This window comes from Pseudomonas fragi, from assembly GCF_025426255.1.
GTDB classification, from domain to species: Bacteria; Pseudomonadota; Gammaproteobacteria; order Pseudomonadales; family Pseudomonadaceae; genus Aquipseudomonas; species Aquipseudomonas kulmbachensis.
Genome location: NZ_CP104861.1, coordinates 2,755,780 through 2,868,084, shown reverse-complemented (window position 1 = coordinate 2,868,084; position 112,305 = coordinate 2,755,780). Strand labels below are relative to the sequence as shown.

Genomic DNA, 112,305 nt, shown 5'->3' with positions numbered 1-112,305 from the left:
TGATCGAGTTCGAACTGCATATCGACGGTCAGTTCGTGTGCAGCCAAAAGGCCGATGGCCTGATCGTGGCAACGCCCACCGGCTCCACGGCCTACGCGATGTCAGCGGGTGGCCCGATCATGCACCCCAAGCTCGACGCAATCGTAATTGTGCCAATGTACCCGCATACCCTCAGCAGTCGCCCGATTGTGGTCGATGGCAACAGCGAGCTTAAAATCGTGGTGGCCAAGGACATGCAGATCTACCCGCAAGTCTCATGCGATGGTCAGAACCATTTCACCTGTGCACCTGGCGATACTATTAACGTCAGCAAAAAAGCGCAAAAGCTGCGCCTGATCCACCCGTTGGACCACAACTACTATGAAGTGTGTCGGACCAAGCTTGGCTGGGGTAGCCGACTGGGCGGTAGGGCTGACTGATGCTCGATCCAGCGCGCAGTTACGATCTGATCGGTGACGTGCATGGCTGTGCTCATACTCTTGAGCACCTGCTGGAGCGTCTGGGCTATCGCAAACTCGCCGGTATCTGGCGACACCCGCAACGGATAGCGGTGTTCCTGGGTGACATCATTGATCGCGGCCCGCGGATTCGCGAGTCGCTGCATATTGTTTACGACATGGTTCGCGCCGGTCAGGCCCTGTGCCTGATGGGCAACCATGAATTCAACGCGCTGGGCTGGTGCACCCCCGCACCGGTCAGCAGTGGCAAGCAATTTGTGCGTGAGCACACAGCACGGCATGCCCGTCTGATTCATGAAACCCTTGAGCAGTTCGACAAGTACCCCGTTGAATGGCGCGAATTCGTGCAGTGGTTTTACGACATGCCGCTGTTTGTCGACGCAGGGCGCTTCCGGGTGGTCCATGCCTGCTGGGATGCCGAGGTGATCAGTACCTTGCGTGCGCAATACCCCGACGGCTGTATCGACGAGGCGTTCTTGCAGGCGGCGGCAGAGCCCGATAGTTTTGCCAACCTCAGCTTCAATCGACTGTTGCGCGGCACCGACATGCGTCTGCCAGGCGGCATGACCCTGACCGGTGGCGACGGCCTGACGCGGGCGTTCTTTCGCACCAAATTCTGGGAAGACGACCCCAAGACCTACGGCGATATCGTGTTCCAGCCTGATGCTTTGCCCGAGCGGGTAGCGCAGCAGCCCCTGTCCTCCACGGAAAAAGGTGCCTTGTTACGCTACGGCAGTGATGAGCCGCTGTTGTTTGTCGGGCATTACTGGCGCAGTGGCCAACCCGCGCCGATCCGGCCAAACCTGGCGTGCCTGGATTACAGCGCGGTGTTGTACGGCAAGCTGGTGGCTTATCGTCTGGATCAGGAAACCCGGCTGGATCCGAACAAATTTGTATGGGTAGACGTAGATCGCCCTGAGGCCATTCAATGAGTGTTGTAGCTGTTTTACGTTTGCCGCTGTCTGTTGATCTCAGCGCTTTTGTTGGTCTGCTCAGGCGCATGCAGGTGCCGCATCGGGTCAGTGAAGAGGCTGGCGAGCAGGTGCTGTGGGCCCCCGAAACTATTGCTGACGATGTGCGCAGTTTGTATCAGCGCTTCCCGGCGGGTGATCCCGAGCATGAGTTGCCTATTGTTGAGCGGCCACCTGCGATGACCCGGCCCGGCTTCGCCCAGCAACTGCGCGACAGCCCGGCTACCGCAATCGTGTTGCTGTTGTGCGTGATCGTGGCGGCCGTGACGCAACTGGGTGACAACTTGTCGACCCTGAGCGCGCTGACCTTCGTCGATTTCAGTATTCAAGGGCAGTACATAACATTTGTGCCGTTGTCCGACAGCCTGGCGTCGGGGCAGTGGTGGCGACTGGTTACCCCGATGCTGATTCACTTCGGCTTTCTGCACATCGCCATGAACGGCATGTGGTACTGGGAGCTGGGACGGCGCATTGAAATGCGCCAGGGCAGTATCAACCTGATCGGCCTGAGCCTGCTGTTTAGCCTGGTGTCCAACTTCGCCCAATACCTGTTTGGCGGGCCGAGCCTGTTCGGCGGGTTGTCGGGTGTGTTGTACGGGTTGTTGGGGCATGTCTGGATTTACCAGATGATGGCGCCAAACCCAATGTACCACCTGCCTCGCGGGGTATTGGTGATGATGCTGGTGTGGCTGGCACTGTGCATGTCCGGGCTGGTGTCGATGATCGGCTTTGGCCAGATTGCCAACGCGGCCCATGTGGGCGGCTTGCTGATCGGTTGCCTGACCGGTTTACTGGGCGGTCTGTGGGCGCGGCGTAAGCTTGCTATGCACCCGTAGCAGCTGCCGAAGGCTGCGTTCGGCGACGCAGTCGTCGTAAAATCAGGCACTGCGTTATACCTGTTGAATCCGGTTTTCAGGTTTTACGATCGCTTCGCAATCGAACGCAGCCTTCGGCAGCTGCTACGAATGGATTTGCGATAAGCCTTACACCTCAAATTATTCAAGAGTGGAAACAGAACCATGTCCTCTTTCAACGAAATGATTCAAAACATCACCCCCGATATTTATCAGAGCCTGAAACTGGCCGTGGAAATCGGTAAATGGGCTGATGGCAATAAGCTGACTGCCGAACAACGCGAACTGTCGCTGCAAGCGATGATTGCCTGGGAAGTGCAAAACCTGCCTGAAGACCAGCGCACCGGTTACATGGGGCCGCAAGAGTGCAGCTCCAAATCGGCGCCAGTGCCGAACATCCTGTTCAAATCGGATGCTATCCATTGATTGAGATTGGTCGCGGTGCAATCAGCAAAATGTCGGCAAGCCTTGAAACGCCGACCGTTCAATATGCGTTTCGTTTGGGCGATACCGAGGTGCCGGTCAATCCCTTGATCGGCACCAAACTGCGTCTCGAATACCTGGGGCAGATCAACTGCTCCCACTGCGGGCGCAAAACCAAAAAAAGCTTCAGTCAGGGCTACTGCTACCCGTGCATGACCAAGCTGGCGCAATGCGATGTCTGCATCATGAGCCCGGAGCGTTGCCATTACGACGCAGGCACTTGCCGTGATCCGTCGTGGGGCGAGCAGTTCTGCATGACTGATCACGTGGTGTATCTGGCCAACTCCTCCGGGGTCAAGGTCGGTATCACTCGTGCCACGCAGTTACCCACGCGCTGGCTGGATCAGGGTGCCAGTCAGGCACTGCCGATTGTGCGGGTGGCAACCCGTCAGCAATCGGGGTTTGTTGAAGACCTGTTCCGCACGCAAGTGGCCGACCGCACCAACTGGCGTGCACTGCTCAAGGGCGACGCTGCGCCTGTGGACCTCGCCGCGGTGCGTGCACAACTGTTCGAGAGCTGCGCCGAAGGCATGCAAACCCTGCAGGAGCGTTTTGGCCTGCAAGCGGTCCAGCCGCTGCATGAGGTCGAGCCCATCGAGATTCGCTACCCGGTCGAGCAGTACCCGAGCAAGATCGTCAGCTTTAATCTGGATAAAGATCCGATCGTTGAAGGCACGCTGATGGGGATCAAGGGCCAGTACCTGATCTTTGACACCGGCGTTATCAATATCCGCAAATACACGGCCTACCAGATGGCCGTGCATCAGTAAAAGGACTCCAGCATGCGCACCGAACAACCGCAAATGATCTACCTGAAGGACTACCAGGCGCCTGAGTATCTGATCGACGAAACGCACCTGACCTTCGAGTTGTTCGAGGACCACACGCTGGTCCATGCGCAACTGGTGATGCGCCGTAATCCTGCCCGTGGCGCGGGTTTCCCGGCACTGATGCTGGACGGTCAGCAGCTTGAATTGCTGTCGGTCAAACTCGACGACGCCGAACTCACAGCGGTTGATTATCAGCTCGACGACAGCCACTTGACCCTGCACCCGACCACCGCGCAGTTTGTGGTCGATACCAGCGTCAGGATCCACCCCGAAACCAACACCGCGCTGGAAGGCCTGTACAAGTCCGGCGGGATGTTCTGCACCCAGTGCGAGGCCGAAGGCTTTCGCAAGATCACCTATTACCTCGACCGTCCGGACGTGATGAGCACCTTCACCACCACTGTGGTGGCTGAGCAGCACCGCTATCCGATTCTGCTGTCCAACGGCAACCCGATTGCCAGCGGCCCCGATGAAGACGGTCGGCACTGGGCGACCTGGGAGGACCCGTTCATGAAACCGGCCTACCTGTTTGCGCTGGTTGCCGGTGATCTGTGGTGCGTTGAAGATACCTTCACCACCATGAGCGAGCGCACTGTGGCGCTGCGTATTTATGTCGAGCCGGAAAACATCGACAAGTGCCAGCACGCTATGACCAGCCTGAAAAAATCCATGCGCTGGGACGAAGAAACCTACGGTCGTGAGTACGATCTGGATATCTTCATGATCGTGGCCGTGAACGACTTCAACATGGGCGCGATGGAGAACAAGGGCCTCAATATCTTCAACTCCAGCGCCGTGCTGGCCCGCGCCGAAACCGCTACCGACGCCGCTCACCAGCGGGTCGAGGCCATCGTCGCCCACGAGTACTTCCACAACTGGTCGGGCAACCGCGTGACCTGCCGTGACTGGTTCCAGCTGTCGCTCAAGGAAGGCTTTACGGTATTCCGTGATTCCGAGTTCTCGGCAGACATGAACTCGCGCACCGTTAAACGCATCCAGGACGTGGCCTTTTTGCGCACCCACCAGTTCGCTGAAGACGCAGGCCCGATGGCCCACGCGGTGCGCCCGGACAGCTTTATCGAAATCTCCAACTTCTACACCCTGACCGTTTATGAGAAGGGTTCGGAGGTGGTGCGCATGATCCACACCTTGCTGGGGGCCGAGGGTTTCCGCAAAGGCAGCGATCTGTACTTCGAGCGCCATGACGGCCAAGCCGTGACCTGCGACGACTTTATCAAGGCCATGGAAGACGCCAACGGCGCCGACCTGAGCCAGTTCAAGCGCTGGTACAGCCAGGCGGGTACGCCGCGTCTGGCGGTGAGTGAGCACTATGACGCACAGCAAAAAACCTACAGCCTGACCTTTGCCCAAAGCTGCCCGGCGACCCCGGACAAGGTCGAAAAACTGCCGTTTGTGATTCCGGTGGAGCTGGGCCTGCTCAACGCCCAGGGCGCTGAAATCGCGCTGCAACTGGCGGGTGAAACTGCCGCGTCCGGCACCAGCCGTGTGCTGTCGGTGACCGAAGCCGAGCAGACCTTTACCTTTATCGGCGTCAACCAAAAGCCGTTGCCTGCGCTGCTGCGCGGGTTCTCGGCCCCGGTGAAGCTGAGCTTTGCCTACAGCCGTGACCAACTGATGTTCCTGATGCAGCATGACACCGACGGCTTTAACCGTTGGGATGCCGGTCAACAGCTGTCAGTGCAGGTGCTGCAAGAGCTGATCGCTCAACATCAACGCGGCGAAGCACTGGTCATGGACCAGCGTCTGGTTGAGGCCTTGCGCAGTGTGCTGGGCAACCCTGAGCTGGATCAGGCGATGGTGGCTGAAATGCTGTCGTTGCCAGGGGAAGCCTACCTGACTGAAATCAGTGACGTGGCCGATGTCGACGCGATTCACATTGCCCGCGAGTTCGCTCGCAAGCAATTGGCCGACAGCCTGTTTGAAGGATTGTGGGCGCGTTACCAGGCCAATCGTGCCGTGTCGAAAGTCACCCCGTACCTGGCTGAAGCCGAGCACTTTGCCCGTCGCGCACTGCAAAACATCGCGCTGTCGTACCTGATGCTTACCGGCAAGTCTGACGTTCTGGCCGCGGCGCTGGAGCAGTTCGAGCACAGCGATAACATGACCGAGCGCCTGACGGCCCTGGCCGTCTTGATCAACTCGCCATTTGAGGCTGAAAAGGCCGTCGCGCTGGCCAGTTTTGCCGAGCAGTTCAAGGACAACCCGCTGGTCATGGATCAGTGGTTCAGCGTTCAAGCGGGAAGCACCCAGCCTGGTGGTTTGCAGCGCGTGCGTGAGCTGATGGAGCACCCGGCGTTCAACATCAAGAACCCGAACAAGGTGCGGGCGCTGGTCGGTGCGTTTGCCGGACAAAACCTGATCAACTTCCATGCGGCTGATGGTTCGGGCTATCGCTTCCTGGCGGATCTGGTGATCCAGCTCAATGCCTTCAACCCGCAGATTGCTTCGCGGCAACTGGCACCGTTGACCCGCTGGCGCAAATACGACAGCGCCCGTCAGGCGTTGATGAAGGCAGAGCTTGAGCGCATCCGCAGCTCGGGCGAGCTGTCCAGCGACGTGTTTGAAGTGGTGAGCAAAAGCCTGGCGTAAAACTGCGAGGGTACAAAAGGCGTCGCCCGAGTGATCGGGCGGCGCCTTTTTTGTCTCTGTCTATCCCCAATACATTCGGCAGCGGCTACAACGCTGAGTTCAACAGTTACCCAACACCACATCCAGCGCGTTTCGCGCATCGTCCAGCTGCACCAGCGTGGCATGCCGGGCGCCGAGGGCGTCGTGGTTTTCGATGGCGGTCAATATCGCCTTGTGCCGAGGCAAGGCCAGTTCATGCAGGTTGGGTCGGCGATTGGAGTGCTTCAACGCCTCACGCAAAGCCAGCGACAACATATTGCACAGATTGGCCAGCAGGTCGTTGTGAGTCGCGTCGGCAATCCGGCTGTGGAAGTCCAGATCCGGTTGCAACAGCGCTTCGGGGCTCGCTGCGTTTTCCATACGCTCGTAGGCTTCGCGGATCGAGGCCACTTCTTCATCAGTCGCGTGTTGAGCAGCGAGGGCTGCAACGGCAGGTTCGATGATGCTGCGCACGCTGGTCAGCAATGCAAAAAACTCGTTTTGCGGAGAGCTTTGCATCAGCCAGTGCAGTACGTCAGGGTCGAGCATATGCCATTCGCGGCGCGGCTTGACCACGGTGCCCACCCGGGGGCGGGAATACACCAGGCCCTTGGCAACCAATACCCGTGTGGCTTCGCGCAACACGGGGCGGCTGACGGCGTACTCTTCGCACAACAAGGCTTCGGCGGGCAGTTTGTCATCGGGTTTAAAGCGCCCGGAAACAATCTGCATGCCGAGTTCTTGAACGATGCGCGCATGCATGCTTTTGCGCTCGGAGGGCTGACGGTAATCCATTGGGCGCGATTCGATCCTGTCGATGAAAAGCGCCGATCATAGCAGGCTTGTTTACATTCTTTGATTCTGTTCTGTGAGCGACGCTGCCACAGGTTTGCCTGCCGATTCTTCGCGCCGAGCTATGCTGCATTCTTGGCGCCTCGTCGGCGCAAGAGGAGCGGATATGATTTCTGAGGGAGAAATGTGTGTTCGCCTGCTGTTGGCGGCATTTTACGGCAGCCTTATAGGCTTTCAGCGAGAGCATCATTTTTGGACAGCCGGGCTTCGCACGCACATGCTGGTCTCAACCGGTGCCTGCCTGTTCATGATTGTCTCGGCTTTTGGTTTTCAGCAGGCGCTGACCATGCCTGGCACCCAGCTCGACCCATCGCGGATCGCGGCTCAGGTTGTCACCGGTATTGGTTTTTTAGGTGCCGGATCGATTCTGGTCCGTGGTGAAGTTATCAGGGGGCTCAATACGGCAGCCAGCTTGTGGGCTGTGGCAGCCATCGGTTTGTCGGTGGGGGGCGGGCTTTATCTGTTGGGACTGGCGGCTACCTTTTTGATCCTGATGATTCTGGTAGTGATTAAACCGCTGGAACGAATCTACCGCGATTATGTACAGATTCATGTGGTCAAGTTGGTGGCGCCATCCAGTGCGTTGTCGTGGCAAACGCTTACGCAAATTTTAGGCGAGCGCTCGGACAGGATCAAACAGCTGGTTATCGAGCAGGGGCCGACCAGTGATACCGAAAGCGTCACCATCGAGTTCAGGGGGACGACCAAAGTGATGGCTGATGAGATGATCAGGAAGATTCTGCAAGTGCCGGGTGTCAGGGAGGAATACATCCCGACCTGACACTCTGTGGGAGCGAGCCTGCTCGCGAAGGTTTGAGAAGTTCGCGAGCAGGTTCGCTCCCACGCATGTTGTTTGCCGGGTCGAGTTATTTTTCGATCAGGATCTTGGGATTGGAGTTGCCCCACACTGTGTACAGGTCGGCCAACAGCGCGCCGTTGATGTCTTCAACTTCTGCCTGGCTGATTTCAGCCTTGCCCTGTTGTCCGAACAGCACAACTTCATCGCCGCTTTTTACATCCGGCGCGTCGGTAACGTCGACCATCAGTGTGTTCATCGACACTTTGCCCACCACTGGTACACGGTGGCCGTTGATCAACACGATGCCTTTGTTGGTGAAGGCCCGACGATAGCCATCGGAGTAGCCAACGGTGATGTTGGCCAGCTTCGAGTCACGGCCCAGGGTGTAAGTGCGGTCGTAGCCCACGGTGTTGCCTTTGGGGTAGCTGTTGACCGAAGCGACGTGGGATTTGAATTGCATCACGCGCTTGTAGTCGGTGTGGGACGGCACGGTGTCACCGAACAGCGCGCCGCCAGGGCGGACCATGTCCAGATGCGACTCGGGCACTTCAAGCGTGGCAAACGAGTTGGCTGCGTGCAGGGTGATTTTGCTGCGATCCAGTTGAGCCGTGTCGATCAACCACTGGGCCTGCTGGTTGAACGCCTTGAGACCGGCACGCACGTCGTCGGCGTCTTCAACCGCGAAGTGGGTCATGATCGCGCGGACTTCAAGGTTAGGTACTTTGGTGATCGCGACTGCGTCACGGCGGCCTTCGGCAGTGGTCATTTCCACGCCGTTTCGGCTCATGCCGCTGGAGTTCAGGCCCAGATGAACCACCAATGGACGGCCGTGTTTTTCGGCGATCAGGCTGGCTTTGACGGCGAAATCAAGGTTTCCGACCAACTCTTCCATGTTGTACGGCAGCGCGGCTTCCAGCTCGCTGAGGGCGGCCGTACGCACGCGGATCAACTGGCCCTTGAAGCCGCTTTCACGCACTACGCGAGCTTCTTCGTTGCTGGCGACACCCACGCACGGAACACCCGTGGCGATGATCGATGGCATCAGCAGGCCGATACCGTGACCGTAGGCGTCAGCCTTGAGTACAGCGCAGATTTTCGACTTGTCGGCGAGGGTGGCTTGCAGCACACGGATGTTGTGTTCGAACGCGGTTTTGTTGATCTCGACCCAGGCGTTGCTGTCCTGTGTGTTGACTTGGGCAACACCGTTGGCCATCGACAGAGGTGGCGCAGCGAAGGCCGGGTTTTGCAGTAGAGCCATGCCCAAAGAGAGAGCAAGAAGAGTACGGGTGAAGGGCATTTTTCGAGTTTCCATACGTTATTTTTTTAGAGGCAGGGGGTAACGCCCGCAATACTAGGATCGGCTTGCAGGAAATGTCACTCCCTCGGCCGCGGATCTGTCTGAAAGTGTCGTTGTGCCGTACAGGGCGTGGTTTGCAGGCTGTCATCGGCGGGGAAAAGCTGCCTGAAATGAACCTAAGCTAATGCTAAAACGATATTTATTACCTGTTTTTAAGATCGTTTAGCTTTAAGTCAGCGCCGGACACTTCTCGGTCCAGGGTCTTTCAGCTGCTTCACATGGGAGTGAACCATGCCGCATACACGAGACATCATTGCCTTGCCAACCCTGGACTTGTCGTTGCTCGATGGCACGGCTGCCCAGCGCCAGGGGTTCCTTGAAGATCTGCGTCACGCAGCTCGCGATGTGGGTTTTTTCTACCTGACGGGGCATGGCATCGACAGTGAGTTGTTGCAGCAGGTACAGGATCACGCCCGCCGTTTTTTTGCCTTGCCGGACCGCGACAAAACCGCGGTCGGCATGATCAATTCCCCCCATTTTCGCGGTTATAACCGCGCTGCTTCCGAGATTACCCGGGGCAAGCCGGACCTTCGCGAGCAGTTCGATCTGGGAGCCGAAAGGGAGGTATTGCCAACCGCGGATAACAGCCCGTATTGGGCGCGTTTGCAGGGGCCCAACCAATGGCCGCAAGCCTTGCCCACGCTCAAGCCACTGTTGCTGGACTGGCAGCAGGCCATGACCGCCATGTCGCTGCGTTTGTTGCGTGCCTTTGCCCAGGCGCTGGCATTGGGGCCAGAAGCTTTTGACCAGCTGTACGGCGACAAACCCAATGAACATATCAAACTGATGCGTTACCCGGGGCAGGCGTCTGACGAGAGTAATCAAGGCGTCGGCGCCCACAAGGACTCGGGCTTCCTGAGCTTTCTGTTGCAGGATCAACAGGCGGGTCTGCAAGTCGAAATTGAAGAGGGGCGCTGGATTGACGCGCTACCTCGGGCCAACACCCTGGTGGTGAACATCGGCGAATTGCTGGAACTGGCCACCAACGGCTATCTGCGTGCCACGGTGCATCGGGTGCTGTCACCTGCCAAGGGCAGCGAGCGCTTGTCGATTGCGTTTTTCCTCGGCGCGCAGTTGGACGCCGTGGTGCCACTTTATCCCTTGCCGGCTGCACTGCTGCGCGAGGCACGAGGCCCGGTCAGTGATCCGGCCAATCCATTGTTTCGCGATGTGGGCTGGAACTACCTCAAGGGCCGTCTGCGCTCGCACCCCGATGTTGCACAACGTTATTACGCCGATGCGTTGATCCCCAATGCGCTGAGCGCTTGAGCCTTCTCCAGATCAAGGATTACCCACATGTTTAAAAAAACAGGACTGACCCTGGCCGTGCTCGGCGCTTTGGTAGCTTCTTTCAACGCGCTGGCCCAGCAGCCGCTACGGGTGGCAGCAGATGCGGTGCCCCATGCGCAGATTCTGGAGTACGTGCAAAAAATCGACCCGCAACTGAACCTCAAGATCATCGAGATCCCGCCCGGTGTTAACTCCAATGAACTGCTGGTACATGGCGATGTGGATGCCAATTACACCCAGCACTTGCCGTTTTTACGTTCTCAGGAGCAGGCCCTCGGGGTGAAGTTTGCCGTCGCCGCGACGGTGCATATCGAGCCGCTGGGGATCTATTCGCACCGCCACCAACGCTTCGACCAAGTGCCGCAAAATGGCACGGTGGCGGTCCCCAATAACGTGACTAACCTGAGCCGCGCTCTGTATCTGCTGCAGGACAACGGGCTGATCAAGCTAAAGGAAGGTTTCAACGACCCTGCTGCCAATCAGGCGACGCCCAAGGACATCGCAGAGAACCCAAAGCAACTGAAAATCCTTGAAATCGAGTCACCACAGATTCCCCGGGCGCTGGATGACGTGGACCTGGCGGTGATCAATGGCAATTACGCGCTGGAAGCAGGGTTGGTACCGGCCAAGGATGCACTGGGGCTGGAGAAGGTCGAGCACAACCCCTATGCCAATATCGTGGTGACCACGCTCAAGTTGCAGGACGATCCACGGATCAAGCAACTGGCCAGGGACCTGGCTTTGCCCCAGGTGAGCAAGTTCATTACCGACAACTATTCCGGGTCGGTGATTCCGGTTGCAGCGCTGGACGCTAAGCCATGATCACGGTCGAGCAGTTGAGCAAAACCTACGGGGCAGGGCAGGCACCTGCGTTGGACCAGGTGTCCTTAAGTATCCCCGATGGTGCGATCTACGGGATTCTGGGGCGCAGCGGTGCCGGTAAATCGACGCTGCTGCGGTGCCTCAATCTACTCGATCGGCCATGTTCGGGGCGTATTTTACTCGACGGCAAGGACCTGACCGCCTTGTCGGAACTTGAACTGCGCCAGCAACGCCAGCGCATCGGCATGATTTTTCAAGGCTTCAACCTGCTGCACTCGCGCAACGTGTTCGACAACATCGCGGTGCCGCTGGAAATTGCCCGGGTCAGCAAGGAGCAACGCACTATTCGCGTGCGTGAGTTGCTCGATCTGGTGGGGTTGAGCGACAAGGCCCAGGCGTTTCCTTCGCAGTTGTCCGGAGGCCAGAAGCAGCGGGTGGGTATCGCCCGCGCCCTGGCTGCCCGACCGGCTTATCTGTTGTCGGATGAAGCCACCAGCGCCCTGGACCCGGACACCACGGCGTCGATTCTTGAGCTGCTGCGCGACATCAACCGGCAACTGGGGTTGACCATTGTGCTGATCACTCACGAGTTAGATGTGGTCAAGGCCATCTGTAATCACGCGGCCTCACTGGCCCACGGTCGGTTGGTCGAAGCCGGGCCGATTGCGCAGTTGCTGGCCAATCCGGATTCAAGCCTGGGCCGGTCATTGCTGCCGGGTTACAGCACCGTCCTGGGCAATCAGAGTCAGGCACTGGAATTGAGTTTTTTTGACAATCTGCTGGCGGCTCCTGTGATCAACGAACTTCAGCAGCAAGGCGTACAGGTCGACTTGCTGGCCAGTGGCGTCGAGTCGGTTGCTGGGCGCAGGGTCGGGCGTTTGCGTGTGTCCCTTGGGCTGCACAGCGCCGAGCCGCAATTGAGCCGGGTGGTGGATTTTCTCAAGCAACGCGGCGTCAGGGTGGAACGTCCATGAACCGTACAATTGAATGGAGCGACATCTTGCAGTTGGTGCTCAATGCCACCGGTGAAACCCTGTACATGGTGCTGCTGGCGGGGCTCTTCACCCTGCTGATCGGTCTGCCTCTGGGCGTGTTGCTGTTTATCAGTCGCAGCAACGGCCTGTACCCGATGCCCAGGCTCAACAAAACTGTGGGTGGGCTGGTCAATATCGGCCGTTCGCTACCTTTTGTGGTGATGCTGATTGCCTTGATTCCGTTGACCCGGTTGCTGGTCGGTACGACGCTGGGCAGTACGGCTGCGGTGGTGCCAATCACCATTGGCGCCTTTCCGTTCTTTGCCCGGATTGTTGAAAATGCCCTTGATGAAGTCGATAAGGGTCGCATCGAAGCCATTCTGGCCATGGGCGGCGATATCTGGCATGTGATTTTCAAAGTGCTGCTGCCCGAGGCGCTGCCCGCGCTGCTGGCGGGCATTACCCTGACTCTGGTGATGCTGATTGGCTTTTCATCCATGGCCGGGATCATTGGCGGCGGCGGGTTGGGGGATCTGGCGATCCGATACGGTTACCAGCGTTTTAACAATCAGGTGATGTTTGCCACCGTCCTGGTGTTGGTGATTCTGGTCCAGAGTGTGCAGAGCCTGGGCGACCGGCTGGTGCGTTCTCTGGCTCACCGGCGCTGATGACGCGGATTACTTGCGCCAGGCAAGCAATACCACGCCCACGGTGATCAAACTGATACCAGCCCATTGGCGGATGTCGAGTTTCTCGCCCAGCAGCGTGACCCCGAGCACGGCGACAATCACCACGCTGAGTTTGTCCACGGGGGCCACGAGCGATGCCTGGCCCAGTTGCAGAGCGCGGTAGTAGCAAATCCATGATGCCCCGGTGGCAAGCCCCGACAACACTAAAAACAGATAGCTGCGCGCCGAGATTGAACCCAGCGACTGATATTGGCCGGTGGCATACAGAATCAGTGCCAGGCTGACCAACACCACCACGGTACGCAACAGGGTGGCGAAGTCGGAGTTGATGCCGGTGATGCCGATTTTGCCGAAAATCGCCGTCATGGCGGCGAATACCGCCGAAAGCAGTGCCCAGAATGTCCAGCTTGAATAGAAAGACGAACCCATAAATCTGCCTGGAAGGTAAGTGAAGGTGCTTTGGTGTCAGCGCAGGCCGGTGTTCAACCAGACCGAGACACATAGACCGCTGTGGTTGAGCTTATCCGAAAAATCCAGTTCAACCCTGGCGCCGATGCGTTCGGCAATCGCCTTGACGATTGAAAGCCCCAGCCCGGAGCCCGTCTCACCGGAGCCCAGGCTGCGATAGAACGGATCAAAAATGCGGGCCTGCTCTTCGAGGGCAATGCCTGGCCCCGTGTCCTTGATCTGCAGGCGCGCGTTGCCCTGGATCAGGTCTACGCAAAGATCGATTTTGCCGCCTTCAGGGGTGTAGCGGATCGCGTTATCGGTGAGGTTTTTGACCAGGGTAAACAGATCCATTTCGTTGATCATGACTTGCACATCCTCCACGCCCTCCACCCCGATATCGAGTTGTTTGCGTTCGGCCAGCGGCAACAAATCTTCCAGTACCCGGCGATACACGGCATGCACTGAAACGCTGGTTTGCGGACGCTGCGAGGCAAATTGCGCGGCGGCCAGGCTGAGTAATTGGTCGATCAGTTGCCTGCTGCGTTCAATGCCCAGGGACAGCGGCTGCAAACGTTCGCGGGCTTGGGGCGGCATCTCGGTCGCGGCCAGTCGCTCGGCTTGCAGTGACAGCGCGGTCATGGGCGAGCGCAGTTCATGGGCAGCATCGGCGACAAACCGGCGCTGGCTGTCCATGGACAGCGCAACGCGTGCGAGCAGGCGGTTGATGGCCACCACAAAGGGGCGGATTTCGGTGGGTAGATGCTGCTCGTCAATCGGGTGCAGCTCCTGCTCGGCACGCTGGTCGATTTGCGCGGCGAGGGTCGCGATCGGACGAAACAATTTGCGCACCAGATCACTGACTACCAGCAGCAGGACTGGAAACAGAATCAGAAAGGGCAACAAACTGCGCCAGGCACTTTCGCGGGCGTCCTTGTTGCGGGCGTCGACTTCCTGGGCAACGGCAATCCGTTCGCCCCGTGCGGTGGTCCTGACCAGTACGCGAAAGGCCTCGCCACCCACGTCTACCGTGGACAGGCCATCAGCCAGGGTGGTGGGCAATGGCAGCGGCAGGGTTTCATCGGTATTGGCCGAGGCGTTTCTACCGTCGATCAAGTATTGAATGACCACTCGCGATTCTTCGTTATCACCCGCTGGGTCTGGGCCATGGGGGTAGTGCAGGGTCATCTGCTGGCGATCAAACAGGATAGCCACCTGATGCAGGGTTTCGTCCTGCAACTCGTGGGCTTCATCCAGTGCCGAGACAAAGGCGAACACGCTGGCGACCACCGCCACCAGCAGGATGGTCAGCGACAGCGCCAACGAGAGCCTGAGTTGGACCGACTCACTCAAACGTTTTTTGAAACCATCCATCCCATTCCCCTGACGTTCTTGATAATGTGGCTGCCCAACTTGCGCCGTACGGAATGAATCAGGAATTCGATGGCGTTGCTTTCGACTTCATTGCCCCAGCCATACAGCCGGTCTTCCAGTTCACTGCGCGACAGAATCGCCCCCGGACGTATCAGCAACGCTTGCAGCAGGGCGAATTCGCGGCTGGACAGGGTGATGCCGCTTTGGCTGTCGGTGCTGGCCTGCTTGGTGAGCAGATCCAGCGACACCACGCCATTACCGAGCAAGGGCAGGGCACTCCCACTCTTGCGGCGCAGCACCGCTCGCATGCGCGCCAGCAGTTCGGCCATGTCGAAAGGTTTCAGCAGGTAGTCGTCAGCCCCGCCGTCCAGCCCGCGCAGGCGGTCATCGAGGCTGTCCCGGGCTGTCAGGATCAGCAAGGGCACGGGGTTGTTGCGGGCGCGGATGCTGGCCAGGACTTCAAGGCCGTCCTTGCCGGGCAGGCCGAGGTCCAGCAGCACCATGTCGTAATGCTGTGTATCCAGTGCGCTCAAGGCGTTCAGACCATCTTTCACCCAGTCTGCGGCATAGCTCGCATCGGTCAGTGCGCCCTGGATCGCATCGCCAATCATTGGATCATCTTCGACCAGCAGTATGCGCATGTGCCGCTCCGGAAAATAAAACAGGCGCGCCAGTTTTCACCGTCGCGCCTGTATTGAAGCACCTGTGCGGTAGCTTGTCCGCTCGACGATTCAGGAATTGCCTTTCATCGAGTCAAATGCCTTGAGCAGGTTGTCCATGGCCGCCTTGCAGTCGGCCATGCTTGGGCTGTCGGCACGCAGGGCGTCCAGTGCATGGTCAATAGCCTTGTCCAGCACATGCCAATCGCTGGCAGCACGGGGTTTGATCCCTGCTTCGGCGGAGTCCCAGCTGGTTTCGAGGTCCTTGATACGGGTTTTCGCACCCGGCAGGTCATTGTTGCCGACCCGCGCGTTAACGTCCGCCGCAATGCTGCGAAACTCCGAAAGATCGCCCAGTTTGGAGCCTGACTGGCTTTGCGTACTGACGGCACCCATGTTGATATTGAGCTCTTTGCTATCGGGTTTGGAGCAACCGACGGTGATGCTCAGCAACAGGATTGAAGAAGCGATGCCAATACGACGAATCAGGGTTTCAGGGTGGCGCATGATGATCTCCATGATGGAATTTTAAAGGTTCAGGCCGTGACGGCTTTACGGTTGCTTACATTGAGCTGAGCGGCGGCTACCAGCAGCACAATCACGCACAGGAACAGGGCGCTGGTCCAGGTGGCGCCCATGCCCAGACCGCCGTAGGTCTTGGCCTGGGTCAGCAAGTCACCCAGCGAAGCACCGAACGGGCGGGTGAGGATGTAGGCGATCCAGAAGCTCAGTACGGGATTGGCGCCCATGCGCCAGGCCATCAGGGTGAGGGCAATCAAACCTGCGAAAATTACCGCGCCGAGGGTGAAACCCAGGCCCAGGGCTTCGGTCGCCAGGTCACCGGCCGCCGTACCAAGGGCAAACGTGCAGAGCACCGTGGTCCAATAGAACAACTCACGCCGTGGCGTGACAATCTCGCGGATCGACAGGCTGTGCTCGGTGCGATACCAGACCATAAAGTTGATCACCAACAACACCGAAAAAATCCCCGTGCTGGTGTACAGGCTGACATCCAGCTTGTCGGTGAGGATGTCGGTGATTTGCGTGCCGACAATGCTCACTAGTACCACGGTCAGCCAGTAGATCCAGGGGGTATAGGACTTGGTGCGCATTTGGCAAAACAGCGCAATCGCCAGTAGTGCGGCCATGCCGATGCTGGTCCAGCCCGCGCCGAAACCGGCATCGACAGCCAGATAATCGGCACCGGTTTCGCCCACGGTGGTGGACATGATCTTGATCACCCAGAATGACAGCGTCACCTCGGGCACCTTGTTCAGCCAACGGGCTGCAGTGGCATTCATTTGCGTAACCTCTGTGATGCGCACGGTGATTGGCGCAGGACAGAAGGTACGGCACGAGACTTAGCCGAGACTGAGGGCGCTCAATTATTCAGTACATGGGCGCGGCCCAACGTCGTCAGTTGCACCGCGCTGCCAATGGGCGGCGCCAGCAGACCCGCGCAGTGCACCGGCAACGATCGGCCAGGCTCGAATTTGCCCGCCAGCAAAGTAACGGTCAGGGTGCAGGTATTGCCGCCAAAATCGCGCTCGGTGACCACCCCGTGACAGCCGGGCGAACCTGTCGACGCGATGTTGAGTTGCAATTGTTCAGGCCGGAGCATGATCTGCGCCATCTCACTGTTGCCCTGATGGTTGACCGTAATCGGGCCCAGATCGCAGTCGGCCCAGCCATCCTTGATTTTGGCGGGCATCAGCACCGCTTCGCCGAGGAATAGCGCGGTTTGCTCGTCCCTGGGGTGCTGGTACAACTCCAGTGGCTGACCGGCCTGCACCAGTCGGCCCTGACGCATCACCGCCAACTGATCGGCAAAGGACAGGGCTTCGCTCTGGTCGTGGGTCACCAGAATCGCGGTTACACCAGCGTCTGCCAGCAGGCGTGCGACCATTTTGCGCATGGCGGCGCGCAACCCGGTGTCCAGCGCTGAAAAGGGTTCATCCAGCAGCATCAGCCGTGGCTGCTGCGCCAGCGCCCGGGCCAGCGCCACTCGCTGTTGTTGCCCGCCAGACAATTCGTGGGGCCAGCGCGTGGCCATGTTGGCATCCAGGGCCACGCTGTCCATCAGTTCGGCGATGCGTTCATCCCGTGCAGGGCCCTTGGTGGCGAGCCCGAAACCGATATTGGCGGCCACGCTCATGTGCGGGAACAAGGCGCCGTCCTGTGGCACATAACCGATCCGGCGCTGGTGGGCGGGGACTTCGTGGGTGCTGTCGAGAAGGATCTGGCCATTGAGCGAGAGGCTGCCGGAGTCGGGAAACTCGAAACCGGCAATCATGCGCAGCAATGTGGTCTTGCCTGAGCCCGATGGCCCGACAATGACCGTGCGGCTGCCGGTGGGCACCGCCAGGGTGACGTTGTCCAGGGCACGCTGGGAGCCGAAGGATTTACAGATCGCATTAAGTTCGAGAGCGTTCATCGGCCAGCCGTGCGTTTGGATTGAAGGTAAAGAAGTCCGGTCAACGGCAGTGACAGCAGGATCATCAGCAGTGCATAGGGCGCTGCAGCTGCGTAATCGATTTCGCTGGTCATGGCCCAGAAGCCGGTGGCCAGGGTGCGGGTGCCGTTAGGTGCCAGTAGCAGGGTGGCGGTCAGTTCATTGGTAATTGCCAGAAACACCAGTGCTGCACCTGCGGCCGCCCCCGGTGCTGCCAGGCGCAGGGTAATCAGCCACAAGGCGCGGCCGGGTGAGCGGCCGAGGCTGCGGGCAATGTTTTCCAGTTCCACCGGGGCTTGGGCGATACCCGCGCGCAAACTCACCAGGGCTCGCGGTATAAACATCAGCATATAGGCCAGCAGTACGGTGACGGTGGTCTGGTAGATCGGCCGCGCGAAGTGGATGGTCACGGTGACCAGCGCCAGAGCGACGACAATCCCGGGCAACGAACTGGTGATGTAGTTGCAGCTTTCCAGTACACGTTGCAGGCGCCCTGGGGCGCGAATCGACAGCCAGGCAATCGGCACCGCCGCGCAGGTGGTCAACAGGGCGCCCGCAACCCCCAGAAACAGGGTTTGTTGCAGAGCCGCAAGCAGCTCGCTCCAGTGCCAGACCTCGCTGCCCCCCGCGATCAGCCATTTGCCCAGCGTAATCAGCGGCACGCCCAGCGCCAGCAGACAGGTGACTGTTTGCAATATCAGCGCGAGCAGTGTGGCCGGGCGGCCCAGGCGTACGACTTGCTGTTCCCGGGCGCTGCCCGAGCCTACCCGTGCATAGCGGGCATTACCCCGGGCGGCCGATTCGGCGGTGAGCATGGCCAGGCAGTACAGTGCCAGCACTGCCGCCAGCATATTGGCCCCCGGACCGTTGAAGGTGGATTTGAACTGGTCGAAGATCGCGGTGGTGAACGTGTCGAAGCGGATCATTGCGTACAGGCCATACTCCGCAAGCAGATGCAGGCCGACCAGCAAGGCTCCGCCGCAAATGGCCAGCCGCAGTTGCGGCACCACCACGCGCAGGAACACGGTCCAGGGCTTGAGCCCCAGGGATTGGGCCACGTCTTCGATGGCCGGGTCGAGCCGACGTAACGTCGCGGCCACCGGCAAGTAAAGGAAAGGGAAATAGGCGATAACCGAGACCAGCACTCCAGCCGGTAACCCGTGAATCGACGGCACCAGGCTGACCCACGCATAGCTGTGCACGAAGGCTGGCACCGCCAGCGGTGCGACGGCCAGCAACGACCATGCGCGCCGCCCTGGCAAGTTGCTGCGCTCGGTCAGCCAGGCCAGCGCCGTGCCCAGCAGTATGCACAAGGGCAGGGTGAGCAGCACCAGCAATACGGTGTTGATCAGCAGTTCACCGACCCGAGGCCGCAACACCAGTGCCTGGATCTGCTCCCAACCGACTTGCCAGGACACGCCGATTACAAACCCGATAGGCAGCAATGACAGCAGTGCAACCAGTACCGCGAAACCGGTCACCCATGTGCCACCACGGCCCATGAAGCGGTTGCGCGAGCGCCTTGCGCAAAGGGCGGGCGCAAGGCCCGCCTGCAGGGCTTCAGGCAACAATTAGAGCAGTCCGGCCTGGGTCATCAGGGCCACGGCTTTTTTGCTGTCCAGGCGCGATGCATCGACCTTGGGGGCGTCGAGTTGCGTCAACGGCACCAGTTTTGGGTTGGATTGGGCGTTCTGGCCCACGGCGTATTCAAACGAGTTGCCATCCTTGAGCACGGCCTGGCCATCCTTGCCGGTGATCCACTTCAGGAACGCTTGAGCCTGCTCAGGGTGTTTGCTGGAGGCCAGCACGCCGCCGCCGGAAATGCTCACAAAAGCCCCAGGGTCCTGGTGTTTGAAGTAGTGCAGAGCAGTGTCTTTGCTGTTTTCGCCAGTCTTGGCCTGATCGACGAAGCTGTAATAGTGGTAAATCACGCCACTGTCGACCTGACCGGCGTTGACGGCTTTAAGCACGGCGCTATTGCCACGGTAAATGGCCGCATTGGCTTTCATTGCCTTGAGCCAGTCGAGGGTGACGGCTTCGCCCTTGAGTTCGAGTACCGCTGCTACGATGGCCTGGAAGTCAGCCCCGGCAGGCGATACAGCCCAACGGCCTTTCCAGGCTGGAGCGGCGAGATCGAGTAATGACGCCGGCACCTCGGAGGCAGGCAGCTTGGCTGGGTTGTAGACAAACACCGTGGAGCGCGCAGCGATGCCCAACCATTTGCCGTGGGCCGGGCGCCAGGCCGAGCCGACCTGCTCCAGGGTCGCGGGTGCAACCGGCGCGAACAGCCCGGCGTTGTCGACCAGGACCATGGCCGGGGAGTTTTCGGTCAGAAACACATCAGCCGGAGAGGCGCTGCCTTCCTGGACGATCTGGTTACCCATCTCGGTGTCATCACCATTGCGCACGGTGACCTTGATCCCGGTTTGTTTGGTAAACCCTTCCACCCAGGCCTTGGTCAGGCTTTCGTGCTGGGCGTTGTAGACCACAATACCGTCGTCCGCGCTCGCTGCGTGGGCAAGGCCGGCGCTGATCAATGCAGCGCCCAACAGGGCGGTTTTAAAGAAAGAAGGGATACGACGGGTCATGGTGTGCAACTCCGGGTTTTAGATTTATGCGCGGCAGATGACGAGAGGCAATGCGTAGTGGCTCCAGAATCAATGGGAATCATTAGCATGCTCAGGCGCGGCGAATGTAGAACCGGGAGTGAGAAAAAAACGTCAAATAAATGGTTAATTGATGTGATTGGCTTTCGTATTGCTTGAGCGTTTTAGTGGCTGCAATCTGATTGGGGCCAACGTCAATCTGTAGCTGGCGAGGCTGCGCCGCAGTCGTAAAACCTAAGTGCCGGAATCTCCTGATACACCGCATGATCTGACTCTACGCCTGCTGCGCAGCCGGACGCAGCCTCGCTACGCTCCTCAGCGGTGAGGTTGTGACTCGAGGCGGCGGGTGTGTACTATCGGCACTGGCCGATGCTGCCCGCCGCTCGCTCCCGATGGGGAAGGTGAAAGCATTCCTTTTCAAGCCCTGTCGTATCTCTCTTGACGGTCGAGGTTTGACAACGCGAGCACCAAAAGTCTTCGACTCCAGGAGCAGTCATGTTGTCAATCGAGAAAGCCAAACAGATGGCCAAGAGCTTGCGAGCCTCGCTGCAGGAGCGCAATCAGGAGGTCTCTCACTCCATCGCCCTTGAACTGGTTGCCCTGCAATTGGGTTACAAGGACTGGAATACCGCCTGCACCCGGCTCCCCCACGAGAGCACAGTGCCTGCTGTCACGTTCGACAAACCCATCCCCATATTGCGCATGTTCGACGAAGCCAAGGCACGGGAGTTCTATCTGGACTTTCTGGGTTTCAGTGTTGAGTTCGAGCATCGCTTTGAAGCGGATTTACCGTTGTATCTGGGGATTGGCCGCGCTGGTCTGCAATTGCATCTGTCGGAGCATCATGGCGATGCCAGCCCGGGCTCGACGGTATTTGTCCCGATGCACAATATCCAGCTGCTTCGCGACGAGCTGCTAGGCAAACGCTATGGGTATGGTCGACCGGAAATTGTCCAGCAAGGCTGGGGGCAGGTTCTTGAAGTCCATGATCCGTTCGGTAACCGGATTCGGTTCTGCCAGAGCTGATAACTCTCCCCTTGATACGACTCAGCACAGTGACCGCTCATACGCAGCGGTCATGGTTTGCCAGGTTTGCGCGTCGGCCGGGATCAAGTGTTCGATACGCAATGAAGTCACGGTGATATCCAGCGGCATGCCGAACGTGGTGAAAGTGGACATAAAGTTCAGCTCGCCCTGGGGTGTTCTGATGCGGGTCAACACCAGCGGCGGCAACTCGCTGGCCATTGATGCGCAGTAGTCCGGGGCGGAGAGGGTTTGCAGAAGGCTGGCCAGTGTGGGGTTGTCCAGAGCTTCGCGAGTTGCTCTCTGCCAGGCCAGGCGTCTTATTTCTTCGGGGTTGATCAAGTGGTCGCCCAGACCACCGGGTTGCAGCAGCGTGGTCAGCAAATTCAATTCCTGTGCTGAATCCGTGGGCAGTCCGACCAAGTCGAACAACACACCGGTGCTGGCGTTGGCGGCCAGGACTTCCCAGTGACTGCCCAGCACAATCGCCGGGGCGGGGTTGTTGGCGTGCAGCACATGGCTAATGGCGTCACGCACCGCTGTCATTGCCGCAGAGGAGAGCTCAGTGGTCTTGTAGCGCGGCGCGTAACCCGCGGCCAGGAACAGGCTGTTGCAGTGTTCCAGCGGGACTTCAAGGGCCATCAACAGGTTATGCAATGTACCGGGGCTCGGTTTGGCCCGCCCGGTTTCAATGCAACTCAAATGGCGCTGGGAAATACCCGTGATCAAGGCCAGATCCAGCTGGCTCAATCGGGCCTGACGCCGCAATAATCGAAGCTGCGGGCCGGCAGTTATCGGGGGGGTGGTGCGGGGGAACGGTTGGATGCTCATGCGTTAACTCTGGCAGTGACACAGGGTTGAGTCCATGACCTGTGAGGTCATTGCTGATGGGGCAAAAGTATCACTTACTTATTGCCCGTACTCCTCAATCGGATAAGCCAATGAACCGACCTTATATCGCCCTCGCTGTACTGCTGGGCTTCTGTGCATACACGGCATTCACGATGCTGCAGGCCGACCAGTCGCTGATTGCGTTCGGGCTTGGGTTGATGTCGAGCCCGGACACGGCTCAAGTTGTCATCGATCTCTATTTGCTCGCGGTCATGGCCTGCATCTGGATGTACCGGGATGCACGTGCCAAAGGCCGATCGCTGGCATCGGTGCTGCCTTACTTGCTGGTGACGGCGGTTTTTGTGTCCATAGGGCCGTTGCTGTACATCGTGATTGATGGTTTCAGGCACAAGTCGGATTCAATTCGATCGTGAACAAGCCCACTCCCAGCAGCCCCGTGATGCAGCCAACACGATCTTTTTGAGTATGTGTGCACTCCAGGACCTTGACAGCGAAGCGTTTGCCGCGCGTAATAATGGAGCAAATGTTAACGTTAACTTAAATAAAAATAATTGGGGCATCACATGCAACTGACGGTCAAACGTGAGTACTGGCTTATTAGTGGTTTGCTGTTTTTTTTCTTTTTCGCGTGGTCTTCCAGTTACTCCCTTTTCTCTATATGGCTTCATCGAGTGATAGGCCTCAGCGGTACGGAAACCGGGTATGTGTTCGCCGCCAATGCCGTGGCGGCACTGCTGATTCAACCGTTCTATGGCGCACTTCAGGACCGGCTCGGGCTGTCGAAGAAGCTGCTGGTCTGGATTGGTATTCTGCTCTGTGCTTCGGCGCCGTTCGCAATTTACGTGTATGCCAATTTACTGGCTGAAAACGTAGTGTTGGGGGCGATTGTCGGCGCTGCTTTCCTGGCGCTTGCGATGCTCGCGGGCGTTGGCGTGATCGAGAGCTATACCGAACGCCTTTCACGGCATATGGGGTTCGAGTTCGGCACTACCAGAATGTGGGGGTCTTTAGGTTGGGCGGCGGCGACATGTGTAGTGGGCGTGGTCTTCAACATTGACCCTGACATCGCCTTTTACATGAGCAGTGCAGCCGGGATCGCTTTCTTGCTGATTTTGTCTCAATTGGATCTGAGCAGGTTTCATCAAAAGGGCGTGAATACCGGCGCAGCAGTGGCTCCGGTGCATCTGGATGATCTCTGGCAGTTGCTCAAGATGCCCCGTTTCTGGGCATTCAGCGTGTACCTGACCGGTGTTTGCGGGATTTACATGATCTACGAACAACAGTTCCCGGTGTATTTCTCATCCTTCTTTTCCACACCACAAGAAGGGACCAGTGCCTACGGTTATTTGAACTCAAGCCAGGTATTGCTTGAGGCGGCCTTGTTGTTGCTGGCGCCTTGGGTGGTCAGCCGTACCGGTGCCAAATACGGGTTGATACTGGCTGGCGCCATCATGTTTGTGCGCATTCTTGGCTCCGGGCTGGCCACAGACGTCTGGACTGTTGCGGCCTGCAAGATGATGCACGCCATTGAAGTACCGATCCTGCTGGTTTCGGTATTCAAATATATTTCGCTGAACTTTGATTCACGCCTGTCGGCTTCCATCTATCTGGTGGGCTTCCAGTTCGCCCAGCAACTGACGGCGATGCTGCTGTCGCCGCTGGTGGGTTTTGGCTATGACCAGTTTGGCTTTGCCAACGTTTACATTCTGATGTCCGGACTTGTCGGCATTTGTCTGGTGCTGTCCTGGACCTTGTTGCGCGCGGATCCGCTGCGCCCTGGAGAAAAATCCGCTGCCTTGCAGGTGCGGGAACTGCCCGCCATTGCTCAATCAGTCACCCGTTATGAACCTTAAGTAAGGACCAAGCCATGCACGCTGCACTGCTGGATCAAGCGCATCGCGCCATCGAAAAGAAATTGCCTGAACGAGGTAATGACTATCGCCTTGGCTATCACTTGTCACCGCCAGCGGGATGGATGAACGACCCGAATGGCCTGGTGTTTTTTCGCGGCGAATACCACCTGTTTTATCAACACCATCCCTATTCAGCGCAGTGGGGACCGATGCACTGGGGGCATGCCAAAAGCTCTGACCTGGTGCATTGGGAGCATTTGCCCATCGCCCTGGCGCCGAATGAAGCTTACGATCGGGACGGCTGTTTTTCAGGTTCGGCGGTGGTGTTGGACGATACCTTGTACTTGATCTACACCGGGCACCTCTGGCTGGGGGAGGTGCGCGATGACGACAAGATTCGCCAAGTGCAATGCCTGGCCAGCAGCACGGACGGGATTAATTTCACCAAGCATGGCGTGGTCCTGCAAACGCCACCGGATCCCTCGGTCATGCATTGGCGTGATCCAAAGGTCTGGAACCGGGATGGCCAATGGTGGATGGCACTGGGTGCTCGCCAGGGCGACGACCCACAGCTTTTACTCTACCGCTCCCGGGATTTGCATGACTGGGAGTATCTGGGCTGCGCGCTGCAGGGGCAACGCGTTCCGGATGGCTATATGTGGGAATGCCCGGATATTTTTGAACTGGATGGGCGCGATTTTTTTCTATATTCGCCGCAAGGTCTGAAACCCGCCGGTTACGATAACTGGAACCTGTTTCAGAACAGCTATCGAACAGGCCAGCTGGATGACAGCGGCTGCTTCCATGTGCTCGGTGATCTGCATGAGCTGGATCACGGCCACGATTTTTATGCCGCACAGACCCTGTTGGCGCCAGACGGGCGCCGCCTGCTGTGGGCCTGGATGGATATGTGGGAGAGCCCGATGCCCACTCAGGCCGATCATTGGTGCGGAGCGCTATCGTTGCCGCGTGAGTTGAGCCGTGACGGTGAACGGCTGCGCATGCGTCCCGCCCGTGAACTGGCGGCGCTGAGGCAATCGCAGACCCTGTTGCAGAGCTGCGAGGTCAAGTCCGGTAGTTGTGTACTCGATGTGCAGGGCGCGCTTCTGGAGTTCGAGCTTGAACTCGACCTGACGGGCAGCAGCGCCGAGCGCTTTGGCTTGGCGCTGCGCTGTAGCGAAGACGGGAAGGAACGCACCTTGCTGTATTTCGATGCGATGGCTCGCCGCCTGGTACTCAACCGGCAAAGCTCGGGGGCCGGTGTGAGCGGTGTTCGCAGCGTACCGATTGCTGCGGAGCAAACCCGTATCGCGCTGCGGATTTTCCTTGATCGCTCGTCGATCGAAGTGTTTGTCGACGATGGTGCCTATACCTTGAGCAGTCGGATTTACCCGCGCCCCGACAGCCTGTTGGCCAGCGCTTTTGCCGTCAACGGAACCGGGTGTTTTAGCGACATATCAGTATGGCGTCTTGCCGATCTGAATATATGAACAAACCCGGCGCCTTTCTTGTGAGAGGCGCTGGTCTCCCGGTCATGCGCAGCACCAAACCCTCTGCAAATTCTTCAAGTACTGTGTCGGTTGTGGTTATTCGAAAGTCGAATCAGGCTCTAACACTTGTTGGCCTTTCTGGATTAAATTCGAACCCACAAAATGCTGGCAAAAAAGCAGCATGTCGAAGCACAAAGGAGATGATGTTTTGTTGAGTGCGGATAAACGCTCGGTCGAGCTGGATTGGAGCGAGGTATGGGATGGCTTCAAACAGCTCTTGCCCATATCCCTGTTTGTGGTGGTCTTCGGGGTAGCCTTTGGTCTTGCCGCTGCGCAGACCGGGCTGGACGATTCGTCGAGTCTGCTGATGAGCGCCCTGGTATTTGCCGGGGCGTCACAATTTGCTGCTCTCGATCTATGGGGCGCGCAGGTTCCTGTTGTTCCTTTGATCGTTACGGTGTTTGCGATCAATGCCCGACACCTTCTGATGGGTGCGACCTTGTATCCCTGGTTGCGCGAGCTTCCCGCTGCCAAGCGCTACGGGGTGATGATGGTGATCTCGGATGCCAACTGGGCGATGTCGATGCAATCGTTCAACAGCGGCAAATCAGGTGTTGGCCTGATTTTGGGCGGCGGCATTGCCCTGTGGGCGGCCTGGGTACTGGGCAGTTGGCTGGGCGTGTATTTCGGCAGCGAAATCCAGGACCCGGTAAGTCTTGGGCTGGACATGGTGATGGGCTGCTTTCTGCTGGCGATGGTGATCGGCGGGCAAAAGAACCTGCGCATGCTGATTATCTGGTGCGTGGCAGCCGCCTCATCACTGCTGGCACACCGGTATTTGCCGGAAAATAGCCATGTAGTAGTCGGCGCATTGGCCGGTGGTGTGCTGGGTGCGGTCTGGATGGAGAAGAAGAAATGAGCATTGATAGCGCGGGCTACGGCGCATTTATCATCATCCTGATCATGGCCGTGGTGACTCTGGTCACGCGCCTGGGGGGCGTCTTCGTCATGTCCTTCGTGCCCATCAACTACCGGGTGCAGCAGTTTATCAGCGCCATGTCTGGCTCAGTACTGGTCGCACTCCTGGCGCCCTTGGCGCTTAACGGTGATAACGGCGCACGGCTGGCCTTGCTGACCACGGCAGTGGTAATGCTGCTGCTCAAGAAACCTCTGCCCGCGATTGCGGCAGGGGTCATCGCGGCAGCAGTATTCAGGCATCTGTGAATTGCCGGAATTTACCGTTACAGGGTGCTGATGCGGTCGAGTTCGCGCTTTAGTGCCGCGGGCTCAAGTTGGGCAAAGGGCAGGGCGAGGAACGCCCGGCAGCGCGTTTCGATGTGCGCCAGGGTGGCGTGAAAGGCGGCCGCGACGGTTGCCTCGTCGCCCTTGACCTCTGAAGGGTCTTCCAACCCCCAGTGGGCTTTGAGCGCGGGCCCGAAATATACCGGGCACGCCTCACCGGCGGCCTTGTCGCAGACGGTAATGACAATATCCGGCGGGTTGCTCTGGAAGGCGTCATTACCTTTACTGCTCAAACCATCGATATCGATTCCGGCCTCTTGCAAGGTAGTCAGGCTGCGGGGCAAGACCTGCCCCTTCGGAAAGCTGCCGGCACTGATGGCCTGGAAGCCCTGCGGTGCAAGATGGTTGAACATGGCTTCAGACAAGATGCTGCGACAGCTATTGGCGGTACACATAAACAAAACGCGCATGGTCTTTCCTCTTAAACGCTCAGGCGCAAGGCCAGGGCTGACAGGGTGACAAGCAAAATTGGCAGGGTCAGGATCAATCCGGTCTTGCAGTAGTAACCCCAAGTGATGCGGATCCCCTTGCGCTCCAGAACATGCAGCCAGAGCAGTGTGGCCAGGCTACCGATGGGGGTGATTTTGGGGCCCAGGTCAGAGCCGATGACATTGGCGTAGATCATGGCCTCGCGGATCACGCCGCTGGCATCACTGGCTTGAATCGACAACGCGCCAAGCAACACCCCAGGCATGTTATTCATGACCGAAGACAACAGCGCCGCCAGCACGCCCGTCCCCAAGGTTGCCCCCCAGAGACCGAGTTCGGCCATAGAGTTGAGGGCCATCGTCAGCCAGGTGGTCAGCCCGGCATTTTTCATCCCGTAAACCACCAGGTACATGCCCAGCGAGAACGTCACCACCTGCCAGGGCGCTTCACGCAGCACGCGTCGGGTGGAAATGACGTGGCCGCGCGCTGCGACCGCGAACAGCAGGGCGGCGCACACCGCAGCAATGGCACTGATCGGAATGCCCATCGGCTCCAGCGCGAACAGTCCTGTGAGCAACAAGAGCAAAACGGCCCAGCCGACATAGAAGGTAAGTGGGTCACGAATGGCATCCCGTGGCTCGGGCAAGTCTTCCAGCGAGTAATGCCGTGGAATGTCACGCCGGAAAAACCCGTACAGCACCAGCAGCGTGGCGGCTACGGCAACCAGGTTGACCGGCACCATGACCGCAGCGTATTCACTGAAGCCCAGGCCGAAATAGTCCGCCGAAACGATATTGACGAGGTTAGAGACCACCAGCGGCAAGCTGGCGGTATCGGCAATAAAACCTGCGGCCATGACAAAGGCCAGGGTCGAGGCAGGAGAAAAGCGTAAAGCGAGCAGTATCGAAATAACGATGGGGGTCAGGATCAGGGCGGCACCGTCATTGGCAAACAGGGCGGATACCCCGGCCCCCAGCAACACGGTAAACACGAACAGCCGACGGCCGTCGCCTTTGGCCCAGCGCGCCACATGCAGTGCTGCCCACTGAAAAAACCCCGCCTCGTCGAGCAACAGGCTGATGATGATAACGGCGATAAATGTGGCGGTGGCATTCCAGACAATGGCCCACACCAGCGCAATATCATGGAACGACACGACGCCTGCAATCAGAGCCAGCCCCGCGCCGAAGGAAGCGCTCCAGCCCACACCCAGGCCTTTGGGTTGCCAGATAACCAGGACCAGGGTGAGTAAAAAAATCGCGAATGCTATGAACATAAGAAGTCTCGACAGATGCCGGGTCAGCAGCAAGCAGTAGTATTGAGTGGGCGGTCGCCCATGGCATTGAGGCGCAGGCTGTTTTGCTCAAGCCAGTCGGCGTTGGCCAGCAAGGTGACTTCAAGCACGCGGCCTACCCAGTCCGGCAATTCAGGGTTGAGCCGGTAATACACCCACTGCCCCTGACGACGGTCGAGCAGCAATCCGCAACCGCGAAGCTGGGCCAGATGGCGGGATATTTTGGGCTGACTGTCATCCAGTGCACAGACCAGCTCACAGACGCATAACTCCCCCTCGCGGGCGATAAGCAGGGTGGTCCTGGCGCGTGTTTCATCGGCCAGGCATTTGAAAAGTGCCGCGGGATTGAGCATGGGTGGGGCTCTTAATATATGGTTATTCAAATATACGGATATCCATATATTAAATGCAAGATCACAATTCCGGTCTGTGCCTGGGGCATATATCAAAGGACGTCATAAGTAATTACCGGCGCTGTACAACCGTCCGTTAAAAATAATAAAATGAGAAGTATTATCATTAACATCAAGCGAATATCACATGTCTCACGACAGGATCGTCTCGCCCGTCGAGCAGCTGTACGCGAATCATCATGGTTGGCTGCGGGGCTGGTTGCACAGGCGATTGGGGCACAGTGCCGATGCCGAGGACCTGGCTCATGACACGTTTATCCGCGTGCTGCGTTCAAAGCACGATGCGCAGGAACTGCGTCAACCCATGGCGTTCCTGGCGACGATTGCCAACGGCCTGCTGATCAACCGCTGGCGTCGCCAGGCAATCGAGCGGGCTTATCTTGAGGCGCTGGCAGCGCGGCCGATAGCCGAGGAGCCTTCTCCCGAAGAACGCTACCTGACGATCGAAACTCTGTTGCAACTCGATTCGCTACTGATCGGGTTATCTGCCCGGGTGCGGCAGATTTTCTTCTTGTCCCAGCTCGATGGCTTGACCTATCCGCAGATTGCCACGCAGTTGAGCCTGAGCGTGGCCCAGGTGCAGCGGGCCATGGGCAAGGCGTTCAGTGTTTGTTATGCGAGCCGTTTTGAATGAGCGGCGTTTCTGTTGATCCCGGTGTTCGTGATCTGGCCATCGACTGGATTGTGCGGCTGCAGTCCGGGCTTATGAGTGCGGCTGACCATCTGGCTTTGCAGCAATGGCGCCAGGCGAGCGCCGAGCATGAACACGCCTGGCAGCGTGTCAGCAGCCTGGTGCTGTTGTTGCAACCGGGGGCCAGTCTTTTGTCCGATGTCACGGCACGCAGGGCGTTGGAGTCTGCCGGTGCAGATCCGCAGCGGCGTAGGCAGCTACTCAAGTGCTTGTTGGCAATCAGCCTGTTTGGCGGGATTTCCTGGCAAGGCGCGGACTCTACCTATGTGCGCTCGGCTCTGGCCAGTTACCGCACGGCTACCGGTGAGCGTCGCCACTGGCGGCTGGCAGACGGCAGTTTGCTATGGCTGAACACTGCCAGCGCGGCAAATGTGGAGCTGCACGCGGACAGTGGGCGTGTGCAGTTGATTGAAGGCGAACTGGCCCTGGATACGCAAGTAGGATCGGTGGAGCTGCAACTGGTCACACCCGACGCCGTGCTGCGCAGCCGTGGCGCCAATCTGCTGGTTCGCCATGATCGGCAGGGTACTCGGGTGACGGTGCTGCGTGGCCTGGTGCAAGTCAGTTCACGGTATACCCGGGCGCCATTGTTGCTTGGGGAAGGCTGGCAAACTCGGGTAGACAATGGAGGTATCCATCCGGCGAGCCCCTCGGATGCGTTTCTGGCCCAGGCCTGGCTACGGGGCATTCTACCGGCTGAGCGCATGCGCCTGGATGCTCTGCTGGCCGAACTGTCGCGTTACCGGCCAGGCATTTTGCGCTGCAGTGCACAGGTTGCGTCCTTGCGCGTGACGGGCAGCTTTGAACTGGACGATACCGATGCTGCGCTGGCATTGGTCGCCCATGCGTTGCCGGTGCGTATTGAGCGGCGCACCCGCTATTGGGTCACTGTGGTGCCGGTCTGAAATTATTTTTTGTTCTACGCGATAGTTTTTCAAAACTGGCGGGGCCTATTGGAATAACCCACCGAAACAGGTGGGTCTTCACTTCCAGGAGCCCTGCATGATTTCCCCCGCAAGTGTTTTATGCGTTCGCACCTTTGGCCTGCTTATTCTGGGCCTGCAACCGCTTTACAGCACAGCTGTATTCGCCGCTGATGAGCACCAGCATTTCAGCATTGATGCCGGCCCGCTGGATCAAGCGCTCTCGCGTTTCGGCGTGCAGGCGCGAATCAGCATGGCGGGGAGTGCGACGCTGACAGCGGGCAAGAGCAGCAAGGGGCTGCAGGGAGATTTCAGCACTGAGGCCGGTCTGACGCGGCTGCTGGCAGGAACCGGCCTGAGCTACCAGCGTCAGCTTGACGGTGGCTTCGAGCTGTTTCAGGGGGGCGGGGCGGTTATGCTTCCTGTGCAGAAAGTCACAGGTGAAGATCCTGCGATCCAGGAAGTCTACTCGGCACCGCGATCGTCCGTGTATATCTCCGGTGAAGACATGCAGCGCTTTGGCGTGATCTCGGTGGGCGATGTGCTTAAAGGCCAGCCTGGAGTGCAGGTGGGGGACAGCCGCAATGGCGGTGGCCTGGATGTGAATATTCGCGGTATTCAGGGGCAAAGCCGTGTGGCGGTAACGGTCGATGGCTCGCAACAGGCACTGGATGTCTATCGCGGTTATGCCGGCACCCAGCAGCGCAGCTACATTGACCCTGATCTGATCAGCGACATCACCATCGACAAGGGCCCGAGCCTGACATCAAGCGCCATCGGCGGCACGGTACAAATGCGCACCCTGGGGGTGGATGACATTTTACGCGATGGCAACACGGTTGGCCTGCGTCTGAAGGGCGACATGTGGAACAACGGCGTCGCTCCCGCCTCTCGCGATGGCCACTCGGCAACTGAAACACTGTACTCGGAACCGCACCGGGACCGTGGTGGCCTGCTTGGCTCCGAAGCAGAATCCGGCAGTGCCGCCTTTGCTTATACCCACGAATTTTTCGATGTGGTGGCGGCGTATGCCCATCGTAATCAAGGCAACTATTTCGCTGGCAAGAAGGGCCAGGACCGCTACCGTACCTTTGACCGCTATGGTCGGGAAGACATGACGGTAGCCACCACCTACAACCCCGGCGAAGAGGTGTTGAATTCGTCGGCAGAGACCGAGTCGTACCTGCTCAAAACCACGATCCGCCCGGCTGACGACCATACCCTTGACCTAGGCTTTCGCCGCTACGACGGGCGGATAGGTGAGATCATGCCGTCGGACATTTTCCGTTTCGGCACCGGGGGCATTTACCAGTATCCGCTGGGCCATACCAAAATCGATACCTGGACCGCTCGTTACAACTACCTGCCAAGCGGCAATCCGTTGGTGGACCTTAAGGCCAATTTGTGGATGACCGATGCCCAAACCAGCAACCTGACCTCGGTGCTGGCACCGGCTTCGCAGGCCTATCGCTCGGACCGCAACTGGACCCGCCAGGCCGACCGGCGCATTGGTGGCGACCTGGGCAATATCTCGCAGTTCGACACGGACTATGGCGGGTTGAAACTGGACGTGGGTGGATCGTTTCAGGTCGAAGAGCTTCGTCCGCAAAAAGGCGTGGTCACCACTCAGCACGATATCAACGCCAATCGCAGCTTGCGTGATGGTTCCAGGCAGGAGTTCAGCCTGCACGGCAAGCTGGACTACCAACCGGTCGACAGCCTGACGCTGTGGGGCGGCGGTCGTTACACCTATTACCGAACCAAGGATCACGTTGCTCACGCAACGGCGCAGTACCAGGAACGTGAGTTGCGCTATCTGCGAGTTTTCAGCCCGCAAAGCTACGGCAACATGATGTGGTTCCCGGACCAGAACGGCCAATACACCGACGCCACGGACCCGCGTTTGAACAACGGTATCGTCTTCAATAACACCAACTTCCCCTTCGAGGGTACGCGTTACAACGACTTTGGCGCTACCGAATCGACGGTCTATCCGTCCCAGGTTGGCGAGGTGGTCAGCGGGTATGAGTATTCCGGCAAGCAGAGCGACAGCGGCGGCGCTTTTGCTCCCGCCGTCGGCTTCAATATCGAGCTGGCCCCGGACACGTTTTTCTACGCGTCCTATACCCAAGGCCTGCGCATGCCTTCACTGTTCGAAACCAGCCAAGGTGTATTGCAGACCATGCCCGGCAAGAGCCTCAAGCCAGAGCGCGCAAGCAATTGGGAAATCGGCGCCAGTACCCTGCAAAAAAACCTGCTGGTGGATAACGACTCGGCGGCAATCAAGGTTGCCTATTTCAACAACACCATCAAGAACTACATCACCCGTTATTACGACCCGAGCCCAGGGCTGATGGGTCTGATGCAGTTCAGTAATACCGACAGCTTTAAAACCAGCGGCCTGGAGTTGCAGTCGCGCTACGACGCGGGCCGGGTGTTTGCAGACCTGTCGTCAACCTACTACTTGAAGACGCAAACCTGCGATTCGACCTTCGCGGCCCGCTTGCGCGCCAGTTCCAACCCCTATCAGGACTTGAGCAAGACACCGAACTGCACGCCGGGCAGCTTTATGGGGTCTTACTCCAACACCCAAAACCCACCACGCTTCGCGGCGAACCTGACCACGGGGCTGCGCTTCTTTGACCAGACGCTGACGGTTGGCGGGCGCGCCACTTATACCTCTGGCCCGACGGTCAAGGCCGACGAGCAATGGCAAACCGGTGCTACCACACCGCAACTGGTCTATCGCGAGGTAGCGCTTTTTGATCTGTTCCTCAACTACAAGTGGAAGGACCACACCAACCTGAACGTTTCGCTGCAAAACCTGACCGACCGCTATTACCTCGACCCGCTGGCACAGAGCTTTATGCCCGCGCCGGGGCGCACGCTGCGCATGGGCGTACAGACCAGGTTCTAGACGATCAGTCGACTGTGATAGTCGCTGCCCAAGGCTTGCGGGGTGAGGGCGAAGTTTTCGCTGGCGCAATCGTGCAGGTCGATTGGCATGCTTAGTTTAATTATTAATTGTGCTTATAACTTAAGTAGGGAACCGGGCAGTGGTCATTAATAAACGCGGTTGTAAACGTGATAATCAATCGTTTTTTTCGAGCTTTTAATACGTGAGTGTTAATGCTTGAGTTGAGTATTGGTAGCGCTATATAGAGTGTTAATACCAAGGGGTGAATTGTTTGTTGAGGCTCATGGGGTTGTCATGTCTGAACGGATGGAATGTACCGCTGACGTCAGAGCAGGGGGCTTTCGAACTTAGGCATAACAGGTTCAAGGGAGCTGATCATGAGCACTCAACGATGGTTGAAAACGAGCACAGCAGTATTGATGGTAATGACCGCCAGCGTTGCGGGTTGCCATAGTGGCGGCGGGGGGTCGAGAAGTACGGTCTCGACCAGTTCGCCAACTACCCCAGTCACAAGCCAAACGCCCCTGGTTACAGGTCAGGTTGTCAATGAAGTCGGTAACGGCTTGGACGGTGTGGGTGAGCTGGTCAGCAGTGTGGGCACTACGCTGACCACCGTTCCTGTGGTCGGTGCAGCAGGTGGTCTGGTGGTCAATACCGGCAATGCCGTGTCCTCCATTACCGATGGCGTGACCAATGGCCTGGGGTCGTTGGGTACTGACAAGAATTCGCTGGGAATCACCGTGGGTGGTGTCACCAACGGGGTGAGCGATATTGGTAAAGGTGTATCGTCACTCGGCACGGGTGTCAGCGGCCTGGTTGACCAGACGCCGATCAGCCAGGTTCCACTGGTAGGGGGGCTGGTGGGTAAAGTCACCGACACCACCGGCGGGCTGGTGTACAAGGTCGGCACCACAGTGACCATGCTCGGCAATACGCTGACTACCGACGTTACCAGTGGTCAACTGGGCAAGGTGACCGGCGGTGTGAATGACAAGGTTGTAGTGCCCGTGATTTCACTGGTCGAAAACGTGACGGGCAAAGTGGGTACAACCACAGGGTTGGGCGCGCCTGTGGATGGACTGCTGAGTCAGGTTGGCGGCGTGGTAGGCGGGCTTGGTGGCAAAGTGGCGGATACTGGAAAAAACCCGGTCACCCATCTCGTTGGCGGTGTACTTGGCGGGTTGGGTGGTGCGCTGGATAAATCCGGCGGCTATCTGAACCCGGCGTCCGCCACAGGTACAAACACCGGTGGGCTGGGCGGTTTGCTGGGGCTGGGCGGCAGCGGTGGCTTGCTCGGCAGTCTGGGTGGGTACGCCGGTTCGCAAGGCGCTCAGGCAAACACCGGCACTTCTGCTGGAACAGGCACTACAGGTGGTCTGGGTGGGCTTGGCGGCCTGCTCGGCGGCCTGGGCAATCTGGGCAAGAAAAACTAGCAGCCCAGCCTGCATGCCCGGCGTCCACCCTGTTGTCAGGGTGGACGTACCTTCAATTGCGTCTTGAACCTGCGCTGGGCATCATCCATGCTCCGACTTCAGGAGGCGTTCCCGTGAGCTCACCGACACTGCACCTCATGTGCGGCAAGATCGCATCAGGTAAATCTACCCTCGCCAAAGCACTCGCAACCGAACACTGCGCCATTGTGCTGAGCGAAGACAAGTGGCTCTCATCGCTCTATCCCGGCGAGATAAACTCGGTAGCGGATTACGTACGTTACGCCCAGCGAATTCGGGGTGTGGTGGGTCCCCTTGTGATCGACATGCTTGAGTCCGGTGTCAGTGTGGTTCTGGATTTTCCTGCCAATACGCTCGCCAATCGCGAATGGCTGCGCAGCCTGGCAGAGGCCGCGCGGGTGCCGCACTGTTTGCACTATCTCGAAGTGGATGACGCCGTGTGCCGTTCGCGGCTGCATATTCGCAACAAGCTCGCCGAGCATGATTTTGCAGCGTCAGATGCCGAGTTTGATTTAATCACCAGCTATTTTCGTGCTCCAGGTGCAGACGAAGGACTGGTTATTGTCACTCACCTCCCGATGTGATTTTGATCGCTGCCCTGCGTTTTTCCTGTAGCTACTCTGTTCCAGGTCAGGCCCCCAGTTGGAGCGAGCCTGCTCGCGGATGTTCTTCGCGAGCAGGCTCGCTCCCACGCTTGAAGTATCTCGTCAGCGGCTACGGGGATTGCAGGCTCTCTTTTATCAGCGTGGCCAGTAACCTGGCTGCAGGCGTGGGTTGCTCGGTTGCCGCGTGAAGCACATACCCCAGGGTCTGTACCGCAGGTAACCCTGGAATGATGGCGAGATGGCCCGGCAGCCCAATGCGGGTGCGCAGTGTCACTCCCAGCCCAGCCGCGACGGCTGCCCAGATGCCTGCCACGCTAGGACTGGTCAGGGCAATGCGCCAGGTGATTTTCGCCTCGTCCAGCGCCTGGATTGCAGCGCTGCGCAGTACGCAAGGGGCGTCGAACATAATCAGTGGCAATGGCGAGTCACCAGGCATGCGAGCTGGCATCTCACGCGAACCGATCCAGTGCATCTGCGTTGCACCCAGCCGCGTGGCATAAGGGGAAATGTAGCCAGTGTCCCAAGCCAGAGCCAGGTCCAGGCCGCCGTTGTCCATAAGGGTCAGTAGTTCAGCATTGCGCGCGATCCGGACTTCGAGATTTACCATCGGGTAGGTGGTGACAAACCGGCGCAAAATATCGCTCAGAAAATGCTCGCCAAAGTCCTCCTGCAGCCCGAGGCGTACCGTCGTTGCCGTCTGGTTTTCATGCAGGGTCTGGAAGATGCTGTCGTTGAGTTCAAGCAGCCGACGGGCATGGCTCAGCAAGGATTCACCCATTGCCGTCAACATCAGCCCTCGACCGGATTTGGCCAGTACTGGCGTGCCGATCTGCTCCTCAAGTTTCTTTAGTTGTGCGCTAACGGCAGAGGTCGAGCGGCCCAGGCGGTCTGCCGCCTTGGCAAAGCTGTTGAGTTCCACGCCGGTTACGAAAGTGCGTAACACATCAAGGTCGAAGACTGGGCGGCGCATTTTATCATCCATAATTTTGGAACAATGGCTTTCATTTAATCTGATATTCGCAATGGTTGCGACTTGATAGTTTTTATCTCGCCAGATGATGTCATCACCTATTTGGCGTTCTATTCAAGCTGCCTTGTCACGGCAAAGGAGTAATGACAGATGCCATTTGCACGAATTTCACTGCACCGGGGCAAGTCCGTTGAGTATTTGCAGGCGCTTTCTCAGGGCTTGCACGATGCGTTGGTAGAAAGCTTTGAAGTACCCCTGGAGGATCGATTTCAAGTCATTCACCAGCATGAACCGGGCGAGCTGATTTTTGATCCCGGCTACCTTGGCGGGCCGCGTAGTCATGACTTTGTGCTGATTGCGATTACCGCGGGTCGCCCACGTTCTACCGAGACCAAACGCCGCTTTTATCAGAACCTTGCCCAGAAACTAAAGCGTGCGCCGGGCCTCGACCCGGAGGATGTGATGGTGGTTATTACCAGTACAAAGGCCGAGGACTGGTCGTTCGGGGGCGGGCGGGGCAACTGATTGCAGGATGACCGGCGTATTGTGGCGATTACAGGTGACGCTGATGTTGACGATATCGTCCAGGCTGTTAGCGTAGGCCACGGTATCCGGCGGCATCGTCTCAAATGCCGAAATTATGCCAAGTCCCGGCCTATCCAAGAAAGTTCAGGGCAAAGGAGTATGTAATGAAAGGAAGCCGTGCTGTGCATACGCTGCGTGAACTCTCGGAACTTGATTACCATGACAGCAGATCGATTCTGCTGCCTGTGCAGATCACCGCATTGGAAGCCTGGAACCTGATGACGGCCGAACAGGGGCTGTTGATGCAACTGGCTTTTCGAACCAGAGATGCGATTTCCTCGTTATTTGGTGTTAAACGAATCGGCAGGTTTTCCGGCACCCGCAAAGAGACAGTCCAGACCGGTGATTATCTGGACTTCTTTGTGGTTGAGCACAGTGCCCCGCAGATACTGGTTCTGACCGAGCGTGATCGACATCTGGATGTAATGACCTGTGTTTCGATAGCCGATCGTGTGCTCACGATTACCTCATCTGTCGTAACCCATAACACGTTCGGTCGCCTCTACATGTTGCCGGTTGGCCCGGCGCACAAACTCATCGTCAGCCGCTATCTCAAGCGCCTTAAGCGAAAGCTGGAAGCTAAGGAGTCCTGAACTCATGGATAAGATCATAAGAATCGCCGGTCAGTCGGATATCAAGGCAATCTTCGATATCCGCACCAGCGTCAGGGAAAACCATCTCTCCCATGATCAGCTAGCCGAAATGGGCATCACCCCCGATGCCATACAGCAGGCAATTTTGGCTTCGCCATGCGTCTGGGTGGCAGAGGTCGATGGGGTCCCGGTGGGGTTTTCCATGGCTGACGCGGAGGATGGCTGCGTATTTGCCGCTTTTGTTCTGCCTGAATTCGAGGGGCGCGGCCTGGGTCGCAGCCTGATGGCCAAGGCCGAGGCTTTCCTGTTTCAGCAGCACCGGACAATCTGGCTGGAAACCGCTGAAGGCAGCCGCGCCAGCGGTTTTTATCGAAACTTAGGTTGGAAAGTGGTGGAAAACTTACATGAGGGTGATGTTCGTTTTGAGAAATCACGAACCTAGTATCGGTCGGGTTTCTTGTTAGTTGGGACAAGAAGGTATGGATATTCGGTTAGCGCAGTCCAGGACGGGATGCTTTTGAGGGCAAGCGGGCCCTCAAGCCACGAAACCGGCCGGAATGATAGGTGTCAGGGGGGCAAACGGCTCATACGTTATGCCGGCTCCAGCCCCGAAGTCGCAGCACATAATCGATATGGCCTGTTACTCCGTCACAGCCATTCGCCATTCGCCCGTCGACGGGCGGTGTCTGGTGGGCGGGGCGTAACGCCATTGAAGCCAATTACGGTCAAATCGAAAGTGAAACCCGATTGGCCAGTGACTTCAGTACACAGTTCCCGACAAACCCGTTCCGGAGGCTGTAAGCCGCCCACACGCTCCTCTCGTCGAAATCTCTGACAGATAAATTGACCAGAATGATCCTACGCAGTTAACTGTATGTTCATACAGTTAACGTAAGGCGTGCGTCATGAGTTTCACTTCCCTCGGGCCAATTGCTGAAGATGGCGTTCGCTTGCCACTTTGTTCCTTCAAGGTTCCGGCCGGGTTTCCGTCACCGGCGGCGGATCATATTGAGAAGGAAATCTCGCTCGACGAGTTGCTCGGTATCCGCGCGCCTCATGTGTATCTGGTACGGATCGACGGCGATAGCATGCAGGGGGGCGGAATTTTTTCAGGGGATCTGGCGGTGGTGGACCGTGCCATTGAGGCGGGGCACGGCCATGTGGTGGTGGCGCTGCTGAATAACGACCCGGTCTGCAAGCGCCTTTGTTTGCGCGGCAAGAGCGTTATCCTGCAATCCGAGAACCCGAAATATCCGGATCGTTATGTACTCGAGGGTGATGAGTTTTCAGTCTGGGGCGTGGTCACTTACACCGTGCGCAGCCATGGCCACTAAGCCTGACCCGGTTTTCGCGCTGATTGACTGCAACAGTTTTTACGCCAGTTGCGAGCGTGTGTTCAGGCCTGACCTGGCCAAGGTGCCCATCGTGGTGCTGAGCAACAACGACGGTTGCGTGATCGCCCGCAGTTATGATGCCAAGCCCCATGTGAAGATGGGCGAGCCGTATTTTCAGATCAAGCACCGACTCGAACAGTTGGGGATTGTGGCGTTCTCGTCCAACTATGCCTTGTACGGTGACATGAGCGAGCGGGTGATGAGCCTGATTGAGTCGATGCTGCCTGCGGTCGAGGTCTACAGCATCGACGAATCCTTTGCCGACCTGACCGGTATCGCTGATGCCACCGCCATGGGCCGAGCGTTGCGCAGCCGAATCCTGCAATGTGCCGGGATTCCGGTCGGGGTCGGTATTGCGCATACCAAGACCCTGGCCAAGCTGGCCAATCACACTGCCAAACGGTTGCAAGCCCATACGGGCGGAGTGGTGAACCTCTGTGGCGACCATGAGCGAGATTGGGTGCTGCGAAATACCGCCGTGTCAGAGGTCTGGGGAGTAGGGCGGCGCATGACCGCTCACCTGGAGAGTATGGGCATCCGCACCGCAATGGATCTGGCCAAGGCGGACCCGTGGTCGCTGCGCAAAAAATTCAGCCTGGTTATCGAAAAGACTGCCCGTGAGCTGTCGGGTACCTCTTGCCTGGCGCTGGATGAACCCGACCCGCCCAAGCAGGAAATCTGCTGCAGTCGCATGTTCGGCAAGCGCCTGACCGAACTGGCTCCGATCAAGGAGGCCGTGGCCACTTACATGATGCGCGCCTCGGAAAAACTGAGGGCGCAGAAGTCGTACTGTAAAAAGATCCGGGTCAGCATTCGTACAGGCATGTTCAACCCGGACGAGGCGAAGTACGCCAAGGGTGTGGTGGTGACCTTGCCATACCCGACCGATGATGTGCGTCTGCTGACCAAGGCCGCGGTGGATGCGCTGGAGCATGTATTTCAACCCGGTTTCAGATACAGCAAGGCCGAGGTGCTATTGCTGGATCTGCGCCAACCGGGTGAGTTTTCCGATGATCTGTTTGCGGTCAATCAGCCGGCAGAAGCTTCAAGGGTGATGGCGGTGCTGGATGCAATCAATGACCGCTGGGGCCGAGGCACGCTGCGTGCGGCCAGCGTGCCGGGCAATCCGGACTGGGGGATGAAAAGGGAGTTGATGAGCCAGAGCTATACCACGCGGGTGGATCAGCTTTGGCGGGTTTCCTGTGAATAATGGTCAGTTCAGAGCTCGGCGAGAAATCTGTAGCGGCTGGCGAAGGAACGAGGCTGCGTTTGGCGGCGCAGCCGTCGTAAAGTCTGAGTGCTGATTTTAACTGACACACAACAGTGCCTGATTTCGCGACGGCTTCGCCCAGCGTATAGGCAATACGGATATACGCCCCCGCCCAAAGGCGCTCTTGAATGAGTGGTTTGCCGAATCCTCTGGCCTTCATTGCACCAAGGTTTTCGTCTGCGTAGCCAGCCCAATAGTCCGCTAGGGCAGTGCGGCTTCGACCAGTTCGATCCAGTGCCGGACCGGGGTTCTGCCGGCACTGTCGAGATGGGACTGACAGCCGATATTGGCCGTGACAATGACGTCGGGGTGGCCGCTTTCCAGTGCATTGAGTTTATGGTCGCGCAGCTGTCGGGACAGTTCTGGTTGGGTCAGTGAGTAAGTACCCGCCGAGCCGCAGCATAGATGGCTGTCGGGCACGGGAGTGAGGTTGAATCCCAGGCGGGACAGGATGTCTTCAACCGCGCCCCCGAGTTTTTGCGCGTGCTGCAAGGTGCAGGGGCAGTGGAATGCCAGGCGTTGCTCGCCGTGTAACCCAAGCTGCTCCAGTGGCTCATCGCGCAGCACTTCAGCCAGATCCCTGGCCAGGGCACTGACCCTGGCGGCCTTGCTGGCATAAGCCGGGTCGCTGCTGAGCAGGTGCCCATAGTCTTTGATAAAGGCCCCACAGCCGCTGGCGGTTTGCACGATGGCCTCGGCTCCCTGCTCAATCCCCGGCCACCAGGCATCGATATTGCGCCGGGCGCGATCAAGGCCAGCCGCCTGGGCGTCCAGATGATAGTCCACGGCACCGCAGCAACCGGCTTCGCGGGCAGGGGTTACGCTGATCCCCAGTCGATCCAGCACTCTGGCGGCGGCCACGTTGGTGTTGGGCGACAGGCTCGGCTGTACGCAGCCTTCGAGCATCAGCACTTGCCGAGCATGGCGGGTGGTCGGTCTCGGTTTCACTGCGGGCACGTTGCGCGGCAACTTGTCTTGCAAGGGGGCGGGTAGCCATGCACGCAAAAGCTGAGCGCTGCCGACCAGCCGTTTGAACAGCGCCGTTCTGGGCACGATGCTGCGTAAACCTTCGCGCAGCAGGCGCTGTGCGAGTGGCCTTGGTACTTGGGCATCGACCACCGCCCGGCCGATATCCAGCAAGTTGTGGTAATCGACGCCGGAAGGGCAGGTGGTTTCACAATTGCGACACGACAGGCAGCGGTCGAGATGCTGTTGGGTTTTTTGCGTCACCTGGTTGCCTTCGAGCACCTGCTTGATCAGGTAAATACGCCCCCTCGGCCCATCCAGTTCATCACCGAGCAACTGGTAGGTCGGGCAGGTGGCGTTACAGAAACCACAGTGCACGCAACTGCGCAGGATACTTTCGGCCTCTCGGGCGCGGGGCAATTGGCGAGCTTGTTCACTCAAGGTGGTCTGCATGGCTCAAAGCTCCGCGTACAGGCGCCCGGGGTTGAAGATGCCCCGTGGATCGAGTTGTTGCTTGAGGGTGCGGTGGTAGCGCATCAGGGCATCGGGTAGCGGCTGGAACGGGCTGTCGATCAGGCCGTGGCTGTAGCAGGTCGCATGTCCGCCGACCTCTGCAACGACATTGCGAACAAAGGCCGCGTCGGCATCCGATTTGAGCCAGCGCTGGGCGCCGCCCCAATCGATCAGTTGTCGGCCGGGCAAGGCCAGGCCGGGTGTGTTGTTGGGCAAGGACAGGCGCCAAAGGGGCTGGTCTTCATCGAAGAAAGCCAATTGGTGTTCGTTGAGGTCGGTCCAGAACGAAGAATCCAGCAGCTCGCCTCCCAGGCGTTCATGGGCCGCGGCCACCGAGCCTGCGCCGCCCTCGAGTCGCAGGTGCAGGCGCTGACCATCATGACAGGCAGCGCTGATCGGCAGTGGTTGCTGGCCCCACTCGGCAAGACGCAGCAGGGCGCGATCGGCGTCTATTTCCAGGCTGATGCTCAGGCATTGGCGTGGCTTGGGCAGGACCTTGAGGGATACTTCGGTCACCACCCCAAGCGAGCCGTAACTGCCTGCCATCAAGCGCGACAGATCGTAACCGGCGACGTTTTTCATGACCTCGCCGCCAAATCGCAAATGCTTGCCGTGCCCGGTAATAACCCGAGTCCCGAGGACGTAGTCCCTGACCGAGCCTGACCAGGGACGGCGTGGCCCCGACAGCCCGCAGGCAATCATGCCACCCACCGTAGCATCCCCGAAGGCTGGCGGCTCGCAGGGCAGCATTTGCTGCGCGGCATCGAGCACGTGCGCCAACTCGGACAGAGGGGTGCCACAGCGGGCCGTGATTACCAGTTCGGTCGGGTCATAGCTGACAATGCCGCGATGGGAGCGGGTGTCGAGTATTTCCCCTGCCACGGTGCGGCCCAGGAACAGCTTGCTGTTGGAACCCTGGATGCGCAGCGGGGTGGCGTACGCCAGTGCCTGGTTGACCTGCTCCAGCAGCACGGCGCTGTCATCGATATCGTGTGCGGTGCGCATCAGAAACGCTCCAGCTCGGGAAAAGGCAACTGGCCCATGTGAACGTGCATGGCGCCAAACTCGGCGCAACGATGCAGGGTCGGAATATTCTTGCCGGGGTTAAGCAGGCCACTTGGGTCGAAGGCAGCCTTGACGGCATGGAACAGGGTCAGTTCATCGCTGTTGAACTGCGCGCACATCTGGTTGATTTTTTCGCGGCCCACACCGTGTTCACCGGTAATGCTGCCACCGACCTTGACGCACAATTCGAGGATCTTGCCGCCCAGGGCTTCGGCGCGATCGAGTTCGCCCGGCTGGTTGGCATCGAACAGAATCAGCGGGTGCATATTGCCGTCACCGGCGTGGAACACGTTGGCTACACGCAGCTCGTACTCGGCCGACAACGCGGCAATGGCCTGCAGAACCCCCGGCAATTCGCGGCGCGGTATGGTGCCGTCCATGCAGTAGTAGTCCGGCGAGAGGCGGCCCACGGCAGGGAAGGCATTTTTGCGCCCGGCCCAGAATCGCACCCGTTCAGCCTCGTCCCTGGCCTGACGCACCTCGGTGGCTCCGGCCTGTTCCAGCACCTGGCGCACAAGGTTGCAGTCGTCGTGGACATCGGCCTCAACGCCATCGAGTTCGCACAGTAAAATGGCCTCGGCGTCGACAGGGTAGCCTGCATGGATAAAGTCTTCGGCGGCACGAATGGCCAGGTTGTCCATCATTTCCAGGCCGCCGGGGATGATACCTGCGGCGATGATGTCACCCACGGCCCGGCCTGCTTTCTCGACACTATCGAACGCTGCCAGCAGCACCTTGGCGGTCTGCGGTTTGGGCAGCAGTTTGACCGTCACTTCGGTGATCACCCCGAGCATGCCTTCGGAGCCGGTAAACAGCGCCAATAGATCGAAACCGGGCGAGTCCAGGGCTTCGGACCCCAGCGTCAGGTGTTCGCCATCGACGGTTAAAATTTCGACCTTGAGCAGGTTATGTACGGTTAAGCCATATTTCAGGCAATGCACGCCACCGGCGTTTTCTGCGACGTTGCCGCCGATAGAACAGGCGATTTGCGAGGAAGGGTCGGGCGCGTAGTAAAGGCCAAACGGCGCCGCCGCCTGAGAAATCGCCAGGTTGCGCACCCCCGGTTGAACCCGTGCAGTGCGGGCGGCGGGATCGATGTGGAGGATATTGTTAAAGCGGGCCATTACCAGCAACACGCCTTTTTCCAGTGGTAATGCGCCACCGGACAAACCAGTACCGGCCCCGCGCGCAACGACCGGCACACGCAACTCATGGCAGATGCGCAGCACCCCTTGCACCTCGTTGAGATAGCGTGGCAACACCACCAGCAAGGGGGTAGTGCGATACGCAGACAGCCCGTCGCACTCGTAAGGCTTGAGTTCTTCACGCTGATGCAGGACTTCAAGATCCGGCAAGCGTGCTTGCAAGGTTTGCAGCAGTACGGCTTTATCGACGTCAGGCAAAATGCCGTCGACGCGTTCATCGTAGAGAATGTTCATGGCGGCTCACGACACTCGATTATTTTTGTTAGAGGTCTGTATCCGACAACGTTGGTGCGCGCCACGTTATTGCTTAAAGGCTGGGCGTGATGTCGCCCCCAAACCATAGCACTCGTCAGTGAAGTGTGGCGGTCCGACCAATTTCGCCAATCCTGATCCGGTCCAGCGCCCGATTTAAAGCATCCAGGGCATCGATAAGGGCTTTTGCTTCGGCCTCTCGACCTTCTCCCCAAAGGCGTTCGGCCATCTTGTTGAGGGCCTGGATGGATTTTTCGATGTCTGCAGCAGTTGCTGTCGGGCTCACTACGGCTTGCTTCTTGGGCATTGTCAGAACTTCTTCGGCGCCAGATCACCCGGCTTGAAATACAGGGTTTATGGATCTCTTCAACAAAAGTGATTGAGATCCAGTGGGGCGGACTGTAGCAGACGGGGATGGTTACTTATGCCTGCGCCCCGTGGATACCCCTCAAACACCTTTGTAGTGATACACCTGCGCACTCCAGTACCGGCTGCTACTGCGTTTTTCGCGAGACCATCCATCGGCCTCCAGTTGTTTGGCGATCAATCGATTCATCACCCCGTGACCGAGTAGCAGAACCGTTCCTTCGTCAGCTATGGATTGCAGTCGCTGAGCCGCCGTGCAGGCACGGGTCCGCGTAGTGGTGGCAGATTCGACGCCCGGTGAGTAACCGCATAACCATAGAATGCGCAGGATAAATGCCCAGGTAAACGGCGATAGCCGTGGCCGTTTCCAGCGACCATACGGCAACTGCGCTTCACAAAATATTGCGTCGACGAGGGTGGGCTCTAAACCGAGCGCCCGGACGGAGGTCAGCGCGCGGGGGGCGCTGCTCGAGACGATTACCGTGGCGGTTGCCGCGAGTTGCAGGCTGGCCTCCGGAACGGGTTGGTGGGTAATGTGCGACTGGTTGTAGTGTTCAATCCAGTCTTTCATGTCGAGTGCTGACAATTTGCCGACCTCGCCTAGCTGAGGCTGGCCATGTCGCATCAGGATTATTTTCCTGTTCACAGTGTATTGACGTCCTTGTGCCAAGTGCAGTGGATATACAAGAAATGCGGTTTTGATAATACATCCAAGTGTCGACGCAGAACTGCCAATAGCCCCCAGACTATCGGCTTTGGGGTTAGCTAATAATCCCGTGTTTGACCGTTAGTTGTCGGCGGTGACGGATGAGGCTTTTCTCTTTGAGGTAGGCGCCCTGAGGCCTTCAAACCAGCCGTGATCACGGTACCAGGCCACGGTGTCCATGATGGTCAGATCCAGCGCCCGGAAACTCAGGCCAAGTTCTTGTGCACTTTTTTGCTGATTGAAATGGGTACGGTGCTCCTCTCGTACCATCAAACGCAGGGTTGCCATGCTCAACAGAATGGGCTTGCCGGTCAGGCGCGCATAGATCTCCTGCACCGCCGCCAGCGTGTACAGAAAGGGCAAAGGCAGTTGGCGTGTGGGTGTCTTGACCCCTGCAATACGTCCCAGAACAGGTATCAACTGACGCATCGTCATATGCCGGCCCGCCGCGAGATAGCGCTCGCCTCGGCGTCCATGCCTTGCGGCAGCGATCAGCGCTACTGCCACATCACGGGCATCCACCACAGAGAAACTGCCGGGCACCAGCCCGGGCAACTTGCCGTTCACCACATCGTTGACCAACTGTCCCGAGGACGTTGGGCCAATATCGCCAGGCCCCCACATCCAGCCGGGCAGGACCATGCAGGCATGCATCTGGGGATGGTCTTCGAGGAACGACAGCACCACCTGGTCGGCGAGAATCTTGCTGCGGTAGTAGTCATCGGCGTCGGCCTCGGCCCGCAGGCATGTCTCATCGATGGACGAGCCAGGTTCGCCGTTGAGCACCGCAATCGATGATGTATGAACAAACCGCCGTATGCCTGCACGGTAGGCGTGCTCAATCAGGTCTCGAGTACCGGCGACATTGATCTTTTCGAGGTCCTTCCAGTGACTGCCGCCCTTGTAGTTATCGCGAAAAAACGCCGCCGTGTGAAACACCGTATCGCAGCCTTGCAGTGATGCTGCAAATGCACCGACATCGGCCATATCGCCAATGACCAGTTGCACATCCGGCAGGTCGTTGAACTGCTGTTCACCCTTGGCTCTGGAGCGGACCAGGGCTTTGACGCTATAGCCACGAGCGAGCAATTCCCGCACCAGGTTATTGCCCAGCAAGCCGGTCGCGCCAGTCACGAATACGTTGCACGCGGCGTGTTGCACATAGTCCTTGGGGGCGGTTGTCATACAATCCATTCCAGTGGTTTCGAAGGTCGTTAGATATACCGTTCAGAGCGCTTCTGAAAAATAGCGACTACTGCATAATGGTTTTGCACATATGCAGACCAGGGAGGATATGACGCATGGCGTTGCAAGCAAATTGGGACGATCTACGACTGCTGCTGGCGGTCTCGCGGCGTGGCAGCTTTCTTCAGGCCGGGCAGTTACTGGGCATTGCGGCGTCTACGGTATCCCGCAGGCTGACTCAACTGGAGGTAGCGCTGGGCGAGCCACTGGTCGAGCGCGGCGTTGAAGGATGCCGGTTGACTTCACGGGGCCAATCCCTTGTGGACGTTGCGATGGCTGCTGAAGCGGGCCTCAGGCGTCAAACCGCGGCTGACATGACTGGCTTGCACACCGAGCTGTCGGGCAATGTGCTGGTCAGTGCCGGGGAGGGGTTTACTTCCGGGGTACTGGAGGCTGTGAGTCGCTTCACTGCTCTGCACCCGCGCTGCTCGGTGGAGCTGCTGGTCACCGCCGACTTTCAGAAAATCGTCCGCGGTGTGGCCGATATAGCGGTGCGCACCATGCATCTGGGCGAACCCTCGTTGATTTATCGACCCATTGGTAGGTTCACCTACGGTGTATTCGCTGATGCCGGTTACCTGAGGCGATTTCCAGGGGTAACTGTGGCCACAGCAGTCAATGTAGCCTTGCTGCCTCCGCTCGACATGTTGCCGCAAATGCGTGCCGCAAAGGCCGCCGGTCTTGACCGTACGCAATTGAGCGTGAACTCGTTCGCCGTGCAGCTCGAATCAGTGAAACGGGGTTTGGGGGTGGGTGTATTGCCTCGTCTTCTGGCGAAGGACCTGGTCGAATTGTTCCACGAAATTGAACTTCCGGACCTGGAAGTTTATTTGGTGACCCGGCCTCAGGCATTGAAGCAGGCCCATATAAAATGTTTTTTTGCCATCCTGGAGCAGGTGCTGCAAGAGGCCCTCTGCCTGCAAACTGACGAGAGTTGCGACCTGGAGGAACTCCCCGTAATAGGCGCATAAGCCAGTTTACAGGTGGGCAAGGCAGTATTTATATTGCTTAAAAAATGGATGGCTCAATGACACTTCGGGAGTAATAGCGTGTTTCCAATCGATATCTGGCTTGCTTACTCCGCAGCCTGTTTGCTCTTGGTGATTGCTCCAGGGCCGGACAATCTGCTCGCTGTAGGCCGCGGTCTGAGCCAAGGCAGGCTAGCGGCGCTGGTGTCAGGAATGGCATCTGGCGCAGGTATTCTGTTCCATGTGGCGACCGCTTCGTTGGGGCTGACGCTGCTTATGCAAACGTCCGTTGTGGCGTTCTGGATCGTCAAGCTGATTGGCGCCGGTTATCTGCTCTGGCTTGGCATCAAGGTACTGCGCTCACGTAGCCTTATCAGTTTCCAACCTGCGGCCAAACAACCACTGACCAGTATATTTTTCACCGGTTTTCTCTCGGCGGCGCTCAACCCGAAGCCGGGGTTGTTTGTACTGGCATTTATCCCTCAGTTCGTTGATCCGCTACGCGGGTCGGTGAGCACGCAAATGCTGGTGTACGGTGCCTGGTTCGCATTGCTTACGGCCATTGGCTTCTCGCTTATGGGCGTATTTGCCACAGTCCTGACCCAGTGGTTACGCCCGCGGCCTCGACTGGTTAATGGTCTGAATGTAGGCGCAGGACTGACTTTCGTCGCATCCGGCGTATCGATAGCTGCCCTGAGTCAGAAGTAAGGCGATATCAGGAGCGCCACAGCTGTTGCAAGTGCTTAAACGAGCGGTATTGCAGTGGGAGCGAGCCTGCTCGCGACAGCGCGTATTTACTGGCTGATCGCGACGCTCTTGAGGCCTTCGCGAGCAGGCTCGCTCCCACGTATGCGGTCATACGGCTGCTTTTACAGCAACTGATCAATCAAGACCGCATTGGAATAGATCAAGTTGCCATCGCTCGCACGATGCCCGACCAAATGGAACTGACCGCGTTCGTGGTGCAAGTAGACCCGCATCTGGCAGTCGGACAAGGGGCCGTACCCCTCAGGCATGATCAAGTCCATGGTGCTCATGTCGACATCGACCATGGCTTCGTGCTCCTGGGTCTTCTGCAGACGCTCTTCAGCTTGCTCCAGACGCAAGTGGAGTGGGCCATCAACGTTAAAGTGAATGTCTCCTATTGCAGCAGGTTTGTGATCGCCACTGTTTTCACACCAACCTTCGATTGTCAGGGTCGCCATAACAAAATCTCCAATGCTGATTGCAGAAATCGGGTGGCATTTTTGATGCCATGACTTTCCGACCACTACCAGTTGGCAGGGTTCGTCTTTTCAGACCAGCGTGTCCAATTCTTTCATTCTAAAAACTAATCAACGGCCAGAGCTCCGATTACAGGCAGGATCAGCAAGGTACTGATCGCCATCGACAACACATTGCCAATAAAGGGATGCAGGTAGTTGGGCAACCGTTGAGCAATGGCACAGGCCAGTGGCGGTGCGATCAAGGCGCCCAGCACTGCACTGGCGATGATGACGGTAAAGCTGCCGCCGTAGGTCAGCACTGCAGCAGGCACGACTGAAACCAGTGGCACATAAGTGGGATACCAACCGCGTTGCTGCCATTGCTGGCGCCACACAATGACGCCCACCAGTGAGGTCAATGCTTGCGCCGCGACCATGTGTAACAGCAGGCCAGAACCATAAGCAGGGCTTAGCGGGTTCAACGCACAGGCCAGTAATACCCCGGCGAGCATGCCCAGGCTTGCCCATTCGTTGCCGTAGAACGGAGCTTCCGAGAAGTCAGCCAGTACGCGCCGCAACGTCCAGATCACCCCATAATTCGGTGCTTTTACTGACACTGGCGGCGGGTTTGTAGCTGTTTGCCCGTGTTTGGCAGTCACCAGTATTGGCCAAGTCCGGCACAGCAAAAAGGCCACCACGCTGCCCGATGCCATTCCCAGAACATTGCCTATCACCGCTGGCAAACCCAAGGGCAGGCACACGAAGTTAACGATCAGCAGACAGGATGGCGTGACGAGGAGGGCGCCGAGGATTGCCCCATTGATCGTGACTTTCCAGCCACCTCCAAAGAGCAACACCATAGCCGCGGGCAATGACACGAAAGCGGCGAAGGTGGGTTGCCAGGTGCCAGCCGTCAGGGTCCAGCCCCAGAGTGCATTGCTCAACAACAGGCCCAACAGAGAACTGGTCACCAGCCAGGGCCACAGCCCCGTGCCATAGCTGATGCTGAACCCTTGCCACGCCTGAGCGTAGCGGCTGGCCCAGTATCCCAGCGCACCGCCAAGCAACAAGCCCAGAGAGGAGAGTTCATGTTTGTAGAACGCTACTTCGCTGATGTCACCCAACACCCAGCGTAACCACGCCAGGGCAGAGGGCATGCTGGTTATCATGTCGCTGTAGGCGGGCCAGTAAGCTGGGTCTGTGGAGTTGTAGTCCACGGCCACCCAAGCTGTGACTACACCAATAATCGCCACGGCGCTAAAAAGCAGGATCAGAAGTCTGACCGCAGCCACTGAGGTTTTTCTTTCGGATAGGGATTCCATGGTGACCACCCGATCAGCGAGGCAAGCGAAGGTGATGGTCATAGCCGAGCATTTCGTCATACAGATCCGTGCGGCGGTCACGGAGCAGGTCGTTCAAGTTGTTCCATACGGGTGCGCTGCGAGCAGCCGACAAATCGATGTCGGCATAAAGAATGGTTTGCTCGTCAGCTGGCGCCACTTCACCGATGGGCCAGCCATTGGTTCCGGCAATCAGCGAACAACCCAGATAACGTGCATCCGGCTCCTCACCAATGCGATTGGCAGCAGCTATAAACACGTTGTTGACGTGGGCGGCGGTCATCGTCAGGTATGAGGCCATGCACTTGCCGGAGTCGTCGAACAGTGGCGGTGGTGTCCATACCCAGTTGTTCAGGCTGCAAATGATGTCAGCCCCTTGCTGGCACAACAGACGGGGGACTTCAGGAAACCAGATGTCCCAGCAAATCAGCAGGCCGATTCGCCCGATCGGGGTTTCAAACACCGGGAACCCGAGATCGCCGGGGGTGAACCAGAGCTTTTCCTTGTTCCATAGATGCGCTTTACGGTATTTGCCGATAAACCCGTCTGGCCCCAGCAATACAGCCGTGTCAAACAAACGCATATCGTCCTGCTCGACCATGCCTGCAACCAGATACACCTGATGCTCTTGGGCAAAACGGGTCCAGGCCTGAACACTTGGGCCATCAGGAATGGTTTCTGCGTGGTTAAAGGCATCCTTGCGACTGCTAAACACATATCCGGTGTTGGCCAGCTCCGGCAGCACAATGAGATTCGCTCCGTTCTCGAACGCTTGCAGAGCCAGATCCAGACTGTTTTGCAGGTTGTTCTGGCTGTTGTGAGTTCCTGTTTGCGGATCAAATTGCACCACCGCAACGCGTACCGCACTGACAGCGATAGATTCGCTCATGACTGACACCTCTTCTTGTTTTTATGGACCGACCTGACGGCGGCCATTTAGTAAGAAGATTTGTCCGAACCAGCGTCTATCGCCGGATTCCTATCCGCCTGTAGTCCATCGGCGTATAGATTGGGAGATTTGTATTTATGTACTACTGGCCTCGAGTGAGAACTTGATCGTGCAGGTTGAACATTTTGGCTCTAAAACGACGCCGATGATGGTTTACTGAAACCAGCGGCTTACATCAGTTTTTACGCCCCTAAAACGCACCTCTGCGCGGAATTAATTAACGGTTTTGCAGTCTTATTTATGCCCATTACTTTCAGGACACCCACATGAAACGCACAGCCATAATGATCTTGGCCTTTACAGGTTCTCTTCTGCTGGGAGGCTGCGTGCCAATCTGGGACGAGGGCGGCGGGCATGGTCGAGATCGTGACCGGGGGTATGATTCCGGTCGTGGATACGACCGGGGGAATGACGGTCGTGGTTATGATCAAAGGTACGATCGTCGCGACAATAATGATCGACGTTATGACCACAATCGCGATCGCGACGATAGAGACGACTGAGTCTCTTTGGTTTTCCATCAGAGCGGGTCAAGGCCCGCTCTGATCGGCGCATAAAACTTGATTGGGTTTCGAGATCTTCAATCGTCCAACTCTCGCTCGTTCACAACCCAGGAATACTTCTCCGGTTGACATATGGGCTGTAAGCCTTTAAAAAAAGAGGCAATTGATTCAAGGCGAACCTCGGATGTTGCTAATCACTGACCTGTTGCTGTGTGCTGTCGGCTTAAATGCTGAAGCGACAGGTCGTGCCCGCTGCGCCTCCAAATCGAAGAAACAGTCGCTCATTTGACCGGGGCGCGCTGTCCCGTCAGATGGGCTGACAGGACATGAGCGCTACGGACTCCCTCCCTTGCTTACCTCCTTTCTGCGCTTCTGACGGTGACGTAATCGGTCTACCCTAAGGAGAAGGTACATGTCATCGTTTCAAGGCATCTGGGTTCCACTCGTTACACCATTCCACAATAGTGCTATCGACTTTGTCGGGTTGCAGCGTCTGGTCAGTCATCTGCTGGAAGGTGGGATCGACGGCATTGTGGTGTGCGGCACCACGGCCGAAGCAGCAGCACTGAGCAAGCATGAGCAACTGGCGGTGCTTGATGCGGTGCTGGAGCTGGTGCCGGCGCAGAGGGTTGTCATGGGCCTGGCGGGCAACAATTTGACTGAGCTGCTGCAATTTCAGAGCGAAATTCTCAAGCGCCCTGTGGCCGGTTTGCTGGTTCCGCCACCGTATTACATCCGCCCATCTCAGGCGGGGCTCGAAGCTTTTTTCAATACGGTCGCCGATGCCTCCAGCGTTCCCATCATTGTCTATGACATTCCTTACCGTACCGGCGTGGTCTTCGAACAAGCCACTTTGCTAAACGTTGTTGCCCATGAACGGGTCGTTGCGGTCAAGGATTGCGGTGGCAACCAGGCCAACACGCTGGCATTGCTGGGCAGTGGCAACGTTGATGTCCTGTGTGGCGAAGACAACCAGATTTTCAGTGCATTGTGCCTCGGAGCAACGGGCGCAATTGCTGCCTCGGCACATGTTCATCCCGAGCTCTTCGTGGCGCTGTATCAACAGATCCGCGACAACCAGCTAGCCGCTGGCCGCGCAACCTTCTTCCAGCTAGTGCCATTGATTCATAGCCTGTTCATGGAGCCAAATCCTGCTCCGGTGAAATCCGCCCTGGCCATTGAAGGCTTGATCTGTGACGAATTGCGAGCACCGATGCAGCGTGGCAGTGAAAGCCTGAAAGTACGCCTGCAACACATATTGAAGGGGCTGGAAAACAGCAATTGATGGATTGCCGTAACCCGAAGCAGTTCTTGAATATCAGATGAAGAGGGTGCCGCGCAGGTACAGCGAGCCGTAGCCGCTGATAATGACCCGGTCATTGTCCAAGACTTCGCAGTGCAGTTGGCCCTTGCGCGCCCCACCTTGCTCGGCACTCAGGCTACGCTTGCCCAAACGCTTGGCCCAGTACGGCGCGAGGGAAGTGTGGGCCGAGCCGGTAACCGGGTCTTCATTTACCCCCACTCGAGGTCCGAACCAGCGAGAGACAAAATCGAAGTCACGACTCGGCGCGGTAACCGCGACACCACGCACGTCGAACGAGGCCAGTGCAACGAAGTCGGGATTGAGGCCAGCGATGATGGCGGCATCCTCCACCACCACGATGTAATCATCTGTGCGATAAAGTGCATCGATCCGATCCAGGCCCAAGGCTTGCAAAAGGCCTGGCGGGACAGCTACGGCTTCAGGCTGCTTGGCAGGGAAGTCCATCGCCAGGCAGCCGTTTTCGCGCCGCACACGCAATTCACCGCTGCGAGTGGAAAAACGCAGTATGTCGCGGCTTTCACCAAGCTGTTCGAACAGCACCCAAGCTGCTGCCAGGGTAGCGTGACCACACAAGTCGACTTCCACCGTGGGAGTAAACCAGCGTAACTCGAACACCTCACCGTTACGCACTACATACGCAGTCTCGGACAGGTTGTTCTCTGCTGCGATGTGTTGCAGCGTCGCATCAGGCAACCAGGCCTGCAGCGGGCAAATCGCAGCCGGGTTGCCGCCGAAAACCTCAGAGGAAAAAGCGTCCACCTGGAAAATATCGAGTTGCATTTTGATCATTCCTGCTCGTCAGCGTTTTCTGAAACCCGGATCTGTTCCAGATAGTTGTAGATGGTGTATCGGGTCACGCCGAGCGCGGAAGCAGCTTTTTCAATACCGCCTTTGACGATGAAAATCCCGCGATCCTGCATTTGCCGTACAGCTTCAAGTTTTTGAGGTTTTCTCATCCCTACGACCCCGCCGGGGCATGCTCCCTGGATGATTTGCGCCATCAATTGCTCCATATCTCTCGGTTCATCAACGAGTGACCTGGGCGCGCGCTCCAGCCCCAGAAGCCCTCCGAGAATGGTGTGTGCGGCAGCAACCCCGCTCAAATCCGCATTGATACACAGACTGGCGAAAGGCTGCCCGCTGCTATCGCGATACACCACGGTGGAACTGCGTAGCGGGCGACCATCAGGCGCGAGTGTCGGGTAATTTTCCACCACTATGGGCTCAGCGCTTGAGCGATTTTCCATCGCACGCCTGACAGCCGTGACCCCTAAGTCCTGGCTTGGGCCGCCCAGCACTGAGCCGCCCACTTTGCGCCCAGTGACATGGCCATTGGCGATGGCAAGGATGGATCGCTCCGGGTTCGTCAAGTCATGCAACACGATTTCAATGTGATGACCAACCGCATTGCTGAGCATTTTCAGGGTGCTGTGAAGCACGTCAAGAATCAGCTTTCGCTCGGCTGGTAATGCTTCAGAAAGCTTCATGGACGCCTTCAAGTGATTTGTCGTAGGCGTCAAAAATATCAACGAAATGTTGAATTATCAATTAAATGTTTAGATCTTTTGCCAGTCAACAACCCTGTTGGTGGTTTTGTCTGGCGGACCGCTTTCGAGTCAGCCGCCATCCGCTGGGTACGCGCAGCAGCTACTCGGTGCTCTTGCGAGGTAGGGTGAAATATCAGGGCTGCATAACCGATGCAGGTCAGTTCAAGAAAATTCAGCATTCTTGCAAGAAAATTCCTGGTCGCTTATTTGCTAGGGTGTCCCACCATGATTTTTAACCCGAGGTCCGGATGTATGCGTTCTCTTGATGTAATTGTGTTTTGCTCTATTGGCGCCAGAGTCAAACATATTCTTGAACGCTTAAGAATGACGGGAGTAAACCATACTCATGTTATATCCGGCGCGGGTGAACAGCATTCACTGGACCTGTCGACATTAACGGTTGATCTGGTGATTTGTGACTCTTTCGGTTCACATGATGAAATTTCATTTTTCAGAATGCTCTGTGAAACCAGTGGCTTTTTTTCAATCCTCAAGAGCGATGAGCTCGAACCCGGCGTCAGATGGGGCATCTCCAGTTTTCTTGCCAAGGCGCGCAAATATAACGCCGGTGGTTATAGCGCCAGCCTGGAGCAGGCACCGTTCAACAGCTTGCTCCTCAAGGTGGCAACCGTGAAAAGATGCGTCAATGATCACTCTCGTTCAAGCCACATGCGCCCGGTGCATGTCCCGTCTGAAAGCACCGGCGATCTGGGCGGGAGTGCGGTGGTACAGGCGCTGGAGGCACAACATATGGTTCCCTATTTCCAGCCAAAAATATGCTTGAAAACCAACAGAATGCTCGGTGTTGAAGTATTGGCCCGCTGGCAACATCCGGAAAAAGGCCTGTTGTTGCCTTCGTTGTTTTTGGATGTAGTTGAGCAGGATCAACTTCATGATCAACTGTTTGAGTGCTTGTTGGAGCAAGGTTTAAAACTGCATAAGTATTTGTATTCCATCGGTGAGTCGCTGGTGTTTTCGTACAATATCGAAGCGTCGCAATTACTGATTGAGGGCTTTGCCCAACACTTGATAAAGAAAGTCCGCAAGGCAGGGCTTCCCGTACGTTTTATTACTCTGGAAATAACCGAAAAACAGACGCTGCCCCTTGATATGGCGAGTATCGAAAATATTACAACCCTGATCAGAAGCGGTGTCAGCTTGTCGCTGGATGACTTCGGAAGCGGATTTTCGTCCATTACCCGTCTGGCTCAATTACCGTTCCATCAGATCAAACTGGATGCCGGGTTTGTAGCGCGGTCGTCAGGTTTCAAGGAAAGCCGGATTATTGAATCTATCGTTTCGCTGGCCAGCTCTTTGAATCTGGAGATCGTTGCCGAAGGCGTCGAGACCGATAAGCAGAGAAAACACCTTACGCAGTTGGGTATTGATTCTGCGCAGGGCTATCTGTTCCACAAGCCCATGGACGGTGCAGCCCTGGTCAAAGTGTTAGTGGCCGACAGCACTGCGCCACAATTTATGGCGCAGGGTTAAGGATCGCAGGGGGTTCGCTAGGGCTGTAGGTCATAGGCATCCGCGCCCGCAAACCTGGCCTCAAGCATCAGCAAGCCGCGTTTTTTGTCCAGCCCACCGCTGTAGCCGGTGAGCTGGCCCGTGGCGGCGATGACCCGGTGGCAGGGCACTATGATGGAGATGGGATTAACCGCGTTGGCCATGCCGATTGCCCGTGCCGACGAGGGCTTGGTCATTGCCTTGGCCAACTCGCCGTAGGTGGTTGTGGTGGCGTAAGGTATGCCCCTGAGCAGCGCCCAGGCCTCCTTGAGAAACGCACTGCCGGTAGGCGCCAGAACGACATCAAATTCCCGGCGGATACCCTTGAGGTACTCGCTCAATTGCTGGCGAATGTCAGCAGTTGCCTCCTGATCCAAGGGGACGTCGCGGTATTCAGGTCGGGCATCGACGAGGCCAGGGAGGCTGAAGTCCAGTCTTTTTAGGGCCCCATCGGGGTCGATCAACAGGTTGATCCTGCCCAGATGGCTATCGACATAGCCCCTGAGCAAGCGAGGTTCTGCAAAGGGCATGGTGACTTACCAGTGCTGAGGGTAGGGCGCAGGACCTGTGCGCGAGGGGAACAGTGGCAGTACGTCCTGCGCCAGTTCCTGAATAATGTCGGCTGCCGGGCGCTGTGCCATCTGAATCCCCAAGGCCGCGTGGTTGACTCCCGCTTCGCGCCATTCCCCCAGCAGATCAATGAGCCCATTGCGTCCAGTCTTGAGTACATAACCGCCGCGCAGAGGAGTGCGCGGAAAGTTGGGGTCCTCTGCCAGATCGATCCATTCGTTGGTCATGTGCGGGCGGAACCCACCCCCTGGAATGCTCGAGCGCCAGGTGCGAATTCTTTCCGCCAGGCGTTGTGGGCCCCTGCGGTCCTGGGTGGAATCAGGATAGGTCAGCCAGCCATCAGCTTGAGTACCCAGCCACTGCATGCTTTGTTGCGAGCGCCCTGTCACGATCAACGGTATGCGGCCAGTCACCGGTTTTGGCAGCAACTGAGCGTCGCTCAGACTGCCCAGTGCCGACTGGATCGCTGTGGGTCTTGCCTGCAGCAATTGCCGGAAGTAATCCACCGAGTGGGCAAAACGCTCCCCGCGTTCGCCATGTTCGAGACCGTAGGCCGGAAATTCTATCGGCCGGTCACCGGAGGCGATACCCATTACCAGGCGCCCGCCAGACAGTTGGTCGAGGGTGGCCGCGGCCTTGGCCAGGTCGATTGGGTGACGCAAGGTGAAGATCGCACTGCCCGTCACCAGCGCAATCTGCTTGGTGCGTGCGGCGAGGTAGGCGAGGTAGGTGAAGGGGTCGAACACCTGGCCCGCGTCGCCAAAAGAAGGGTCGTACAAAGGCACATCGCGTACCCACGTGGCGGCGAAGCCCAGCCGGTCGAGTTCACTGACCAGATCAGCCTGGCCGGCCAGGACCGACATATCGCCTTCGTAGAACCGCAGGGGCAAGAAAATGCCCAGGGTCAGTTGATCCTGCTCAAACATCCGGCGGTAGCCGGGGTGATGAGCAAAAGCCGTCGCATCCGCGCCGCAGGTCAAGGCCTGGGCCGGGGGTATCGCAATCTGGTTCATTACCGGTTCCTTGGTGTGTAGTGTCAGGCGCCCGTCGCGGGCTGGGGAAGCGCAATGCCTCGTTGCACGGCCGGGCGCAGGGCAATTCGCTCGTACCATGCGCTCAAGTGGCGAAACCGGCTGAAGTCAAAGTCGATGATGCGGGCGATATGCATCCAACCGAAGGTCGCGATATCGGCAATCGAGTATTGCGCACCCGCCAGCCATAGCTGGTTGGACAGATGTTGATCGAGTGTCGCGAACGTCGATTCCGTCAGTTGTCGCATGCGGGCGATGGCGGTGGGGTTCGCAGGTTGATCAAACAGTTCGAAATGCACGCGCTGGCCCAGGATGGGGCCCATGCTTGAAGTATGAAACATGAGCCAGGTAATGGCCGCCCAACGCTCTGAGGGTTCTACAGGCAATAGCCGTGCTGTCTTTTCGGCCAGGTAGAGCAGGATGGCGGCAGACTCGAACAGAGTGATGCCCGTCGCGTGGTCAACCAGTACCGGGATGCGCCCATGGGGGTTGAGCTTTAGAAACTCCGGCTGGCGGTGTTCGCCCTGCTCGATATGAACGTGGTGAAGGCTATAGGGCAGGTCCAGCTCTTCCAGGGCAATGGTGATCTTGAAGCCGTTGGGCGAACTGTCGGTATAGAGCGTCAGGTCAGGGGCGTTCATGGCGGGGCCTTTGGAGAACGACGGGGCAGTCAAAAGGTGAAGGGGCACCCTAGCCGTTGGCGCGCAGAATTTAAAACGATGTTTTATCCATCATGAGGTTAGTTTTTCTAAACCATGGTTCGCGCGAGGGGGGGGCGACAAACGACCCTCTAGAGCAGGAGGTGTTGCCCGTGGCAAACGACCCTGAAAAGTCTGGGTCGATAAATAAGTTGCCTTGACTACCTGCGTTTGCATGGCGGCTGTCGTGCTGACTGACTCTCTGGTTCAGCGCCCACGGCGATCTGCCAAGGTTCGCTAAACCACGTCCTGAGCTTCTTCCATGATCCAGTCCACGAACGCCTTGACCTCTTCTCTGTGCATGGCGTCCTGGCGGGTCACCACGTAGTAGGCAAAGCGCGCAGGCCAGGGTTTGTCCAGGACTTGAACGAGACGGCCGGCGTTGATTTCTTCCAGCGCGTATTCCCGGGGCACCAAGGCCAGCCCTTGACCGGCCTCGGCGGCGCGGATCAGCAGGAAATCATCCTCGAACGCAGTGCCGCGTTCGGCGCGCGGGTCTTTGGCGACATCGTGGGCCGTGAGCCAGAGGGACCAGTCTGCCCGGTCAGAGTCGTGCAACAGCGCAAATTCAAGACAGTCCACGGGGTCTGTGATTTTCGGGCTGGTGGCCATCAGGGCAGGGCTGGCCACCGGCACCATCACGGGCGCCATCAGACGGGTGACCTGCAAACCGGGGTAGATCCCAAGCCCATGGCGCAGTGCCACATCGACGCGATCCCGGCGCATGTCGACCACGGCGGACGTCGCTTCGACCCTGACTTCAATGTGTGGGTGGCGCAGGTTGAAACGGCCAAGGCGCGGTACCAGCCAGGAAGCTGCAAACGTCGCGACTGTACTGACGGTCAAGGTCTGCCGGGACTTGATGCCCTCCAGCGACTGCAACGCCTGCTGCATGTTTTCAATGGCCTGGAGTAACGCAGGGTGAACGCTGGCCCCGGCTTCTGTCAGGCGCAACCCGCTTCGTTCCCGTGTGAACAGCGCCATGCCGACCCGTTCTTCCAGCAGACGAATCTGCTGGCTGACAGCGCCTGAAGTGACACTCAGCGCTTGAGCAGCCGCCTTGATGCTGCCTCGTTGCCCTACTTCGACAAAGGTACGCAGCGCGAGAAGGGGCAGTGACGTGGCCATGGGGTTTAGTTTTCCTGACTGTTGTGGGCACAAATGATCGTTTCCGCTATCCAGGCGTGAGGGCGATGATACAGCGTGTTTAGAGGTTCTAAACAAATTTAGTAAAACTAAATCAACAAGGATGTACCAATGAATAATCCTCGCTGGCGGCTTTGCCTCATTTTGTTATGCACGACTCAATTTGTGGCATTGCTCGACTTTTCTATCACCATGATTCCCTTGCCACAGATTCAGGAAAGCCTGGGGTTCACCCCTGGGGCTTTGCAGTGGGTCATCAATGCCTATGGCGTCGCCATTGCGGGGTTTCTGCTGTTGGGTGGGCGCGCTGCCGACATGTTTGGCCGTCGCCGGGTATTTTTGCTGGGCCTGGTGATCTTCACCCTGGGTTCGTTGCTCGGCGGCTTCTCGCAGAGCCCCGCAATGCTCATCGTGACCCGGGCCATGCAAGGCTTTGGCGCGGCACTCTTTTCACCGGCGGCCTTCTCGTTGCTGCTGGCGCTGTTTCCTGACGAGAAATCGCGCAACCGTGCGTTAGGGGCCTGGACGGCCGTAGCTGCAAGCGGTTTCGTCGCAGGGTTGATTTTGGGTGGCCTGATCACCGACGCGCTGGGCTGGCGCTGGGTGCTCTGGATCAACGTCCCCGTGGGTGTGCTGGTGATTGCCCTTGCAGGGTATTTGCCAGAAGGCAAGCGCGAGGCTTCAATGGCTGCGATGCGCCTGGATATCGGCGGCGCGATTCTGGTCGCAGCGGGTGCTGCAACATTGGTGTTCGCGTTTGCCAACAGCGAGCACGTAGGTCTTGCATCTCCCGTCACATACGGGTTGATTGCTCTGGCCGTGGGGCTGCTCGCGGTATTTGTGTGGGTTGAAAGCCGGGTCGAGTATCCGCTGATGCCCATTCCGATTTTTTGGCGGCGCATGACCGGCGGCGCAAACCTGGTGTCGCTGCTGGCGAATACCGCGTTGGGGCCGACTTTTGTCGTCGTGGCTCTGTATATGCAGGAAATCCTCGGTTTCAGTGCTACTCAGACAGGCCTGGGGCTGTTGCCGATGGCGATAGCCTTCACGCTCTCCAGCGCCTGGGTCGGACCTACCCTGATCGCCAGGGTCGATACCAAACCGGTGATTTTGGGCGGTATGACGCTGTTTATCTGTGGCCTGGCTTTGCTGGGCGTTTCCTTGGCCGTGGATACTTCCTGGGCCGGTTCGATTCTTCCCGGAACCTTGTTGGCGGGCATTGGTTACGGCATCGCATTCCCGGCCTGGACCGTGGCCGGTATCGAGGGCGTCGATGCGGTCGATCATGGTTTGGCGGGCGGCATGCTGACCACGACCCAGGAAGTCGGGTCTGCAGTCGGTCTGGCCGTGGGTGTCGCGGTGAGCATCGCCGTACTGGCGGACGGGGGTAGTGCAGTGCAAGGCTTCAGCTACGCCATCCTGGTGTCTGCCTGCATGGTGGTAGTGGGGTTTGTGTGTGCCGCGCTCATCCTGCCGAACAAGGCTGCGCGGGTAGTTCATTACACGTGAACTGAGCAACGAAGTGCATTCGTGAACCTCTCAAGCCGGTTCACGAAGCACCCCATCAATGCTCCTCTGCGCAGTGCAGCATGGTGACTACTGTTTTTGCAGGTCGCCAGGTTTCCATGCCTTGTCGAAAAAGCTCTTGGTAGGGCCGTAGAGGCGCAGGATCACGAAAAACCCTTTAGTTGTGTCATGAGGATTAGGTATCGAACCGAATCAGCTATTGGTCAAGGCAATCTTGGTAAAACGCTCACAGAAGCATTCTCACTGAATGACTCCGCTTATATAAAACAGCCCCTACATTAAGCTGAGCGTGAGAGCCTTTCTTTGTGGGTACGTAAATCACATTTCCTTGCACCTGTATGGCATACCACCCACTTTGGTTTTAAGTTCTGTGTGCCACTGATTCGGGATAGGAAACCGCCGCGAAACACTAGCGCCGTGAATTATCCAGAGGTCGGACGCCATCATCGAAAACGACGTTCCGTTTTCGAAACGTCGTTCCTTCGATACAGTACGGTTCTCTGATCCTGTCCATGCGGAAATGCCGGAAATCTTCACGTGCAGGATCCCAGGCCACCAGATACCAGAGTGGCGGCAGAATCAGCATCGCTTGCGGCTCAACCACACGTGTGCTGCTTTCACCTTTTGCATCGCGGTAATTGAATCGCAGATGCAGGCGCTGAAGAAAGGCTGCCTCAAATTCCGGAAGCAAGGCAGGGTCCATTGTTCCGATATTGGTTCTGTCCACCTGCGGGGCAAGTTCTCCAATATACAGACAGTCCAGAAAATGCCGCAAATCCCGAATTTTGTCTGACGGCAGTGCCTTTTCAATCTTTGCAAGTCCGGTATCTGCAACGCTTGAGAATGGTAGATTTCCCGCCGCACGCATAGATGCCACGCTGATCAAAAGCGCAAAAACCTCGATCACTGAAAGACGTGGCGCGGTCTGAACTGAACGGGGGTCAAGTTGCAGCCCGCCGCCGCGACCAGGTTCAGAGCGAATGACAAAACCCTGTTCTCGCAACGCATTAATGTCACGTAATAGCGTGCTGCGGGATGCCCCTACCTGGCCTGCGAGCTCGGCAATGGTTGATGATCCGTTGCGGCGGAGGCTGCGTATGATGGCTTCTTGTCGAAGGCGAACATTCATCTTCTTTGGATCAATAATCAAAGGTGTCAGATTTTGACACCTTTACCTCGTAGTTTACGAGTGTCGACGTCAGCTGGATGTCTGGCACGAATCCTCGGAACTACCGGCATCAAGTGCTGCGCCGCTGCCTGATCGCCCATCCAAACCAAAAAGGAAGATAAATGTTTAACTCCAACGGCTTTCCCATGCCCACTTTGATCTCGGTAAACGGTGTTGAATTGGAAGTTTTTGAAGCAGGAAAAGAAAATTTTGGAAACCCGATCGTACTTTGTCACGGCTGGCCGGCGCATGCCTTTTGCTGGCGGCATCAATTGCCAGCGCTTGCGACCGCTGGCTATCACGTCATCGTGCCGAACCAGCGTGGGTATGGCAATTCTGCACGGCCGACTGACGTGACCGCATATGACCTCGCGCATTTGACTGACGACCTTGTCGCGCTGCTTGATCACTTCGGATACGACGATGCCGTCTTTGTCGGCCATGATTGGGGCGCTAATGTTGTCTGGGGTACGGCGCTACTGCATCCAAACCGAGTGAGCAAGCTCATCGCGCTCGCACTTCCCTATCAGGAACGGGGTGACATCCCGTGGGTGGAGTTGATCGAAAGCTTCATGGGGCCTGATAACTACATGGTGCATTTCAATCGGCACCCCGGAGTGGCGGATGCGATCCTGGATCAAAACAGGCAACAGTTCCTTCGAAATCTGTATCGCAAGAACGAACAAACACAAGCACCCGAACTAGGAATGGCAATGATCAACTTGGCTGAGGCCGAGGCTGATACCGGAGAGCCGCTCATGACAGATGCCGAGCTGTCTGTCCTCGACGCCGCGTTTGAGGTCTCTGGCTTCACGAGCAGTATCAACTGGTATCGAAATCTGGACCGCAACTGGCATCTTTTGGCGGACGTTGACCCGATTGTTCATCACCCCGCGCTAATGATCTACGGGGACCGCGATACGATACCAAAGTCCCCAAATCTGAGTGACTTTGTGCCAAACGTCGAGGTTGTCAGCCTGGACACAGGCCACTGGATTCAGGAAGAAAAGCCACAAGAGACAACCAAGACAATTCTGGACTGGTTAAAGCAGACGTCTGCAAGCTGACCTTTAAAAGAGCAATTTTTCAACAGAATCGGCCAGAAGCGGTCATTGCGTGTCTACATAATCAAGACAATTCATCCGGCACTGGCCCTTTGTCGAGCATCATTTGAAAAAACTGTACCAAGCTGGACCGCTGCTCGCCCAACGGTAAGAAAAATTGGCGGTCAACTTCCTCCACAACAAGGACGGCCTCTTGCGCCAATTCTCGCCCGGCATCGGTGACGGAAATTACCTTGGCCCGAGTGTCGGTAGGATGGGCATTCCGCTCGAGCAGACCATTGGCGAGGAGCGTGCGAACCGTCTGAGATGTTGTCATTGGGTCACTGCCGGTCAACTGCGATAGTCGCGTCTGGGTAAGAGGTTCTTGCGAACTGAACCAGGTAACGACTGCCAGCATGACGAACTGAGTGTGCGTCAAACCCAGCGGTTGCAACGCTGCGCGCTGATCTCGCTGCCAGTTATTGGAGATGCGCCAGAGCAAAAATCCAGGGCTGTCAGACGGTCCGCTGTGGACGGTGGGGAGTGGCTTCGACGTCATGGGTTACTCCTCAATGCTGCCAGATCAACGTCCATCGCGCGGGCAATGACGCCAATGTCGTTATCGGTTAGGGGAATCAGACCACGCCTCAAAATAATGCCCCAGTTTCGCGGGACACACAGATCCAAATCCCCTCGCACTGTTTCCAGGGGCACTTCTCTTGCCTGGCCATACTTAACTCGGCGGCGAAACGGTACAAAACCGTTGCCCATGTCGTATTCAAAAACCTCGTCGTCTTGGATCATCCCCAGCGCTGTGAATGCTTTCAGAGGGGCGCCTTGCATCTCCACACTCGGTGAGTAGTAGACGAAAATATCGCCTTTCTTCATTCTGCGTAGCGGCTGAGCCTTGCCATGGCATACCTGCGCAAAACCTCCCTCCACACCTTGCCAAACGTGCGAGCGCGACACAACGCCAAGCCACGCCTGAGTCATTGGCTCACCTGCCGTTCTGCCCGTTCTGCCAGAGCGCGCAATACGTCTGGAAAGTCAGAAGAAACCTGATCACAAACTGCCTGGGCGCCGATTCCGTTTACATCGATCGTGTAAGTGATTGAGCAGTTTCCAGCGGGCAATAAACTCACTTCATGCCTCACGCGCACAGTGATGTCGCCAAGCGTGGTCTCGTCTGTAAACCCGGTAGGTTCAGTGACTTCTACGAGCTGGGACTTAATGACCTCCTGATCCGGCAACACCATCGTCATCCACGTGCCTTTAATGAAGAGACCCTCAAGTACGCACGAATAGACGCCTGCATTCCATTCCTTCCAGCCAGCGACGTCTGTGAAAAACCCCCAAATCGTGGCGGTGGTTGCGCTAGTTTCGTGGCTATACGAAGCACTGGCGTGGTGAGTGTGAGGCATGCTGAACTCCCTTTATGTATGTGCGCATATTGTATGTTCGCATACATAATTGATCAACGCAGTCGTTCAATTAATTAAACGGGGAACAGATTAATTTCCCTGCTCTAACACGTCCGCTTCTGGACCGATTGCGGCCGTCGCTAAGAGCCGCAACCATCCAAAGCCACCCTTCACAATCAACAGGGCACTGACTCTGGAATGCCAATGGCAGTCAGCTTGTTCTAGATTGATGGCGACTCAGACATCTCTACCAGCAGCTGCCCAAATGCATTGGCCGCAGGCGTCTTTCCTGTGGCACTCCAAATCAGTCTGAAGTCAGCATCCAGCAGCGCTGGCAGGCCATGTTGGCCGTCAATAACTACCATGCCGGGCTCTAGATCTCCCAACGGTAGAGCGGTGACGGCAAGCCCCGCCAACACTGCTGCCCGCAGTCCTTGTTGACTTGGGGAGGTAAAGGCGACCCGCCAATCCACAGTGGAATGCTCCAATGCCTCTACGGCCACTTGGCGGTGCAAGCAGGGCGTTGGTGCAAACGCCAGCGGCAAAGGGGAGTCGCCGGTAAAGTCGAAACTCTGCGCTGCGGCCCAGACAAACCGGGTTTCGCGCAGCACGGTACCGCCGGGCGGACTGCCCGGCAATGCCATGACGACGGCCAGATCGAGCCCATCGGCATCGACCAGCGCGCGCAGATCAAGGTAGGTGCCAACGGTTACATCCAGACGTACGGCGGGAAATTGTCTGGCGAACCGAGTCAGTAACGGCGGCAGGCCGTCGCCGATAAAATTTTCAGGCACTCCGAAGCGCACGGTCCCGGATACCGACGACGCTTCGAAACGCCGGGAGAGGGCGTCTTGCGCTCTTAGGACGTGTTCGGCATGGCGCAGGAAATCTTCGCCATCTTCTGTCAGCGTCAAACGTCGGGTGGTGCGCACCAGTAGCGTGGTACCGGCCTGTTCTTCCAAGCGACGGATTTGATGACTGATCGCTGACTGGCTCAAGTGCAGCCGCTCTGCGGCACGAGTGAAACTGCCGGTTTCCTTGATCGCGACAAAAGCACGCAATAGCGCTGGGTCGAAGTCCATTTAGTCAACTCATGACGAATATTAATAAAACTTACGAAATTAAATCATTTCTGTCATTTTTTAATTACTTCCAGAATGCGGCCGGTCACTTGGAGTTATGTCTGGCGAGGCTGACATTCAGAGCGGTCTTGCCGGAGCCCATCAACTTGATCTGGAAGATCACGATGCAGTTCTCTTCTTCGCAAAAAGATGTTTTCACGATAGCCGCCGTTTGCTTGGCCTCGCTGATGTTCGGCCTGGAAATCTCGAGCGTGCCGGCCATTCTGCCCACACTTGAATCGGTTCTGCGCAGCGATTTCAAAGATATGCAGTGGATCATGAATGCCTACACCATCGCCTGCACCACGGTACTGATGGCCACCGGCACACTGGCGGATCGGTATGGGCGCAAGCGAGTGTTTATCATTAGCCTGGTGCTTTTCGGTATGACCTCACTAGGCTGTGGATGGGCGGACAGCGCCAGTGTCTTGATTGCCAGCCGATTCCTGCAAGGCATGGCCGGTGGTGCCATGCTGATCTGCCAGGTGGCCGTTCTGTCTCATCGATTCCAGTCTGGAGTTTCGCGCGGTAAAGCTTTCAGTGCCTGGGGGATCGTGTTCGGCATTGGTTTGGGGTTCGGTCCGATTATCGGCGCCGCTATCGTGGCGTTGTCGAGTTGGGAATGGGTATTCCTGGTGCATGCGCCAATTGCGGTACTCGCGTTGGTACTGGTGATCGTCGGTGTCGATGAATCAAGTGATCCGCAGCGTCGCAGGCTGGATGTGTTGGGCATTATTTCGCTGTCGCTGGCAGTGTTGGGTCTTTCCTGGTTCATCACGCAGGGAGCGGGGGTGGGTTTCTCCAGCGGTTCGTCCATCGCCAGCCTGATAGTGGCAATGGTCAGCTTCATTGTCTTTGTCGTTGCGCAGCGACGCCATGTCGATCCCATGTTCGACTTCTCTGTGTTGCGCATCCGCCGCTTCTCGGGTGCTTTGCTAGGGTCGGCAGGCATGAACTTCAGCTTCTGGCCATTCATGATCTACCTGCCTCTGTACTTTCAAAATAGCCTTGGCTACGCCAGTGTTGGCACCGGTCTGGCACTGCTGGCTTACACACTACCGACGTTGGTTATCCCCCCATTAGGCGAACGGCTGGCGCTGCGCTATCGACCTGACGTGGTGATTCCCGCAGGCTTGTTCACCATCGGCCTAGGGTTCCTGCTGATGAAATGGGGCAGCAGTGTCACGCAGGCCAGCTGGCTGACGATGCTTCCAGGCTGTCTGGTCGCCGGGATCGGCCTGGGACTGACCAACACGCCGGTAACCAATACCACCACCGGATCGGTGCCCAGCGCACGTGCTGGCATGGCATCAGGAATTGATATCAGCGCTCGTATGATCAGTCTTGCAATCAATATTGCATTGATGGGATTCATCTTGGTGGAAGGCATCCTGTCTTCCTTGCGCAGCCAGTTACCTGGCTCGCCCGATGATGTGCAACTGAGGTTGTTGGCGGAGAGTATTTCAGCCGGCAATGCTGCCGTGTTGGCGCAGACTGGCCAGGTAACTACGATTCCGGTCGATGTCGCCAATGCAGCGTTGGCGCATGGGTTTGGCTGGGTAATGCTGTATGGCGGTATTGCAGCATGGGTGCTGGTGGCGGCGAGCTGCTGGGTCTTTCGTTCGAGCAAAGCTGCTCATTCTCATCAGTGACTGTCACTCAAACTGCTCAAGTACACATTCATACATAACAGAGTCAGGTCGAGAAACAACTCGAACACGCGGCGTGCTTGAAGGCCCAGCGCAGGGGCAAATTCACCTCAGACTGAACGCTGAGCGATTGTCAGCAGAATCCCGAAACTCACCAGTAGGCCTCCAAAAAATCGGTCAATCCATTGCCGTGAGGCCACTAGTTTCTCGCGCACTATCCCGGCAGAGAAGCACAACGCGACGAGGCTAAACCACACCGCGTGCGCCCCAGCGATGAACACGCCATATGCAATTTGCACTGTCAGGGAGGTGTCCGGTCGTACTACACCAATGAACAAACTAACGATGAAGATCGATGTTTTCGGATTCAACGCGTTTGTGAGAAATCCCGTGCGTAAAGCTGCCAGATCTGACATAGCGGTTAACGGTGCATCCAGCTCTTCAATAACCGGCCTGGAACGAAGCATTTTGATGCCTAGGTAGACAAGATACGCAGCTCCAGCCAGCTTCAGCGCATTGAACAACCAAGGCGTTTGTTGAAGCACTAAGCCTAGTCCGAGCAAGGTATAGCAGACGTGGACTAGAACCCCAGTACCAATTCCCACAGCTGTGAGGACTCCCGCCCGTCGAGACAGTAGCAATCCATTGCGAGAAACCATGGCGAAATCCGGCCCCGGACTGACGCATGCGAGTATTGTAATGGTGATTACAGCTATCCATTCGTTCATGCCGTACTCTTCGAATTCTTAGTGGTAAAAAGCAATATTTACAGATTATTTGCTCTGGTAATAACGATGATTTCTGAAGAAAATAGTGAGTACAGCTCACTAATCTCTGAAGCTCGCACGCCTTCTCTGCTCGCGCTGCGTTGCTTCGAATCGGCCGGACGGTTCGAAAACTTCGCCCGTGCGGCTGAGGAGTTGCATCTGACGCCAGGTGCCATAAGCCGAGCGGTGCGCTTGCTTGAGGAGGATCTAGGTGTTGACCTGTTCGAGCGGCGTAGCCGAAGGGTTTTTTTAACAGACGCCGGACGACGTTTGGCGAAAGCCGTTAGTGAAGGGCTTGGATTGATGAACCAGGCAGTTCGCGAGATACGTACCGATGCCCGTCGTGCTCGCCAGCTTGTCCTGTCCTGCGAGCCAACGCTGTTAATGCGATGGTTGATCCCTCGTTGGAGCAACTTCCAAACACATCATAGGGGACCAGAAATTCATTTAGTGGCCGGCGGCGGCAGCTTTTCGTTCGACCATGGCATAGATTTGGCCATTCGGCGGGACGATTTTCCTCGCCCCCCCGGCTATCATGTTGAGAGCCTATTCCCAGAAAAGGTCGGCCCTGTATGCAGACCAGAAATGGCAGATCAGTGGTTCAGTAAAAGCAGGAAATGTCTGCGCTCCACGGCCCCACTGCTTCAGACTACTAGCCGACCTATGGCTTGGCAGGAGTGGGCTAGTGCAAAAGGACTGCCCACTCCTTCCATGGAGATGCAATCTTTTGAGCACTTTTATTTCAGCATCCAAGCAGCTGTCGCAGGCCTCGGGGTGGCCATTGGTCCATGGCACTTAGTGCGCGACGATATCCAGAGCGGTGTGTTGGCCGCGCCACTAGGTTTTGTTGAAGACGGCTCACGCTACTGCCTTCTATTTCCCACAGCACCTAAGCCAGGCAGCTTGGAAATGGATTTACTTAATTGGTTGCAGACAGTGGACTGAGGCTAGTGGATTTTCAGTTACATTTTCTGTGAACCAGACCAGTAAGGCGACGAGCCTTCCTAATAAGTAATCCGCCCCCACTCTTGAGCGGCTGGTCAGCGTGCGGATATACCGAGGCCAGCATGTCGTCCTCGATGCAGGTGTACCTACGTTGAAAACCTGCCCTGGCTTGAGTGCGCAGAGCGCTACGACCGGGCACACACCTTCCACTATATGGACTCACCTTACTGGCAGACCGCTGGCTATGGCGTCGACTTCCCGTTTGAAAACTACGAGCGTATGGCTGATTTTATGCGGCGTTACAAAGGGAAGGTGATGCTCAGTATCAACGGCCACCCAGACATTCGGCGGGTGTTTGAAGGGGTTCATTTTGAAGCGACTAAGATCCGGTATACAGCCACAAATCAGCGGCAGGGAAGGGCTGAGGTGACTGGGGAGTTGATTGTTATGAGCTGGGTGCCGAGTGATCTGGGGGGCTTTTTTAGCCAGGATAATTTTTTAAAGGAGAGTCGTTCTGACTTTGTAAGAGTCTCTAATGTCCGTATTTGGCCGATTGTAGTCCTCGCGAAGGACTGCTGTCGGCCAGCAACTGCCACTCGCGGAGAGCAGCGACTGGCCGACTGATTTCGATAACGGACACCGCAAACCGACTCGGCCGCATAATCTGAAGTGCCGTGTACGCCATCGTGTGACAAGGCTGCGGATGTCAATCCGCCTTCAGATAGACCTTAGAACTTGGCCCGCAGCGCCAGGCTGAAGTTGCGAGGCTCGCCGTAGAAGTTCCAGTAGTTGGTGTTGCCGGTGGTCTGGATGTACTTCTTGTCGAAGATGTTATCCAGGTTGTACTGCACTTCCAGGTTCTTGTTGATCTCGTAAATCGCGTGCAGGTTGGTCAGGGCGTAGCCACCTTGCTGGATTTTGTAGGTTTCGCCCACTTCGGTCTGGGTCATCTTGCTTTGAGCAAAGATGCTTGCGCCCACACGCGTTTTATTCAGTACGCCCGGCAGACGGTAGTCCGTAGCGATCTTGAACAAATGGCGAGGAGAGGAGGCCGAGAAGTCATCACCTTTCTGGTCTCCGGAAACGTATTTGGACTGGGTGTACGTGTAGCCACCTGATACGTTCCAGTCCGATGTCAGAGCGCCGTTGATCTCTAGGTCGATCCCCCGGTTGCGGACTTTTTCCGAAGCGCGGTAGCAACCATTCGGGCAAATGATCTCGGCTTCACTGTCGCTGACGGCCTCTGCGCGTCCGGTCTGGTCGGACTGGAACAAGGCAATGGCGGTTGTGAGGCGCTTGTCGAGAAACTCGCCCTTCAAGCCCATTTCATAGTTGGAGCCGGTCATAGGCTTGAGCGTCTTGCCGCTGGCATCGAGGTTGCTCTGCGGTTTGAAAATTTCTGTGTAGCTGGCATATGCCGAGAAGTTTTCATTCAGCTCCTGGACTAGCCCTGCATACGGTGTGATCTCGCCCTTCTTGGTGTATTCACTGCGGATAGGACGCGTCACATTGGTCAGGCTTTGCGATTTAAACCAACTGACCCGACTGCCCAGGATCAATCTGGTCGAGTCGGTAAGGCTGAAGCGGCTTGCCGCATACACGCCAGCCTGTTTCTGGGTCTGGTTGTACTTCCACTTGTTGACATTCAACGCGGTGGGTTTGGGTGGATCGAAGGCGTTCAGGTTGTTGATGTCGAAGATGTAGTTGTAGCTGGTGTCGTTACCGCCGTGATAGTCGAAATCATCAACGCGCACGTTACTCCCGACTACGAAGTCATGCTGTTTGCCCAGGAACTGGAAAGGGCCCGAAAGGTAAGTGTCCACCCCGGTCTGGGTGTCGTCGTAGCGGAAGAGCCGTGGTTGCAGGCGGAAGCTGTTATCCGTCCCGCTCACGCGCTGGGTAAAATTGCCGAGGAAGTCGGACTTTGCCCAGGTCTGGTTAGCGGAGAGCACCAGTTTCCAATCGTTGTCGAAATAGTGCTGGATATCGGCAAAGACCGTGGTGTTGCGCTTGTCCAGATGGTTCCACTTGCCGGTCAGTGACGTGGAGCGCGACAGCGGGTAGAAGCTACCGTCTGCTTGTGTGGGTAAACCTGACCAGTCATAACCGGAGTTGCGGTCCTTCTGGTAGGTGAAACCCAGGGTCGCCATGGTGTTTTCCGCTAGGTCGGCTTCCACGATGCTGTAGAACACTTGGTTTTCTTTTTGCGCCGTGTCCAGGTAGCTGTTGGCGTTGTTATAGGTCAGTACGGTGCGCCCACGGATTGTGCCTTCCTGGTTCAGCGGGGAAGACAGATCGACCATGGTCTTGTAGTCATCCCATGAGCCTGCGGACGTCTCGATCAGGGCCTGGGGCGCCGCCGTTGGACGTTTGCGCACGAGGTTGATCGCCGCTGATGGATTGCCGGCGCCCTCCATCAAACCGGTTGCACCACGAACGATCTCCACTCGGTCATAAATGTCGGTGGTGGGTTTGGAAATGGCATCCATGGAATAGGCGTTGCTGACGTTAGTCGGGATACCGTCGATTTGCAGGGTATCGACCAATTGGCCCCTCGCCTGATAAAGCGAGCGTTCAGCGCCGTTCTTGACAATGGTGATGCCGGTAGCGTTCTGCATCACATCGTCCAGGTTCTTCATAGCCTGATCGTCCATGCGCTGACGTGTTACCACAGTCACCGACTGCGGGGTTTCACGCAGGGTCAGCGGGAGTTTGGTCGAAGTATTGGTCGTGCCTGTGGTGTACGAACCGGAGTTTTCGGTGGTCTCGCCCAAACCGTGCCCCTTGATCGTGGTGGCGCCCAACTTGAGTGCGGCGTCTTCGCTCGGCGGGGCGATCAGGTAACTGCCATCAGCATCCTTTTGCACCTGCAGACCGCTGCGACCAGTCAGTTGTTCCAGCGCTTGCTCGACGGTCAACCGGTTATGCAGCGCCGGGGCTTGGCGGCCCTCGGCGATATCGGTAGCGAACAGCACGCGGCTGCCGGTCTGTTGCGCCAGAGCGATGAGGGATTTATCCAATGCTTGAGCAGGAATATCCAGGCGATAAGTTGCCAATTGTGCGTTGGCGGCGCCTGCCAGTAACAAACTGGATGCCAGTAGCCCCAAGCCCTGTGTCATGCGTTGCGATAGCCGGTTATTGCCCATTGTTTTCCCCATTTGAACAAGTGCTTAAAAATGTTCTCTATGGGCAATGGCGTATGACGCACGAACAACCTTGAGGTTGTATTGAAAATAATTCTCGCCTGTTAGCGAGTTTTATTTAGCAGGACACTGCCATCACTGCCGCGTTGCAGGCTGACCGGAAGAATTCTGGGCAGCATATTGATCAGCGCTTCGACGTCTTCGCTATCGAACTCCCCCGACAGGCGAAGCGCCCCCGTGCGCCCATCGGCGACCCTTATGCTTGCTTGACGGTAATGCTGCAGATCGCCAATCACATCACTCAACAGCGCGCCGTCGAAGCGCAATTTGCCGTGCTGCCAGGCAGTCAAGGAATCGGTGTTTGCAGGTTCGATACCACCGACTCGCTCAGCGGTGGCGCGTAACTGCTCCCCCACCTGTAACAGACGGGGTGCCGTGTGCTCGTTGCTGACCTCGACACTGCCCTCTATCACGCCCACATCCACGCCTCGGGAGTCGCTGCGCAAATTGAACACTGTGCCAATGTCCCGCACCTGCACACCCTGGCTGCGCACAATAAACGGCGTGTCAACATGCACCACCGTAAACATGGCTTCGCCACCCACCAACTCCACTTGCCGACTGCGCAGGCGTTTCTCGATGCGCAGGTGACTGCCTGAGTTGAGCACCACCAGGCTGCCGTCCTCCAGGCGGATTTGCTGGCGCTGACCGATGGCGACCTGCACATCCTCACTGCGCCAGGCCGGGTCCAGCTGCCACAACCCGCCCGCCAGCAGCACGGCCAACAGCCCGGCGCAGGCGGCTTTTTGTTTATTGCGGCGGTGTTTGGTCAGCGCCTTGCCTTCGGCCAATAGAGCGCTCTTGGACGGTACGCGCTCACGCAAGGCCTCGGCGAAAGGTTGCATAGGATCGCTCGATGTATCGTTTTTGGTGGCGCGGGGTGGCGGGCGATTCATGGTTTTTTCCGAAAGCAGGACTGGCAAGCGCGGTGCGCAGGCTCCCATTGTTGGGCGATGGTTTTCATTGCGCGACCAAAATGTTGAGTCACCATGTTCACCGAGATATCCAACTCTTCGGCGATCTCCCGTTGCGGCATTTCATGGATGCGATGCAACAGAAATACCTGACGTTGGCGCATGGGCAACGCCTGGATGATGTCCAGCAACGCCGTCAGTTGCTGCTCGAAATTCAAGGCCTTCTCACCGTCCCAAACATCCACACTCTGGTGCTCAGGCACGAATCCATTCATGTGCGCCTGACGCGTACGCTCTGCGCGAACCCGGTCGACGGCACGATTGAACGCCGCCCTGCGCAGATACGCCAGCGGCGTCGCGACATGCTCCTTGGGGGGCTTCTCCAGCATTTGAATGCACAGGTCATGCATCAGGTCACGGCTAAAGTCCCGGCCGTTGAAACGACGCCTGATGTACTCGACCAAATCATCGTAATGAAGAGCCAGAGCGCTCATGATCGAATGGTCTGAAGGAGAATTGGACATTGCACAATGCTGGCGCTGATGAGAATGAGACGCATAATAAACACTAAGAAGAGGGTTAGCGATAGGTAACACTTAAAGCAGGGCCTTACTCAGTGGTTCCTTGTGTCTTCTAAGCAACACATCCGGTGCCCTGCAGCCGGGCCAGGTAACCCACTCTTCTTTTCTTCAATAGCTGTCAGTTGCAACGCTCAGAGCTTCGCGCAATACCAGCTCCAGGATGTCAAAGAAACATTTGATGTGCGCCTGTTTCAACGCCTGAGGCCGAGTGACCAGATAGACCTCCATATCCGGAAGCTCGAGATCCACGAATAACTTGTTCAGACCCTGCGCCAGAATACGGGGCAGTACCGCCACGCCCATACCTTGCCTCACCGACTCCAGTTGTACGGCGAACGAGTTCACGCTGATGTGTCCAAGGTCCAGACCCGCAACCTTTCACGGAGGACTGTTATCGGCCAAAAGCAGACACAAAAGCTTTATCACCTATCCACTGAATAGCTGGTCGTGCATAGACATCATCACCCCGTGGGATCAGCACTAACGTGGCCTACGAAACCGAACCGGTCCTGACACCTGCGCACGACCCTACCTCACCTGCGCCTCCTCCAACAGCCAATGCGCAAATGCCTGGATGGGCGCGCGGCTCAGCTCAAGGGGTTCGGGTAACACGAGGCAAAAGGTCTTGGCGACATTCTTTTCCTGCGGCCATGGCGCAACCAGCCGGCCTTGCGCCAGTTCCGCTTCCACGTACAGGCGCGGTACGAGTGCCACGCCGAGACCAGCCAGTGCGGCCTCGATCAACATCGCATGCAAATCGTAGCGCGCGCCCATCGCTGCGTTGCTCAGGACAATCCCGGTTTCCTGTGCATAGCGCTGCCAGGCATCCGGGTTCTGCCGTCGGTGTAATCGTGGCAGTGAATCCAGGTCCGTTGCCTGCTTGACCGGGTTCAGAAGGGCAGGATGACAAACCGGAATTAACACTTCGTTCAACAGGCGGTGCGTGTGCATGCCTGTCCAGGCTGGGTGCTGAAAATGGATGGCGGCATCAAAGCCGCTACCGGCAAGCACGAACGGTTCCATGCGTTCCGAGAGGTGTACGCAGATATTCGGGTGTTGCTGGCTAAAGCCAGGCAACCGAGGGATTAGCCAGCGCAGGGCAAAGGTTGGACTGACGGCGATATCCAGGCTTGCGCCGTCGCTGGGTTGGCCCATCAAATACTGGCTGTCCCTGTCGAGGCGGTCGAGTAGTTCGCGCACTTGCGCCGCGTAGCGCTCACCGTTAGGCAAGAGCCGCACGCGGTTGCCAACGCGCTCAAACAGGGTGACACCCAGAAAGGCTTCCAGGCGACCTATCTGCCGACTGATGGCGCCTTCGGTCAAGGCTAATTCGTCGGCAGCACGGGCAAAACTGCCATGCCGGGCTGCTGTTTCAAAGGCAATCAGGGCTGCATTAGTAGGGAGTTTTCGACGCATGGTCTTTCCTGAAGTCAAGGCAGCCATCTTGATGTTTGATCACTGAACAGTGCCGAAAAGTCGTTTTCTCAATCGTTACCGTGCCATTAGCATGATGAAACATCAATCAATGAAGTGACTTTTATGATTTACACAGTCGAATGCAATTACGCTGAACCCGCCAGTGAAGCCGAGTGGAATGAGTTTTACAGTCTGGAAAAACTGCCCGCGCTGATCTCGGTCAGCGGGTTTAGCACCTCACAACGCTTCAGGGCCTTGAGAGGCGATTGCCCGGCCTACTTGGCCCTGCATTCAGTCGACACACTTGCCGTATTGCAAAGCGACGAGTACCGCAAAAAAGGGGGCGGCAACTTTTCCCGCTGGCAGTCGCACATCACTGATTGGAGGCGCAACCTCTATGCCGGGGTGGACCGGGCAATTGCCGTGGGCGCGGACGAATACCTTTTGGTCAGTGAGCAAGGGCCGCAAGCACTGATTGGGTTAGGCCTTACACCGCGAGCGCTGCACGCCGTTGCTTTGGACAAGACACCTGTACAGCGTTGGCTTGCCAAACTGGATTGCACTCAGGCCAGAGCCTGCGATCTGCAGGGGTTGAATGTATATCGCTCCATGACCGTGCAGTTACAGTCATGAGTAACGTGGACGTACATCGCTGGAGACTCCCCAGCCAGCAAGTCGGCGAGTTTTCAATCACCGCCATCAGCGACGGCTACTTGGGGGCGAGCCTGGATTTTCTCGCCAACATCGCGCCAACGGAGGCGGTCCGGCTACAGCTAGCCGCCGGAATCAGCGAGCCAGCGTCGATTCATATCAATTGCTATCTTGTACGTGGGCGTGGCCGAACGATTCTGATCGACGCTGGCGCCGGCGGATTCAATCAATGGGGCGGCGAGTTGCTGACCAATCTTGCATTGGCTGGCGTGCAACCCGACGAAATAGACACGATTCTGCTGACCCACGCGCACCCCGACCACATCGGTGGCTTGTTGAACGCATCGGGAGAAATGGCCTTCGCCAATGCTGAGTTGGTTGTGGACCCGCGAGAGCTAGCGTTCTGGGAGGACGATAGCCACCTTGGCCAGGCCAGTGAACGAGCGCGTGGCAATTTTCTATTGGCACGAAGAGTGTTCGAGCGATACCGGCAAAATCTGCGTCCGCTCACGACTAATGATGTACTGCCTGGCATCAGCGCGATGCCATTGCCTGGGCATACCGTCGGGCATTGCGGTTACCGCTTCGAATCCGCGGCGGGCAGCCTGCTGGTGTGGGGCGATATCGTTCATTTTCCTCAAATTCAAATTGCGCGCCCTGATGTCACGATTGCCTTCGACCTGGACCCGCTGCTATCAGCGGCCACGCGAACGAGGCTGCTGGATGTTGCCAGTTCAGACAACTTAATGATCGCGGGCATGCACTTGGGCGCGCTCGGCTTTGCTCATATCAAGCGCTCCGGTAACACCTACACCATTGCTTACGAAGCTTGAGTCAAGTACGGGCGGCAAACTGTCTTTTCTTTGCGCCTGAAAACGGGCCAGGAACGCTAAAGGGAGCACATTTTTTTGCACGACTCTGACGTCTGATTCTGGCCGATTTCTGCCTGTCGCGAAGTGCAGAAATCGACCCGGAGCGGACGCCAAGGATTGCCGGCAGGGAGAGTTTCCTGATGCCTTTGTGCGCCGTATAGTGGCAATACTTTTTCGGTCAAAGGAATGGCTATGAACCCGCTAAGCGGCCTACCCGTCGGTGTAATCGGCGACCGTGACACTGTAAATGTCACGTCGCATTGCGCGAAAAGGGGAACGCCATGCGTGCAGGCGTGATTCTTGCCGGGATTGGCACCATGTTGGCGCTGTTGTCTGCATCGCCAGCCCAGCCTGCACCGCTGCCGCCAGTCACTGTCAACCAGGGTGGTATCTCAGTGCTGGTACAAGGCTCGGGAACAGATATCATCTTAATTCCAGGATTTGCGTCGTCCTACGAAGTCTGGGCTGATTTGGCCTCCAGATTACGGCACAGCCACCGTCTCCATCTCGTGCAGGTAGCTGGCTTTGCCGGCTCGCCTGCCGTATCCAATCCAGACGGGAGAGTCGTCGCGCCGACGGTCGAAGCGATCGCTGAATACATCCGCAGCCAGCGCATCGAGGCGCCGGTCATCATCGGTCATTCGTTGGGTGGTGAGGTGGCACTGATGCTGGGTGCGCGTCATCCCGATCAAGTGGGACGCCTGATGATTGTCGATGCGATGCCCTTCTATACGTTGCTCTTTGACCCCTCCGCGACCAGTGAAACGGCGATCCCGCATGCTGCAGCGATGCGCGATGCAATGTTGGCGGCAACGCCTGAGCAGGCGCACGCCATGCAGCAGGCCGCCATCGCCCGTCTCGCTAAAACTGAAGCGGTCAGGCCAGGCCTGGTCGCAGCGGGGATGAACTCGGACCGAAAGACGATGGCCGATGCCATGTATGAACTGATGATCACCGACCTCCGGCCTGAGCTTGAACGCATCAAGGTGCCTGTCGAGGTCGTCTATGCCTACGACCTGCTTTACGGCGTAGAGGCATCCCACATTGATGCAATGTTCCATAACGCCTATGCCTCGACCCCCAACATCAGCTTCAGGCGCATTGACGGCAGTTTTCACTTCATCATGCTTGATCAGCCAGAACTGTTCGCCAGTGCTGTCATCAAGTTCCTGAACCGGTGAGCGACGGCGGGGTAGCTAGAGCGATGAATCACCGTTAAAGGGCACAGGATTCGTTGACGTGCTTGCAGGTCACCGACCGTCCGTTTTTGGCCAAAAGTGGTTGTTCGCGAGCGGCAGCTATCGGCCCAGAGCGTGTAAAAACGCGTCGCCAAAATTGAAGTGTGCGCTTCTACGTTAAATCTGGAATTTATCGGCACATCTGCAGATGTGGATTTTCCGTAGAAGCGCGACTTCCAGTCTGGTTTTGAGTGCCTGTCGCACTGAAAAACGTTTTTACACAGCCTCGGCCAAAAGCAGACGTTTAGCCTTATGTCTCAATCATTCATAATGATTGCTCGATTAAAAGCGAAAATTAATGCGTTTATGTTTGATCAATACTTGAAGCGATGGGAACTGACCATCGACGGTGATGCTTTCGTCTCGCTGAATGGCAATCTACTTCCCGTTCGCCACTACGGCATGCCCGCCATGCTCAAAATCTCGCAAGAAGTGGAAGAGCAAGCAGGCAATCTGCTCATGGCTTGGTGGGATGGTGAGGGGGCGGCGCCCGTGTTGAGACATGATGGCGAGGCCTTACTGATGGAGCGCGCGAGCGGCTCGGCCTCGCTTACACACATGGTGAGCTGCGGCCAGGACGATGAGGCTACTCGCATTCTCTGTGCGGTGGTCAGCCGCCTTCACACACCACGCGCAAAACCGGTGCCTGCTTTAGTCCCACTGGTGCAACGGTTCGAAGCCCTATGGAGCGCAGCGGCAACGCACCGAGGGGTATTTGTACAATGCGCGAAAACCGCTCGCGAACTCCTGGATGCGCCGCGCGACTTAAGGGTACTGCATGGTGACATCCATCACGGCAATGTGTTGGACTTCGGATCTAAGGGGTGGCTCGCTATCGATCCTAAGGGACTGTACGGTGAGCGCGGCTTCGATTACGCGAATATTTTCTGCAATCCCGATATCAAAAGCGCTTTGGCCCCAAGTTGTTTCGCGCGCCGGATCGGTATCGTGACACAGGCATCCGACATCGATCGCCACAGGTTATTGCAATGGGTGCTCGCGTGGGCCGGGTTGTCAGCAGCCTGGATGCTCGAGGACGGCATTGAGCCGGCCATCCCCCTTGGGGTGGCGAAGCTTGCAGCGTTGGCGCTTGGGTTGTGAGTTTTACGGTAGGGCAAGGCCAAGAATAATGTTCTGCCGACCCAATAATGCAAGTAGCCTTGTTTTCATTTTGATCCTCTAGACGCTGAAGCATAAGTGGAGTGTCCACGTTCCGCGTTTGGCACGACCTGCCCGTTACGCTAGCCAAAGTTATCGCTTTACTCCTGAGTTGTGCGACGACCGATTCCGGGCTGGTGAGAGGGATGGTGTGCGGTTCCCGTGATGTTGCAATCAATTCAGCATGAGTAAAAACCATAGGTGAACTCAAGGTACGGCATGCAGCTGAGAGTGTCGGGCGCGAGGTGTTTGGCAGTGGTATGAGCTTGGGGTTTTGTACTTTGGCAGGACGCCAGGGGGAGGGGCGAAAATCAAAAATTGCGGAACAGCTTTCAGAATTGCGGAACAAAAAACAAAGGGCCTGCATGAAGAATCTCATGCAAGCCCTTGATTTGTTTGGTGCCCGAAGCCGGAATCGAACCGGCACGCCCTTACGAGCGGGGGATTTTAAGTCCCATGCGTCTACCAATTTCGCCATTCGGGCGGTAGCGCTGTAAAGCGGGTCAGGAAGGAAGGTGCTTTAACCAGTAAAGTACTCAGTGCCTGCGTGACAGGTGGACGAATATATAGAGCCTGCGCCGATGAGGCAAGTTCGATAGCGGTCATTTGTACACATTTTTTTGCTCGGTGACGGGATAAAACCGTCGAAAAATCATAGATATATGGAACGAGCTTGGTTTAATCCCGGTAAATCGACCGTTTCGTGGGAGTCATGCCTATTGCTGTTTCGGCTTATGTTGCCGGGCTGGGCTAGGATGCTTGCACGACTGTTACAGAAGTGGGTGTGATGAATACAAGTGTGATTTACGCATTGGCAGCTGCCGCGCTGTTTGGCGCCAGTACTCCGTTGGCCAAGGTGCTGGGCACTGAAGTGCCGCCTGTGATGCTGGCCGGGTTGTTGTATTTGGGCAGTGGCTTGGGCCTGCTGCTGGTGCGTTGCATTCGCGACCGCGGCTGGTCAGCGTCTGGCTTGAGTGCAAGTGAGTGGCCCTGGCTGGTCGGTGCGATTGTATTTGGCGGAATTCTGGGGCCTGTGGCCCTGATGTTCGGTTTGACGCTCACCAGCGGCGCGACGGCTTCGCTGATGTTGAATCTTGAGCCCGTGCTGACTGCATTGTTGGCGTGGGTGGTGTTCAAGGAAAACGCTGACCGGCGGATTGTGCTGGGGATGTTGGCGATCATTGCCGGGGGCGTTGTGTTGTCGTGGCCCTCGGAGGCGGCAGCGGGGGAGTCGCACTCCTGGTTGGGGCCGCTGGCGGTTGCCTTTGCCTGTTTGTGCTGGGCGGTTGATAACAATCTGACGCGCAAGGTGTCTGCCTCTGACGCGCTGTTTATCGCCGGGGCCAAAGGCTTGTTCGCGGGGCTGGTGAACTGCACGATTGCATTCACGCTAGGGGCCAAGCTTGTGCCGCTAGCCGTGCTGAGCCCGACACTGCTGATCGGGTTTTTAGGCTATGGCGTGAGCCTGGTGCTTTTTGTGCTGGCATTACGCGGCCTGGGGGCTGCGCGAACCGGAGCGTATTTTTCGACAGCGCCTTTTTTGGGCGCGGCGATTGCCATTCTGGTGCTGGGGGAGTCGGTATCGCTGCTGTTTTGGCTGGCAGCAGCCTTTATGATTTTCGGGGTCTGGCTGCATCTCACGGAACGCCATGAGCACGAACATGAGCATCTGTCGCTCGAGCACACTCATCGCCATACCCACGACGAGCATCATCAGCATGAGCATGCCGAGGATGCTTCTGTGGATGGGCCCCACAGTCATGCGCATCAACATGTCGCGATCAGGCACAATCACCCGCATTTTCCGGATATTCATCATCGACATCGGCATTGAGTCGCGGTGTACAGGATTGCACCAGATGGACGCTTAACCCACTGATTTAAATGGAGCTATAGATCACGCATGTTTGAGCACATCGACTTCAATTACTTGCTGGCAACCTATGGCTATCTGGCCGTCTTTATCGGCTGTTTGCTGGAGGGTGAAACCATTCTGATCCTGGGAGGGATGGCTGCGCACCAGCATGTGCTCAAGCTCTTGCCAGTGATCGGTTACGCCAGCCTGGCGGGGATGCTGGGCGACCAGTTGCTGTTCTGGGCTGGCCGATATTTTGGTGCTCGACTATTACCGCGGCTGCATAAACAGCAGGCTGCCATTGATCGTGTGACGCAACTGATCAACCAGTACCCGACCGTGTCGATTTTCTCGGTGCGTTTCTTGTATGGCATGCGTCTTGTTGGGCCTATGGTGATCGGTGCGTGCAAGGTCTCGCCATTGAAATTCACCTGCATCAACGCCTTGGGCGCTGCCGCATGGGCAACGCTGTTTGCCAGTGCCGGGTATTGGGCCGGGGAGTTTTTGGAAGGTGTGCTGGGCGACCTGAAACCGTATCGTTTGCCTATTGCACTGGGTGTAATTGTGCTGATGGCGGTTGTAGCAATGGCCCGTTACTACAGAGCGAAAAACCGCACCGTCAAATCACTCTGACATGGCTGCTCAAGCATTTTGCGTTCATCTTTCCATGAGCGAGCGATCTGGACCGCAGTTGCAAAAAACAAACATGGAAGGCAAAGTCCGAGTACCCGGTTGCGTGACTGGGCCCTTGGCCTAAGCTCTGAATGACAGGCTCAACGCCAAGGGTTTCAAGGCATTGGCAATACGCTCGCGAAGCCGGTCCGATAATAAAAGGAGGTCTGGATGTTTATCCGTTTATTGATCCTCGCCAGTGTGCTGGTGACTGGCACAGTGCAGGCTGTTGAAGTTCCCAACCCCCTTGAGCAGGACCGCGGCAAGTTTCGCCCGCTGGTCATCGTTGCCCGTGCAGATGCCGATCCAACGCTGGTGACCCTCAAAAAAGCGCTTGAAGACCCTGCCACCAAGCAGGCATTTAACGAGCGCAATATGGTGCTTTATACGATTGTCGGGATTACCGGCAAGCGTGATGGCAAGGACCTTGAACCCCAGAGCACGATGTCGCTGATTCGCGGGCTCAAGCCGGGGATGATCATTGATAAGGCCAAGGTGATCCTGATCGGCAAGGATGGTGAGAAGAAGGTCGAGACGGTCGGCGACGTTGACCTTAACGAGCTGTTTAAAACCATCGATGCCTTGCCCGTGGCTGAAAAGGAAACGCAGGCCCCGGTGGCGGTTGAGACTCCAGCCAAAGGCGTTGCGGCGGGCAAGTCGGCCAAGCCGGTAAAACCGGCGAAACAGGTCAAGGCCCTGGACGATTGAAGGCCATTAAAAAGCGCTCAAAAAAAGGCCCGCTGGGGGGAGCGGGCCAAATGGGATTCATTAAAGGAGTGGGGCCAATCTAGACTTGATGATGTGAACGTGACGTGAAAAGGCTGTCGTAAAAACGCAATCCACTTTCAATGTGTGCGGTAAAAATAGAGCCCATCTGTAGCGCTCTGCCAAGCCGGTAATCCTATAGGGTGAGTTCACCGCTCCTCTGACTGCCGGATAATCCCATGCCGTTTTCCCTCGAATTGATTTCTGCCTTCGCACTGTTTGCGTTTGTGTCCTCCATCACCCCCGGCCCCAATAACACCATGTTGCTGGCCTCCGGGGTCAACTTCGGATTCCGGCGCACCATTCCCCATGCCCTGGGTATCAGCTTTGGCTTCATGTTTCTGGTACTGGCGGTTGGTCTGGGGCTGGGCGGGGTGTTCAAGGCCGTGCCCATGGCCTATACCGTGCTGCGATACCTGGGAGCGGCGTACTTGCTGTATCTGGCCTGGAAAGTTGCGACCTCGGGGCCGGTTTCCGAGTCGGATTCGGCCCAGGGCAAGCCTTTGGGCTTCTGGGGTGCGGCGGCTTTTCAGTGGGTCAACCCCAAGGCTTGGGTAATGGCCATCGGTGCAATTACCACCTACACCCCGTCCCAGGGTTATATCGCCAATGTGTTCATCATTGCGCTGGTCTTTGCCATCATCAATTTACCCAGCGTGTGCGTCTGGGCGGGCTGCGGCAGTGCGCTACGCAACGTGCTGACCAAACCCAAATGGTTGCTGGCTTTCAACCTGACAATGGCGATTCTGTTGGTGGTGTCGCTGTATCCGATTCTGTTTGAGGTTCATTGAGCCATTCCTGGCTAAGGGTGGCCGTATCGCCAAGGTATTCCAGCAGCCAGCTCATGGCCGGGGAATGATTTTTTTGCGACCAGGCTATGCAGGAAGGACTGGCCGGGAAGGGGCGTTGCAAGTTCAGGGCAACCAGTTTGCCTTGCTCGATCAAGGGCTGCGCCAGATGGGCAGGCACCATGCCGACACACATGCCATCGCTGAGGCAGGCCAGCCCCGCGCTCCAGTCGGGCACCATCATTCGGCGCTGGTTGTCCAGGGTCCAGGTGTCACGTTTGGGCAGGTTGCGTGAGGTGTCATCCATGCACAGCGCGGGGTAGGGGCGTAGATGATCATCCCCGAGCAACCCGGCAACCGAGGCCAGCGCATGCTGTGGGCTGGACACACACAGCCAGTGCATAAAGCCCATGTCGCGAAAGGCGAAGCTGCCCGTCACTGGCACCGCGCGCGTGGCACCGATAACTATGTCGGTACGACCGTCGACCAGCGCATCCCACACTCCGTTGTACACCTCGTACTGAACGATCAGCTCCACATCCGGAAAGTGACGATAGAAGTCGATCAGCATTTGCTGGCATCGCGGATGCTTGATGATCGAGTCCACAGCCACTCGCAACTGGCCGCTCCAGCCGTTTGCAACCTGCTGGCACAGGCGCCGGGTGCCGAGCATTTTTTTCATCACGTCGCGGGCTTCCTTGACAAACATCTGCCCGGCGGGCGTCAGCTCCACATCACGATGACGACGAACAAACAACGGCACCGCCAACCACTGTTCCAATTGGCGCACGGTGTAGCTGACGGCGGAGGGCACGCGATGCAGCTCCTGAGCCGCGCCACTGAAACTGCCGTGGCGAGCCACGGCATCAATTACATCCAACGAGTATTCAGACCACATGGGTTTGCCTTCAAAAAATTTGATGCTAGTTGGCAATTATTATCGCTTCACAAGCAAATCCTCAGCCGGATAATACGCGCCAGTCAACAAATTGTTTGATGGCAAGTTTTTGGGTGCACATGAAGAACTCTTTTGGTTTTACCTGTTATCTCGCGGGGCTCAGCATGCTGGGCTATCTGGCGATGGATATGTATCTGCCGGCATTCGGCACGTTGCGCAGTGAATTAGGGCTGTCCGCCGGTGCAGTGGGGGCGAGTCTAAGCATCTTTTTGGCCGGTTTTGCCTTTGGCCAGTTGCTTTGGGGGCCGCTGTCGGACCGCCTTGGGCGCAAGCCGGTGCTGCTGGCAGGTTTGTCGCTGTTCGCGTTGGGGTGTGCCGGGATGTTCTGGGTCGATAACACCGTGCTGTTGCTCAGCTTGCGGTTTATCCAGGCCATTGGTATTTGCGCGGCGGCTGTGACCTGGCAAGCGCTGGTGATTGATCGCTACCCGGCCGATAAAGCCAATCGCGTGTTCGCCGGGATCATGCCGCTGATGGGGCTATCACCGGCCTTGGCCCCTCTGCTGGGCGCCGTGGTGTTGAGCCACTTGGGCTGGCAGGCGATTTTCGCGGTGTTGCTGGGCCTGGCGGTGTTGCTGATCGTGCCCACGCTGCTGCTCAAGGAAAGCCCCCGTTCAACGCCAAAAGCTGTTGCACAGTCGAAGGTGAGCTATTGGCAGATCCTGCGCTCGGCAAATTTCAGCGGTAACGTGATGATCTTCGCTGCGTGTTCGGCCAGCTTCTTTGCCTGGTTGACGGCATCGCCGTTTATTCTCGGTGACATGGGCTACAGCCCAAGCGATATCGGCTTGAGCTACGCGTTGCCGACTCTGGCGTTTATGGTGGGTGGTTACGGCTGTCGCAGTGCCTTGCAGCGGATCAGTGGTCGCACACTGTTGCCCTGGTTGCTGGTTGCCTACTGCGCGAGCATGGTGGGGCTGTACCTGGTCGCGACTCAGACCGAGCCAACGTTGGCCACCTTGCTGATTCCGTTCTGTCTGATGGCGCTGGTGAACGGTGCGAGCTATCCGATTGTGGTCGCCAATGCACTGATGCCGTTTTCGCAAAACTCCGGTAAAGCAGCGGGTTTGCAGAATACCTTGCAGCTTGGGTTGTGCTTTCTGGGCAGCCTGCTGGTGTCGACCTTTATCAGCCAGCCACTGTTGATCACCGTTGAGGTGATGCTGGCAACTGCGCCACTGGCGGTACTGGGGTACTTGATTCAGCGCCGCAAGGCCAATGCCCAGGCATTAGCCACCTCCTGAATGTAGCCGCTGGGGTCCGCAGCGCAGCCAGCGGCAGCGGCGACAGGTGAAGGGGGATCAGGCGATGTCCACCAGCACGATCTCGCTGTCTTCAATCGCCGTTACCCGCAGCACCGACTCGTCTACTGCGGCCACGCCGTCCCGGGCGCTGGCTCGCAGGCCGTTGACCTCGATCACCCCTGTGGCAGGCACCAAATAGGCACGGCGACCACTGTCCAGTTGGTACTCGGCGGTTTCTCCGGCTTTGAGGTTGGCTGCAACCAGTCGGGCGTCAGCGCGGATGCGCAGGCTTTCATGGTCGCCATCCTTGCCGCTCGCCAGGGTCACGAAGCCTTCGCGCTGACCTTTGGGGAAAGGCTTGGCACCCCACGCCGGGGCATCGCCTTGCTGATTCGGAATGATCCAGATCTGGAAGATTTTGCTCGGCGTCGACTCCAGGTTGTATTCGCTGTGCGCAATCCCGGTACCCGCACTCATGACCTGAACATCGCCTGCTTCGGTGCGGCCCTTGTTGCCCAGGTTGTCTTCGTGGCTGATTGCGCCTTCGCGGACATAGGTAATGATCTCCATGTCGCGGTGCGGGTGCTTCGGGAACCCGGTGCCAGGGGCGATGATATCGTCGTTCCATACCCGCAGGTTGCCCCAGTTCATCCGCGCTGGATCATGGTACTCGGCGAACGAAAAGTGGTGATGGGCGTCCAACCAACCGTGGTTTGCGCCGCCCAGGGTGGCGAAGGGTCTGAGTTCAAGCATGATAGGTCTCCTGCGTGGGTCGTGAACGGCTACCCGGTTGATGATGGAATGATTCTCCAGCATCAACATATCGATAAAAAGCTTAAAAAATGCGTTAAACCAATCTAGTTAATCGATGTATTCGAGCATCAGTAAATCGCTATTTACCTTCACTGCATGCTCTAAACGGCTGATGCTCAAGCAATTAGCTAGATCTCAACGCACAATGCGGCGACCATAGCCCATCCGCCCGGACAGCCTCACACCCTGGAGTCAGCGTGCCGCAACACAATCCCGATCTGCCTGATGAACTTGCCCCCATTACCCAATTGCCCTTGCTCAAGCGTCTCGCGGCGCGATTGTTTGGCAGTGGTTTAAGCCGCTTGCGCGCACAACATGCGGCGTCCTGGCTACAGGGCCAGGCTGACGGGTTTCGCAGCGGGCATAGCGCCGGGGTTGATTACGGCTATGCCGAGGGCCATGTCGAAGGGCTGGAAGAGGGCCGCCAGGTGCTGTTTATCAGTGACACGCGTGCGCAGGAACTGCGTGCCCCCGGTATTGATGACAACCTGTTCGATGACTGGCGGCTGCCGCTGGGCCCCGAGCTGAAAAAACAGATCAAGGCCGATGTTGCCGCGATCCTGCCCGAGCACGCTCAGCCCAGCGCGGCGCAGTGGAAGATGATTTTCAGCGATACGCCGTCGACCTCGGTGGTTGCCGGCGCTGGGGCAGGCAAGTCGACGTCGCTGGTGTTGCGGATCTTGCTGTTGACCCACTACCTGGGTTTTGAGCTCGATTCAATGACCGTAGTGACCTTTACCCGCGAGTCGCGCAAGGACTTCATCAAGAAGCTGCAGGAAATCTTTGCTCTGTGGGGCCGTACACTGTCACTCAAGGAAGCACGTGATGTGGTGCGCACGTTCCACTCGCGGATTCTGCCCATGGTGCGCAGCTTGCCCGGCTACGCTCAATTGCAGGCATTCGAGACCCTGAATACGCGCAGCTTGCTCAACGACGACGATACCGACAGCAACCCGTTTGACTTGCGCATCAACGATGCTCAGCGTCAGCAGCTCAATGCCTGCTTTCACGAGCTTTACAGTGGTGATGAGCGCTTCCGCCAGACCCTGGCACCGCTGCGCATGCACGCCTTGCAGCTCAAGGAGCTGGAGCGTGACCACCCCGATGTGCAAAAGCGCATGGCCGTGACCGAACTGGCCGCCAAGCGTGACGAAGAACTCTGCGATACCCTCGAAGACCTGTGGTTTGCCGCCGGGGCGTGGCCGATCAAAGGTATCGAGCCCAATCGCGAAACGGTCGAGATCAATGGCTCGCAGTTCCATTGTCACGGCTATATTGCCGAGCTGGATGCGTGGGTGGTGCTGGGCTTCGACCCGCGTGAGAATCCGCAGATCTGCCGTCCCGGAGCCAAACTCAGCGTGCGCGCCGAGTGGGCGGTCAAACGCACTCTGTTTCAAGCTTTCTGTAATAAGCCATTGATTTGGTTGGAAAATTACGATTCTGCAAAGCGTGTTGTAGGCTCGCTGGCCGGTGATGCCAGCGCCGGTCCGGGGTTTGATTACAAACTCAAGGGCGAGTTGGGTTCGGCGCCGTTGCTCGACAGTTTTGTCGCGGCGGCAAGTTTTATCGAAAACCTGGGGCTCGACGTGGCAGCTGCCGTGGCCGATATGCGCTTTGCCAAGGATGATCCGGATCGCTTTTTCTTCGAGGCCCTGAGCCTGTACTGGCGGGCGCTCGAAGCTCACCTGCTGGCACAGACCCCGCCGGTCATGACTTACAACCGCATGTTCTCGTTGTTTGGCGAGAACACCCCGCAGAACTTCAAATTGCTGAGCCATGCACAACTGCGCCCGCTGTCGCACTTGATGATTGACGAGTTTCAGGACGTCTCGCCGCAGATCGTATCGTGGCTGCGCGCCAGCTTGCGCGAGATCCGCAGCCGTGGCCCGGCGATGCATGTGGGGCGCGGGGCCCAACGCTCGTCGTTGTTGTGTGTAGGGGATGACTGGCAATCGATCTACGGCTGGCGGGGCAGTTCGCCCAAGTACTTTATGGAGTTCAACAAAGAGTTCCCGTCGCCTGCCACCACTAGGGTGATGCTCAGCGACAACTTTCGTAGCCATCAACACATCATCGATGCCGCCGAACATATCGTCCGTGCTGCGCCATCGATCCCTGGTAAACGGGCCAAGGCCAGCGGCGAACCCAAGACTCCAGTTCCGGTGAGTGTCTTGCACCGCGACGATCAGGGGTTGGCTGCGCGCTTGATCGAGCATTACAACGCAGGCGATAGCATCTTAATGTTGTATCGAAAAAGCAGCGATAAGTTATTGATAGAAAAGGGTATACAGTCTGTAGTTAATGTAGATTCGAGATTGGCACCAGAAGACCGCAGGTTAAAACAACTGACCTATCACAGCTCCAAGGGCTTGCAGGCGGATGCTGTTTTCCTGTTGGGTGACTGTCAGCATCTGACATCGTCCCCGTACAAGAATCAGGTGTATCGCATGGCGGGCCTGGGCAAGGACGGTGACCCCGAGCCGTATGACAATGCGCAGAAAGACGAAATCCTGCGCCTGGCCTATGTGGGTATCACCCGGGCGGTAAAACATTGCTACTGGTATCTGGAAAGTCAGGATGCCCAGGGACCGAATATCCCCAAAGCCTCGGACCGCGTGCCCCAGGGCAAAGCGTTTTTTGATGATTTGCGGCTAAATAACAACAATCAGTAGAAGGAACTCGTTTTGATTAACACCCTGCTTACCAAAAACAATAGTGCCCGTGTGATCGGTTTGGCAGCGCTGGCCCTGTGGATGGGAGGGTGCAGTAACGAGCAGCCGCCGCAGCAGAAAACCGCCGAATTGCCACCTGCGCCCGAGATATCCTCGGGTTTTCGCTCCGACATGATCCCTGTACACGCAACCCGACACATGGCAGCGGCAGCGAACCCTCTGGCAACCGCCGCCGGGCAACAGATGCTGCGAAAAGGCGGGTCTGCGATTGATGCAGCAATAGCCATGCAAGCAGTACTGGCACTTGTAGAGCCCCAGGCCAGTGGCATTGGTGGCGGTGCTTTTATTCTGTACTGGGATGGCGAGCGGGTGCAGGCCTTTGATGGTCGTGAGACGGCCCCGGCAGGTGCCGGCACCGGTATGTTTCTCGGGGCAGATGGCCAGCCAATCCCCTTTGCGGATGCCCAGATAGGCGGGCGTTCAGTCGGGGTGCCAGGGGTGCTCAGAGCACTGGAAATGGCCCATCAGCAACATGGCAAACTGCCTTGGCATGACCTGTTCCAACCGGCTATTCAATTGGCTAGCCAAGGCTTTCCTGTGTCCCGCCGATTGCACGGTCAAATCGCCGCCGACAAATTCATTGCCGACTCCCCGGAAATGGCCAAGTACTTCCTGACCCCTCAAGGGCAAGCTCTGCCAGTCGGTACATTGCTGAAAAATCCGGAACTTGCACGTACCCTGCAAGCCATTGCCACTCAGGGCGCGGACGCGTTTTACCAAGGGCCAGTCGCCCAGGCAATGGTGGACAAGGTCAGGTCCCACGCCCGTCCCGGCACACTGTCCCTGGCCGATGTGAGTGGTTACCAGGCTCAGGAGCGCAAGCCTGTCTGTGGTGACTATAAGCAGTGGCAAGTTTGCGGCATGCCGCCGCCGTCTTCGGGTGGTGTCGCCGTGTTGCAGACCTTGGGCATTCTCGAAGCCCTGCAAAATAAATCGCCAGCGCTGGATCTGGCTGCGATGCCGCCCGTGCCAAGCAACTCTGGCGCAGGTCTGGAGCCTTCGGTGTCTGCGGTGCACCTGATCGCCGAGGCAGAACGTCTGGCCTACGCGGATCGGGCGCTGTATCTGGCGGACAGCGCTTTCGTGCCCGTCAATGTGAAAGGGCTGACTGATAAAGCCTATTTCAAGACACGGGCTGCCCTGATCGGAGACAAGAGCATGGGGCGCGCCAAGGCGGGGGTTCCAGCGGGAATCAACCTAGCACTGGCTCCCGATCGATCCCCATTGCGTATATCCACCTCGCAGATAGCCGCGGTCGACGACCAGGGCGGGGCCATATCGATGACCACCTCGGTTGAAGCTGCGTTTGGTTCCCATGTGATGACCAATGGTTTCATTCTGAACAACCAGCTGACTGATTTCTCGTTTGTGCCTGAGGAAAATGGCAAGCCGGTGGCCAATCGCATCGAACCAGGCAAACGCCCACGTTCTTCAATGGCCCCGACCTTGGTGTTTGACCGTAAAAGTGGCGAGTTAGTCGCAACCATTGGCTCGCCTGGCGGCTCTCAGATAATCGAATACGTCAACAAGGCGGTGGTAGGCCTGCTGGACTGGAAACTGAACCCGCAGGACGCCATCAGTCTTGCCAACTTCGGCAGCCGCAATGTCGGCACGGAGCTCGAGGCGGGTCGTGTCAGCCCTGCGCTGGTGCAGCAGTTGCAGGACCGCGGGCATGAGGTCTCGCTTATCGAGATGACCAGCGGTACGCAGATCATTGTGCGGGATAAAGATGGCTGGGCAGCCGGCGCTGATCCGCGCCGCGAAGGCACTGCACTGGGGGATTGAATACAGCGCCTGTAGCAGCTGCCGAAGGAACGAGGCTGCGTTCGGCGGCGCAGCCGTCGTAAAACCTGAGTCCGCGATTTTACTGATAAGCCACGATTTCAGGTTTTACGACGGCTGCGCCGCCGAACGCAGCCTCGTTCCTTCGGCAGCTGCTACAGGACTTATGTATTCAGGCCTGCGCCTGCCACGTCATCGGCGGCACAAAGCTTTCGAGTTCGTCTTCAACGGACTGGATGATGCGGCCCACTTGGCCGGGCGTCATGACCACCGAGCAGGGGATGCCGGCGACGGCAATCAGGGTTTCACCACTGGCGCGGTCAAACAGCCTGGCGACCATGCTGCTCGGTGCGTCCATGGTTGCCTCGAAGCCCATCGGATGGAAATGCCAACGCATCAGTTGGCAGGCGTTCGGGAAGGTGACCTTATTGATGTTGCCTTGAGTATTCATAGAGCGATTCCTTTAGCTCAAATTGTGTCAGCGGCTTGATTCTGGCCGCGTGTGTTGACGACTCCTTCGTGATCCAAGCTAGCATCCAAGACTGATAGCGCTAAGCCTTTTTTTGCCCCGCCCTCGGTTGTTTGTCCAGACTTTGATGTGAATCATGTACTTAGGCTGTTTATCTACTGCACGTGCCCATTGAAGGTAGCGCACAAACTCGGCACTCTCTGTTTTTTGCCTTCGAGCGTTCCATGTCAGCCCCAGACGACGGCCCCGAGCACACCCGCGCCACTGGCGAAACCGTGATGCGATATCACCTGTGCTGGAAGCATCGGGATCTTGACGGGGTAATGGCGCTTTATCACCCGGATGTGACCTACAACGACTTCTTTCAGAATCGGATCATGCGCCTTGATGAACTCCGCGAGTACGTGCAGTCGTCCATGCCCAGAGAACCGGACGAAGCACTGGAGCACAGTGATCGCATTCGTCTGGATGGCAATACCGCGTTTATTCAGTACCGCATGACCTTGCGCGGCAGTCAGGGGTTGGTGGCTTTCCGCGCCAGCGAGGCCATTACCGTGCGCGACGGCCTGATCTGGCAGGTCAACGAATACGCCTCACTGGTGCACGAAGTTGCCGCTAACCCGGCGCGTCAAGGCCCGCTGCGGCCCGCAGTCAGTCGCCTTGGGCTGTCGGCCCGGCAACTGAGTTTTATGGCGCAAGACCTGCAAACCTACTTCGAGCGCCAGCAACCCTGGCTCGACCCCGAGTTGGACTTGCAGCAAGTGGCCAAGGCCTGTGGCTATACGCGCAATCAGATGTCGTATTTGTTCAATCAGGTGCTGGGACAAAGCTTCTATCGCTATGTGAATCAAGCGCGGCTGCGCCATGTGCTGGCCGCGATGGATGTAGCCGAGGTCCAGGTCAAAGTCGATGAAATGGCTTTTTCGGCGGGCTTTAACTCGATATCGGCGTTTTACAGCTGTTTTCGCCAGCACACGGGGCAATCGCCCAAGGCTTACGCCAAACAAATTTCTTTGCGGGCACGCACGCAAGACGCGCCATAACGCTAACGACTAGGATCGAGCCATTCTTGGATCGGTGTGGAGTCGGTAATGCCAGCATGGCGCTCAATCAGTTTATGGATGGACCAGCTTGGGGAGGAGCTTGCGCCCCGGCCGTCCCTTGAGCACGATTTGGATGTCGATGTGGTCATTATCGGCGCCGGTTATACCGGGCTGTGGACCGCGTACTACCTCAAACGACATGCGCCTGAACTGAGTATCGCAATCGTTGAAGCGCAAACGGCGGGCTTTGGCGCGTCAGGGCGCAACGGTGGCTGGTTGATGGGCAACCTGCTGGGCGAGGATCGCTTGCTTGCCGGCTTGTCTGCAGAGCAGCGCCGCGAATCCTTCGACTTGCTGCACGGTATTCCCGATGAAGTGAAGAACGTCATCGATCGTGAAGGCATCGACTGCGATTACCGCAAAGGTGGCGCGTTATATTGCGCTGCGCGCTATCCCGAGCAAGAGGTCAGCTTGCGCAGCTATCTGGCCAGTCTTTATGGCGAAGGCTTGAACGAATCTGACTACCGCTGGCTGAGCCCGTCCGAACTGGCCCAGCAAATCCGCGTCGCCAAGCCTTATGGCGGGATTTTCACCCCGCATGTCGCAACCATTCACCCAGCCAAACTGGTACGCGGATTAGCCTGCGCCGTTGAGCGCATGGGGGTGAAGATTTACGAGCAAAGCCCGGTCACAGAGTGGCGTGCCGGTTATGCCCGCACCGCCAAGGCTCAGGTGCGCAGCCGTTGGGTGGTGCCTGCCGTGGAAGGTTATGCCAACACCCTTGCGCCTTTGGGGCGTTATCAATTGCCTGTGCAGAGCCTGATAGTGGCTACAGAACCATTATCCCAGGCCATTTGGGATCAAATAGGCTTGTCCCACGGCCAGGCCTTCAGCGAAAGCAGTCGTCAGGTCACCTATGGCCAGCGCACCGCGGACAACCGCTTGGTATTCGGGGCTCGGGGGGGGTATCAGTTTGGCGGACGCCTGCGTGAGAACTTCGACCTCAGTACTGACGAAATCGAACTGCGCCGCTACCTGTTTGGTGAACTGTTCCCACAACTGAAAAACGTCGAAATCAGCCATGCCTGGGGCGGCAACCTGGGAATGTCGCGACGCTTTCAGCCGCACATGCTGTGTGATCGCCAACAGGGGATAGCGCTGGCCGGTGGCTACGGTGGAGAGGGCGTAGGGGCCAGTCATTTGGGCGGGCGCACCCTGGCCGACCTGATTTTGCAGCGCGACACCCTTGAAACAAAACAACCATGGGTGTTGACCGAAGGTGGCCTGGGCGCGCTCAAGTCCTGGGAGCCTGAGCCGTGCCGCTGGCTGGGCTACAACGCGATCATTCGCAGCTTTGTGTACGAAGACAAAACCCTGGCCAATCCGGACAGCCCGCCCTGGCGTCGGCAATTTGCCAGCCGCATGGCGGGGTTTATGGAAAGTTTTATGCACTAACCCAACACTTGCGCTTAACAGGAAGCATTCCATGAGCATCACTCAGTTCAAGAACACCGCCCACGTGACCTTGCAAGAGTCTTTCCCGGTGGCCGTACCGCTTGGTACGCCGGTGGCAGTGACGTCGGTGACCTGCGTCGAACGTAACGACGGCGTCGAGACCGGCATCTGGGAATGCACCCCAGGGCGTTGGCGTCGGCAGATCATGCAGCAGGAGTTCTGCCACTTTATTCAAGGCCGCTGCACCTTCACCCCGGATAATGGTGAAACCCTGACCATAGAAGCAGGCGACGCACTGATGTTGCCTGCCAACAGCACCGGAATCTGGGATATCCAGGAAACCGTGCGCAAGACCTATGTATTGATCCTTTGATCGCCGAAACCTGCCAATAAAAACAGCTGCCCAAAATATGCAAGGAATCGACTCATGATCCGTATGACCCTGTTGCCCCTGATGCTGGCCGGTACGCTGTGTCAGGCCGCCGAAACTGTGAAGGTCTATAACTGGTCGGACTACATTGCCCCCGACACGATGAAGAACTTCCAGCGCGATACCGGTATTGCTTTCAGCTATGACGTGTTTGACAGCAACGAGACGCTGGATGGCAAGTTGATGACGGGTTCGTCCGGTTATGACGTGGTGTTTCCATCCAACCACTTTATGGCGCGGCAGATCCAGGGCAAGGCGTTGAAGAAACTCGACAAGAGCCAACTGCCGAACTGGAAAAACCTCAACCCGGTGCTGCTCAAGGCATTGCAGGTCAACGACCCGGGCAACGAACATGGTTTTCCTTACCTGTGGGGCAGCACCGGGATTGGTTACAACATCGCCAAGGTCAAGGCCGTGCTGGGCGACAACGCACCGGTGGACTCCTGGGATCTGATCTTCAAGCCCGAAAACATGGAGAAGCTCAAGTCCTGTGGGGTGGCGATTCTCGATAATGGCCCGGAAATCTTGCCGGCAGCGCTCAACTACCTGGGCTTGCCCCATCACAGCAAGAACCCGGCCGACTACAAGAAAGCCGAAGAGCTGCTGCTCAAGGTCCGCCCTTATATCAGCTACTTTCACTCATCGAAGTACACCAGTGATCTGGCCAACGGCAATATCTGCGTAGCAGTCGGTTTTTCGGGAGATATTCTGCAAGCCGAAACCCGGGCCAAAGAGGCCAATAACGGCGTCGAAATCGGCTATGCGATTCCCAAGGAAGGTGCGGCCATCTGGTTTGACATGGTTGCCATGCCCGCCGATGCGCCAGACGAAAAAGCCGCTTACAGCTTTATGAACTACCTGCTGCGCCCGGACGTGATGGCCGGGATCACCAACCATGTGCATTACGCCAATGGCAACGAGCAGGCCGATGCCTTGGTCAGCCCTGAAATCAAGGCTGACACCAAGGTCTACCCAACCCCCGCAATGATGGACAAGCTGTTTGCGCTGGAGGCCATGCCGCTGAATATTGATCGGGTCCGCACGCGGGTGTGGACCACGATCAAGGCCGGCCGCTGATCAGCGCAATGCTTGCGGGTTAACCAGGTTGGCCGGGCGAGCACCGGCCAATGCCGCCAGCAGGTTCTCTACGGCGCAGCGGGCCATGGCTTCACGGGTCTCAAAGGTGGCCGAGCCGATATGCGGCGTGGCCACTACATTATCCAGTTGCAGCAAGGGCGAGGTCAGCTCCAATGGCTCGCGCTCGAACACGTCGAGCCCGGCGCCGCGAATCTGGCCTTGTTGCAAGGCGTTAATCAGCGCCGCTTCGTCCACTACCTTGCCGCGAGAGATATTGATAAAGATGCTCTCGGGGCGCATCAAGGCAAATTGCTCGGCACCGATCAAACCTTCGGTTTGCGCGGTCAGGGGCAGGGTCAGGCAGATAAAGTCAGCTTGCTGCAACAGCTCATCCAGGCTGCGGTACTGCGCGTTGAAGCGTGCTTCGACCGCAGGCTTGGGTGAGTTGCTGTGGTAAATCACCGGCATCCCGAAGCCAAAGTGCCCGCGTTGGGCCAAGGCCTCACCAATACGGCCCATGCCGATAATGCCCAGGGTTTTGCCATGCACGTCGGTGCCGAAGTGCTCGGGACCGACGTTTTTTTGCCATTTGCCGTTACGCACCATATTGGCCAGCTCCACCACCCGGCGGGCGCTGGCCAGAACCAGGGCAAAGCCTGTGTCTGCAGTGGTTTCGGTAAGTACGTCGGGGGTATTGGTCAGTTGGATCTTGCGCTCGGTCAGGTAGTCGATGTCGTAGTTATCGACACCCACCGACACGCTGGCCACCGCCTCCAGATTTGGCGCTAGATCCAGCAACTGGGCATCCAGCTTGAGGCTTGCACCCAGAATGCCCTGGGCCTGGGGCAGGGCAGCACGCAGTTTGTTCATGCCCTCGGCGTCAAGGCGCTCGATCAGCGTGACATTGGCGTGAGCTTCAAGGCGCTGCATCAGCGCCGGGGACAGTTCTTTGTAGAGCACGACATTCTTTTTCAAGGGAATCACCAACTTTGAATTCAAGAGTGGGCCAGACGTTGCGAAGTGCTGTGTTGCGGCGCAGCAGGGTCTTTGGCAGCGGGTTTGAGCATCAGTGTCAGGAGTACCGAAATCATCAGGGCGCCGCTCATCAGCAGGAAGGACGCGGCTGTTGAACCGGTCGAGCTGTTCAGATAACCGACCAGGTACGAGCCGGCAAAGGAACCCAACGCGCCCATGCTGTTAATCAGCGCCATGGCGCCACCGGCTACGTTGGATGGCAGGATTTCCGGGATGATGGCGAAAAACGGGCCATAAGGTGCGTACATGCAGCCACCGGCAATCACCAGCAAGGCGTAGGACCACCAGAAGTGTTCGGCACCCAGCATGTAGGATCCGTAGAAGGCGATAGACGCGATCAGCAACGGCGGCCAGACGAAACGTTTCCGCTTTTGCAGTTTGTCCGAGCCCCAGGACACCGCCAGCATTGCGATCACTGCAGCCAGGTAGGGCAGGGCCGAGAGCCAGCCGGCTTCGATCATGTCCATCTGCGCGCCTTGCTTGAGAATTGACGGCAGCCACAGCACAAAACCGTAGACCCCGATGCTCCAGCAAAAGAACTGCAGGGCCAGCAGGATAACGGCAGGGGTACGGAACGCTGCAGCGTAGTTCTTCACCGGCTTGAGGCCCACTTGCTCGGCATCCAGCGCACTTTGCAGGTCCTGTTTTTCCTGGTTGCTCAGCCATTTGGCTTCGCTTGGGCGGTCATCGGCCAGACGCCACCAGATAAAGGCCCAGAGCACCGCAGGCAGGCCCTCGACGATAAACATCCAGCGCCAGCTGTAGTGCTGCACCAGATAGCCCGAAACGACGGACATCCAGAGCATGGTCACGGGGTTGCCCAAGATCAGGAAGGTATTGGCGCGGGAGCGTTCGGCACGGGTGAACCAGTGGCACAGGTACACCAGCATCGCAGGCATCACGGCAGCTTCAACCACCCCGAGCATAAAGCGGATGACGATCAGCCAGTAAGCACTGGAGACCACGCCGGTCAGCGTGGCGAGGCTGCCCCAGAGGATCAGGCTGACAAAGATCAGTTTTTTAACACTGTTTCTCTGCGCATAAATCGCCCCGGGCACTTGAAAGAAAAAGTAGCCAAGAAAGAACAGCGCCCCCAGCAACGACGACAGGCCAGGAGTGATATTGAGGTCTTCGGCCATCCCTGAGGCGGCGGCGAAGCCGTAATTGGCACGGTCAAGGTACGCCAGGCTGTAGGTGATAAACACGATCGGCATGATGTACCACCAACGACGGGCGGCGAGTTTTAGCGATTGCATAGGTGGTGCTCCTGAGCTTGTTTTTGTTTTTACGCAGCAGGTGACGGATCAAGCAGATAAAGGGATTTCAAGGGACGCGGGCAGCGCGTGGTAGGCGTTGAGTTCGGCGCGGGTTGGCAGGCCCTCCATATCGCCACGGCTCTGTACGGCACGACTGCCGATCCAGTTGCCGCGCTCCACGGCCTGGGCAAAACCGAGGTTTTCCAGCAAGGCACTGACCACCCCGACGGCAAAGCCGTCCCCGGCGCCGACGGTGTCGATGACGTTGGCGACCGGCACGGCCGCAACGAACTGTTCAATCTGGGCCGTGCGATAGAACGCGCCTTTGGCCCCCAATTTAATAACCACCGCCTCAGCACCTTGGTCGAGGTAGAACGCGGCGATGTCGGATGGGTCGTCGTAACCGGTCAGCAAACGGCCCTCGCTCAACCCCGGCAATACCCAGTGGGCATGGGCGGCGAGGGCGTTGATGTCGCGAATCATCTGTTGTTCGCTGGCCCACAGTGAAGGGCGCAGGTTGGGGTCGAAGGACACGCTGTTGCCCGCGGCGCGCATCGACTTCATCAGTTCAAAGGACAATTCGTTGCAGCTTGCCGAGAGCGCAGGCGGGATGCCGGTAGCGTGCAAATGCCGGGCACCGAGCAACTCCGGGGTAAGTGCAGAACGGTTCAGGTGGCTGGCGGCAGAGCCGCGGCGGAAGTACTCCACCTGTGGGTCGCTGCCATCGTCAACCCGGGATTTGAGCTGGAAACCGGTCGGGTGTTGCGGGTCGACTTCGACATGCTGGCAGTTTAGCCCTTCGGCTTGCAGCGTATTGAGTATAAAGCGGCCCAGGGAGTCCGCACCCACACGACTCAACCAGGCCACATTGAAACCCAGACGCGCCAGGCCAATGGCGACGTTGCTGTCAGCCCCGGCGATACGTTTGTGGAACTGCTCGACCTGCGCCAGATCGCCAGTGTGTTCGGCGACCAACATGGCCATGGTTTCGCCAAACGACAACACATCAACTTTAGACATGGCTCAACTCCTGCTGTTGTTGGCTCAAGCGGGCCAGCACGGCAACGTGTTCCAGGGTCAGTACGTCGAGGTTCGACCCCTGCAACGGATATTCAATGGCGCGGGTCAGGCCATGGGGCATATGGGTCATCAGGTGTTGCCACTGCTGCAAGTCGGTGGCAGTCGGTGGTGTGGCAATCAGTTTGCCGTCCGCGCGACGGCTCACGCCTTTGCAGTGCAGGTAAGTGACGTAGCGGCCCAGCAGGCGGGCGGCGGTGCTGGCCGATTGGTCTTGCCAATGCCAGTTGCCGATATCGAAGGTCATGCTGATCGGCGCTTGCTGCTGCTCGACCTGATCAAAAAAGCGCTGCATCGGCTCGATGCGACCGCCGTAGGAGGTCTGGTCATTTTCCACCAGTAACTGCACCGGCTGCTGGTTCAGGCAGGCCGCCAGGTTTTGCAGGTCACAGTGTTCGGTGAAATAGCCCAGGGATACTTTCAGCCATTTGGCGCCGAAGGCGTGGGCTCGCTGCAACGTAGCCTGCAGTTGGGTATTGGGCCGCGATTGTCCGGCTTCCCACAGTTCCAGTGGCGACGAAAACACACATTCAAGCCCCTGTTGCTGAACGGCCTGGCTAAAGGTGCTCGGGTCTTCGCTGGTCAACAACTCTTCGCGCAGTTCGATACGGGTCACACCGGCCTTGGCCAGCAATTCAATGAAGCTGGTTTGTCCGCGCTGGCGAACCAGATCGGCGCCGTAGCTCGAGAGGCTGATGGAAACGGGGAATGTAGTCATTGTTATTGATCTCTGAAACCGGTTTCATTTTATTGTGCGTTAAACGGCTGGCGACCGGTTCAAGGGTTGTCAGCCGGTAAAGTGTCAGGTAGTCAGGGGTTGTGTAGAGCCGCGGACGATCAACTGCGGGGCAAAGTTCAGCGCCCGAGCAGCCGACTTGTCGCCGCTCAGGCGCTTCAACAGGCAGTCAAATGCACTGGCACCCATCTGTTGCGTAGGCTGGGCCAGGGCAGTGATGCCGCTGCCAACCAGCGGGAACCACTCCAGGTCATCGAGGGCAATCAGGCCCACGTCTGCAAACAACTGGCAGTTCAACTCGCGCAGCACCTGGGTGCAGGCCAGCGCGGCGAGGCCGTTGGCGCAAAACAGAGCCTTGGGGCCGTGGCCCGGGGTGTGCAGGAAAGTCTGGATATCAGCGTGCAGTGCCGAGCCGGTTTTCACCACGGTTCCGCGCAGGGCGGGGCGTGCGGCCAGCTGGCTGGTAAAACTTTGGATGCGCTCGATCCGCGAACTGGTGCCGTCGACCGGCTCGCTGACCATCAGCAAGTCGCGATAACCCTGCTGCTCAAGATGCTCAAGGGCCATGCGCACCGCATCAGCGTTATCGAGGCCGACCAGATCGGTGTGCAGTTGCTCGACTTTACGGTCAATCAGCACGATGGGCATTTCCTGATGCAGCTCAAGCAGCGCGTCAGGGTCATGGCCAAGGGTGTTAAGGATCAGGCCTTCGATATTGTAGGAGCGCAGGGCTGCCAGATGCTGACGCTCTTGCTCATCATTGCGGTCGGTGTTGCACACCACCAGGTTGTAACCGTGCAGACGGCAGGCGGTTTCTACGCCATGCATGACCGCAATCGAATAGGGGTTGCGAATATCGGCCACCAGCATCCCGATCAGCCGCGTACGTCCGCGTTTCAAGCCACGGGCCATTTGATTGGGGCGATAGCCCAGGTCATTGATCGCACGCTCGATACGCTCGGCAATGGCTTCGGAGAGCAAGGCGCGGTCTTCGCCAATAAAGCGCGACACGCTGGCCTTGGACACACCGGCCCGCTGGGCAACATCGAGCATGGTTACGCGGGTGCGCTGGGCTGCTGAAAAACTGTTCACGGCCTGAAACCTTTTATTTGAGTTATCGCAGGCGGTTTCGCGTGAGGGCGCTGAAACCGGTTTCATGGGAACTCAAATAGCCCGCTCTCGTCAAGTGTCACACGCATGGTTTTTTGCCATCGCTGTAACGTCAGGTTCATAAACTGGCTTCATGATGAAGGTTTTGGTGGGCGCGGTAGACCTGACTATCGATGGCGCGCAATTGAACCGGATCCTGGAGTAAGTCACCTCGCAAGGCCTGGATGCACAAGATCAACAAGACACGGAGTCGAGCATGATATTCCTTGAACACCCGGTGCACCACGGTGCCCCCCATGACCGAGAACACCTTGAGTTGCCAGCACCGCTATTGGCCCCGGCAGCCGTGGACCCCGATGTGGCCAGTTACTTTCTGGCATGTGCACGCTCGGGTTGCTTCACCCAAGCGGCACGCAGCCTGAATATCAAGACCACGCTGCTGCGCAAGCGCCTGGCCGAGCTGGAAGAGCAGGTACACGGCTCACTGTTCAATCATCAGGGCAAGGCGTTGGTACTCAGCGAAGCAGGCCAGCAGCTACAGGCGCAACTGATCGCTCAGGACCGGCGCTTGCCGCAGATCGAGCAACCGCTGATCCGCTTGGCCGTGGCCGAACCGATCCTGCACGACATTCTCGGTCGCGACTTGATTGCCTTGCTGCGGCGCAATGCCAGCGTGCGGCTGGACATTATCTCCCTCGATGGCCAGCAATCATTGCAAGGCGTAGAGGCCGACCTGGTGTTGTGGCTGTCGGACGTCGACTCGCCAGGGCCCGGCCCCAGCTTTCGCATCCAGCCAGCGAGACCGCTGGCTCGCCTGCATTACTTGCCCCATATCGCCAAACGCTATTCACGCTCGATCACCCGCCCGGAGAACCTGGAAGACCTGATCGACTACATGCTGGTGCAGTGGCGTCCCGACCAGCAGATCGAAGCCCTGCGCCCCTGGAACAACCTGGTGCAACAGCGGCTGAGTTCGGTGGTACACGTGCACGACTACTCATTGATGCTGGAAACCATCCGCTGCGGCGGCTGCATCGGCCTGCTGCCGCACTATATGAGTCACTTCGACCGCGAACTGATCGCCTTGCCAGGATTGTTGCCTGATAGCCTGCAGCGGGGGGCATGGATGGCAGTGAATGCAGATGTGCGCTATCCAAAGGAGGTGCAGATGCTGGTGGACTTGATTGTCAGTACGTTTGAGGGGCGCAAGGATTGGTTTGCCGGTTAGATTCGACCTTGCTAGCAAAACTCGGGCCCCTGAACTTCATCAGTAACTCTGTGGCATCTCGCCCCGTGCCAGTCGTGCGTTGATATCTTCGACCACGCCCGGCAACTCGCAAATGGTGTCGATCAGGTAATGGGGGCGTGAACCCTCGAACATTTGGCTGATGCGGGCACGCTCTTCAGCCAGTTTTTGCTCCGGTAGATCCCTGTACTGTTCGTAGGTCAGGCCAAGGGCGTTGCCCGAGCAGGTGAGGGCGACTGTCCACATTCCCGCACTGCGGCCCTCAAGGATACCGGGCCAGGTGTCATCGACCTTGACGCATGCGGCGACGTCGCTCACCCCAAGTGCGATCACGTTGGCCAGCGCCTGGGCCGGGTGTGGGCGGCCGTTGGGAACTTCGTCGGTGGCGACCACATGGTCGGCTACGTAGCCATTGGCCCTGGCCAGTTCCACGACCTTGGCCATGACCACTGCCGGATATCCCGAGCAAGAGCCGATTTTCAGACCCTGGTCGCGCAATGCAGCGATGGCATCCAGGGCGCCAGGGATAAGGGCTGAATGCAGGGCGATTTTCTCGATCTGCAGGGGCATAAAGCGTTCATAGAGCGCGGTGACGTCAGCATCACTGGGCAGTCGGTCGAAGACCGCGCGGTAACGTTCGGCGATCTGCGGTTGATTGCACAGGGTGCGAATGTGGTCCCACTTGCCCATACCCATCGGACCACGGGCTTCTTCGAGGCTCACGGCTACGCCGAACTCGGCAAAGGCTTCGACAAAAATCTGGGTGGGAGCGAAGGAGCCGAAATCGACTACGGTGCCAGCCCAGTCCAGAACGACTGCTTGCAGACGGGTCGGTTGTTGGTAATTCATGGTCAATCTCCAGTGTTGATGGGTTCAAGGGGTTTTGTGTTCAGGGTTCAGGCGTCTATTGCACGGCGCTGGTGTCAAACAGCTCGGCGATCATCGGGCGATTTCTGCGTATGCCCAGGCAGCACAGGTGGTAGTCGATAAACAGTGGGTGATCGACAAAGGTGATGGGGACTGTGCCCGGGGTTTCTGCATACTCGACGGCCGACACAAAGCCGATGCCGATGCCCCGTGCGATGGCATGCACAATCGCTTCGCGGCTGTTGAGTTGCATCACGCAGTTGAGCGCGACGCCCTGGCGCTTGCAGCTTTCTTCCACCAATTGCCGGGTGCGCGAGCTTTGTTCGCGCATCACCCAGCGTTCATGGCTGATTTCAGTAAAGTGAACCTCGGCCTGACGAGCCCAAGGATGGTCATCGCGCACCACGGCAATAATCGGATAGCGCCGATACAGCTGGGTATGAAAGCGCTCATCGAACTCGGACAGCGCGAGGATTGCGACATCGATATCGAAGTTGAATAGCCGTGCCAGGGTCTCGCGTTCCGTGGAGAACGAGGTCTCCAGTTCGATATCCGGATGGCGCTGCATCAATGCGTAAGTCATGTTCATCGCAATGGGCGGCGAGACCGCTCCCAGGCGCAACATCCCGGTCTTGCGCTGTTTGAAGCTTTGCAGCAGTTGCACCGCTTCATCTTCCTGGCCGAACAGGCCCTGGGTGATGACATAGAGTTGATGCCCGGCCGAACTCATTTCTATAAAGCGCCCGCGACGGTGGAACAGCTCCACGGAAAACTTTTTCTCCAGCGCGTTGACCTGCTCGCTGACGGTTGGCTGGCCGACGCACAGGTACTCAGCCGCGAGAGTAAAACTGCCGGTCTTGGCCACCGCGTGAAAGGAGCGTAACCACTTGTGGTACTGGTACATAAAAGCTTCCTGTTGCCGGGCTGTCGGGTTAATTCAAGCAGCTAAATGACATGTTCAGCGCCTGATAAACAACGCGACCGCGGCGCTGCACAGGCACGCAGTGGTCACTACGACGAAAATCAATGAGGTATTGCCCGTGCTATCGAGCATGCTGCCGATCAGGGGTTCTGCCAGACCGGCAAACAGGTAAGACGAAAAGTTCATCACTCCGGTGGCGGTGCCCGCGCGTTTGGCACCCACCAGATCGGGACACAGGGCCCAAAAACTGGAAGCCGGGCCGTAGACGAAGAAACCGCAGAGGAACAGCGCTACCAGGCCGATTGCGCTATGGGGCGGCAGGACCCACATCCACAAGCTGGTAGCAGCGCCCAAGACCATATAGAGCATGATCGCCAGGTAGCGTTTGGAGCCGAACAGCTTGTCCGAGACCCAGCCATTGCTCAGCGCACCGATGGCCATGCCGACCGGCAAGGCAACGGTGATCCACTTGGGATCGACCATGCTGTCACCGCTTTTCCAGTCAGCACCCAGAAAATGCACCGGCACCCACACGATCAGGCCATAGCGAGCGGCGTTCTGAAATCCCAGGGACACGGCGGCTATGATCAGGCGAAAGTTCTTCAATACTGCGGAGTAACGCTGCAACGAGGTTTCGACTTCACCCTGCGCCACTTCATGGTTTTTATCGTCGGCATTGGCCACGCCGGTGTCACCCAGAGGCTCAAAGCCCAGGTCCTGGGGGCGCTCACGGGCAACCAGATAAAAAATGATGCCGCCTGCCAGCATCAGCAATACGGGCAAGCGGAAGATCCAGCGCCATTCCAGTTGCAGCACTTCGAGCACAACGATGGACGTGATATACGAAAGTACCGACGCGCAACCGGCGGCGAACACATAAAAGCCGTAGACCTTGCCGCGTTCGCCGGCACTCCACCAATTGGAAATCAGGCGACTGCCCGGTGCCCAGCCCAGCGCCTGAAAGTAGCCGTTAATGCCCCAAGGCAGGATCAAGCTGGTAAAACCGCTGGCAAAACTGGTGACCCAGTTGGCGGCGCATGACAATACGGCGCCCAAGGTCATGATGCGCCGCCCACCGAATTTATCAGCCAAGTTGCCGTTGATAGCCTGGCCTACGGCGTAAGACCAAAGCATCGCGGCAGAAATCCAGCCCAGGGTCTCTTTGGTCAAGCCAAATTCTGCCTGGATGCCGGGAATGGCGAAGCCGAAGGTCTGGCGGCCAGTGTAGAAAAACAGATAACAGAACATGGCGGCCAGCAGCATGCGCCACTGAGCCACGCGAAACGATGGACTGGGGACGGCGAGATCAGACAGGGTTTGGGCACGATTCATGATCTTTTCCTTATTATTGTTCGTCCCCTTGGGCCAAGGTCCAAGGGTGGCACTCTGTATGGGAGCAGCAGGAAATTACCGTGGGGCGGCTACGCAGCTTGTGAACCGATAAAGTTTTTGCCGCGTGCGCCTTGCATGGCGAACTGGACCATTTTCTCGGCCTCGACCGCCGTCACCCCGTAATCGGTGAATTCGGTTTTCACGTCGAGGTTGTGCAGGAACTCTCGCAGCTGGCGCTGGGCATGGTGCACGTCAGTGCCAAACACTCGCTGCAGGGTCCGGTCGCGTGCTGCGTCGTGCCCCCATGCCATGCCCAGCACCAGCGGCAAGGTGAACGAGCAGGCAATGCCATGGGGCAAGCCGTAGCGCAGGGTCATTTCATAAGAAATAGAGTGGGCCAGCGCGGTCTTGGTATTGGAAAACGCCATCCCGGCCTTGAGCGCGGCAAGGGCCATGCGCGAACGAAGTTCCGGGTTGCACAGGTCGTGGCGCAGCAGCGGCAGGCATTCGAGGATGTCTTCGATGGCAGCAACGGCAAAGGTGTCTGAAACCGCGTTGCCGTTGATATTCCAGATCGATTCCAGGGCATGGGACAACGCATCCAGCCCCGTCGAAACCGTCACTGAAGCCGGCACTGTGAGCATTAATTGCGGGTCGATAATGGCCACCTTGGGCCAGGTACAGTCCAGGTGCAGGGAGTATTTTTTCTGGCTGAGTGAATCCCAGATGGTCGCCCAGGGCGTTACTTCGCTGCCGGTGCCTGCGGTGGTAGGCGCCGCGATAAGAACTTTGCTGCGAGCCGGGGTAAAGGGTTGGCCGGTTGCCAACAACGTCAGCAACTCATCGAAGCTGCCGGTTTCGGTGCCGACGATCAGAGCCTTGGCCGTATCGATCGCGCTGCCACCGCCCACGGCGACCACCACCTGGCAGTCACCGGCTTCGCGCCAGAAACGCTCGTAAGTGTTACGCAGTTGCGCCACGTCCGGGTTGGGCTGCACGTCTTCGATCACATACACCAGGCGCTCGCCCAGCAAGTCCTCGATACGCTGCACCAACCCCAGCGCCCGCGCCTCGGGAAACGTCACCAGGGCAACGCTCTGGTGTTCGGTGATATCGGCAAGTTCCAGCAAGCTGCCCCAGCCGAAGCGGGTTTCAACCGGGTTGTAGAATCGGGATGTCATGGTGGGTCCTTTTTTTGTTGTTGTCGCAGGTGGCCCCATACTCGGGGGCAAGCGAAAACAGCTCAAATCGATAAATCGCAGGTTTGAATCGGCTCAGCCGATACAAGGACGGCCGTTAATGGCTCGAACCACGCTGAATGGCGCTACGCAGTCGGCTCGACGCGGCATCGGCGATGATCACCATGACCGTAATGACGATGATGCAGGTGGCGGTTTCCTGATACTTGAACAGCTTGAGGCTGCTCACCAGCTCAAATCCCAACCCGCCAGCACCCACCATGCCCAGCACGGTTGCCGAACGCAGATTAACCTCGAAGCGGTAGAGCACCACGGCGATCCAGGCGGTGATGACCTGAGGCAGCACGCCAAACACAATCACTTGCAGAGGTCGGGCACCGGTTGCCTGTAGCGCCTCGATGGGCCCCTGGTCGATTTCCTCGATGCTTTCGGCAAAAAACTTGCCGAGCATGCCCAGGCCATGCAGCGCCAAAGCCAGAACCCCGGGAAACGGTCCAAGGCCGACAGCCGAGACGAAAATCAGCGCCAGGATCAACTCATTGATGCTGCGGGTAAAATTAAGGAACTGGCGTGTCGCGTGAAACACCAGGCGGTTGCGGCTCAGGTTGCGGGCCGCCAGAAATGACAACGGGATAGCCAGCAAAACACCGAGCAGCGTGCCCCAGATTGCGATTTGCAGGGTCTCAACCGCTGGCGCCAGCAACCGCGGCAGAATACTCAGATCCGGTGGCACGGTACGGGCCAGAAAGTCGCCGATTTGCGGCAAACCGTCGGCCAGCTCGCCGATACTCAGTTGCGCGCCCTGAGCGCTCCAGTGCAGGGTCATGATCACCGCCAGGGCAATCGCCCCGGTGCTCAGCCAACTGCGCGTGCCACGGGGCAGGTCCACGGTCCAGTGATAGTTATGCGGTTTCATCTTCAGCCCCTCAGTTCAGCGCAGTAGCTCATGGCAGGCAAGGGGGCAGTGCAGGTTGCTTGCTGCCCCGGATAGATACGCTGCAAGTCGGCCTCGCTCAGGCCTTCGGCGCTGCCGTCATACACCAGACTGCCGTGAGCCAGCCCCACAATCCGGTCACCGAACTCGCGGGCATAATCGACCTGATGCAAATTGCACAGCACGGTGATACCCAGTTCACGGCTGGCGTCGCGCAGGTATTGCAGCACCAGACGGGCTGTCTTTGGATCGAGGCTCGCGACCGGCTCATCAGCGAGAATTACCTTGGGTCGTTGCGCCAATGCGCGGGCGATGCCCACCCGCTGCATCTGCCCACCGGACAGCGAATCAGTACGCTGATGGGCCTTGTGATCGAGTTCGACACGGGCCAGGCATTGCATGGCCAACTCGATATCGTCACGGCGAAACAGTTGCAGCACCGATGCCAGGGTCGAAACAGCGCCAAGACGCCCGGTCAGCACGTTTTTCAACACGCTCAGGCGCGGCACTACATTGTGGTGCTGGAAAATCATCGCCACCTGCTGGCGCAGGAGTCGCGGGTCGCTGCAGCCCAGCGCGTCGATACCCGCCACTTCAAGGGTGCCGGAGTCGGCCTGAGCCAAGCGGTTGATGCAACGCAGCAGGGTGGATTTACCTGCACCGGACTGGCCCAGAATCACCACGAATTCGCCTGCGCCCACTTGCAGATCGATACCGCGCAACACCGGGTTGCTACCGAACTGCTTGGTCAGATTACCGATGCGGATCATTTCATGCTCCGCAAGTCGAGGTTGAGCACCTTGGCCGTGTCGCGAACCACGTCATAGGCCGAGTCCGTGGTGGGCTGAAAGCCATCCAGAACGCCCTGGTCACCCCACGGCACATCCTTGATCGAGGCCAGGGCCGCAGCGACTTTGAGCTTGAGCGCCGGGTCCAGCTTTTTGCGCCAGACCATCGGCGACTCAGGAATTGGCCGCGAACTCCATACCACTTGAAAATCGTCCTGCTTGATCATTTGCTTGGCCGCGGCGCTGCTGAAAATACGATCGGCTACTGCAGCGGCATCCACCTTGTGGTTTTCTACCGCGAGGATGCTGGCGTCATGCGAGCCGGAGAAAATTACCCGTGAGAACAGCGTGCCAGGATCGAAACCCGCCTGTTCCAGTCCTGCTTTGGGGAACAGATGGCCCGACGCCGAGCTTGGATCGACAAATGCAAAAGTGCGCCCCTTGAGGTCAGCCAGTTCGCGAATTCCACTGTCCTTTCTCGCCAGAATCACGCTGTGGTAAGCGCTTTGTCCGGTCTTTTTGGTAACCGCCACCGCAAAGGCCTCGACATCGGCCACGGATGTCGCCAGCACATAGGAGAAAGGCCCCAGGTATGCCACGTCGAGCTTGCCTGAGCGCAACGCTTCGATGATGCCGTTGTAGTCGGTTGCGACATAAGGCACGACCGGCATCCCCAGTGTGCTTTCAAGACGACTCAACACCTGCTTGCTGGCTTCGATCATGGCCTGTGAGTCTTCGGACGGAATCAGGCCGATGGTCAATTTATCACTGGCACAAACTTGGCCAACTGTGCCGATGACGAGAAGCGAAAGGCTGGCGACACGCAGAAATCGAGAGAGGGTTTTCATGGCATTCCAGGAGGTCTGATGGAGTTGCCACAGGCTAGGAATGTCACGTGACAGTCATGTGATCAATTCAATATGGGTTTAAGCAGTTAACTATTGATGGAGTCTATGGATGTCGACCTCGCGGATGCGCGCTTTTCTCGCAGTGGCCCGCCACGCCAGCTTCAGTGCTGGCGCCAGAGCGCTGGGGCTCAGCCAGCCGACGCTGACGACCCAGGTGCAAGGGCTTGAACGCGAGCACAATGTCGAGCTTTTCCACCGCCGTGGCCGGCGCATCGAGTTATCCGATGTGGGCCGCCAACTGCTGCCGATTGCCCAGGCCATGGCCGCCCTCGACCTGGAAGCGCATAACCTGTTGCGTGACTCCGGTCGGCTTGACAGTGGCCAATTGAAGCTGGGGGCCGTGGGGCCGTTTCATGTGATCGAAATGGTCGACGGCTACCACCAGCTTTATCCGCGTATTGATGTATCGATACGGGTCGGCAACTCGGCGCAAGTGCTGGCGGACCTTGAAAACTACACCACCGACATTGCCGTGCTGGCCGGTCTGCACAACGACCCGGCACTGTGCTCCGTACGCTATGCGCGACACGCGATTGTGTTGTTTGCCCACCATAAGCACCCGCTGGCGCGTTATGAGAGCGTGCCGTTACAGGCACTCGAAGGCCAGGCCATGTTGCAGCGCGAGCGTGGCTCGACCACGCGCCTGGTTATGGAGCGGGCTTTGAGCGAAGCCGCTGTCGAACCGCGAATTGCCATGGAAATCGGCAGCCGGGAAGCCTTGCGTGAAGCCGTGGTGCGCGGCATCGGTCTGGGTGTGGTATCCGAAGCCGAGTTTATCCCCGACCCACGGATTCGCATGATACGTATCGAGGGCGAGTCGCTCTTCACCGAAACGTACCTGTACTGCCTGACAGAACGCCGGGCCAGCCGGTTGATTTCTTCTTTTTTTGACAGCGTTCAGGGAGCAGCGAGGGCCGGGTAGAACAGGGTGCAGGTCTTTGCGGACATCGGGTAGGATCACTCAGAGTTGCAATGGACCCTTTCGATCACAGGACGCGACATTTATGCCAACCGCTTTTTCTCCAGTTAGCGAACGTTTGCACAATCGCCGATTTATCGTCGCGGGCAACACCCAGGGGCTATCCGGTGCAGGCACGGTTTTTCATTACCTTGTTGAGGAACATGCTATTTCGGGCACTTACCAGGGCGGCCGGATTCGCACGGGCAATCAAGTCGGCCGGGTAACGAGCCCCGATTCCATTGAACTGCTTTTCCAGTGTTTGACCCTGGACGGCGAGCTTCTTTGTGGCTGGTCCCGTGGCACTGTAGGTGTTGATCAGGCAGGCCGTACCACCCTGAATTTCGTATGGGGCTGGTTATCGGGCGCAACGGGTGGTGGAGAGTCAAGCTACGTTGAGCTTGGCGCGTAACGGGCATTTTTTGAAGTGGACCTCAGGGGCAGGCGATGAAATTTCAACACAGGCCAGTTCAGGCTGATGATATCAGGACGATTTGTGGCTTTCCTCTTGGTGAGCGGGAACTGTTTTTCATGTTCCCCAAAGCGCAATACCCTCTGACTGAAGCCCAGTTGTCGGGGGCCATTGCTCAGCGTTTCGACTCGACGGTTGTCGAAAGCGGGGGCAGGGTAGTTGGTTTCGCTAACTTTTATCGGGCTGACACGGGCGGGGTTTGCTGTATCGGCAATGTCATCGTCGCCAAGGAGGCGCGAGGGCAAGGTGTGGCGAGCTTTCTTGTGGAGACCATGACTGCCCTGGCGTTCGAACGTCATGACGCGACAGAAGTGCAGTTATCGTGCTTCAACGAAAATACGGCAGGTTTGCTGCTTTATCCAAAATTGGGCTTTGTGCCCTTTGCTGTCGAAGAACGAGCCAGCTGGGAGGGTGGGAGAACAGCACTCATTCACATGACTCGCCGCAGAGCGGGCCAGTCATAAAACTCTCGACCGTGCCCGCAGGTGATACCTGCAACGCTGGAAAGGGTACTCTTTGCCCTTTTCAGTGGCTCAAGCATTGTGACTGACGGACAGTTGCGGCTCATGGCTGACTGGAAAGTTGACCGAGCGTGCGATAAAGCATTTTTCGTGTGCGGCAGAGTGCAGTGCACGCGCTTTCTCGATGTCAGCGCCTGAAGCCAGAACCACTTTGGGTCTTAATACAACTGAGGTGAACTGACCCGCGCCATCGCTTTGCTCGACCATTGCTCCTTGTGCATTGTCCTCGTAGGCCAACACGACAATTGAGGCTTCGGCACACAGCCCCAGGTACCACAATTTATGGCATGCGGATAAGGATGCAACCAGCAGTTCCTCCGGGTTCCAGCGTGTTGGATCGCCCCGAAAGGAAGGGTCGGATGAGCCGTCGATAGGTGTTTTGTCGCCTGCCCGGATTACATGTGCCCGGCTATAACCGCGATAAGAAGATGTCCCTGTGCCCTGATTGCCAGTCCAGCTTACCTGGACTTCGTAGCGGTGCATTTTGTCTGCCATTCGATCATTCCTTGGGGGCTGAATCCAGCGGTTTGCGGCAAGTCAGCCTATATCAAACGGGCGCTACCACGCAGTAAATACTGCAGTGCTTTTGTAGCCGCTTCGCTCTTCAGCGGCTACGCAGGGTGCGTCTGCTCGGTCTGGTGCGAGGTGCCAATAAACATGTACATCGCCGGGACCATCAGCAGCGTCAGCAGGGTGCCGATCGACAGCCCGGCAAAGATCACCAGGCCCATGTCATGACGCCCCGCAGCGCCTGCACCAGAGGCCCAAACCAATGGCACCACGCCCAATACCATCGCCGCCGTGGTCATCAGGATCGGGCGCAGACGAACGCCGGCTGCCTCTTCAATCGCCTCGCGCTTGCTGCGACCTGCGCGCTGCAACTCGTTGGCAAACTGCACGATCAGAATCCCATGCTTGGTGATCAGCCCCAGCAGCGTCACCAGCCCGACCTGGGTGTACACGTTGATCGAGGCGAATCCCATGGTGATAAAGGCCAGCGCACCAAACAGGGCCGGAGGTACCGAGAACAGAATCACTACCGGGTCGCGGAAACTCTCGAACTGGAAGGCCAGGGCCAGGTAGACGATAAGAATCGAGAACAGCAGTAAACCGACGAACCCGCCTGATTCCTGCATGAACTGGCGCGATTCACCCGAGAAGTCTGATGTGTAACCCGATGGCGCAACGTTGCTCAGAATCGTATTCAACTTCGCCAGCAGTTCGCCCTGGGCCACGCCACTGACGCCTGAAAGGGTCGCCGAGTTGAGTTGCTGGAAGTGGTTGATCGATTCCGGCTGCGTCGAGGTCTCGATATGCGCCACCGTGCGCGCCGGAATCATGGATCCGGATGGCGTGCGAATGTAGTAATCGAGAATTTGTTCCGGGTTCAGGCGGTCAACCTGCAACACCTGGGGAATGACTTTGTACGAGCGCCCGGCTGTCGAGAAGTAGTTCACGTAGTTGCCACCCAGTGCGGCT

General features: G+C 57.6%; 112 protein-coding genes, 1 tRNA gene and 2 pseudogenes (2 of these 115 cut by a window edge). 56 read left to right on the top strand and 59 right to left on the bottom strand.

Annotated features, from left to right (window positions below; all coding sequences use genetic code 11):
- The 6 genes from N7D90_RS13110 to pepN form a co-directional block, all read left to right on the top strand.
- Window positions 1-419: the end of an NAD(+) kinase gene (locus N7D90_RS13110; RefSeq protein ID WP_095000386.1), read on the top strand. It extends 472 nt beyond the left edge of the window; the window shows 419 of its 891 coding nt (coding positions 473-891); the start codon falls outside the window, past its left edge; it ends in the stop codon at window positions 417-419.
- Window positions 419-1,390, top strand: a complete 972-nt coding sequence (locus N7D90_RS13105; RefSeq protein ID WP_261738420.1) for a metallophosphoesterase — start codon at window positions 419-421, stop codon at window positions 1,388-1,390. The genes N7D90_RS13110 and N7D90_RS13105 overlap by 1 nt, the downstream gene beginning before the upstream one ends.
- Window positions 1,387-2,265: a rhomboid family intramembrane serine protease gene (locus tag N7D90_RS13100; protein ID WP_261738419.1), complete on the top strand. Its 879-nt coding sequence runs from the start codon at window positions 1,387-1,389 to the stop codon at window positions 2,263-2,265. Before N7D90_RS13105 ends, N7D90_RS13100 begins: the two co-directional genes overlap by 4 nt.
- A 183-nt stretch (window positions 2,266-2,448) precedes the next feature.
- Window positions 2,449-2,709, top strand: a complete 261-nt coding sequence (locus tag N7D90_RS13095; RefSeq protein WP_261738418.1) for a YeaC family protein — start codon at window positions 2,449-2,451, stop codon at window positions 2,707-2,709.
- Window positions 2,706-3,536, top strand: coding sequence for a DUF2797 domain-containing protein (locus N7D90_RS13090; protein WP_261738417.1), 831 nt, complete (start codon window positions 2,706-2,708; stop codon window positions 3,534-3,536). Before N7D90_RS13095 ends, N7D90_RS13090 begins: the two co-directional genes overlap by 4 nt.
- A 12-nt stretch (window positions 3,537-3,548) precedes the next feature.
- Window positions 3,549-6,206 (top strand): aminopeptidase N, encoded by a 2,658-nt coding sequence (gene pepN, locus N7D90_RS13085; protein WP_261738416.1) that lies wholly within the window; start codon window positions 3,549-3,551, stop codon window positions 6,204-6,206.
- Window positions 6,207-6,305: 99 nt separating this feature from the next.
- Here the strand turns inward: pepN and N7D90_RS13080 are convergent, their stop codons facing one another.
- The gene (locus N7D90_RS13080; RefSeq protein WP_261738415.1) at window positions 6,306-7,019 is read right to left on the bottom strand and encodes a FadR/GntR family transcriptional regulator; all 714 of its coding nucleotides are present in this window, start codon (window positions 7,017-7,019) and stop codon (window positions 6,306-6,308) included.
- Window positions 7,020-7,092: 73 nt separating this feature from the next.
- On the opposite strand from N7D90_RS13080, the gene N7D90_RS13075 reads away from it, so the two are divergent.
- Entirely contained in the window at window positions 7,093-7,857 is a 765-nt protein-coding gene (locus tag N7D90_RS13075) for an MgtC/SapB family protein (RefSeq protein WP_261738414.1), read from the top strand.
- 85 nt (window positions 7,858-7,942) lie between these two features.
- On the opposite strand, the gene alr is transcribed toward N7D90_RS13075, so the two are convergent.
- Window positions 7,943-9,172, bottom strand: a complete 1,230-nt coding sequence (alr, locus tag N7D90_RS13070) for an alanine racemase (RefSeq protein WP_261738413.1) — start codon at window positions 9,170-9,172, stop codon at window positions 7,943-7,945.
- Window positions 9,173-9,463: 291 nt separating this feature from the next.
- Here alr and N7D90_RS13065 point away from each other — a divergent pair, with 291 nt between their 5' ends.
- From N7D90_RS13065 to N7D90_RS13050, 4 genes are read left to right on the top strand one after another with little or no spacing between them, the layout of a single operon-like run.
- Window positions 9,464-10,501: an isopenicillin N synthase family dioxygenase gene (locus N7D90_RS13065; protein WP_261738412.1), complete on the top strand. Its 1,038-nt coding sequence runs from the start codon at window positions 9,464-9,466 to the stop codon at window positions 10,499-10,501.
- A gap of 27 nt (window positions 10,502-10,528) precedes the next feature.
- Window positions 10,529-11,344, top strand: coding sequence for a MetQ/NlpA family ABC transporter substrate-binding protein (locus tag N7D90_RS13060; protein ID WP_261738411.1), 816 nt, complete (start codon window positions 10,529-10,531; stop codon window positions 11,342-11,344).
- Window positions 11,341-12,318 (top strand): methionine ABC transporter ATP-binding protein, encoded by a 978-nt coding sequence (locus N7D90_RS13055; RefSeq protein ID WP_261738410.1) that lies wholly within the window; start codon window positions 11,341-11,343, stop codon window positions 12,316-12,318. The genes N7D90_RS13060 and N7D90_RS13055 overlap by 4 nt, the downstream gene beginning before the upstream one ends.
- Complete coding sequence (locus tag N7D90_RS13050; RefSeq protein WP_343228827.1) at window positions 12,315-12,986, top strand: methionine ABC transporter permease; 672 nt, start codon at window positions 12,315-12,317, stop codon at window positions 12,984-12,986. The genes N7D90_RS13055 and N7D90_RS13050 overlap by 4 nt, the downstream gene beginning before the upstream one ends.
- A 9-nt stretch (window positions 12,987-12,995) precedes the next feature.
- Here the strand turns inward: N7D90_RS13050 and N7D90_RS13045 are convergent, their stop codons facing one another.
- From N7D90_RS13045 to N7D90_RS13010, 8 genes are all read right to left on the bottom strand, one after another.
- Window positions 12,996-13,436 carry an EamA family transporter gene (locus tag N7D90_RS13045; protein WP_261738409.1) on the bottom strand — a complete coding sequence of 147 codons (441 nt, stop codon included), beginning with the start codon at window positions 13,434-13,436 and terminating at the stop codon, window positions 12,996-12,998.
- Window positions 13,437-13,472: 36 nt separating this feature from the next.
- The gene (locus N7D90_RS13040; protein ID WP_261738408.1) at window positions 13,473-14,828 is read right to left on the bottom strand and encodes an ATP-binding protein; all 1,356 of its coding nucleotides are present in this window, start codon (window positions 14,826-14,828) and stop codon (window positions 13,473-13,475) included.
- A complete protein-coding gene (locus N7D90_RS13035) occupies window positions 14,804-15,469 on the bottom strand; it encodes a response regulator transcription factor (protein WP_261738407.1) in 666 nt (221 codons plus the stop codon). The genes N7D90_RS13040 and N7D90_RS13035 overlap by 25 nt, the downstream gene beginning before the upstream one ends.
- A gap of 90 nt (window positions 15,470-15,559) precedes the next feature.
- On the bottom strand, window positions 15,560-15,994 hold the full coding sequence (locus N7D90_RS13030; protein WP_261738406.1) for a hypothetical protein: 435 nt from the start codon (window positions 15,992-15,994) through the stop codon (window positions 15,560-15,562).
- A gap of 29 nt (window positions 15,995-16,023) precedes the next feature.
- Window positions 16,024-16,788, bottom strand: a complete 765-nt coding sequence (locus N7D90_RS13025) for a hypothetical protein (RefSeq protein WP_261738405.1) — start codon at window positions 16,786-16,788, stop codon at window positions 16,024-16,026.
- 80 nt (window positions 16,789-16,868) lie between these two features.
- The gene (locus N7D90_RS13020) at window positions 16,869-17,921 is read right to left on the bottom strand and encodes an ABC transporter ATP-binding protein (protein WP_261738404.1); all 1,053 of its coding nucleotides are present in this window, start codon (window positions 17,919-17,921) and stop codon (window positions 16,869-16,871) included.
- A complete protein-coding gene (locus N7D90_RS13015; protein WP_261742436.1) occupies window positions 17,918-19,441 on the bottom strand; it encodes an ABC transporter permease in 1,524 nt (507 codons plus the stop codon). Before N7D90_RS13015 ends, N7D90_RS13020 begins: the two co-directional genes overlap by 4 nt.
- 69 nt (window positions 19,442-19,510) lie before the next feature.
- On the bottom strand, window positions 19,511-20,527 hold the full coding sequence (locus N7D90_RS13010) for an iron ABC transporter substrate-binding protein (protein WP_261738403.1): 1,017 nt from the start codon (window positions 20,525-20,527) through the stop codon (window positions 19,511-19,513).
- Window positions 20,528-21,040: 513 nt separating this feature from the next.
- On the opposite strand from N7D90_RS13010, the gene N7D90_RS13005 reads away from it, so the two are divergent.
- Entirely contained in the window at window positions 21,041-21,571 is a 531-nt protein-coding gene (locus N7D90_RS13005; protein WP_261738402.1) for a VOC family protein, read from the top strand.
- Window positions 21,572-21,592: 21 nt separating this feature from the next.
- On the opposite strand, the gene N7D90_RS13000 is transcribed toward N7D90_RS13005, so the two are convergent.
- A complete protein-coding gene (locus tag N7D90_RS13000; RefSeq protein WP_261738401.1) occupies window positions 21,593-22,399 on the bottom strand; it encodes a helix-turn-helix domain-containing protein in 807 nt (268 codons plus the stop codon).
- Window positions 22,400-22,509: 110 nt separating this feature from the next.
- Here N7D90_RS13000 and N7D90_RS12995 point away from each other — a divergent pair, with 110 nt between their 5' ends.
- The 5 genes from N7D90_RS12995 (at window position 22,510) to N7D90_RS12975 (ending at window position 26,987) form a co-directional block, all read left to right on the top strand.
- Window positions 22,510-22,833 (top strand): DUF2834 domain-containing protein, encoded by a 324-nt coding sequence (locus N7D90_RS12995; RefSeq protein WP_261738400.1) that lies wholly within the window; start codon window positions 22,510-22,512, stop codon window positions 22,831-22,833.
- Between the two features lie 150 nt (window positions 22,834-22,983).
- Window positions 22,984-24,273 (top strand): MFS transporter, encoded by a 1,290-nt coding sequence (locus tag N7D90_RS12990; RefSeq protein ID WP_261738399.1) that lies wholly within the window; start codon window positions 22,984-22,986, stop codon window positions 24,271-24,273.
- A gap of 14 nt (window positions 24,274-24,287) precedes the next feature.
- Window positions 24,288-25,763 carry a glycoside hydrolase family 32 protein gene (locus N7D90_RS12985; protein ID WP_261738398.1) on the top strand — a complete coding sequence of 492 codons (1,476 nt, stop codon included), beginning with the start codon at window positions 24,288-24,290 and terminating at the stop codon, window positions 25,761-25,763.
- Between the two features lie 181 nt (window positions 25,764-25,944).
- Window positions 25,945-26,682, top strand: coding sequence for an AzlC family ABC transporter permease (locus N7D90_RS12980; protein WP_261738397.1), 738 nt, complete (start codon window positions 25,945-25,947; stop codon window positions 26,680-26,682).
- Window positions 26,679-26,987 carry an AzlD family protein gene (locus N7D90_RS12975; protein ID WP_261738396.1) on the top strand — a complete coding sequence of 103 codons (309 nt, stop codon included), beginning with the start codon at window positions 26,679-26,681 and terminating at the stop codon, window positions 26,985-26,987. Before N7D90_RS12980 ends, N7D90_RS12975 begins: the two co-directional genes overlap by 4 nt.
- A gap of 17 nt (window positions 26,988-27,004) precedes the next feature.
- Here N7D90_RS12975 and N7D90_RS12970 read toward each other — a convergent pair whose 3' ends face one another.
- Genes N7D90_RS12970 through N7D90_RS12960 form a run of 3 tightly spaced genes read right to left on the bottom strand, consistent with a single transcriptional unit; the run spans window position 27,005 to window position 29,141 of the window.
- Entirely contained in the window at window positions 27,005-27,475 is a 471-nt protein-coding gene (locus N7D90_RS12970; RefSeq protein ID WP_261738395.1) for an arsenate reductase ArsC, read from the bottom strand.
- Window positions 27,476-27,486: 11 nt separating this feature from the next.
- Entirely contained in the window at window positions 27,487-28,770 is a 1,284-nt protein-coding gene (locus N7D90_RS12965) for an arsenic transporter (protein WP_261738394.1), read from the bottom strand.
- A gap of 23 nt (window positions 28,771-28,793) precedes the next feature.
- On the bottom strand, window positions 28,794-29,141 hold the full coding sequence (locus N7D90_RS12960; RefSeq protein ID WP_261738393.1) for a metalloregulator ArsR/SmtB family transcription factor: 348 nt from the start codon (window positions 29,139-29,141) through the stop codon (window positions 28,794-28,796).
- Window positions 29,142-29,328: 187 nt separating this feature from the next.
- On the opposite strand from N7D90_RS12960, the gene N7D90_RS12955 reads away from it, so the two are divergent.
- From N7D90_RS12955 to N7D90_RS12935, 5 genes are all read left to right on the top strand, one after another.
- Complete coding sequence (locus N7D90_RS12955) at window positions 29,329-29,835, top strand: sigma-70 family RNA polymerase sigma factor (protein WP_261738392.1); 507 nt, start codon at window positions 29,329-29,331, stop codon at window positions 29,833-29,835.
- On the top strand, window positions 29,832-30,797 hold the full coding sequence (locus tag N7D90_RS12950) for a FecR domain-containing protein (RefSeq protein ID WP_261738391.1): 966 nt from the start codon (window positions 29,832-29,834) through the stop codon (window positions 30,795-30,797). The genes N7D90_RS12955 and N7D90_RS12950 overlap by 4 nt, the downstream gene beginning before the upstream one ends.
- Before the next feature lie 97 nt (window positions 30,798-30,894).
- Window positions 30,895-33,732, top strand: a complete 2,838-nt coding sequence (locus tag N7D90_RS12945) for a TonB-dependent receptor (protein WP_261738390.1) — start codon at window positions 30,895-30,897, stop codon at window positions 33,730-33,732.
- 377 nt (window positions 33,733-34,109) lie between these two features.
- Window positions 34,110-35,165: a collagen-like triple helix repeat-containing protein gene (locus tag N7D90_RS12940; protein WP_261738389.1), complete on the top strand. Its 1,056-nt coding sequence runs from the start codon at window positions 34,110-34,112 to the stop codon at window positions 35,163-35,165.
- Between the two features lie 113 nt (window positions 35,166-35,278).
- Window positions 35,279-35,767, top strand: coding sequence for an AAA family ATPase (locus N7D90_RS12935; protein ID WP_261738388.1), 489 nt, complete (start codon window positions 35,279-35,281; stop codon window positions 35,765-35,767).
- Between the two features lie 130 nt (window positions 35,768-35,897).
- On the opposite strand, the gene N7D90_RS12930 is transcribed toward N7D90_RS12935, so the two are convergent.
- On the bottom strand, window positions 35,898-36,758 hold the full coding sequence (locus tag N7D90_RS12930) for a LysR substrate-binding domain-containing protein (protein ID WP_261738387.1): 861 nt from the start codon (window positions 36,756-36,758) through the stop codon (window positions 35,898-35,900).
- Window positions 36,759-36,908: 150 nt separating this feature from the next.
- On the opposite strand from N7D90_RS12930, the gene N7D90_RS12925 reads away from it, so the two are divergent.
- The 5 genes from N7D90_RS12925 (at window position 36,909) to umuC (ending at window position 40,540) form a co-directional block, all read left to right on the top strand.
- Window positions 36,909-37,283: a tautomerase family protein gene (locus N7D90_RS12925; RefSeq protein ID WP_261738386.1), complete on the top strand. Its 375-nt coding sequence runs from the start codon at window positions 36,909-36,911 to the stop codon at window positions 37,281-37,283.
- A gap of 164 nt (window positions 37,284-37,447) precedes the next feature.
- Window positions 37,448-37,936 (top strand): DUF2867 domain-containing protein, encoded by a 489-nt coding sequence (locus tag N7D90_RS12920; protein ID WP_261738385.1) that lies wholly within the window; start codon window positions 37,448-37,450, stop codon window positions 37,934-37,936.
- 4 nt (window positions 37,937-37,940) lie between these two features.
- Window positions 37,941-38,378 (top strand): GNAT family N-acetyltransferase, encoded by a 438-nt coding sequence (locus N7D90_RS12915; protein WP_261738384.1) that lies wholly within the window; start codon window positions 37,941-37,943, stop codon window positions 38,376-38,378.
- A gap of 463 nt (window positions 38,379-38,841) precedes the next feature.
- Window positions 38,842-39,270, top strand: coding sequence for a LexA family protein (locus N7D90_RS12910; protein ID WP_261738383.1), 429 nt, complete (start codon window positions 38,842-38,844; stop codon window positions 39,268-39,270).
- Window positions 39,260-40,540, top strand: a complete 1,281-nt coding sequence (umuC, locus tag N7D90_RS12905) for a translesion error-prone DNA polymerase V subunit UmuC (RefSeq protein WP_261738382.1) — start codon at window positions 39,260-39,262, stop codon at window positions 40,538-40,540. Before N7D90_RS12910 ends, umuC begins: the two co-directional genes overlap by 11 nt.
- Window positions 40,541-40,801: 261 nt before the next feature.
- Here umuC and glcF read toward each other — a convergent pair whose 3' ends face one another.
- The 6 genes from glcF to N7D90_RS12875 form a co-directional block, all read right to left on the bottom strand.
- Window positions 40,802-42,019: a glycolate oxidase subunit GlcF gene (gene glcF / locus N7D90_RS12900; protein WP_261738381.1), complete on the bottom strand. Its 1,218-nt coding sequence runs from the start codon at window positions 42,017-42,019 to the stop codon at window positions 40,802-40,804.
- 3 nt (window positions 42,020-42,022) lie between these two features.
- The gene (gene glcE / locus N7D90_RS12895) at window positions 42,023-43,084 is read right to left on the bottom strand and encodes a glycolate oxidase subunit GlcE (RefSeq protein WP_261738380.1); all 1,062 of its coding nucleotides are present in this window, start codon (window positions 43,082-43,084) and stop codon (window positions 42,023-42,025) included.
- Complete coding sequence (gene glcD, locus N7D90_RS12890; protein ID WP_261738379.1) at window positions 43,084-44,583, bottom strand: glycolate oxidase subunit GlcD; 1,500 nt, start codon at window positions 44,581-44,583, stop codon at window positions 43,084-43,086. Before glcD ends, glcE begins: the two co-directional genes overlap by 1 nt.
- Window positions 44,584-44,698: 115 nt before the next feature.
- Complete coding sequence (locus N7D90_RS12885) at window positions 44,699-44,908, bottom strand: hypothetical protein (protein WP_261738378.1); 210 nt, start codon at window positions 44,906-44,908, stop codon at window positions 44,699-44,701.
- 141 nt (window positions 44,909-45,049) lie between these two features.
- Entirely contained in the window at window positions 45,050-45,592 is a 543-nt protein-coding gene (locus N7D90_RS12880; protein WP_261738377.1) for a histidine phosphatase family protein, read from the bottom strand.
- Between the two features lie 162 nt (window positions 45,593-45,754).
- Entirely contained in the window at window positions 45,755-46,858 is a 1,104-nt protein-coding gene (locus tag N7D90_RS12875) for an SDR family oxidoreductase (protein ID WP_261738376.1), read from the bottom strand.
- 116 nt (window positions 46,859-46,974) lie between these two features.
- Here N7D90_RS12875 and N7D90_RS12870 point away from each other — a divergent pair, with 116 nt between their 5' ends.
- Window positions 46,975-47,889: a LysR family transcriptional regulator gene (locus N7D90_RS12870; RefSeq protein ID WP_261738375.1), complete on the top strand. Its 915-nt coding sequence runs from the start codon at window positions 46,975-46,977 to the stop codon at window positions 47,887-47,889.
- A 78-nt stretch (window positions 47,890-47,967) separates the two neighbouring features.
- Window positions 47,968-48,594 (top strand): LysE family translocator, encoded by a 627-nt coding sequence (locus N7D90_RS12865; protein ID WP_261738374.1) that lies wholly within the window; start codon window positions 47,968-47,970, stop codon window positions 48,592-48,594.
- A 161-nt stretch (window positions 48,595-48,755) separates the two neighbouring features.
- Here N7D90_RS12865 and N7D90_RS12860 read toward each other — a convergent pair whose 3' ends face one another.
- The 3 genes from N7D90_RS12860 to N7D90_RS12850 all read right to left on the bottom strand — a co-directional run bounded on the left by N7D90_RS12860 (window position 48,756) and on the right by N7D90_RS12850 (window position 51,320).
- Window positions 48,756-49,091 carry a hypothetical protein gene (locus N7D90_RS12860; RefSeq protein ID WP_261738373.1) on the bottom strand — a complete coding sequence of 112 codons (336 nt, stop codon included), beginning with the start codon at window positions 49,089-49,091 and terminating at the stop codon, window positions 48,756-48,758.
- Window positions 49,092-49,216: 125 nt separating this feature from the next.
- Entirely contained in the window at window positions 49,217-50,413 is a 1,197-nt protein-coding gene (locus tag N7D90_RS12855) for a hypothetical protein (protein WP_261738372.1), read from the bottom strand.
- 13 nt (window positions 50,414-50,426) lie between these two features.
- A complete protein-coding gene (locus N7D90_RS12850; RefSeq protein ID WP_261738371.1) occupies window positions 50,427-51,320 on the bottom strand; it encodes a nitrilase family protein in 894 nt (297 codons plus the stop codon).
- A gap of 414 nt (window positions 51,321-51,734) precedes the next feature.
- Between N7D90_RS12850 and N7D90_RS24645 the strand changes: the two genes are divergently transcribed.
- Together N7D90_RS24645 and dapA are read left to right on the top strand one after the other, a co-directional pair.
- Window positions 51,735-51,926, top strand: coding sequence for a hypothetical protein (locus N7D90_RS24645; protein ID WP_315968110.1), 192 nt, complete (start codon window positions 51,735-51,737; stop codon window positions 51,924-51,926).
- A 369-nt stretch (window positions 51,927-52,295) separates the two neighbouring features.
- Entirely contained in the window at window positions 52,296-53,168 is an 873-nt protein-coding gene (gene dapA / locus N7D90_RS12840) for a 4-hydroxy-tetrahydrodipicolinate synthase (RefSeq protein WP_261738369.1), read from the top strand.
- A gap of 33 nt (window positions 53,169-53,201) precedes the next feature.
- Here dapA and N7D90_RS12835 read toward each other — a convergent pair whose 3' ends face one another.
- Window positions 53,202-53,987, bottom strand: a complete 786-nt coding sequence (locus tag N7D90_RS12835; protein ID WP_261738368.1) for a PhzF family phenazine biosynthesis protein — start codon at window positions 53,985-53,987, stop codon at window positions 53,202-53,204.
- Between the two features lie 5 nt (window positions 53,988-53,992).
- Window positions 53,993-54,694: a transcriptional regulator gene (locus N7D90_RS12830; protein ID WP_261738367.1), complete on the bottom strand. Its 702-nt coding sequence runs from the start codon at window positions 54,692-54,694 to the stop codon at window positions 53,993-53,995.
- Between the two features lie 312 nt (window positions 54,695-55,006).
- Here N7D90_RS12830 and N7D90_RS12825 point away from each other — a divergent pair, with 312 nt between their 5' ends.
- The gene (locus N7D90_RS12825; protein WP_261738366.1) at window positions 55,007-56,245 is read left to right on the top strand and encodes an EAL domain-containing protein; all 1,239 of its coding nucleotides are present in this window, start codon (window positions 55,007-55,009) and stop codon (window positions 56,243-56,245) included.
- Between the two features lie 17 nt (window positions 56,246-56,262).
- Here the strand turns inward: N7D90_RS12825 and N7D90_RS12820 are convergent, their stop codons facing one another.
- From N7D90_RS12820 to N7D90_RS12805, 4 genes are all read right to left on the bottom strand, one after another.
- Window positions 56,263-56,793 carry a methylated-DNA--[protein]-cysteine S-methyltransferase gene (locus tag N7D90_RS12820; protein ID WP_261738365.1) on the bottom strand — a complete coding sequence of 177 codons (531 nt, stop codon included), beginning with the start codon at window positions 56,791-56,793 and terminating at the stop codon, window positions 56,263-56,265.
- A 6-nt stretch (window positions 56,794-56,799) separates the two neighbouring features.
- The gene (locus tag N7D90_RS12815; RefSeq protein ID WP_261738364.1) at window positions 56,800-57,846 is read right to left on the bottom strand and encodes an LLM class oxidoreductase; all 1,047 of its coding nucleotides are present in this window, start codon (window positions 57,844-57,846) and stop codon (window positions 56,800-56,802) included.
- 23 nt (window positions 57,847-57,869) lie between these two features.
- Complete coding sequence (locus N7D90_RS12810; RefSeq protein ID WP_261738363.1) at window positions 57,870-58,505, bottom strand: glutathione S-transferase family protein; 636 nt, start codon at window positions 58,503-58,505, stop codon at window positions 57,870-57,872.
- A gap of 294 nt (window positions 58,506-58,799) precedes the next feature.
- Entirely contained in the window at window positions 58,800-59,690 is an 891-nt protein-coding gene (locus tag N7D90_RS12805) for a LysR substrate-binding domain-containing protein (protein WP_261738362.1), read from the bottom strand.
- 129 nt (window positions 59,691-59,819) lie between these two features.
- Here N7D90_RS12805 and N7D90_RS12800 point away from each other — a divergent pair, with 129 nt between their 5' ends.
- Complete coding sequence (locus tag N7D90_RS12800) at window positions 59,820-61,217, top strand: MFS transporter (protein ID WP_261738361.1); 1,398 nt, start codon at window positions 59,820-59,822, stop codon at window positions 61,215-61,217.
- Between the two features lie 427 nt (window positions 61,218-61,644).
- Here N7D90_RS12800 and N7D90_RS12795 read toward each other — a convergent pair whose 3' ends face one another.
- Entirely contained in the window at window positions 61,645-62,385 is a 741-nt protein-coding gene (locus tag N7D90_RS12795) for a helix-turn-helix transcriptional regulator (RefSeq protein ID WP_261738360.1), read from the bottom strand.
- Between the two features lie 140 nt (window positions 62,386-62,525).
- Here N7D90_RS12795 and N7D90_RS12790 point away from each other — a divergent pair, with 140 nt between their 5' ends.
- Window positions 62,526-63,470, top strand: coding sequence for an alpha/beta fold hydrolase (locus tag N7D90_RS12790; protein WP_261738359.1), 945 nt, complete (start codon window positions 62,526-62,528; stop codon window positions 63,468-63,470).
- Window positions 63,471-63,531: 61 nt separating this feature from the next.
- Here N7D90_RS12790 and N7D90_RS12785 read toward each other — a convergent pair whose 3' ends face one another.
- The 4 genes from N7D90_RS12785 to N7D90_RS12770 all read right to left on the bottom strand — a co-directional run bounded on the left by N7D90_RS12785 (window position 63,532) and on the right by N7D90_RS12770 (window position 65,949).
- Window positions 63,532-64,005, bottom strand: a complete 474-nt coding sequence (locus tag N7D90_RS12785; RefSeq protein WP_261738358.1) for a MarR family winged helix-turn-helix transcriptional regulator — start codon at window positions 64,003-64,005, stop codon at window positions 63,532-63,534.
- On the bottom strand, window positions 64,002-64,439 hold the full coding sequence (locus tag N7D90_RS12780) for an EVE domain-containing protein (protein WP_261738357.1): 438 nt from the start codon (window positions 64,437-64,439) through the stop codon (window positions 64,002-64,004). Before N7D90_RS12780 ends, N7D90_RS12785 begins: the two co-directional genes overlap by 4 nt.
- The gene (locus N7D90_RS12775) at window positions 64,436-64,867 is read right to left on the bottom strand and encodes an SRPBCC family protein (RefSeq protein ID WP_261738356.1); all 432 of its coding nucleotides are present in this window, start codon (window positions 64,865-64,867) and stop codon (window positions 64,436-64,438) included. Before N7D90_RS12775 ends, N7D90_RS12780 begins: the two co-directional genes overlap by 4 nt.
- 221 nt (window positions 64,868-65,088) lie before the next feature.
- Window positions 65,089-65,949 carry a LysR family transcriptional regulator gene (locus N7D90_RS12770; protein WP_261738355.1) on the bottom strand — a complete coding sequence of 287 codons (861 nt, stop codon included), beginning with the start codon at window positions 65,947-65,949 and terminating at the stop codon, window positions 65,089-65,091.
- A gap of 164 nt (window positions 65,950-66,113) precedes the next feature.
- Between N7D90_RS12770 and N7D90_RS12765 the strand changes: the two genes are divergently transcribed.
- Entirely contained in the window at window positions 66,114-67,640 is a 1,527-nt protein-coding gene (locus N7D90_RS12765; protein WP_261742435.1) for an MFS transporter, read from the top strand.
- A 107-nt stretch (window positions 67,641-67,747) separates the two neighbouring features.
- Here N7D90_RS12765 and N7D90_RS12760 read toward each other — a convergent pair whose 3' ends face one another.
- Window positions 67,748-68,365: a LysE family translocator gene (locus N7D90_RS12760; protein ID WP_261738354.1), complete on the bottom strand. Its 618-nt coding sequence runs from the start codon at window positions 68,363-68,365 to the stop codon at window positions 67,748-67,750.
- A 66-nt stretch (window positions 68,366-68,431) separates the two neighbouring features.
- On the opposite strand from N7D90_RS12760, the gene N7D90_RS12755 reads away from it, so the two are divergent.
- Entirely contained in the window at window positions 68,432-69,349 is a 918-nt protein-coding gene (locus N7D90_RS12755; RefSeq protein WP_261738353.1) for a LysR family transcriptional regulator, read from the top strand.
- 144 nt (window positions 69,350-69,493) lie between these two features.
- A pseudogene (locus N7D90_RS12750) lies at window positions 69,494-69,832 on the top strand (DNA adenine methylase); the annotation flags it as partial.
- 245 nt (window positions 69,833-70,077) lie between these two features.
- On the opposite strand, the gene N7D90_RS12745 reads toward N7D90_RS12750, so the two are convergent.
- The 5 genes and pseudogenes from N7D90_RS12745 to N7D90_RS12725 all read right to left on the bottom strand — a co-directional run bounded on the left by N7D90_RS12745 (window position 70,078) and on the right by N7D90_RS12725 (window position 75,463).
- On the bottom strand, window positions 70,078-72,495 hold the full coding sequence (locus N7D90_RS12745) for a TonB-dependent siderophore receptor (RefSeq protein ID WP_261738352.1): 2,418 nt from the start codon (window positions 72,493-72,495) through the stop codon (window positions 70,078-70,080).
- Window positions 72,496-72,596: 101 nt separating this feature from the next.
- Window positions 72,597-73,397 carry a FecR family protein gene (locus N7D90_RS12740; protein WP_261738351.1) on the bottom strand — a complete coding sequence of 267 codons (801 nt, stop codon included), beginning with the start codon at window positions 73,395-73,397 and terminating at the stop codon, window positions 72,597-72,599.
- 47 nt (window positions 73,398-73,444) lie between these two features.
- Window positions 73,445-73,990: an RNA polymerase sigma factor gene (locus N7D90_RS12735; protein WP_261738350.1), complete on the bottom strand. Its 546-nt coding sequence runs from the start codon at window positions 73,988-73,990 to the stop codon at window positions 73,445-73,447.
- A 165-nt stretch (window positions 73,991-74,155) separates the two neighbouring features.
- Window positions 74,156-74,425 (bottom strand): annotated as a pseudogene (locus N7D90_RS12730) (LysR substrate-binding domain-containing protein); the annotation flags it as partial.
- 150 nt (window positions 74,426-74,575) lie between these two features.
- Window positions 74,576-75,463, bottom strand: a complete 888-nt coding sequence (locus N7D90_RS12725; RefSeq protein WP_261738349.1) for a LysR substrate-binding domain-containing protein — start codon at window positions 75,461-75,463, stop codon at window positions 74,576-74,578.
- 123 nt (window positions 75,464-75,586) lie between these two features.
- On the opposite strand from N7D90_RS12725, the gene N7D90_RS12720 reads away from it, so the two are divergent.
- The 4 genes from N7D90_RS12720 (at window position 75,587) to N7D90_RS12705 (ending at window position 79,325) form a co-directional block, all read left to right on the top strand.
- Window positions 75,587-76,096 carry a sugar ABC transporter gene (locus N7D90_RS12720; protein WP_261738348.1) on the top strand — a complete coding sequence of 170 codons (510 nt, stop codon included), beginning with the start codon at window positions 75,587-75,589 and terminating at the stop codon, window positions 76,094-76,096.
- Window positions 76,097-76,101: 5 nt separating this feature from the next.
- On the top strand, window positions 76,102-76,947 hold the full coding sequence (locus N7D90_RS12715; RefSeq protein WP_410011770.1) for an MBL fold metallo-hydrolase: 846 nt from the start codon (window positions 76,102-76,104) through the stop codon (window positions 76,945-76,947).
- Window positions 76,948-77,267: 320 nt separating this feature from the next.
- Complete coding sequence (locus N7D90_RS12710; protein WP_261738346.1) at window positions 77,268-78,167, top strand: alpha/beta fold hydrolase; 900 nt, start codon at window positions 77,268-77,270, stop codon at window positions 78,165-78,167.
- Between the two features lie 363 nt (window positions 78,168-78,530).
- Complete coding sequence (locus N7D90_RS12705) at window positions 78,531-79,325, top strand: aminoglycoside phosphotransferase family protein (RefSeq protein WP_261742434.1); 795 nt, start codon at window positions 78,531-78,533, stop codon at window positions 79,323-79,325.
- 454 nt (window positions 79,326-79,779) lie between these two features.
- On the opposite strand, the gene N7D90_RS12700 is transcribed toward N7D90_RS12705, so the two are convergent.
- Window positions 79,780-79,866: transfer RNA gene (locus N7D90_RS12700), tRNA-Leu, on the bottom strand.
- Window positions 79,867-80,169: 303 nt separating this feature from the next.
- Between N7D90_RS12700 and N7D90_RS12695 the strand changes: the two genes are divergently transcribed.
- The 4 genes from N7D90_RS12695 (at window position 80,170) to N7D90_RS12680 (ending at window position 83,465) form a co-directional block, all read left to right on the top strand.
- On the top strand, window positions 80,170-81,216 hold the full coding sequence (locus tag N7D90_RS12695) for a DMT family transporter (protein ID WP_261738345.1): 1,047 nt from the start codon (window positions 80,170-80,172) through the stop codon (window positions 81,214-81,216).
- A 69-nt stretch (window positions 81,217-81,285) separates the two neighbouring features.
- The gene (locus tag N7D90_RS12690) at window positions 81,286-81,870 is read left to right on the top strand and encodes a DedA family protein (protein ID WP_261738344.1); all 585 of its coding nucleotides are present in this window, start codon (window positions 81,286-81,288) and stop codon (window positions 81,868-81,870) included.
- Window positions 81,871-82,080: 210 nt separating this feature from the next.
- The gene (locus N7D90_RS12685) at window positions 82,081-82,617 is read left to right on the top strand and encodes a DUF4174 domain-containing protein (protein ID WP_261738343.1); all 537 of its coding nucleotides are present in this window, start codon (window positions 82,081-82,083) and stop codon (window positions 82,615-82,617) included.
- A 236-nt stretch (window positions 82,618-82,853) separates the two neighbouring features.
- Complete coding sequence (locus tag N7D90_RS12680; protein ID WP_261738342.1) at window positions 82,854-83,465, top strand: LysE family translocator; 612 nt, start codon at window positions 82,854-82,856, stop codon at window positions 83,463-83,465.
- Here the strand turns inward: N7D90_RS12680 and punR are convergent.
- The gene (punR, locus tag N7D90_RS12675) at window positions 83,401-84,360 is read right to left on the bottom strand and encodes a DNA-binding transcriptional activator PunR (protein WP_261738341.1); all 960 of its coding nucleotides are present in this window, start codon (window positions 84,358-84,360) and stop codon (window positions 83,401-83,403) included. The two genes, N7D90_RS12680 and punR, sit on opposite strands and share 65 nt — an antisense overlap.
- Before the next feature lie 119 nt (window positions 84,361-84,479).
- Here punR and punC point away from each other — a divergent pair, with 119 nt between their 5' ends.
- A complete protein-coding gene (gene punC / locus N7D90_RS12670) occupies window positions 84,480-85,664 on the top strand; it encodes a purine nucleoside transporter PunC (protein ID WP_261738340.1) in 1,185 nt (394 codons plus the stop codon).
- Between the two features lie 57 nt (window positions 85,665-85,721).
- On the opposite strand, the gene N7D90_RS12665 is transcribed toward punC, so the two are convergent.
- The gene (locus N7D90_RS12665) at window positions 85,722-86,417 is read right to left on the bottom strand and encodes a pirin family protein (protein WP_261738339.1); all 696 of its coding nucleotides are present in this window, start codon (window positions 86,415-86,417) and stop codon (window positions 85,722-85,724) included.
- Window positions 86,418-86,674: 257 nt separating this feature from the next.
- On the opposite strand from N7D90_RS12665, the gene N7D90_RS12660 reads away from it, so the two are divergent.
- Together N7D90_RS12660 and ggt are read left to right on the top strand one after the other, a co-directional pair.
- Complete coding sequence (locus N7D90_RS12660; protein WP_261738338.1) at window positions 86,675-89,149, top strand: UvrD-helicase domain-containing protein; 2,475 nt, start codon at window positions 86,675-86,677, stop codon at window positions 89,147-89,149.
- 81 nt (window positions 89,150-89,230) lie between these two features.
- Window positions 89,231-90,994, top strand: coding sequence for a gamma-glutamyltransferase (gene ggt, locus N7D90_RS12655; protein ID WP_261742433.1), 1,764 nt, complete (start codon window positions 89,231-89,233; stop codon window positions 90,992-90,994).
- A 169-nt stretch (window positions 90,995-91,163) separates the two neighbouring features.
- Here the strand turns inward: ggt and N7D90_RS12650 are convergent, their stop codons facing one another.
- The gene (locus N7D90_RS12650) at window positions 91,164-91,442 is read right to left on the bottom strand and encodes a DUF1652 domain-containing protein (protein ID WP_261738337.1); all 279 of its coding nucleotides are present in this window, start codon (window positions 91,440-91,442) and stop codon (window positions 91,164-91,166) included.
- Window positions 91,443-91,684: 242 nt separating this feature from the next.
- On the opposite strand from N7D90_RS12650, the gene N7D90_RS12645 reads away from it, so the two are divergent.
- The 4 genes from N7D90_RS12645 to N7D90_RS12630 are packed head-to-tail and all read left to right on the top strand — an operon-like array spanning window position 91,685 to window position 95,465.
- Complete coding sequence (locus N7D90_RS12645) at window positions 91,685-92,503, top strand: helix-turn-helix domain-containing protein (RefSeq protein ID WP_261738336.1); 819 nt, start codon at window positions 91,685-91,687, stop codon at window positions 92,501-92,503.
- A 48-nt stretch (window positions 92,504-92,551) separates the two neighbouring features.
- A complete protein-coding gene (locus tag N7D90_RS12640; protein WP_261738335.1) occupies window positions 92,552-93,958 on the top strand; it encodes an NAD(P)/FAD-dependent oxidoreductase in 1,407 nt (468 codons plus the stop codon).
- 31 nt (window positions 93,959-93,989) lie between these two features.
- The gene (locus N7D90_RS12635) at window positions 93,990-94,331 is read left to right on the top strand and encodes a cupin domain-containing protein (protein ID WP_261738334.1); all 342 of its coding nucleotides are present in this window, start codon (window positions 93,990-93,992) and stop codon (window positions 94,329-94,331) included.
- Between the two features lie 54 nt (window positions 94,332-94,385).
- On the top strand, window positions 94,386-95,465 hold the full coding sequence (locus tag N7D90_RS12630; protein WP_261738333.1) for a polyamine ABC transporter substrate-binding protein: 1,080 nt from the start codon (window positions 94,386-94,388) through the stop codon (window positions 95,463-95,465).
- On the opposite strand, the gene N7D90_RS12625 is transcribed toward N7D90_RS12630, so the two are convergent.
- The 5 genes from N7D90_RS12625 to N7D90_RS12605 all read right to left on the bottom strand — a co-directional run bounded on the left by N7D90_RS12625 (window position 95,466) and on the right by N7D90_RS12605 (window position 100,661).
- Window positions 95,466-96,440 carry a 2-hydroxyacid dehydrogenase gene (locus tag N7D90_RS12625; protein ID WP_261738332.1) on the bottom strand — a complete coding sequence of 325 codons (975 nt, stop codon included), beginning with the start codon at window positions 96,438-96,440 and terminating at the stop codon, window positions 95,466-95,468.
- A gap of 20 nt (window positions 96,441-96,460) precedes the next feature.
- Window positions 96,461-97,756: an MFS transporter gene (locus N7D90_RS12620; protein WP_261738331.1), complete on the bottom strand. Its 1,296-nt coding sequence runs from the start codon at window positions 97,754-97,756 to the stop codon at window positions 96,461-96,463.
- A gap of 48 nt (window positions 97,757-97,804) precedes the next feature.
- On the bottom strand, window positions 97,805-98,776 hold the full coding sequence (locus N7D90_RS12615; RefSeq protein WP_261738330.1) for a sugar kinase: 972 nt from the start codon (window positions 98,774-98,776) through the stop codon (window positions 97,805-97,807).
- Window positions 98,769-99,551 (bottom strand): sugar phosphate isomerase/epimerase family protein, encoded by a 783-nt coding sequence (locus N7D90_RS12610; RefSeq protein ID WP_261738329.1) that lies wholly within the window; start codon window positions 99,549-99,551, stop codon window positions 98,769-98,771. Before N7D90_RS12610 ends, N7D90_RS12615 begins: the two co-directional genes overlap by 8 nt.
- 84 nt (window positions 99,552-99,635) lie before the next feature.
- Entirely contained in the window at window positions 99,636-100,661 is a 1,026-nt protein-coding gene (locus tag N7D90_RS12605; RefSeq protein WP_315968109.1) for a LacI family DNA-binding transcriptional regulator, read from the bottom strand.
- A 274-nt stretch (window positions 100,662-100,935) separates the two neighbouring features.
- Between N7D90_RS12605 and N7D90_RS12600 the strand changes: the two genes are divergently transcribed.
- Window positions 100,936-101,907 (top strand): LysR family transcriptional regulator, encoded by a 972-nt coding sequence (locus tag N7D90_RS12600; protein ID WP_261738328.1) that lies wholly within the window; start codon window positions 100,936-100,938, stop codon window positions 101,905-101,907.
- 39 nt (window positions 101,908-101,946) lie between these two features.
- Here the strand turns inward: N7D90_RS12600 and phnX are convergent, their stop codons facing one another.
- From phnX to N7D90_RS12565, 7 genes are all read right to left on the bottom strand, one after another.
- A complete protein-coding gene (phnX, locus tag N7D90_RS12595) occupies window positions 101,947-102,774 on the bottom strand; it encodes a phosphonoacetaldehyde hydrolase (RefSeq protein ID WP_261738327.1) in 828 nt (275 codons plus the stop codon).
- A gap of 55 nt (window positions 102,775-102,829) precedes the next feature.
- Complete coding sequence (locus N7D90_RS12590; RefSeq protein ID WP_261738326.1) at window positions 102,830-103,696, bottom strand: LysR substrate-binding domain-containing protein; 867 nt, start codon at window positions 103,694-103,696, stop codon at window positions 102,830-102,832.
- A gap of 54 nt (window positions 103,697-103,750) precedes the next feature.
- Window positions 103,751-105,046: an MFS transporter gene (locus N7D90_RS12585; protein WP_261738325.1), complete on the bottom strand. Its 1,296-nt coding sequence runs from the start codon at window positions 105,044-105,046 to the stop codon at window positions 103,751-103,753.
- Between the two features lie 89 nt (window positions 105,047-105,135).
- Window positions 105,136-106,227 (bottom strand): iron-containing alcohol dehydrogenase PsrA, encoded by a 1,092-nt coding sequence (gene psrA / locus N7D90_RS12580; RefSeq protein ID WP_261738324.1) that lies wholly within the window; start codon window positions 106,225-106,227, stop codon window positions 105,136-105,138.
- A 115-nt stretch (window positions 106,228-106,342) separates the two neighbouring features.
- Entirely contained in the window at window positions 106,343-107,161 is an 819-nt protein-coding gene (phnE, locus tag N7D90_RS12575; RefSeq protein WP_261738323.1) for a phosphonate ABC transporter, permease protein PhnE, read from the bottom strand.
- Window positions 107,162-107,163: 2 nt separating this feature from the next.
- Window positions 107,164-107,949 (bottom strand): phosphonate ABC transporter ATP-binding protein, encoded by a 786-nt coding sequence (gene phnC / locus N7D90_RS12570; protein ID WP_261738322.1) that lies wholly within the window; start codon window positions 107,947-107,949, stop codon window positions 107,164-107,166.
- Window positions 107,946-108,815, bottom strand: coding sequence for a phosphate/phosphite/phosphonate ABC transporter substrate-binding protein (locus tag N7D90_RS12565; protein WP_261738321.1), 870 nt, complete (start codon window positions 108,813-108,815; stop codon window positions 107,946-107,948). The genes phnC and N7D90_RS12565 overlap by 4 nt, the downstream gene beginning before the upstream one ends.
- 109 nt (window positions 108,816-108,924) lie before the next feature.
- Between N7D90_RS12565 and N7D90_RS12560 the strand changes: the two genes are divergently transcribed.
- The 3 genes from N7D90_RS12560 to N7D90_RS12550 all read left to right on the top strand — a co-directional run bounded on the left by N7D90_RS12560 (window position 108,925) and on the right by N7D90_RS12550 (window position 110,769).
- Entirely contained in the window at window positions 108,925-109,797 is an 873-nt protein-coding gene (locus N7D90_RS12560) for a LysR substrate-binding domain-containing protein (protein ID WP_261738320.1), read from the top strand.
- A gap of 82 nt (window positions 109,798-109,879) precedes the next feature.
- The gene (locus N7D90_RS12555; protein WP_261738319.1) at window positions 109,880-110,245 is read left to right on the top strand and encodes a hypothetical protein; all 366 of its coding nucleotides are present in this window, start codon (window positions 109,880-109,882) and stop codon (window positions 110,243-110,245) included.
- A gap of 35 nt (window positions 110,246-110,280) precedes the next feature.
- Window positions 110,281-110,769: a GNAT family N-acetyltransferase gene (locus N7D90_RS12550; protein WP_261738318.1), complete on the top strand. Its 489-nt coding sequence runs from the start codon at window positions 110,281-110,283 to the stop codon at window positions 110,767-110,769.
- A gap of 69 nt (window positions 110,770-110,838) precedes the next feature.
- On the opposite strand, the gene N7D90_RS12545 is transcribed toward N7D90_RS12550, so the two are convergent.
- Window positions 110,839-111,321: an OsmC family protein gene (locus N7D90_RS12545; protein ID WP_261738317.1), complete on the bottom strand. Its 483-nt coding sequence runs from the start codon at window positions 111,319-111,321 to the stop codon at window positions 110,839-110,841.
- Between the two features lie 116 nt (window positions 111,322-111,437).
- A protein-coding gene (locus N7D90_RS12540; protein WP_261738316.1) for an efflux RND transporter permease subunit crosses the window boundary here: on the bottom strand, window positions 111,438-112,305 show its end. Its footprint extends 2,174 nt past the window's final position; the window shows 868 of its 3,042 coding nt (coding positions 2,175-3,042); its start codon lies off the right edge, out of view; the stop codon is at window positions 111,438-111,440.

Coding starts and splice junctions, on each gene's coding strand:
- N7D90_RS13020 (WP_261738404.1), bottom strand. CDS start 17,921: ATGAACGCTCTCGAACTTAATGCGATCTGTAAATCCTTCGGCTCCCAG.
- N7D90_RS13005 (WP_261738402.1), top strand. CDS start 21,041: ATGTTGTCAATCGAGAAAGCCAAACAGATGGCCAAGAGCTTGCGAGCC.
- N7D90_RS13080 (WP_261738415.1), bottom strand. CDS start 7,019: ATGGATTACCGTCAGCCCTCCGAGCGCAAAAGCATGCATGCGCGCATC.
- N7D90_RS12910 (WP_261738383.1), top strand. CDS start 38,842: ATGAGTTTCACTTCCCTCGGGCCAATTGCTGAAGATGGCGTTCGCTTG.
- N7D90_RS12790 (WP_261738359.1), top strand. CDS start 62,526: ATGTTTAACTCCAACGGCTTTCCCATGCCCACTTTGATCTCGGTAAAC.
- N7D90_RS12565 (WP_261738321.1), bottom strand. CDS start 108,815: ATGAAAACCCTCTCTCGATTTCTGCGTGTCGCCAGCCTTTCGCTTCTC.
- N7D90_RS12770 (WP_261738355.1), bottom strand. CDS start 65,949: ATGGACTTCGACCCAGCGCTATTGCGTGCTTTTGTCGCGATCAAGGAA.
- N7D90_RS12760 (WP_261738354.1), bottom strand. CDS start 68,365: ATGAACGAATGGATAGCTGTAATCACCATTACAATACTCGCATGCGTC.
- N7D90_RS12590 (WP_261738326.1), bottom strand. CDS start 103,696: ATGTACCAGTACCACAAGTGGTTACGCTCCTTTCACGCGGTGGCCAAG.
- N7D90_RS12830 (WP_261738367.1), bottom strand. CDS start 54,694: ATGAAGCTTTCTGAAGCATTACCAGCCGAGCGAAAGCTGATTCTTGAC.
- N7D90_RS12985 (WP_261738398.1), top strand. CDS start 24,288: ATGCACGCTGCACTGCTGGATCAAGCGCATCGCGCCATCGAAAAGAAA.
- N7D90_RS12645 (WP_261738336.1), top strand. CDS start 91,685: ATGTCAGCCCCAGACGACGGCCCCGAGCACACCCGCGCCACTGGCGAA.
- N7D90_RS13025 (WP_261738405.1), bottom strand. CDS start 16,788: ATGAATGCCACTGCAGCCCGTTGGCTGAACAAGGTGCCCGAGGTGACG.
- N7D90_RS13010 (WP_261738403.1), bottom strand. CDS start 20,527: ATGACCCGTCGTATCCCTTCTTTCTTTAAAACCGCCCTGTTGGGCGCT.
- N7D90_RS12680 (WP_261738342.1), top strand. CDS start 82,854: ATGCCGTTTTCCCTCGAATTGATTTCTGCCTTCGCACTGTTTGCGTTT.
- N7D90_RS12990 (WP_261738399.1), top strand. CDS start 22,984: ATGCAACTGACGGTCAAACGTGAGTACTGGCTTATTAGTGGTTTGCTG.
- N7D90_RS12735 (WP_261738350.1), bottom strand. CDS start 73,990: ATGTCCAATTCTCCTTCAGACCATTCGATCATGAGCGCTCTGGCTCTT.
- N7D90_RS12860 (WP_261738373.1), bottom strand. CDS start 49,091: ATGGCGACCCTGACAATCGAAGGTTGGTGTGAAAACAGTGGCGATCAC.
- N7D90_RS12995 (WP_261738400.1), top strand. CDS start 22,510: ATGAACCGACCTTATATCGCCCTCGCTGTACTGCTGGGCTTCTGTGCA.
- N7D90_RS12780 (WP_261738357.1), bottom strand. CDS start 64,439: ATGACTCAGGCGTGGCTTGGCGTTGTGTCGCGCTCGCACGTTTGGCAA.
- N7D90_RS13060 (WP_261738411.1), top strand. CDS start 10,529: ATGTTTAAAAAAACAGGACTGACCCTGGCCGTGCTCGGCGCTTTGGTA.
- N7D90_RS12665 (WP_261738339.1), bottom strand. CDS start 86,417: ATGCTTGAACTCAGACCCTTCGCCACCCTGGGCGGCGCAAACCACGGT.
- glcD (WP_261738379.1), bottom strand. CDS start 44,583: ATGAACATTCTCTACGATGAACGCGTCGACGGCATTTTGCCTGACGTC.
- alr (WP_261738413.1), bottom strand. CDS start 9,172: ATGCCCTTCACCCGTACTCTTCTTGCTCTCTCTTTGGGCATGGCTCTA.
- N7D90_RS12850 (WP_261738371.1), bottom strand. CDS start 51,320: ATGAGCGAATCTATCGCTGTCAGTGCGGTACGCGTTGCGGTGGTGCAA.
- N7D90_RS13000 (WP_261738401.1), bottom strand. CDS start 22,399: ATGAGCATCCAACCGTTCCCCCGCACCACCCCCCCGATAACTGCCGGC.
- N7D90_RS12975 (WP_261738396.1), top strand. CDS start 26,679: ATGAGCATTGATAGCGCGGGCTACGGCGCATTTATCATCATCCTGATC.
- N7D90_RS24645 (WP_315968110.1), top strand. CDS start 51,735: ATGGTCGAGATCGTGACCGGGGGTATGATTCCGGTCGTGGATACGACC.
- N7D90_RS12600 (WP_261738328.1), top strand. CDS start 100,936: ATGATATTCCTTGAACACCCGGTGCACCACGGTGCCCCCCATGACCGA.
- N7D90_RS12710 (WP_261738346.1), top strand. CDS start 77,268: ATGCGTGCAGGCGTGATTCTTGCCGGGATTGGCACCATGTTGGCGCTG.
- N7D90_RS12635 (WP_261738334.1), top strand. CDS start 93,990: ATGAGCATCACTCAGTTCAAGAACACCGCCCACGTGACCTTGCAAGAG.
- N7D90_RS12965 (WP_261738394.1), bottom strand. CDS start 28,770: ATGTTCATAGCATTCGCGATTTTTTTACTCACCCTGGTCCTGGTTATC.
- N7D90_RS12815 (WP_261738364.1), bottom strand. CDS start 57,846: ATGAACCAGATTGCGATACCCCCGGCCCAGGCCTTGACCTGCGGCGCG.
- N7D90_RS13095 (WP_261738418.1), top strand. CDS start 2,449: ATGTCCTCTTTCAACGAAATGATTCAAAACATCACCCCCGATATTTAT.
- N7D90_RS13105 (WP_261738420.1), top strand. CDS start 419: ATGCTCGATCCAGCGCGCAGTTACGATCTGATCGGTGACGTGCATGGC.
- N7D90_RS12640 (WP_261738335.1), top strand. CDS start 92,552: ATGCCAGCATGGCGCTCAATCAGTTTATGGATGGACCAGCTTGGGGAG.
- N7D90_RS12705 (WP_261742434.1), top strand. CDS start 78,531: ATGTTTGATCAATACTTGAAGCGATGGGAACTGACCATCGACGGTGAT.
- punC (WP_261738340.1), top strand. CDS start 84,480: ATGAAGAACTCTTTTGGTTTTACCTGTTATCTCGCGGGGCTCAGCATG.
- N7D90_RS12855 (WP_261738372.1), bottom strand. CDS start 50,413: ATGGAATCCCTATCCGAAAGAAAAACCTCAGTGGCTGCGGTCAGACTT.
- N7D90_RS13065 (WP_261738412.1), top strand. CDS start 9,464: ATGCCGCATACACGAGACATCATTGCCTTGCCAACCCTGGACTTGTCG.
- N7D90_RS12970 (WP_261738395.1), bottom strand. CDS start 27,475: ATGCGCGTTTTGTTTATGTGTACCGCCAATAGCTGTCGCAGCATCTTG.
- N7D90_RS12835 (WP_261738368.1), bottom strand. CDS start 53,987: ATGCAACTCGATATTTTCCAGGTGGACGCTTTTTCCTCTGAGGTTTTC.
- N7D90_RS12755 (WP_261738353.1), top strand. CDS start 68,432: ATGATTTCTGAAGAAAATAGTGAGTACAGCTCACTAATCTCTGAAGCT.
- N7D90_RS12805 (WP_261738362.1), bottom strand. CDS start 59,690: ATGGCCACGTCACTGCCCCTTCTCGCGCTGCGTACCTTTGTCGAAGTA.
- dapA (WP_261738369.1), top strand. CDS start 52,296: ATGTCATCGTTTCAAGGCATCTGGGTTCCACTCGTTACACCATTCCAC.
- N7D90_RS12885 (WP_261738378.1), bottom strand. CDS start 44,908: ATGCCCAAGAAGCAAGCCGTAGTGAGCCCGACAGCAACTGCTGCAGAC.
- N7D90_RS12550 (WP_261738318.1), top strand. CDS start 110,281: ATGAAATTTCAACACAGGCCAGTTCAGGCTGATGATATCAGGACGATT.
- N7D90_RS12955 (WP_261738392.1), top strand. CDS start 29,329: ATGTCTCACGACAGGATCGTCTCGCCCGTCGAGCAGCTGTACGCGAAT.
- N7D90_RS12545 (WP_261738317.1), bottom strand. CDS start 111,321: ATGGCAGACAAAATGCACCGCTACGAAGTCCAGGTAAGCTGGACTGGC.
- N7D90_RS12775 (WP_261738356.1), bottom strand. CDS start 64,867: ATGCCTCACACTCACCACGCCAGTGCTTCGTATAGCCACGAAACTAGC.
- N7D90_RS12980 (WP_261738397.1), top strand. CDS start 25,945: ATGTCGAAGCACAAAGGAGATGATGTTTTGTTGAGTGCGGATAAACGC.
- N7D90_RS12740 (WP_261738351.1), bottom strand. CDS start 73,397: ATGCAACCTTTCGCCGAGGCCTTGCGTGAGCGCGTACCGTCCAAGAGC.
- N7D90_RS12745 (WP_261738352.1), bottom strand. CDS start 72,495: ATGGGCAATAACCGGCTATCGCAACGCATGACACAGGGCTTGGGGCTA.
- psrA (WP_261738324.1), bottom strand. CDS start 106,227: ATGACATCCCGATTCTACAACCCGGTTGAAACCCGCTTCGGCTGGGGC.
- N7D90_RS12930 (WP_261738387.1), bottom strand. CDS start 36,758: ATGCGCCGCCCAGTCTTCGACCTTGATGTGTTACGCACTTTCGTAACC.
- N7D90_RS12825 (WP_261738366.1), top strand. CDS start 55,007: ATGCGTTCTCTTGATGTAATTGTGTTTTGCTCTATTGGCGCCAGAGTC.
- glcF (WP_261738381.1), bottom strand. CDS start 42,019: ATGCAGACCACCTTGAGTGAACAAGCTCGCCAATTGCCCCGCGCCCGA.
- umuC (WP_261738382.1), top strand. CDS start 39,260: ATGGCCACTAAGCCTGACCCGGTTTTCGCGCTGATTGACTGCAACAGT.
- N7D90_RS12875 (WP_261738376.1), bottom strand. CDS start 46,858: ATGACAACCGCCCCCAAGGACTATGTGCAACACGCCGCGTGCAACGTA.
- N7D90_RS12725 (WP_261738349.1), bottom strand. CDS start 75,463: ATGCGTCGAAAACTCCCTACTAATGCAGCCCTGATTGCCTTTGAAACA.
- N7D90_RS12915 (WP_261738384.1), top strand. CDS start 37,941: ATGGATAAGATCATAAGAATCGCCGGTCAGTCGGATATCAAGGCAATC.
- punR (WP_261738341.1), bottom strand. CDS start 84,360: ATGTGGTCTGAATACTCGTTGGATGTAATTGATGCCGTGGCTCGCCAC.
- N7D90_RS12820 (WP_261738365.1), bottom strand. CDS start 56,793: ATGCCCTTTGCAGAACCTCGCTTGCTCAGGGGCTATGTCGATAGCCAT.
- N7D90_RS12785 (WP_261738358.1), bottom strand. CDS start 64,005: ATGACGTCGAAGCCACTCCCCACCGTCCACAGCGGACCGTCTGACAGC.
- N7D90_RS12765 (WP_261742435.1), top strand. CDS start 66,114: ATGCAGTTCTCTTCTTCGCAAAAAGATGTTTTCACGATAGCCGCCGTT.
- N7D90_RS12585 (WP_261738325.1), bottom strand. CDS start 105,046: ATGAATCGTGCCCAAACCCTGTCTGATCTCGCCGTCCCCAGTCCATCG.
- pepN (WP_261738416.1), top strand. CDS start 3,549: ATGCGCACCGAACAACCGCAAATGATCTACCTGAAGGACTACCAGGCG.
- N7D90_RS13045 (WP_261738409.1), bottom strand. CDS start 13,436: ATGGGTTCGTCTTTCTATTCAAGCTGGACATTCTGGGCACTGCTTTCG.
- N7D90_RS12685 (WP_261738343.1), top strand. CDS start 82,081: ATGTTTATCCGTTTATTGATCCTCGCCAGTGTGCTGGTGACTGGCACA.
- phnE (WP_261738323.1), bottom strand. CDS start 107,161: ATGAAACCGCATAACTATCACTGGACCGTGGACCTGCCCCGTGGCACG.
- N7D90_RS13050 (WP_343228827.1), top strand. CDS start 12,315: ATGAACCGTACAATTGAATGGAGCGACATCTTGCAGTTGGTGCTCAAT.
- N7D90_RS12555 (WP_261738319.1), top strand. CDS start 109,880: ATGCCAACCGCTTTTTCTCCAGTTAGCGAACGTTTGCACAATCGCCGA.
- N7D90_RS12940 (WP_261738389.1), top strand. CDS start 34,110: ATGAGCACTCAACGATGGTTGAAAACGAGCACAGCAGTATTGATGGTA.
- N7D90_RS12810 (WP_261738363.1), bottom strand. CDS start 58,505: ATGAACGCCCCTGACCTGACGCTCTATACCGACAGTTCGCCCAACGGC.
- glcE (WP_261738380.1), bottom strand. CDS start 43,084: ATGCGCACCGCACACGATATCGATGACAGCGCCGTGCTGCTGGAGCAG.
- N7D90_RS12950 (WP_261738391.1), top strand. CDS start 29,832: ATGAGCGGCGTTTCTGTTGATCCCGGTGTTCGTGATCTGGCCATCGAC.
- N7D90_RS12800 (WP_261738361.1), top strand. CDS start 59,820: ATGAATAATCCTCGCTGGCGGCTTTGCCTCATTTTGTTATGCACGACT.
- N7D90_RS12610 (WP_261738329.1), bottom strand. CDS start 99,551: ATGACTACATTCCCCGTTTCCATCAGCCTCTCGAGCTACGGCGCCGAT.
- N7D90_RS12960 (WP_261738393.1), bottom strand. CDS start 29,141: ATGCTCAATCCCGCGGCACTTTTCAAATGCCTGGCCGATGAAACACGC.
- N7D90_RS12560 (WP_261738320.1), top strand. CDS start 108,925: ATGTCGACCTCGCGGATGCGCGCTTTTCTCGCAGTGGCCCGCCACGCC.
- N7D90_RS12945 (WP_261738390.1), top strand. CDS start 30,895: ATGATTTCCCCCGCAAGTGTTTTATGCGTTCGCACCTTTGGCCTGCTT.
- N7D90_RS12870 (WP_261738375.1), top strand. CDS start 46,975: ATGGCGTTGCAAGCAAATTGGGACGATCTACGACTGCTGCTGGCGGTC.
- N7D90_RS12925 (WP_261738386.1), top strand. CDS start 36,909: ATGCCATTTGCACGAATTTCACTGCACCGGGGCAAGTCCGTTGAGTAT.
- phnX (WP_261738327.1), bottom strand. CDS start 102,774: ATGAATTACCAACAACCGACCCGTCTGCAAGCAGTCGTTCTGGACTGG.
- N7D90_RS13055 (WP_261738410.1), top strand. CDS start 11,341: ATGATCACGGTCGAGCAGTTGAGCAAAACCTACGGGGCAGGGCAGGCA.
- N7D90_RS12695 (WP_261738345.1), top strand. CDS start 80,170: ATGAATACAAGTGTGATTTACGCATTGGCAGCTGCCGCGCTGTTTGGC.
- N7D90_RS12720 (WP_261738348.1), top strand. CDS start 75,587: ATGATTTACACAGTCGAATGCAATTACGCTGAACCCGCCAGTGAAGCC.
- N7D90_RS13100 (WP_261738419.1), top strand. CDS start 1,387: ATGAGTGTTGTAGCTGTTTTACGTTTGCCGCTGTCTGTTGATCTCAGC.
- phnC (WP_261738322.1), bottom strand. CDS start 107,949: ATGATCCGCATCGGTAATCTGACCAAGCAGTTCGGTAGCAACCCGGTG.
- N7D90_RS13040 (WP_261738408.1), bottom strand. CDS start 14,828: ATGGATGGTTTCAAAAAACGTTTGAGTGAGTCGGTCCAACTCAGGCTC.
- N7D90_RS12615 (WP_261738330.1), bottom strand. CDS start 98,776: ATGTCTAAAGTTGATGTGTTGTCGTTTGGCGAAACCATGGCCATGTTG.
- N7D90_RS13030 (WP_261738406.1), bottom strand. CDS start 15,994: ATGCGCCACCCTGAAACCCTGATTCGTCGTATTGGCATCGCTTCTTCA.
- ggt (WP_261742433.1), top strand. CDS start 89,231: ATGGGAGGGTGCAGTAACGAGCAGCCGCCGCAGCAGAAAACCGCCGAA.
- N7D90_RS12630 (WP_261738333.1), top strand. CDS start 94,386: ATGATCCGTATGACCCTGTTGCCCCTGATGCTGGCCGGTACGCTGTGT.
- N7D90_RS12920 (WP_261738385.1), top strand. CDS start 37,448: ATGAAAGGAAGCCGTGCTGTGCATACGCTGCGTGAACTCTCGGAACTT.
- N7D90_RS12690 (WP_261738344.1), top strand. CDS start 81,286: ATGTTTGAGCACATCGACTTCAATTACTTGCTGGCAACCTATGGCTAT.
- N7D90_RS12650 (WP_261738337.1), bottom strand. CDS start 91,442: ATGAATACTCAAGGCAACATCAATAAGGTCACCTTCCCGAACGCCTGC.
- N7D90_RS12620 (WP_261738331.1), bottom strand. CDS start 97,756: ATGCAATCGCTAAAACTCGCCGCCCGTCGTTGGTGGTACATCATGCCG.
- N7D90_RS12880 (WP_261738377.1), bottom strand. CDS start 45,592: ATGCGACATGGCCAGCCTCAGCTAGGCGAGGTCGGCAAATTGTCAGCA.
- N7D90_RS13015 (WP_261742436.1), bottom strand. CDS start 19,441: ATGGGCCGTGGTGGCACATGGGTGACCGGTTTCGCGGTACTGGTTGCA.
- N7D90_RS13035 (WP_261738407.1), bottom strand. CDS start 15,469: ATGCGCATACTGCTGGTCGAAGATGATCCAATGATTGGCGATGCGATC.